Source organism: Enterococcus eurekensis, assembly GCF_042654605.1.
GTDB lineage: Bacteria > Bacillota > Bacilli > Lactobacillales > Enterococcaceae > Enterococcus_I > Enterococcus_I eurekensis.
The window spans coordinates 57,409-172,751 of the sequence record NZ_JBHSGT010000020.1; the positions used below are offsets into that span (position 1 = coordinate 57,409).

General features: G+C 36.9%; 114 protein-coding genes, 1 other RNA gene and 2 other annotated features (2 of these 117 only partly in view). Of the genes, 35 read left to right on the forward strand and 80 right to left on the reverse strand.

Features of this window, described 5'->3' with window-relative positions:
- From ACFO3L_RS03355 to ACFO3L_RS03435, 17 genes are all read left to right on the forward strand, one after another.
- Positions 1-86, forward strand: the end of a protein-coding gene (locus ACFO3L_RS03355) for an iron ABC transporter ATP-binding protein (protein WP_379963827.1). Its footprint begins 673 nt before the window's first position; 86 of the gene's 759 nt are visible here — the last part of the coding sequence; its start codon lies off the left edge, out of view; it ends in the stop codon at positions 84-86.
- 18 nt (positions 87-104) lie between these two features.
- Positions 105-1,061, forward strand: coding sequence for a siderophore ABC transporter substrate-binding protein (locus tag ACFO3L_RS03360; protein WP_379963829.1), 957 nt, complete (start codon positions 105-107; stop codon positions 1,059-1,061).
- Positions 1,062-1,195: 134 nt separating this feature from the next.
- Positions 1,196-1,540 (forward strand): PadR family transcriptional regulator, encoded by a 345-nt coding sequence (locus ACFO3L_RS03365; RefSeq protein ID WP_379963831.1) that lies wholly within the window; start codon positions 1,196-1,198, stop codon positions 1,538-1,540.
- Positions 1,527-2,498, forward strand: coding sequence for a permease prefix domain 1-containing protein (locus ACFO3L_RS03370; RefSeq protein ID WP_379963833.1), 972 nt, complete (start codon positions 1,527-1,529; stop codon positions 2,496-2,498). Before ACFO3L_RS03365 ends, ACFO3L_RS03370 begins: the two co-directional genes overlap by 14 nt.
- Positions 2,499-2,747: 249 nt before the next feature.
- Positions 2,748-2,796: a sequence feature (sodium ion sensor (DUF1646 type); this cis-regulatory element may regulate processes involved in with the transportation of sodium ions), on the forward strand.
- 84 nt (positions 2,797-2,880) lie between these two features.
- Positions 2,881-3,201, forward strand: coding sequence for a hypothetical protein (locus ACFO3L_RS03375; protein WP_379963835.1), 321 nt, complete (start codon positions 2,881-2,883; stop codon positions 3,199-3,201).
- Positions 3,191-5,167 (forward strand): V-type ATP synthase subunit I, encoded by a 1,977-nt coding sequence (locus ACFO3L_RS03380; RefSeq protein WP_379963837.1) that lies wholly within the window; start codon positions 3,191-3,193, stop codon positions 5,165-5,167. The genes ACFO3L_RS03375 and ACFO3L_RS03380 overlap by 11 nt, the downstream gene beginning before the upstream one ends.
- On the forward strand, positions 5,160-5,630 hold the full coding sequence (locus ACFO3L_RS03385; protein WP_379963839.1) for a V-type ATP synthase subunit K: 471 nt from the start codon (positions 5,160-5,162) through the stop codon (positions 5,628-5,630). The genes ACFO3L_RS03380 and ACFO3L_RS03385 overlap by 8 nt, the downstream gene beginning before the upstream one ends.
- A 26-nt stretch (positions 5,631-5,656) precedes the next feature.
- Positions 5,657-6,241 carry a hypothetical protein gene (locus ACFO3L_RS03390; RefSeq protein WP_379963841.1) on the forward strand — a complete coding sequence of 195 codons (585 nt, stop codon included), beginning with the start codon at positions 5,657-5,659 and terminating at the stop codon, positions 6,239-6,241.
- An 11-nt stretch (positions 6,242-6,252) separates the two neighbouring features.
- The gene (locus ACFO3L_RS03395; protein WP_379963843.1) at positions 6,253-7,245 is read left to right on the forward strand and encodes a V-type ATPase subunit; all 993 of its coding nucleotides are present in this window, start codon (positions 6,253-6,255) and stop codon (positions 7,243-7,245) included.
- Entirely contained in the window at positions 7,235-7,546 is a 312-nt protein-coding gene (locus ACFO3L_RS03400) for a V-type ATP synthase subunit F (protein WP_379963845.1), read from the forward strand. The genes ACFO3L_RS03395 and ACFO3L_RS03400 overlap by 11 nt, the downstream gene beginning before the upstream one ends.
- A gap of 13 nt (positions 7,547-7,559) precedes the next feature.
- On the forward strand, positions 7,560-9,332 hold the full coding sequence (locus tag ACFO3L_RS03405) for a V-type ATP synthase subunit A (protein ID WP_379963847.1): 1,773 nt from the start codon (positions 7,560-7,562) through the stop codon (positions 9,330-9,332).
- 1 nt (position 9,333) lies between these two features.
- Positions 9,334-10,710, forward strand: coding sequence for a V-type ATP synthase subunit B (locus tag ACFO3L_RS03410; RefSeq protein ID WP_379963849.1), 1,377 nt, complete (start codon positions 9,334-9,336; stop codon positions 10,708-10,710).
- Between the two features lie 6 nt (positions 10,711-10,716).
- Positions 10,717-11,346, forward strand: a complete 630-nt coding sequence (locus ACFO3L_RS03415; protein ID WP_379963851.1) for a V-type ATP synthase subunit D — start codon at positions 10,717-10,719, stop codon at positions 11,344-11,346.
- A 23-nt stretch (positions 11,347-11,369) separates the two neighbouring features.
- Complete coding sequence (locus ACFO3L_RS03420; protein WP_379963853.1) at positions 11,370-12,737, forward strand: TrkH family potassium uptake protein; 1,368 nt, start codon at positions 11,370-11,372, stop codon at positions 12,735-12,737.
- Positions 12,738-12,846: 109 nt separating this feature from the next.
- The gene (gene mazE / locus ACFO3L_RS03425; protein ID WP_379963855.1) at positions 12,847-13,077 is read left to right on the forward strand and encodes a type II toxin-antitoxin system PemI/MazE family antitoxin; all 231 of its coding nucleotides are present in this window, start codon (positions 12,847-12,849) and stop codon (positions 13,075-13,077) included.
- Between the two features lies 1 nt (position 13,078).
- A complete protein-coding gene (locus ACFO3L_RS03430) occupies positions 13,079-13,417 on the forward strand; it encodes a type II toxin-antitoxin system PemK/MazF family toxin (protein ID WP_379963857.1) in 339 nt (112 codons plus the stop codon).
- Positions 13,418-14,137: 720 nt separating this feature from the next.
- Complete coding sequence (locus ACFO3L_RS03435) at positions 14,138-14,695, forward strand: restriction endonuclease (protein WP_379963859.1); 558 nt, start codon at positions 14,138-14,140, stop codon at positions 14,693-14,695.
- A 201-nt stretch (positions 14,696-14,896) separates the two neighbouring features.
- Here ACFO3L_RS03435 and ACFO3L_RS03440 read toward each other — a convergent pair whose 3' ends face one another.
- The 18 genes from ACFO3L_RS03440 to ACFO3L_RS03525 form a co-directional block, all read right to left on the reverse strand.
- Entirely contained in the window at positions 14,897-15,550 is a 654-nt protein-coding gene (locus tag ACFO3L_RS03440; RefSeq protein ID WP_379963861.1) for an amino acid ABC transporter permease, read from the reverse strand.
- Positions 15,551-15,562: 12 nt separating this feature from the next.
- The gene (locus ACFO3L_RS03445) at positions 15,563-16,210 is read right to left on the reverse strand and encodes an amino acid ABC transporter permease (RefSeq protein ID WP_379963863.1); all 648 of its coding nucleotides are present in this window, start codon (positions 16,208-16,210) and stop codon (positions 15,563-15,565) included.
- A 15-nt stretch (positions 16,211-16,225) separates the two neighbouring features.
- The gene (locus tag ACFO3L_RS03450) at positions 16,226-17,011 is read right to left on the reverse strand and encodes a transporter substrate-binding domain-containing protein (protein WP_379964067.1); all 786 of its coding nucleotides are present in this window, start codon (positions 17,009-17,011) and stop codon (positions 16,226-16,228) included.
- 37 nt (positions 17,012-17,048) lie between these two features.
- On the reverse strand, positions 17,049-17,780 hold the full coding sequence (locus ACFO3L_RS03455; RefSeq protein ID WP_379963865.1) for an amino acid ABC transporter ATP-binding protein: 732 nt from the start codon (positions 17,778-17,780) through the stop codon (positions 17,049-17,051).
- A 184-nt stretch (positions 17,781-17,964) separates the two neighbouring features.
- Positions 17,965-18,813, reverse strand: coding sequence for a DegV family protein (locus tag ACFO3L_RS03460; RefSeq protein ID WP_379963867.1), 849 nt, complete (start codon positions 18,811-18,813; stop codon positions 17,965-17,967).
- An 80-nt stretch (positions 18,814-18,893) separates the two neighbouring features.
- The gene (locus tag ACFO3L_RS03465) at positions 18,894-20,030 is read right to left on the reverse strand and encodes an LCP family protein (protein ID WP_379963869.1); all 1,137 of its coding nucleotides are present in this window, start codon (positions 20,028-20,030) and stop codon (positions 18,894-18,896) included.
- 148 nt (positions 20,031-20,178) lie between these two features.
- Complete coding sequence (gene pheA, locus ACFO3L_RS03470; RefSeq protein WP_379963871.1) at positions 20,179-21,018, reverse strand: prephenate dehydratase; 840 nt, start codon at positions 21,016-21,018, stop codon at positions 20,179-20,181.
- On the reverse strand, positions 21,019-21,525 hold the full coding sequence (locus ACFO3L_RS03475) for a shikimate kinase (protein WP_379963873.1): 507 nt from the start codon (positions 21,523-21,525) through the stop codon (positions 21,019-21,021).
- A 23-nt stretch (positions 21,526-21,548) separates the two neighbouring features.
- Positions 21,549-22,826 carry a 3-phosphoshikimate 1-carboxyvinyltransferase gene (gene aroA / locus ACFO3L_RS03480; protein WP_379963875.1) on the reverse strand — a complete coding sequence of 426 codons (1,278 nt, stop codon included), beginning with the start codon at positions 22,824-22,826 and terminating at the stop codon, positions 21,549-21,551.
- Between the two features lie 10 nt (positions 22,827-22,836).
- Entirely contained in the window at positions 22,837-23,931 is a 1,095-nt protein-coding gene (locus ACFO3L_RS03485) for a prephenate dehydrogenase (protein ID WP_379963877.1), read from the reverse strand.
- A 17-nt stretch (positions 23,932-23,948) separates the two neighbouring features.
- Positions 23,949-25,115 carry a chorismate synthase gene (gene aroC, locus ACFO3L_RS03490; protein ID WP_379963879.1) on the reverse strand — a complete coding sequence of 389 codons (1,167 nt, stop codon included), beginning with the start codon at positions 25,113-25,115 and terminating at the stop codon, positions 23,949-23,951.
- A gap of 18 nt (positions 25,116-25,133) precedes the next feature.
- Complete coding sequence (gene aroB, locus ACFO3L_RS03495) at positions 25,134-26,198, reverse strand: 3-dehydroquinate synthase (RefSeq protein WP_379963881.1); 1,065 nt, start codon at positions 26,196-26,198, stop codon at positions 25,134-25,136.
- Positions 26,199-26,215: 17 nt separating this feature from the next.
- Positions 26,216-27,244 carry a 3-deoxy-7-phosphoheptulonate synthase gene (gene aroF / locus ACFO3L_RS03500; RefSeq protein ID WP_379963883.1) on the reverse strand — a complete coding sequence of 343 codons (1,029 nt, stop codon included), beginning with the start codon at positions 27,242-27,244 and terminating at the stop codon, positions 26,216-26,218.
- A gap of 31 nt (positions 27,245-27,275) precedes the next feature.
- Positions 27,276-28,148, reverse strand: a complete 873-nt coding sequence (aroE, locus tag ACFO3L_RS03505; RefSeq protein ID WP_379963885.1) for a shikimate dehydrogenase — start codon at positions 28,146-28,148, stop codon at positions 27,276-27,278.
- A 350-nt stretch (positions 28,149-28,498) separates the two neighbouring features.
- Positions 28,499-29,266: an ABC transporter ATP-binding protein gene (locus tag ACFO3L_RS03510; RefSeq protein ID WP_379963887.1), complete on the reverse strand. Its 768-nt coding sequence runs from the start codon at positions 29,264-29,266 to the stop codon at positions 28,499-28,501.
- Complete coding sequence (locus ACFO3L_RS03515; protein WP_379963889.1) at positions 29,263-30,153, reverse strand: ABC transporter permease; 891 nt, start codon at positions 30,151-30,153, stop codon at positions 29,263-29,265. Before ACFO3L_RS03515 ends, ACFO3L_RS03510 begins: the two co-directional genes overlap by 4 nt.
- A complete protein-coding gene (gene trpX / locus ACFO3L_RS03520; protein WP_379963891.1) occupies positions 30,150-31,190 on the reverse strand; it encodes a tryptophan ABC transporter substrate-binding protein in 1,041 nt (346 codons plus the stop codon). Before trpX ends, ACFO3L_RS03515 begins: the two co-directional genes overlap by 4 nt.
- Before the next feature lie 315 nt (positions 31,191-31,505).
- Complete coding sequence (locus ACFO3L_RS03525; protein ID WP_379963893.1) at positions 31,506-32,078, reverse strand: hypothetical protein; 573 nt, start codon at positions 32,076-32,078, stop codon at positions 31,506-31,508.
- Between the two features lie 179 nt (positions 32,079-32,257).
- On the opposite strand from ACFO3L_RS03525, the gene ACFO3L_RS03530 reads away from it, so the two are divergent.
- Positions 32,258-32,641, forward strand: a complete 384-nt coding sequence (locus ACFO3L_RS03530; protein WP_379963895.1) for a DUF1622 domain-containing protein — start codon at positions 32,258-32,260, stop codon at positions 32,639-32,641.
- An 88-nt stretch (positions 32,642-32,729) separates the two neighbouring features.
- Positions 32,730-34,433, forward strand: a complete 1,704-nt coding sequence (locus ACFO3L_RS03535; protein WP_379963897.1) for an NFACT RNA binding domain-containing protein — start codon at positions 32,730-32,732, stop codon at positions 34,431-34,433.
- Positions 34,434-35,201: 768 nt separating this feature from the next.
- On the opposite strand, the gene ACFO3L_RS03540 is transcribed toward ACFO3L_RS03535, so the two are convergent.
- Complete coding sequence (locus ACFO3L_RS03540; protein ID WP_379963899.1) at positions 35,202-35,426, reverse strand: iron chaperone; 225 nt, start codon at positions 35,424-35,426, stop codon at positions 35,202-35,204.
- A 435-nt stretch (positions 35,427-35,861) separates the two neighbouring features.
- Between ACFO3L_RS03540 and ACFO3L_RS03545 the strand changes: the two genes are divergently transcribed.
- The 3 genes from ACFO3L_RS03545 to tnpC all read left to right on the forward strand — a co-directional run bounded on the left by ACFO3L_RS03545 (position 35,862) and on the right by tnpC (position 38,058).
- Positions 35,862-36,062, forward strand: a complete 201-nt coding sequence (locus ACFO3L_RS03545; protein ID WP_166163642.1) for a hypothetical protein — start codon at positions 35,862-35,864, stop codon at positions 36,060-36,062.
- Positions 36,049-36,408, forward strand: coding sequence for an IS66 family insertion sequence element accessory protein TnpB (gene tnpB / locus ACFO3L_RS03550; RefSeq protein ID WP_273232502.1), 360 nt, complete (start codon positions 36,049-36,051; stop codon positions 36,406-36,408). Before ACFO3L_RS03545 ends, tnpB begins: the two co-directional genes overlap by 14 nt.
- A 99-nt stretch (positions 36,409-36,507) precedes the next feature.
- Entirely contained in the window at positions 36,508-38,058 is a 1,551-nt protein-coding gene (gene tnpC, locus ACFO3L_RS03555; RefSeq protein WP_379963902.1) for an IS66 family transposase, read from the forward strand.
- A 279-nt stretch (positions 38,059-38,337) separates the two neighbouring features.
- Here tnpC and pyrE read toward each other — a convergent pair whose 3' ends face one another.
- The 14 genes from pyrE to ACFO3L_RS03625 all read right to left on the reverse strand — a co-directional run bounded on the left by pyrE (position 38,338) and on the right by ACFO3L_RS03625 (position 52,502).
- On the reverse strand, positions 38,338-38,973 hold the full coding sequence (gene pyrE, locus ACFO3L_RS03560; protein ID WP_379963904.1) for an orotate phosphoribosyltransferase: 636 nt from the start codon (positions 38,971-38,973) through the stop codon (positions 38,338-38,340).
- Positions 38,974-39,690: an orotidine-5'-phosphate decarboxylase gene (pyrF, locus tag ACFO3L_RS03565; RefSeq protein ID WP_379963906.1), complete on the reverse strand. Its 717-nt coding sequence runs from the start codon at positions 39,688-39,690 to the stop codon at positions 38,974-38,976. It abuts the gene before it with no gap.
- On the reverse strand, positions 39,687-40,622 hold the full coding sequence (locus ACFO3L_RS03570; protein ID WP_379963908.1) for a dihydroorotate dehydrogenase: 936 nt from the start codon (positions 40,620-40,622) through the stop codon (positions 39,687-39,689). Before ACFO3L_RS03570 ends, pyrF begins: the two co-directional genes overlap by 4 nt.
- Complete coding sequence (locus ACFO3L_RS03575) at positions 40,622-41,401, reverse strand: dihydroorotate dehydrogenase electron transfer subunit (protein WP_379963910.1); 780 nt, start codon at positions 41,399-41,401, stop codon at positions 40,622-40,624. The genes ACFO3L_RS03570 and ACFO3L_RS03575 overlap by 1 nt, the downstream gene beginning before the upstream one ends.
- Before the next feature lie 28 nt (positions 41,402-41,429).
- On the reverse strand, positions 41,430-44,615 hold the full coding sequence (carB, locus tag ACFO3L_RS03580) for a carbamoyl-phosphate synthase large subunit (RefSeq protein ID WP_379963912.1): 3,186 nt from the start codon (positions 44,613-44,615) through the stop codon (positions 41,430-41,432).
- Positions 44,615-45,691, reverse strand: coding sequence for a carbamoyl phosphate synthase small subunit (locus tag ACFO3L_RS03585; protein WP_379963914.1), 1,077 nt, complete (start codon positions 45,689-45,691; stop codon positions 44,615-44,617). The genes carB and ACFO3L_RS03585 overlap by 1 nt, the downstream gene beginning before the upstream one ends.
- Before the next feature lies 1 nt (position 45,692).
- On the reverse strand, positions 45,693-46,976 hold the full coding sequence (locus ACFO3L_RS03590) for a dihydroorotase (protein WP_379963916.1): 1,284 nt from the start codon (positions 46,974-46,976) through the stop codon (positions 45,693-45,695).
- Positions 46,977-46,988: 12 nt separating this feature from the next.
- Positions 46,989-47,915, reverse strand: coding sequence for an aspartate carbamoyltransferase catalytic subunit (locus ACFO3L_RS03595; protein ID WP_379963918.1), 927 nt, complete (start codon positions 47,913-47,915; stop codon positions 46,989-46,991).
- A 15-nt stretch (positions 47,916-47,930) separates the two neighbouring features.
- Positions 47,931-49,217 (reverse strand): solute carrier family 23 protein, encoded by a 1,287-nt coding sequence (locus ACFO3L_RS03600; RefSeq protein WP_379963920.1) that lies wholly within the window; start codon positions 49,215-49,217, stop codon positions 47,931-47,933.
- An 8-nt stretch (positions 49,218-49,225) separates the two neighbouring features.
- Complete coding sequence (gene pyrR, locus ACFO3L_RS03605; protein WP_379963922.1) at positions 49,226-49,762, reverse strand: bifunctional pyr operon transcriptional regulator/uracil phosphoribosyltransferase PyrR; 537 nt, start codon at positions 49,760-49,762, stop codon at positions 49,226-49,228.
- Between the two features lie 249 nt (positions 49,763-50,011).
- Positions 50,012-50,914, reverse strand: coding sequence for an RluA family pseudouridine synthase (locus ACFO3L_RS03610; protein ID WP_379963924.1), 903 nt, complete (start codon positions 50,912-50,914; stop codon positions 50,012-50,014).
- Positions 50,904-51,374: a signal peptidase II gene (gene lspA / locus ACFO3L_RS03615; protein WP_379963926.1), complete on the reverse strand. Its 471-nt coding sequence runs from the start codon at positions 51,372-51,374 to the stop codon at positions 50,904-50,906. Before lspA ends, ACFO3L_RS03610 begins: the two co-directional genes overlap by 11 nt.
- Before the next feature lie 15 nt (positions 51,375-51,389).
- Positions 51,390-52,079 (reverse strand): hypothetical protein, encoded by a 690-nt coding sequence (locus tag ACFO3L_RS03620; RefSeq protein ID WP_379963928.1) that lies wholly within the window; start codon positions 52,077-52,079, stop codon positions 51,390-51,392.
- Entirely contained in the window at positions 52,080-52,502 is a 423-nt protein-coding gene (locus tag ACFO3L_RS03625; RefSeq protein ID WP_379963930.1) for an EbsA family protein, read from the reverse strand.
- Positions 52,503-52,560: 58 nt separating this feature from the next.
- On the opposite strand from ACFO3L_RS03625, the gene ACFO3L_RS03630 reads away from it, so the two are divergent.
- Positions 52,561-52,977 (forward strand): ribonuclease HI family protein, encoded by a 417-nt coding sequence (locus ACFO3L_RS03630; RefSeq protein ID WP_379963932.1) that lies wholly within the window; start codon positions 52,561-52,563, stop codon positions 52,975-52,977.
- On the opposite strand, the gene cls is transcribed toward ACFO3L_RS03630, so the two are convergent.
- From cls to ACFO3L_RS03685, 11 genes are all read right to left on the reverse strand, one after another.
- The gene (cls, locus tag ACFO3L_RS03635) at positions 52,957-54,429 is read right to left on the reverse strand and encodes a cardiolipin synthase (RefSeq protein ID WP_379963934.1); all 1,473 of its coding nucleotides are present in this window, start codon (positions 54,427-54,429) and stop codon (positions 52,957-52,959) included. The genes ACFO3L_RS03630 and cls overlap by 21 nt on opposite strands.
- A gap of 15 nt (positions 54,430-54,444) precedes the next feature.
- Positions 54,445-55,596 (reverse strand): cation diffusion facilitator family transporter, encoded by a 1,152-nt coding sequence (locus ACFO3L_RS03640; protein ID WP_379963937.1) that lies wholly within the window; start codon positions 55,594-55,596, stop codon positions 54,445-54,447.
- 184 nt (positions 55,597-55,780) lie between these two features.
- Positions 55,781-58,423: an alanine--tRNA ligase gene (alaS, locus tag ACFO3L_RS03645; RefSeq protein WP_379963939.1), complete on the reverse strand. Its 2,643-nt coding sequence runs from the start codon at positions 58,421-58,423 to the stop codon at positions 55,781-55,783.
- A 313-nt stretch (positions 58,424-58,736) separates the two neighbouring features.
- Positions 58,737-59,060, reverse strand: coding sequence for an inorganic diphosphatase (locus ACFO3L_RS03650; RefSeq protein WP_379963941.1), 324 nt, complete (start codon positions 59,058-59,060; stop codon positions 58,737-58,739).
- A 19-nt stretch (positions 59,061-59,079) separates the two neighbouring features.
- Positions 59,080-60,105: a DUF7278 family profilin-like fold-containing protein gene (locus tag ACFO3L_RS03655; RefSeq protein WP_379963943.1), complete on the reverse strand. Its 1,026-nt coding sequence runs from the start codon at positions 60,103-60,105 to the stop codon at positions 59,080-59,082.
- Between the two features lie 103 nt (positions 60,106-60,208).
- Positions 60,209-61,555, reverse strand: coding sequence for a DEAD/DEAH box helicase (locus ACFO3L_RS03660; RefSeq protein ID WP_379963945.1), 1,347 nt, complete (start codon positions 61,553-61,555; stop codon positions 60,209-60,211).
- Between the two features lie 147 nt (positions 61,556-61,702).
- The gene (locus ACFO3L_RS03665; RefSeq protein ID WP_379963947.1) at positions 61,703-62,350 is read right to left on the reverse strand and encodes an HD domain-containing protein; all 648 of its coding nucleotides are present in this window, start codon (positions 62,348-62,350) and stop codon (positions 61,703-61,705) included.
- Positions 62,340-63,515, reverse strand: coding sequence for a THUMP domain-containing class I SAM-dependent RNA methyltransferase (locus ACFO3L_RS03670; RefSeq protein WP_379963949.1), 1,176 nt, complete (start codon positions 63,513-63,515; stop codon positions 62,340-62,342). Before ACFO3L_RS03670 ends, ACFO3L_RS03665 begins: the two co-directional genes overlap by 11 nt.
- 65 nt (positions 63,516-63,580) lie before the next feature.
- Positions 63,581-63,955: RNase P RNA component class B (gene rnpB, locus ACFO3L_RS03675), an RNA gene on the reverse strand.
- 25 nt (positions 63,956-63,980) lie between these two features.
- Positions 63,981-64,373, reverse strand: coding sequence for a cell division regulator GpsB (gpsB, locus tag ACFO3L_RS03680; protein WP_379963951.1), 393 nt, complete (start codon positions 64,371-64,373; stop codon positions 63,981-63,983).
- Between the two features lie 72 nt (positions 64,374-64,445).
- Entirely contained in the window at positions 64,446-65,000 is a 555-nt protein-coding gene (locus ACFO3L_RS03685; RefSeq protein WP_379963953.1) for an SLOG family protein, read from the reverse strand.
- 60 nt (positions 65,001-65,060) lie between these two features.
- On the opposite strand from ACFO3L_RS03685, the gene recU reads away from it, so the two are divergent.
- The gene (gene recU / locus ACFO3L_RS03690; protein ID WP_379963955.1) at positions 65,061-65,678 is read left to right on the forward strand and encodes a Holliday junction resolvase RecU; all 618 of its coding nucleotides are present in this window, start codon (positions 65,061-65,063) and stop codon (positions 65,676-65,678) included.
- Between the two features lie 4 nt (positions 65,679-65,682).
- Positions 65,683-67,977 carry a PBP1A family penicillin-binding protein gene (locus ACFO3L_RS03695; protein WP_379963957.1) on the forward strand — a complete coding sequence of 765 codons (2,295 nt, stop codon included), beginning with the start codon at positions 65,683-65,685 and terminating at the stop codon, positions 67,975-67,977.
- 26 nt (positions 67,978-68,003) lie between these two features.
- On the opposite strand, the gene nth is transcribed toward ACFO3L_RS03695, so the two are convergent.
- From nth to ACFO3L_RS03725, 6 genes are all read right to left on the reverse strand, one after another.
- Positions 68,004-68,666 carry an endonuclease III gene (gene nth / locus ACFO3L_RS03700; protein ID WP_379963959.1) on the reverse strand — a complete coding sequence of 221 codons (663 nt, stop codon included), beginning with the start codon at positions 68,664-68,666 and terminating at the stop codon, positions 68,004-68,006.
- A gap of 7 nt (positions 68,667-68,673) precedes the next feature.
- Positions 68,674-69,369 (reverse strand): DnaD domain protein, encoded by a 696-nt coding sequence (locus ACFO3L_RS03705; RefSeq protein ID WP_379963961.1) that lies wholly within the window; start codon positions 69,367-69,369, stop codon positions 68,674-68,676.
- Between the two features lie 81 nt (positions 69,370-69,450).
- Complete coding sequence (locus tag ACFO3L_RS03710; protein WP_379963963.1) at positions 69,451-69,834, reverse strand: RidA family protein; 384 nt, start codon at positions 69,832-69,834, stop codon at positions 69,451-69,453.
- A 17-nt stretch (positions 69,835-69,851) separates the two neighbouring features.
- Entirely contained in the window at positions 69,852-70,280 is a 429-nt protein-coding gene (locus tag ACFO3L_RS03715; protein WP_379963965.1) for a Fur family transcriptional regulator, read from the reverse strand.
- A gap of 121 nt (positions 70,281-70,401) precedes the next feature.
- On the reverse strand, positions 70,402-72,396 hold the full coding sequence (gene tkt / locus ACFO3L_RS03720; RefSeq protein ID WP_379963967.1) for a transketolase: 1,995 nt from the start codon (positions 72,394-72,396) through the stop codon (positions 70,402-70,404).
- A gap of 100 nt (positions 72,397-72,496) precedes the next feature.
- Entirely contained in the window at positions 72,497-72,745 is a 249-nt protein-coding gene (locus ACFO3L_RS03725) for a DUF896 family protein (RefSeq protein WP_379963969.1), read from the reverse strand.
- Positions 72,746-72,885: 140 nt separating this feature from the next.
- On the opposite strand from ACFO3L_RS03725, the gene lexA reads away from it, so the two are divergent.
- Both lexA and ACFO3L_RS03735 read left to right on the forward strand, forming a co-directional pair.
- Positions 72,886-73,506 (forward strand): transcriptional repressor LexA, encoded by a 621-nt coding sequence (lexA, locus tag ACFO3L_RS03730; protein WP_379963971.1) that lies wholly within the window; start codon positions 72,886-72,888, stop codon positions 73,504-73,506.
- Between the two features lie 128 nt (positions 73,507-73,634).
- Entirely contained in the window at positions 73,635-73,856 is a 222-nt protein-coding gene (locus ACFO3L_RS03735) for a hypothetical protein (protein ID WP_379963973.1), read from the forward strand.
- Positions 73,857-73,902: 46 nt separating this feature from the next.
- Here ACFO3L_RS03735 and ACFO3L_RS03740 read toward each other — a convergent pair whose 3' ends face one another.
- From ACFO3L_RS03740 to ACFO3L_RS03775, 8 genes are all read right to left on the reverse strand, one after another.
- Positions 73,903-74,415 (reverse strand): adenine phosphoribosyltransferase, encoded by a 513-nt coding sequence (locus tag ACFO3L_RS03740; RefSeq protein WP_379963975.1) that lies wholly within the window; start codon positions 74,413-74,415, stop codon positions 73,903-73,905.
- Between the two features lie 10 nt (positions 74,416-74,425).
- Positions 74,426-76,735 carry a single-stranded-DNA-specific exonuclease RecJ gene (gene recJ, locus ACFO3L_RS03745; protein ID WP_379963977.1) on the reverse strand — a complete coding sequence of 770 codons (2,310 nt, stop codon included), beginning with the start codon at positions 76,733-76,735 and terminating at the stop codon, positions 74,426-74,428.
- Between the two features lie 94 nt (positions 76,736-76,829).
- Complete coding sequence (locus ACFO3L_RS03750) at positions 76,830-77,201, reverse strand: LapA family protein (protein ID WP_379963979.1); 372 nt, start codon at positions 77,199-77,201, stop codon at positions 76,830-76,832.
- A gap of 13 nt (positions 77,202-77,214) precedes the next feature.
- Positions 77,215-78,003 carry an SDR family NAD(P)-dependent oxidoreductase gene (locus tag ACFO3L_RS03755; protein ID WP_379963981.1) on the reverse strand — a complete coding sequence of 263 codons (789 nt, stop codon included), beginning with the start codon at positions 78,001-78,003 and terminating at the stop codon, positions 77,215-77,217.
- Positions 77,987-78,943 (reverse strand): ribonuclease Z, encoded by a 957-nt coding sequence (gene rnz, locus ACFO3L_RS03760; RefSeq protein WP_379963983.1) that lies wholly within the window; start codon positions 78,941-78,943, stop codon positions 77,987-77,989. Before rnz ends, ACFO3L_RS03755 begins: the two co-directional genes overlap by 17 nt.
- A 15-nt stretch (positions 78,944-78,958) precedes the next feature.
- Complete coding sequence (locus ACFO3L_RS03765; RefSeq protein ID WP_379963985.1) at positions 78,959-79,531, reverse strand: DUF1269 domain-containing protein; 573 nt, start codon at positions 79,529-79,531, stop codon at positions 78,959-78,961.
- A 103-nt stretch (positions 79,532-79,634) separates the two neighbouring features.
- Positions 79,635-80,948, reverse strand: a complete 1,314-nt coding sequence (gene obgE / locus ACFO3L_RS03770; protein WP_379963987.1) for a GTPase ObgE — start codon at positions 80,946-80,948, stop codon at positions 79,635-79,637.
- A 249-nt stretch (positions 80,949-81,197) separates the two neighbouring features.
- Positions 81,198-82,289 carry a DUF871 domain-containing protein gene (locus ACFO3L_RS03775; protein WP_379963989.1) on the reverse strand — a complete coding sequence of 364 codons (1,092 nt, stop codon included), beginning with the start codon at positions 82,287-82,289 and terminating at the stop codon, positions 81,198-81,200.
- 168 nt (positions 82,290-82,457) lie between these two features.
- Here ACFO3L_RS03775 and ACFO3L_RS03780 point away from each other — a divergent pair, with 168 nt between their 5' ends.
- Complete coding sequence (locus ACFO3L_RS03780) at positions 82,458-83,180, forward strand: peptidylprolyl isomerase (RefSeq protein ID WP_379963991.1); 723 nt, start codon at positions 82,458-82,460, stop codon at positions 83,178-83,180.
- Between the two features lie 140 nt (positions 83,181-83,320).
- Here ACFO3L_RS03780 and fabZ read toward each other — a convergent pair whose 3' ends face one another.
- The gene (gene fabZ / locus ACFO3L_RS03785) at positions 83,321-83,770 is read right to left on the reverse strand and encodes a 3-hydroxyacyl-ACP dehydratase FabZ (protein ID WP_379963993.1); all 450 of its coding nucleotides are present in this window, start codon (positions 83,768-83,770) and stop codon (positions 83,321-83,323) included.
- 206 nt (positions 83,771-83,976) lie between these two features.
- Here fabZ and fabI point away from each other — a divergent pair, with 206 nt between their 5' ends.
- The gene (gene fabI / locus ACFO3L_RS03790; protein WP_379963995.1) at positions 83,977-84,732 is read left to right on the forward strand and encodes an enoyl-ACP reductase FabI; all 756 of its coding nucleotides are present in this window, start codon (positions 83,977-83,979) and stop codon (positions 84,730-84,732) included.
- A 120-nt stretch (positions 84,733-84,852) separates the two neighbouring features.
- Positions 84,853-85,755, forward strand: a complete 903-nt coding sequence (locus ACFO3L_RS03795) for a mechanosensitive ion channel family protein (protein WP_379963997.1) — start codon at positions 84,853-84,855, stop codon at positions 85,753-85,755.
- Positions 85,756-85,793: 38 nt separating this feature from the next.
- On the opposite strand, the gene cbpB is transcribed toward ACFO3L_RS03795, so the two are convergent.
- From cbpB to racE, 4 genes are read right to left on the reverse strand one after another with little or no spacing between them, the layout of a single operon-like run.
- Positions 85,794-86,279 carry a cyclic-di-AMP-binding protein CbpB gene (gene cbpB / locus ACFO3L_RS03800; RefSeq protein WP_379963999.1) on the reverse strand — a complete coding sequence of 162 codons (486 nt, stop codon included), beginning with the start codon at positions 86,277-86,279 and terminating at the stop codon, positions 85,794-85,796.
- A 30-nt stretch (positions 86,280-86,309) separates the two neighbouring features.
- Complete coding sequence (locus ACFO3L_RS03805) at positions 86,310-86,822, reverse strand: metallophosphoesterase (protein ID WP_379964001.1); 513 nt, start codon at positions 86,820-86,822, stop codon at positions 86,310-86,312.
- Positions 86,823-88,169: a ribonuclease PH gene (gene rph / locus ACFO3L_RS03810; RefSeq protein WP_379964003.1), complete on the reverse strand. Its 1,347-nt coding sequence runs from the start codon at positions 88,167-88,169 to the stop codon at positions 86,823-86,825.
- Complete coding sequence (gene racE / locus ACFO3L_RS03815; protein WP_379964005.1) at positions 88,170-88,982, reverse strand: glutamate racemase; 813 nt, start codon at positions 88,980-88,982, stop codon at positions 88,170-88,172.
- Positions 88,983-89,193: 211 nt separating this feature from the next.
- Here racE and trpS point away from each other — a divergent pair, with 211 nt between their 5' ends.
- Complete coding sequence (gene trpS / locus ACFO3L_RS03820; protein WP_379964069.1) at positions 89,194-90,204, forward strand: tryptophan--tRNA ligase; 1,011 nt, start codon at positions 89,194-89,196, stop codon at positions 90,202-90,204.
- A 439-nt stretch (positions 90,205-90,643) separates the two neighbouring features.
- Here trpS and pheT read toward each other — a convergent pair whose 3' ends face one another.
- From pheT to ACFO3L_RS03865, 9 genes are all read right to left on the reverse strand, one after another.
- On the reverse strand, positions 90,644-93,061 hold the full coding sequence (gene pheT, locus ACFO3L_RS03825; protein WP_379964007.1) for a phenylalanine--tRNA ligase subunit beta: 2,418 nt from the start codon (positions 93,059-93,061) through the stop codon (positions 90,644-90,646).
- Between the two features lie 6 nt (positions 93,062-93,067).
- Positions 93,068-94,111 (reverse strand): phenylalanine--tRNA ligase subunit alpha, encoded by a 1,044-nt coding sequence (gene pheS, locus ACFO3L_RS03830; RefSeq protein ID WP_379964009.1) that lies wholly within the window; start codon positions 94,109-94,111, stop codon positions 93,068-93,070.
- Positions 94,112-94,192: 81 nt separating this feature from the next.
- Positions 94,193-94,396: a binding site (T-box leader), on the reverse strand.
- 50 nt (positions 94,397-94,446) lie between these two features.
- Positions 94,447-98,145 carry a helicase-exonuclease AddAB subunit AddA gene (addA, locus tag ACFO3L_RS03835; protein WP_379964011.1) on the reverse strand — a complete coding sequence of 1,233 codons (3,699 nt, stop codon included), beginning with the start codon at positions 98,143-98,145 and terminating at the stop codon, positions 94,447-94,449.
- Entirely contained in the window at positions 98,142-101,696 is a 3,555-nt protein-coding gene (locus tag ACFO3L_RS03840) for a PD-(D/E)XK nuclease family protein (RefSeq protein ID WP_379964013.1), read from the reverse strand. Before ACFO3L_RS03840 ends, addA begins: the two co-directional genes overlap by 4 nt.
- Before the next feature lie 30 nt (positions 101,697-101,726).
- Positions 101,727-102,236 carry a signal peptidase I gene (lepB, locus tag ACFO3L_RS03845; protein ID WP_379964015.1) on the reverse strand — a complete coding sequence of 170 codons (510 nt, stop codon included), beginning with the start codon at positions 102,234-102,236 and terminating at the stop codon, positions 101,727-101,729.
- Positions 102,237-102,431: 195 nt separating this feature from the next.
- Positions 102,432-102,959 (reverse strand): HdeD family acid-resistance protein, encoded by a 528-nt coding sequence (locus ACFO3L_RS03850; protein ID WP_379964017.1) that lies wholly within the window; start codon positions 102,957-102,959, stop codon positions 102,432-102,434.
- Positions 102,960-102,998: 39 nt separating this feature from the next.
- Positions 102,999-104,237, reverse strand: a complete 1,239-nt coding sequence (locus ACFO3L_RS03855) for a hypothetical protein (protein ID WP_379964019.1) — start codon at positions 104,235-104,237, stop codon at positions 102,999-103,001.
- A gap of 42 nt (positions 104,238-104,279) precedes the next feature.
- Positions 104,280-105,119: a YitT family protein gene (locus ACFO3L_RS03860; protein ID WP_379964022.1), complete on the reverse strand. Its 840-nt coding sequence runs from the start codon at positions 105,117-105,119 to the stop codon at positions 104,280-104,282.
- Positions 105,112-106,236 carry a M20/M25/M40 family metallo-hydrolase gene (locus ACFO3L_RS03865; protein WP_379964024.1) on the reverse strand — a complete coding sequence of 375 codons (1,125 nt, stop codon included), beginning with the start codon at positions 106,234-106,236 and terminating at the stop codon, positions 105,112-105,114. The genes ACFO3L_RS03860 and ACFO3L_RS03865 overlap by 8 nt, the downstream gene beginning before the upstream one ends.
- Positions 106,237-106,641: 405 nt before the next feature.
- On the opposite strand from ACFO3L_RS03865, the gene ACFO3L_RS03870 reads away from it, so the two are divergent.
- The 3 genes from ACFO3L_RS03870 (at position 106,642) to ACFO3L_RS03880 (ending at position 107,899) form a co-directional block, all read left to right on the forward strand.
- Complete coding sequence (locus tag ACFO3L_RS03870; RefSeq protein ID WP_379964026.1) at positions 106,642-107,169, forward strand: DUF308 domain-containing protein; 528 nt, start codon at positions 106,642-106,644, stop codon at positions 107,167-107,169.
- Between the two features lie 94 nt (positions 107,170-107,263).
- Entirely contained in the window at positions 107,264-107,707 is a 444-nt protein-coding gene (locus ACFO3L_RS03875) for a hypothetical protein (RefSeq protein ID WP_379964028.1), read from the forward strand.
- Positions 107,708-107,734: 27 nt separating this feature from the next.
- Complete coding sequence (locus tag ACFO3L_RS03880) at positions 107,735-107,899, forward strand: SPJ_0845 family protein (protein ID WP_379964030.1); 165 nt, start codon at positions 107,735-107,737, stop codon at positions 107,897-107,899.
- A 48-nt stretch (positions 107,900-107,947) separates the two neighbouring features.
- Here the strand turns inward: ACFO3L_RS03880 and yihA are convergent, their stop codons facing one another.
- The 7 genes from yihA to ACFO3L_RS03915 all read right to left on the reverse strand — a co-directional run bounded on the left by yihA (position 107,948) and on the right by ACFO3L_RS03915 (position 113,830).
- Positions 107,948-108,532, reverse strand: a complete 585-nt coding sequence (gene yihA / locus ACFO3L_RS03885; protein ID WP_379964032.1) for a ribosome biogenesis GTP-binding protein YihA/YsxC — start codon at positions 108,530-108,532, stop codon at positions 107,948-107,950.
- A gap of 70 nt (positions 108,533-108,602) precedes the next feature.
- Positions 108,603-109,841: an ATP-dependent Clp protease ATP-binding subunit ClpX gene (gene clpX, locus ACFO3L_RS03890; protein WP_379964034.1), complete on the reverse strand. Its 1,239-nt coding sequence runs from the start codon at positions 109,839-109,841 to the stop codon at positions 108,603-108,605.
- Positions 109,842-110,226: 385 nt separating this feature from the next.
- Positions 110,227-111,510, reverse strand: coding sequence for a trigger factor (tig, locus tag ACFO3L_RS03895; RefSeq protein ID WP_379964036.1), 1,284 nt, complete (start codon positions 111,508-111,510; stop codon positions 110,227-110,229).
- Positions 111,511-111,621: 111 nt separating this feature from the next.
- Positions 111,622-112,551 (reverse strand): outer membrane protein assembly factor BamD, encoded by a 930-nt coding sequence (locus ACFO3L_RS03900; protein WP_379964039.1) that lies wholly within the window; start codon positions 112,549-112,551, stop codon positions 111,622-111,624.
- 15 nt (positions 112,552-112,566) lie between these two features.
- A complete protein-coding gene (locus ACFO3L_RS03905) occupies positions 112,567-112,851 on the reverse strand; it encodes a hypothetical protein (RefSeq protein ID WP_379964041.1) in 285 nt (94 codons plus the stop codon).
- Between the two features lie 81 nt (positions 112,852-112,932).
- Positions 112,933-113,592: a Crp/Fnr family transcriptional regulator gene (locus tag ACFO3L_RS03910; RefSeq protein WP_379964043.1), complete on the reverse strand. Its 660-nt coding sequence runs from the start codon at positions 113,590-113,592 to the stop codon at positions 112,933-112,935.
- Between the two features lie 16 nt (positions 113,593-113,608).
- A complete protein-coding gene (locus tag ACFO3L_RS03915) occupies positions 113,609-113,830 on the reverse strand; it encodes a heavy-metal-associated domain-containing protein (protein WP_379964045.1) in 222 nt (73 codons plus the stop codon).
- Between the two features lie 160 nt (positions 113,831-113,990).
- Between ACFO3L_RS03915 and ACFO3L_RS03920 the strand changes: the two genes are divergently transcribed.
- Positions 113,991-114,176 (forward strand): hypothetical protein, encoded by a 186-nt coding sequence (locus ACFO3L_RS03920; protein WP_379964047.1) that lies wholly within the window; start codon positions 113,991-113,993, stop codon positions 114,174-114,176.
- A gap of 50 nt (positions 114,177-114,226) precedes the next feature.
- Here ACFO3L_RS03920 and ACFO3L_RS03925 read toward each other — a convergent pair whose 3' ends face one another.
- Positions 114,227-115,343: the 3' portion of a class C sortase gene (locus ACFO3L_RS03925; RefSeq protein ID WP_379964049.1), read on the reverse strand. The gene runs 20 nt beyond the window's last position; the window shows 1,117 of its 1,137 coding nt (coding positions 21-1,137); its start codon lies off the right edge, out of view — the gene reads right to left on this strand; its stop codon occupies positions 114,227-114,229.

Consider the following 115,343-nt stretch of genomic DNA (forward strand, 5'->3'; position numbering starts at 1 on the left):
AACCAGAAGTTTTAAATCGTTTATTTGGAATGAACGTTAAAGTTTGCGAAGTGGAAGGCAAACGCTTTTGTATGTATTTTCACTAAAAATTAGGAGGGAAATTGATGAAAAAAGTCATTTTAAGTAGTTTAATTATTTTTACGTTAGGTTTAGCCGCATGTGGGAACACTGGTACTGAAAGTACGGACGGTAGCGAGGGTAATCATTCTTCGGAAGTCGTGCAAAAGGATATAACCATTACCGATGCTAACGGAGAAATTACTGTACCTTATCAACCAAAAAAAGTGGTTGTTTTTGATAATAGCGCGTTAGATACGATAAATACGCTTGGCTTAGGCGATGTTGTAGTCGGTGCACCAACAAGCAATTTACCAAGCTTTTTATCTGATTTTAAATCAATCGAATCAGCCGGTGGGATTAAAGAGCCTGATCTTGAAAAAATTAACCAAATGCAACCAGACTTAATTATTATTTCCGGACGCCAACGTGATTTCTTACCTGATTTAGAAAAAATTGCTCCAACGATTTTCTTTGAAGTTGATAGTACAGACACGTGGAATTCGATTCAACACAACGCATTAGCGATTGGTCAAATTTTTGGTAAAGAAGCCCAAGCCCAAACAGCCTTAGATGAATTAGCGACACAAATTTCAGCTACAAAAGAAAAAGCTGAAGCAAATGATAAGCGTGCTCTAGTTGTGTTAATGAACGAAGGCGAATTGTCAGCTTACGGTAATGGTTCAAGATTCTCAATTGTTCATGATACTTTTGGTTTTAAACAAGCCGATGAAGCAATCGAAGCATCAACGCATGGCCAAAATATTTCTTATGAATATATTTTACAAAAAAATCCGGATGTGATTTTCGTCGTTGACCGCACGAAAGCCGTTGGTGGGGATCAAACAGAAACTTCTTTAGCCGACAATGATTTAGTTAAAGATACGAATGCTGGCAAAAATGGTAAAGTGATTGTTTTAAATTCAGAAGTTTGGTATTTAGCCGGTTCAGGATTAGAGTCGCTAAAAATCATGCTTGATGACGTCAATCAAGCGTTGAAGTAAGCAAAAGAAAATAATCTTTAGAGCAATTACTGCATCTAAAGGTTATTTTCTTTTGTTTTTTTACTTTACCTGATGGAGTACTTTAGGTATAATTACTTTGACAGATGGAGTAATTATTAGAAAGAGGGTTAAAAATGATATCTAGCGATAGTATTCGTGGTTATAACGATACCATTATTCTTTCTTTATTAATGAATGGCGACTCTTATGGTTATGAAATATCCAAAAAAATCCGTGAGGGCACACAAGAAGGTTACATTATTAAAGAAACAACGCTATATTCCACTTTTACTCGTTTAGAAAAACAAGGTTACTTAACCTCTTATCCCGGTAATCAAACACATGGGAAAAAACGAACCTATTATTCGATTAGTCCGTTAGGTAAATCTTATTTAGAAACGAAAAAGCAGGAATGGGAGCAGACGAAAAAAGTCGTCGATTATTTTTTAGAGGAGAGTGTAAAAAATGAAAATAATTAAAGATTATATTGAAGTTTTATTTCTTCAAGTGCCAGTAACAGCAGAAACATTAAAAGTAAAAGAAGATTTGTTAAATACCGCCGAAGATCATTTTGAAGGCTTAATTGCAGAAGGCGTTTCAGAAAAAGAAGCCATCGGGATTGTTATTAGTGAATTTGGTTCAATTGATGATATTTTGATGGAACTTGAACTTGATAAAGTCCAATTAGACGCAGAAGAGCCAATCGAACAAGCAGCTGGTTTTTTATCATTAGATGAAGTAACAGAGCATTGGAGCGAACTTAGAAGCCATATCACTTCAATGGGAATTGGCTTAAGTATTATTGTCTTTGGCTTTGCTTGCTTACCATTTTTAGAATATGGTTATGGTGGGATTTTAACGACCTTAACACTCTTATTTATTTTCTTTTTATGGGGGACTGGTTTTTTAATTTTTGCCATTCATCTTTTAGACTATCGTAAGCAAATAAGACAATTGAAAGATTACAGTATCTCAGAAGAAGTCTTCACTTTTACCGAGTTACAAATGGAACGCTATCGTAAAAGTTATCATGTTGGCCTTACTTTAGGCTTCCTGGCTTTCTTATTTTCGTTACCAATCTTATTTATTTTGTCCAGTTGGTTTATTTCAACATTGGGAATCTTCTTTTTCTTCCTATTATTTGGCGCAGGTAGTTTTCTGGTTTGCTATGTGTCCTTAATCCAAAATGGGTTCAAACGAATTATTAACATGTATACAAAAAAAGAAAAGCGTCGACGCCGTATGATAAAAAAAGGATCTGTAACTTTCAATGAAGATCTATTTTGGGTAAGTGTCGTGATTATTTACTTTGCTTTTTCCTTTATGTTTAGTGCCTGGTTATATAGCTGGTTGATCTTTTTGATTGGTTTTGTGGTAAGTGAACTAATCAAAAGTAAACATTCTCGTCGACAAGCGATGGAAAATGAAATGTTTTGAATTCAGAAGAATACCCATAAAAAATAAGCATGTAAGACAGAGCGCCCCTATTAGATGTGCTCTGTCTTGTATTGTTTATTTTTTCCAATTTTTGAATGAAAGTGGTACACTTATGACAACACCCATCAATCATTTAAGTAAATTCATAAAAAAGTCATCCTTCTTTTATGGTAAATCCACAAATCGATTTGACTTGTGGATTCATTTTTTGATATATTAATTAGGTGATATAAAATCGAATAAAAAAATGGTTGAGCTATTTGCTTCAAGGATCGTATTCTTCAAGGGGTGAGAAGAATTTATTTGGAGTAGCTATTGAACTTTTAGAGCATACTTCTGATTGAAGTATGCTCTTTTTACTTTTGAAAGGAGGGGACATCAGATGAAAGAAGCACTTGAACGTATCCGCTTAGCTGAAGAAAAAAACGAACAAGCACATAAGCAATTATTAGAAGATATCGATCAATACCAAAGAGAGAAGCAAAATGAATTACAAGAGCAACAGAACAAGAACAAGCAATTAAGAAAGGACGCACTTTACGAGTTAGAATCTGGCTTAATGCAGCAAGAAGAAACACTTGCGAGTCAATTACAAGTTGAGGCGCAGTTGATTGATGCAAAAAATGAAGAAATTTATGCGCGTCAAAAAAATGAAATGGTCCAACAAATCATTAAAGAAATGAGGGGAGATTATGGCTGTTAGTCGCCTAACAAAAATGACGCTCCTTGCGGAAAGAAATCAGCATGATGCAATTTTACAAAGCTTACAGAGTATTCAAAACATTGAAATCGAGGATATTTTTCAATCTGATGAAAATGAGCAATGGTTAGCAACCTACTTTCCAGAAATAGAAGAAATCGATCAAGCGACGATTAGCGAGTACACTCAATGGCTGACACAAATTGATCAAGGCATCACTTTTATTCGAAATCACGGTTCATCTACAAAAAAAATTAAAGAGTTACCCCGTAAAAATTATTCACTTCAAGGGTTAGAGGCTGGATTCAATGAAGAAGCTTTAATTAGTTTGTTAAAACAAATTCAACGACTCAAACAAGAATGGCAAAAAAATGAGCAGGAAGAACAGTATTGGCAACAGGTAGAAGAATGGGCAACACAGTGGTATCAATTTGATGTAGCACCAGACTATACACTTGATTCAATTGCCATTCAGTTAGCGAAAGTTGAGGCGAATGCTTGGGAGACTGTTCGTGCCTATCTAACAAATGAAAAAGACATCTATTTTGAAGTCAACCACAATAGCGAAAAAGAAGTTAAATTTAGTTATGCTGTTTTAAAAGAAAAAACTTCAATGGTTCAAAATGCATTAATTGCTTTAGGTGTTTCATTTGAGCAATTACCTTATGAAGAAACAACAACAGAACTTTTAGTAAAATCGAAAAAAGCTTTAAGGAAATGTGTTGAAACAACTAAAAAATTGACCATTGAAATTGGCTACTTAAAAGACCAAGTGTCGATTCTACAATTTAATGAAGAAATTATCTTAGCTCGCCTAACACGTGAACAGGCCAAGGAAAAACTCGTATTAGCGAAACACTTAGTCGTTATTCGTGCATGGGTAAATCAAGATGATCAAAAGAAAATTGTTACTTTTTTACAAAAACAATTTGACAATGCGTTATTCTTCTCTTTTGAAGAGCCGACAAAAACACAAATTGCAACGAATCAAGTCCCTACGAAAATGAAAAATAATCGTTTTGTAGCACCGTTTGAAATATTAACTGGAATGTACTCAGTTCCTAAATATGAAGAAATTGATCCAACACCTTGGATGGCGCCGTTTTATCTAGTCTTTTTTGGAATGATGGTCGCCGATTTGGGCTATGGATTTTTAACTTTTCTTTTTACAACTTTGGCCTTAAAATTCCTTGTTTTACCAAAAGGTATGAAAAAATTCGTTGAGCTGTTCCAAATTCTATCCATTTCAATTATGGTTTGGGGTGGGATTTATGGTAGTCTTTTCGGAGTTGAAATGCCGTTTCAACTTTTAGCACCGACGGAAGACTTTATGACAATCTTTGCTTTATCCGTCATTTTTGGTGGGATTCAAATTTATACAGGTCTTTTCCTAGCGGCCAAAGAAAATATCAAGAAAAAAGATTATCTAAGTGCGATCAGTCAAGGATTTTCTTGGCAAGGAATTTTGACAGGAATCTTTATTGCTGCAGCCGGTAGCTTGGTCTTTGATTCAGCGTTATTAACATCAATAGGAACATACTTAGCACTGTTTTGTGCTTTTCTAGTTTTATTAGTTCCAATGATTCAAAGCAAATCAAAAGTCGGTGGCTTTTTCAGTGGTTTATATGAATTATATGGAATCACTGGCTATATTGGTGACTTTGTAAGTTACAGTCGCTTGATGGCATTGGGAATCTCTGGTGGTAGTATCGCTATGGCCTTTAATATGCTTGTTGGTACGATGCCACCTGTCGCTCGCTATAGTATCGGAATTGTTTTATTGATTGCATTGCACTCCTTAAACATCTTCTTATCGATGTTAGGTGCTTATGTACACGCGGCTCGTTTACAATATGTCGAGTTTTTTGGGAAATTTTATGAAGGTGGCGGACGACCATTTGATTCGTTCAAGCCAACCGAAAAATATGTCAACATAGAAGAAAAATTGGAGGAGAATACACATGATTAAATTTATTTTAGAAAACAACGCAGGAATTTTATTTGCCATCTTAGGAATGGGGACAGCAACAATCTTTGCTGGTATCGGTTCAGCAATAGGTGTAGGTAAAGCCGGCGAAGCAGCGGCAGCTTTAATGACAAACCAACCAGAGAAATTCGGTCAATCATTAATCTTACAATTATTACCAGCAACACAAGGTCTATACGGATTTGCGATTGCAGCGATGATTTTTACAAGTTTATCACCTGATATGAGTATTATTACTGGTTTATCATACCTAGGTGCTTCTTTGCCGGTAGCCTTTACTGGTCTGACTTCAGCCATTCCACAAGGGAAAGTTGCAGCAGCAGGTATCCAAATTTTAGCTAAAAAACCGGAACACTTCTTTAAAGGGGTTATGTATGCGGTAATGGTAGAAATGTACGCAATCTTAGGTTTCGTTATCTCATTCTTACTTTTAGGTAGTATTTAATAACGAACCATCAAGGAGGATCACATATGGATGCCATCGATTTAATTATTGAAAAAATTAATGAGCAAGGCGCAAATGAGCGAAATGAGTTAAAAGAAAGTCGTTTCGCTGAAATTGATACTAATTTCATTGTTGAACAACGGAAGCTAGTCAAAGAACATGAAGCACAACTTGCTAAACAAACCGAACAAGTTCAAAAAGCTCATCAACAGCGTAGCAACCGTTTAACAGTAGAGGCACGCCAAAACGCTTTAAAGAAAAGACAATCCTACTTAGAACGTTTATTTGATGAAGTGCACCAACAAATGGTTGCTTGGACAGTTGAGGAAACTCAAACTTTCGTAAAAGGTATTTTAACAAAATTAGAACTAAAAGAAGTAACGATTCTGCCAGCGGGTAAGATGAATCCGAGCATTTTCGCTCAAACTTGGTTAGAAGCAGTTAGTCAAGAATTAGCAATGACTATTACGCTCGGTGCTACGCAAACACAAGCAGACTACGGATTTTTAATTGAGCATGAAGGTGTCCAATACAACTTTTTATACCGTGACTTATTATTAGAAGAACGAAAACAAAAAGGCCGAGCTGTTATGGAGTCGTTATTTTCATAAGGAGGAGTGTCATGAATAATAGTTATCATACAGTCAATCCGATTATCCGAATCAGAGAAAACGAACTGTTATCAAAAGAAACTTTTGATCAGCTTATTCAAGCACCGTCTTTTGATAAAGTAGCTGAGATTTTAAAACAAACCATTTATGGTCAATATATGGTTGAAGATTTTGAACATCATTTCGAACAATCTTTAAACCAGGAGATTGTTGCAACATACAAAGAACTGATTCCCATCGTTCCAAATCCTGATTTGATTTGGTTATATACGATGCGCTATACAACGCATAATTTAAAAGTATTAACGAAAGCTGATAAAATGAATGAGAATTATGACTATTTATTTATTCCAGATGGCTTTTATACGATTGATGAATTAAAGGCAGCGATTGAAACAGGTGAGTCAAGCACTTTACCAAAATCAATCGTACGTAGTATTCAAGAGGTGCGTGAATACTTTGAAGAATCACGTATCTTACAAGGAATTGACGTGATCTATGATCGTTTCTTTTTAAGTGAGCAACGTAAAATTGCAGAATCATTGAAGGACATTTACATTCTAGAAAATGTTATTGCTTCAATTGATTTGAAAAATATTATTACGGTAGCAAGATGTTTGATGCAAAATCGGACGAAAGGTTTTATGTCAGCCATTGTCTCAGAAGAAGGTAGCATTGATAAAGAAGTTTTATTAGACTTCTCCAATCGGACAGTAGCTGATTTTATTCAATTTATTTCAGAGAGTAGTTATGCTGACTTACTTGAGCCAGCCTTATCAAAAGACAAAATCGATTTTTTAAAACTTGATGTATTGATTGATAATCTTTTGACGAGTAAATTACAAGGTGCTCAAACGCAAGCTTTCGGTCCTTTACCTCTATTGGCCTATTTGAATGCAAAAGATATTGAAGCGATGAACTTACGTTTAATCATTGTCGGTAAACGCAGTGGATTTACAATAGAAGCAATTAAGGAAAGGATGCGTTCACTTTATGACTTATAAAATTGGAGTTATCGGTGATAAAGAATCCATTATGCCTTTTAAGCTATTTGGTTTTAGCGTTTATTATGGTATCAATGAATTAGAGATTACTGAAAGCATGGATCATATGATTGCTGAAAACTACGGCGTTATATATATTACAGAGACGTGCGCTAAACAGATTCCCGAAAAAATTGAATCGGTTAAAAGTTTAGTAACACCGGCTATTGTTCTCATTCCCGACCACGACGGTTCTCAAGGAATTGGACTAGCTGAAGTACAGAAAAATGTTGAGAAGGCAGTCGGCCAGAACATTTTATAGAGGAGTGAAACAGGTGGATATCGGAACAATTGTAAAAGTTTCAGGACCATTAGTAATGGCTGAAAATATGGGTCACGCAAGTATCCAAGATATTTGTTATGTTGGAGACATGGGCGTGATTGGAGAAATTATTGAGATGCGCGGTACTGTAGCATCCATCCAAGTATACGAAGAAACATCTGGTATTGGACCCGGTGAACCGGTCCGTTCAACTGGAGAGGCGCTCTCTGTTGAATTAGCACCAGGAATTATTGCTCAAATGTTTGATGGGATTCAACGCCCATTAGATGTTTTAGCTCAACAAACACAAACGCATTTTTTAGGTCGCGGTGTCCAATTACCTGCACTTGATCACGATAAAAAATGGGATTTTAAAGCCATTGTTAATATTGGCGATGAAGTCGAAACAGGTGATATTTTAGGAACAGTTCAAGAAACTAAAGTGATCAATCATAAAATTATGGTTCCAATCGGTGTTAAAGGAACAGTTAAAGCCATTCATCAAGGTGCATTTACAATTGATGAAGTGGTTGCAGTGATTGAAACGGACAAAGAAGATAAAAACATCACGATGTTACAAAGATGGCCAGTCCGTCGTGCACGTCCAGTTAAAGAAAAAAGCAATCCTGATATTCCAATGATTACAGGACAACGTGTCATTGATACCTTTTTCCCAGTAACCAAAGGTGGAGCAGCAGCAGTCCCTGGTCCTTTCGGTGCCGGTAAAACCGTTGTACAACACCAAATCGCTAAATGGTCAGACGTTGATCTAGTTGTTTATGTTGGTTGTGGTGAGCGCGGGAATGAAATGACTGATGTAATGAACGAGTTCCCTGAGTTAATTGACCCTAATACAGGTGAATCATTAATGGAACGTACCGTTTTAATTGCAAATACATCAAATATGCCGGTTGCAGCTCGTGAAGCTTCAATTTATACCGGAATTACCATTGCTGAATATTTCCGTGATATGGGTTACTCAGTAGCAATCATGGCCGACTCAACTTCACGTTGGGCGGAAGCTTTACGTGAAATGTCGGGTCGTTTAGAAGAAATGCCAGGTGACGAAGGTTATCCTGCATATCTAGGAAGTCGTTTAGCTGAATACTATGAACGTGCTGGACGTGTAATCACGTTAGGTAAAGAACGTCGTGAAGGAAGTATTACAGCAATTAGTGCCGTTTCACCTTCTGGTGGGGATATCTCTGAACCGGTAACACAAAATACATTACGTGTTGTTAAAGTTTTCTGGGGATTAGATTCAATTTTAGCGCAACAACGTCATTTCCCATCAATTGATTGGTTGAAGAGTTATTCATTGTACTTATTAGAAGTTGGCGAATACTTAGATCAACAATTACAAGTTGATTGGTCTGGTTTAGTAATAGAAGCAATGCGCATTTTACAAAAAGAATCCGAATTAAATGAAATTGTTCGTTTAGTAGGGATTGATTCTTTATCAGCTAAAGATCAATTGACACTAGAAACAGCCAAACAAATTCGTGAAGACTACTTACAACAAAACGCTTTTGATGACGTTGATACGTTTACTTCTCGTGAAAAACAATTCCATATGTTAAAAACAATCGTTCTTTTCCATGAAGAAGGACAAAATACAATTGAACTTGGTGCGAGTTTACCAGAAGTAATGCGCGGAACAGTTGTTTTACGTGATCGTATTGCACGTATGAAATATGTTGAAGAAGAAAAAATTGAGCAAATCATCAATTTAGAAAAAGAAATTCAAGTAACGATGAAAGATATTTTACAAAAAGGAGGAATGTAACTTGATTAAAGAATATAAAACAATCGGTGAAGTCGTCGGTCCCTTAATGGCTGTCGATCATGTTGCTGGTGTCAAATACGAAGAGTTAATCGAAGTTCGCCTTCAAAATGGAGAGATACGACAAGGGCAAGTATTAGAAGTAGAAGAAGATAAAGCACTTGTCCAAATCTTCGAAGGAACAGCTGGCATCAATTTACGTGAATCCGCTGTTCGCTTCTTAGGTCATCCTTTACAATTGGGGGTTTCTGAAGACATGGTTGGTCGTGTCTTCGATGGTCTTGGTCGTCCGCGTGATGGTGGTGCTGATATTCTACCAGAAAAAATGATGGACATTAATGGGGAAGTAATCAACCCAATTTCCCGTGACTATCCCGATGAATTTATTCAAACCGGTATTTCATCCATTGACCATTTAAACACACTTGTTCGTGGACAAAAATTACCCGTTTTTTCGGCGTCTGGTCTACCACATAAAGAATTAGCGGCGCAAATTGCTCGTCAAGCAGCTGTTTTAAATACAGACGATAACTTCGCGGTAGTTTTTGCGGGTATCGGTATCACTTTTGAAGAAGCAGAATATTTCATGGAAGACTTCCGTCAAACGGGAGCAATTGACCGTTCGGTTGTTTTCATGAACTTAGCTAACGACCCTGCGATTGAACGAATTGCGACACCAAAAATGGCTTTAACAGCAGCAGAATATTTAGCTTATGAAAAAGGAATGCACGTTTTGGTCATTATGACTGATATGACGAACTACTGTGAAGCGCTCCGTGAAATTTCAGCGGCTCGCCGTGAAGTTCCTGGTCGTCGTGGTTACCCTGGTTATTTATATACAAACTTAGCAACTTTATATGAACGTGCTGGTCGTATTAAAGGTCTAAACGGATCGGTTACTCAAATTCCAATTTTAACCATGCCGGAAGAAGATAAAACGCATCCGATTCCCGATTTAACTGGTTATATCACAGAAGGACAAATTATCCTAACACGTGATTTATACAAAAAAGGGATTCAACCACCGATTGATGTTCTACCATCATTGTCTCGTCTGAAAGATAAAGGGACAGGTGAAGGGAAGACTCGTAAAGATCACGCTGCAACGATGAACCAATTATTTGCTGCATACGCTCAAGGTAAACAAGCAAAAGAGTTGGCAGTCGTTCTGGGAGAGTCTGCCTTATCTGAAACCGACCGTATTTACGCACAATTTGCGGAACTTTTTGAAGATCAATACGTCAATCAAGGTTACCAAACAAATCGAACAATTACGGAAACGCTCGACTTAGGTTGGAAATTACTTGATCTCTTACCAAGAACAGAATTAAAACGTATTAAAGATGAAATGATTGACGAATATCTGCCAGAAAAGGGGTAGAGCAAAATGGCAATTAAAAATATTAATCCAACAAGAATGGAACTTGCCCGCTTATCAAAGCAATTAGGTACAGCTAAACGCGGTCATAAGCTTTTAAAAGACAAGCAAGATGAATTGATGCGTCAGTTCATCTTGTTGATTCGTAAAAACAACACACTTCGACAAGTTGTTGAGGAAGAGATGACTCATGCAATGAAGGCTTTTCGTTTAGCGAATGCAACGATTAATGAAAACTTTATTGAGGAACTCTTTATTCTACCGTCGACCAATGTTTCTTTAGATGTTACTGAAAAAAACATTATGAGTGTCGTTGTGCCAGTGATGAAGTTCGATTATAATGAAGAATATGTAAATGCACCATTAGAGTATGGCTTTTTAAACTCGAACGTGCCTTTGGACTTATCAATCGAACGCTTTACTAATTTTTTACCTAAATTGTTGGAGCTTACAGAAATTGAAAAAACGTGTCAACTGATGTCAGAAGAGATTGAAAAAACACGACGTCGGGTAAATGCGTTAGAATATATGACAATTCCTGAATTAGAAGAAACAATTTACTTTATCAAAATGAAATTAGAAGAAAACGAGCGAGCAGGCGTTACACGCATGATTAAAGTCAAAAACATGAAAAAATAATCTGCTAAAGCGAGGCTATCTCTATGCTTAAATCTATGCTTAAAAAACAATCGACATCTCAGTTCACCGCACCTCAAGTGATTACTTTTGGTTTTGCTAGTATCATCTTATTAGGAGCGATCTTATTATCCTTACCGATTTCTTCAAAAACGGGGGAGGCTACTAATTTCCTGGACGCGTTATTCACGGCAACTTCTGCTACTTGTGTAACGGGTTTAACAACTCTTACAACAGCTGCTCATTGGAGTTTATTTGGACAAATTGTGATCATTACGCTAATCGAAATTGGTGGATTAGGTTTTATGTCGCTACCAATTATCTTTTATTTGATTACTCGTAAAAAAGTTGGTTTAGGAATGCGAATTGCCCTTCGTCAATCGTTAAATCTTGAAGGTCAATCTGGTGAAATGAATTTAATGGTTTATATCATAAAGAATGCCTTGTTAATTCAGTTTGTCGGTATGTTGCTACTAGCTTTTGATTTCATTCCTCGTTTTGGACTACAAAAAGGCATGTGGTATAGCTTTTTCCACGCAATTTCTGCTTTTTGTAATGCTGGTTTTGATATTTTCGGTGATAGTTTAGTACCATTCCAACAAAATCCATGGGTTTTATCAGTGATTAGTGGTTTAATTATCTCCGGTGGATTAGGGTTTATTGTTTGGTATGATATTTTAGATTATAAAAAAACACGTCGCCTAAGTCTCCATAGTAAAATTGCTCTACTTGTAACAGCAGGCTTATTGATTTTCGGAACATTGGGCTTCATGCTGACTGAACAAAATGGCCAAAGTTTAGTAGAAGGAAACTTCATTCAACGTTTCTTTAATACAATCTTTATGTCAGTAACACCTCGTACAGCTGGTTTTTATTCCGTTGATTATTTCTCAATGACGCACGCTGGTTTATTATTAACGATTATTTTAATGTTTATTGGGGGAACTTCTGGTTCAACAGCTGGTGGTTTCAAAACAACAACGTTTGGTATTTTAATCATTAAAATGGTCAGCATCTTCAAAGGGAAGGAACGTGCGGAATATAAAGGACGGACGATTAAAGAATCAACCGTTTCTAGAGCTCTTGTTTTATTTTTCTTAATGTTATCACTCGTTATCGTCAGTACAATGATTTTATCAATCAGCGAAACCGTTCCAAACGTTAACGAACTCGGACTAGAATACATTGTTTTTGAAGTTGTTTCTGCGTTAGGTACGGTTGGTTTAACCATGGGACTCACACCGGATCTCTCCGCTTTAGGTAAAATAATTATTCTAATGCTAATGTTTATCGGGAGAGTGGGGATTATGACAGTTGTCTTCTCACTTGTTTCACGTGGCGTTAGCAACAAACAAACATTTAAATATCCTGATGAAACAGTGATTATCGGATAATGGAACGCTTCTGTGAATGAGCAATCTCACAGAAGCGTTTTTATTTATGTAAAGTAATAGACGATATCGAATATATTAGGTATACTACATATATAGGAGTGTGATTACGATGCTAACAACTAGGACTAGAAAAAATGGAAATTCCATTGTCGTGACACTGCCAACCACAAAAGGTATCAAACAAGAGATTGATAAAGAATACATTGTGGTCTACGGTAAAGATGATACGATTACGCTTATACCAAAACTTGAGGATCCTTTTGCAAATGCTGAAAGCGGTGCATACTATGAAGAAGATGTTTGGAAGGATATGCCTGTAGTAGGTAAAGAGGTGCTTTAATTTGAAAGAACAATTGTATATCCCTGAAAAAGGTGATGTCGTTTGGATTGACTTCGATCCATCATCTGGTAAAGAAATACAAAAAAGACGGCCTGGGGTCGTTGTATCACGCTACGCGTTTAATCGTGCAACATGGTTCGCTGTTATTTGTCCTATAACGTCAACCATTCAAAAAAGTCAAATTCGATTTACATTACCTGAAGAAAATAAAATTAATGGACAAGTAGTTGTTCAGCAATTAAAATCATTGGATTTCACAGCAAGAGATATTCAATTCATTGAGAAGTTATCTGAAGTTGATATGAAAAATATCGATCAAATCATTGAGTACATATTTTAGTTTAACAAAATTTCGCGAAGGAATATTTGTAAGTCGCTGAAACTTCAGTTAATATATTACAAATATTCCTTTATTGGTGTTTGAACCTATCTAAAATAGAAAAAAGATGATAAATGAAGTATTAAACGTCGAATACCTTGTTTTTATCCTGTAAGAGGGAGGAGAATACAAAATAATAGATACTGAAGATTGGATTTAATTTTTATATTTATTGGTTTACATAATATACATTATATGAAGTTAATTCTTATTTTTAACTAAAATAATTATTCAATCGCAGGCTTCAATTTCGGTATTTATCTATCTTCACCTCTCTTTTTATCTGTTTTTCTATCTAATATTGTAGATTCGAGCGGTTTTATAAGTTTTTGACAGAAAATTGAATTACTTACGTATTTAATCATACCAATTGAACTTAAATTCAATTGGTATGTAACAACTTACTGTTTGTAATATCTAAACCTATTTCTAAATCAATAATCTAAACAACTCTGCAATATAATAACATCAATTTCTTAACCTAGTCTTTTATTCTAGTTGAATTAATTGATCTATCACCCTATAATAAAAGAACGAAGACTTCTTTTTAGAAAATGGAAATCATTGAAATTATGCGTGCTAAAAAAAGTGTTCTCGATTTAGAGAAAATTGCAGCACAAAAGAAAAAAATAATAAGTGACGCAGAAAAATTATTCTAATAATTGAATTGGAGCGATTAAAATGTATGATTTAGTTAAGTTGTTATTTGTAAGCTCTCTCTTAGGTTTCATGTACTATTATGTAACTAAAAATGTGTCAGGTATATATATCGCCGTGCTCTTAGTGATCTTGGCCGTTAGCGTTATCTTTTATTCAGCCCTTAGTAGAGTCAAGCAATTCTCTCGAGCTCAAATTGAGCAAATTGATGAGATGTCTGGTGAACAGTTTGAGGACTATACAAAATTCTTGCTAAACAAATTAGGTTACTCAAATGTTAAAGTCACCCCTAATGTGGGCGATCAAGGAATTGATGTCATTGCTCATAAAGATGGAATTAAACATGGATTTCAATGTAAAAGATGGAAAAAGAACGTTGGGAATAAAGCAGTTCAGGAAGTACATGCAGGAATTGGGTTTTATTCTCTTGATAAAGGCTTCGTTATTACGAATAGCAACTTTACGAACTCGGCTAAACAACTTGCGGAAAAGTTGGATATTGAACTATGGAATCGGGACAGATTAATTCAATTATTGGAACAGATAAAAAAAGAAGAAATTAAAGAAGAAAAGAGCAGCTAAACCGCCTCTTCTCTTCTATTTTTATTTTTATAAATTAGCAAAAAGGCTTAAAAAATTACCATCGATATCTTTTATGTAACAATACCAATCATATCTAATTTCATCTAATAATACCCCCTACACTCTTTTCTTTGGTTTAGCAAAAAAAAATAAAAAGTACTTCTTTTAACAAATGAATGCTAAAGGAAGTACTTTTTATGATTAAACGGCCCATCTTCTTTCTAAACGTTTTGAAAAGACAGATAGCGAATAACAAATAACAAAGTAACAAAGAGCCATAGCAACGAACATTGGTAAAACTGCTGTTGGTTCTTGCGCGTAAATGATTTTTGCATGATGAGTCAATTCTGGTAATGAAATCACTACGGCTAATGATGTATCACGAATTAATGAGATAAACTGACTTACAATTGGCGGTAACATCAATTTGATACTTTGCGGAAAAATAATATAATACAACGTCGACAGATAAGATAAGCCTGTTGAACGCCCCGCTTCCATTTGACCTTTTGGTACTGCAACCAGACCTGCTCGAATAATCTCAGATAGCATTGCCGATTCAAAAATAGTCATAGCAACAACTGCTGACCAGAAAATACTTAGCTGGATCCCAATTTGCGGTAAGGCAAAATAGGTAAAGAAGATAATCAATAATAAAGGTAAGTTACGTATAATATCAACAACAATCATTACCACTGTCGATATTACAGGAATCTTTATAAAACGTAAGGTTCCTAGAATCCCACCAATAATGAAACTTAAAATAATTGAAACGACAGCAACTTGCAAAGTAACGAGTAAGCCATCTAATAAAAACCGGATGTTAATCCATGAAAATGCTGATAAGAAATCCATCTTACTCCCCCTCTAGTTTGTTATGCTATAACGTTCCTCAATGTATTTCATCAAATAAGAAATTGGCAATGTAATACATAAATAAATGAAACCTATCATTGTATAGGTTTCAATGGTACTAAAAGTTGTACTTGCGATAATATCCCCTTGATACATCAAATCAACTCCTGTAACCATTGCTAAAATCGATGAGTTTTTAACCAAGTTTATAAATTGGTTTCCTAAAGGAGCAACTACGATTTTAAATGCTTGTGGTAAAATAATATACCACATGGTCTCAACATAACTTAAACCAGTCGCCCGGCCAGCTTCCATTTGTCCTTTTGAAATACCTTCAATCCCTGCTCGAACCGTATCCGCGACAAAGGCTGAAGTATACAGAGTTAACCCTATCGTCCCCGATGAAAAACCATCAAATTTAAACCCATAAATTGGTGCAACGACGAAGAAAAACATTACAATAATCAATAAGGGAATGTTTCTAAAAAATTCAACGTAAGCCGTGGCTATTCTTTTAGGAATCAATAAGGGCGAAACTTGTAGAATAGCCATAACTGTTCCGATAATCAGGCTACCTACTAGGGCGATAATACTGGCTAATAAAGTTGTCATTAAGCCTGAAAAAATAATGTCGCGATTGTTTAAAAATAACTCTATCATTCGTTAGCTCCTCCTTTATTGATTGACTTCTGGGAACCATTTATCAAAAATTTCCTCATAGGTTCCATTTCCCTTAATCGTTCTTAATGCATCATTGACAACTTCTAAAAACGCTTTTTGGCCTTTATTAATTGCAATGCCGTAAGGTTCATCGGTAAAAATATCCCCCGCTAACGTGTAATCAGGATTTTCTTCAGCCATTCCCAACAAAATGGCGTTATCAGTCGTCATAGCGTCTCCTTGCCCAGATTGAAGTGCAGTGAATGCCTCAGCGTAGTTCTCTAACTCTAGGACTTTAGCTTCAGGTGCATATTCTCGAATATTCAACGCTGATGTTGATCCTTTAACAGCTAAAACAGTCGTACTGGAATCTAAACTTTCAATCCCTTTGATTGGACTTCCTTTTTTTACTAATAAAGATTGCCCTGCTTCAAAATAAACATCCGAAAAGTCAACTTGTTTCAAGCGCTCTTCGCTAATTGTCATCGTGGCAATAATGGCATCGATATTTCCGTTTTTTATTAGTGGGATACGTGTTTTAGAAGTAACTTCTAAAAAAGACGCTTTTCCTTCACTACCTAATATTTCTTTTGTTAAGGCACGGGCAATGTCAATATCAAAGCCTTCTACTTCACGTGTTTCAATATTCATTAAGCCAAATAAACGAGTGTCGTTTTTTACACCCCAAATAATTTCAGGTGTTTCTTCGATTCGTTCAAAGATATCTTGTTCTGCGATTGACTTTGATCCACAGCTACCTAAAAAAACTAAACTAAGAGACAGGATACTAAGTAACCATATTTTGTGTTTTGTTTTCAAAAAAACGCCTCCTCTTATGTTATTGTGTAATAATTTTGCTTAAAAATTGTTTCGCTCGTTCATCTTTAGGATTTTCAAAGAATACTTCTGTGTCATCATCTTCTAAAATCTCTCCATCAGCCATAAAAATCACTCGATCTGCTACTTCACGCGCAAAACCCATTTCGTGGGTGACTACCACCATTGTCATGCCTTCTGTGTGAGCTAGGCCTTTCATAACCTCAAGTACTTCTCCAACCATTTCAGGATCAAGTGCAGAAGTCGGCTCATCAAAAAGCATGACATCGGGTTCCATAGCTAAACTTCGAGCAATCGCGATTCGCTGTTGCTGTCCCCCCGATAACTGAGAAGGATAAGAATCTTTTTTATCAAGCATTCCTACTTTAGCTAATAATTCTTCCGCTTTTTCCTCAGCCTCAGCTTTGCTTTTCTTTAAGACTTTCATTGGTGCGAGTGTAATATTATCTAAAACAGTCCGATGAGGGTATAAGTTAAAGTGTTGAAACACCATTCCTAAATTTTTTCGAACGTCGTTAGTATTAACATTTTTATCACGGATGTTTACTCCATTGGTAATTAATTCTCCGGAACTGATTATTTCTAAAGCATTGATACAACGTAACATTGTACTTTTACCTGAACCAGAAGGACCAATAACTACTACGACTTCACCTTCTGTGATTTTTAAATTAATATTTTTCAATGCATGAAAGTCTCCATAGTACTTTTCAACATTTTTAAATTCAATCATTTTGTGACCTCCTAGTATTTGTTTCATTCGTAAATGATTAGTATAATTATAGACTAGCTCTCTATGTCTTGTAAAGTTTCTCAACTATTCGCTATGAAAATGTATTTTTATTCATTTAGAAAGAAAATAAAAATTAACTAGCTTGCAAAAAACTAGTTAATTTTCATTACTATATTAATTTAAATTATATTTTTGAAATGGTAAAACCTACTGCTTTTTCACCTAAGTGTGTCCCTACTACTGGACCAAAGTGAGCAATTTCAATAGAGATCTCGGGATATTTTGCTTCGATTTTCGCTTTTTCTTGCAATGCAACTGCTAAGTTATTCCCATGTATAATTGTTAATTTAAGTGGTGCTTCCATTGTTTCGATATGTTGTCCGATGACATCTTCAATTCGGGCAAAAGCTTTTTTACTTGAACGAATTTTTTCGAATAAAACGATTTTACCTTCTTCAAATCTCAAAACGGGTTTAATTTTCAATAATCCAGCAACTAAGGCTGCACCATTGGTCAGTCGCCCACCACGTGCTAAGTTATTCAGGTCTTCAACAATGAAGTAAACATGTAGACTATCACGAATGAAGTCAAGTTTTTGAATAATTGTTTCCACTGATGCACCATCTTCGGCCAATCTTAACGCCTCAATAACCATATGTCCCATAGGTGTACTTGTTATTTTCGAATCATATGGAATCACTTTAACACCATTGATACTATCGGTTATCCCATATAAATTTTCAATAAAACCTGAAATTCCACTTGATAAATGGATACTGATAATCGTATCGTAACCTTGTTTGCCTAATTTTTCATATAGCTCTAAAGTTTCACCTAGAGAAGGTTGTGAAGTTGTCGGAAACTCTTTACTATTTTTCAATAGTTCATAATATTCATCTGATTCAATATCAATTCCTTCATTGTATAATTTTCCATCCAAAATAACAGGAATTGGAATAATATATAAATCCGGATGATTTTTTATTTCTTCTGGTAAAAAAGCAGTACTATCTGTAACTATTGCTAATTTCATTTTTAATCCTCGCTTCAAAAAATTTCAAACGTCTTATATAATATAGCATAGATTTTCCTAATAATGGAATGCTTTTACAATTAATTCCCAAAAAACTTTTCAATTGCCTGGCGATTCACGTCATAATCGACAAGCAAAACACTGCCAGCCTCATAAGATTGTCCGTAATCCCAAGAATTTTCAACCGGTATTGTCAAACGTTCAATACCTGAACTGCCTTTTAAAATATTGAATGAATTTCGAACCAAAAAACTAGTTGGCAAGTTCGTCGCAGTAAAACCTAATGTTTTTCCAGCAGCATAAGGTAATTTAATCGCATTCAACGGATTTTTCAATTGAGAGAATATCGCCGTCATCACTTGCTGTTGGCGACGGACACGACCGAAATCGCCTTCTTCATCCATTCGAAATCGAGCATATTGTAACAGCGTATGCCCATCCATTTGCTGTTGGCCCTTTGTAATTGGAACATCTAGATAGGTACTCATGTCTTTTTCTGCGTCGATTGCCACCCCACCTGGGAACAAGGTGTCAATAATTTTTGAGAAATCTTGAAAATCAACCACTGCATAATATTTCGTTTCAATTCCAAAGTTTTGTGATAATGTTTGTCTAAGTAATTCTGCCCCACCAAACGCATACGAGGCATTAATTTTATTTTCTCCGAAACCTGGAATTGTCACATACGTATCGCGCATAAAGGAAATAAGTTTCGGCTTTTTAGATGGACCATCAATCTGTAAAATCATAATAGTGTCAGCCCGAGCAGTTTCCCCTTCTCGGCTATCATTCCCAATTAATAAAATATTATTTGCACCATTACTAGCGGTGAAACCGTTAAATGTTTCTTCTGAAGAAGTCGAATCGACCGCTTTAGCTGATATTTTACCTAGAATAAATGATCCACCAATAAATAATAGCAATAAAATGATTAGGTATAATATTCGGCTTAAGCAGCCGCCACGACGCTTACGTTTCTTCTCTTTTTTTGGTTTGACTTTCGGGGGAATCGTTTGTTTTCCTCGCGGTATCTCATAATGAGGACGAGGCTCTTGGTATATTTCGTTTGTTTCTTCTGAATAGTAAATCGGTTCCTCCTCCCAGTTTTCTTCTTCAACGATTTTGGAGGATTTTCTTGAATAGGGATTTTTCTTTGCCTTTGCTTCTTTACGTTCTAATTCCTCATGGACATGCTTATAACGTTCCATCCGACTCATTTCATCGCCACCTATCCTAAATTAATTATCTATAGCATACCTTACCTCATTCATAAAATAAATCATTCCATTGCTAATTTTAAGATTTATTAAAAACATCACACATTTAATCGTGACAATACTACAAAAAAGCCGAGCATAAATTCACTCAGCTTTCCTTAACGATCGTTACCGGATAGATTCCTAACTCTGTCACAATACCACCTAAAAGCCGTATCTCATCAATCGCGTTTGCTAATAATTGTTCATTTTGATTAATTAGTAAATCAAAAACAAAAAAATACTCTCCTAAACTTGTCTTAAGTGGACGTGATTCAATTTTTGATAAATCCAAATGACGCCAAGCAAAGGCCGCTAAAGCTTGATGTAAAGACCCCGGTACATTATTTGGCATTTGTACAAATAACGTTGTTTTCATTTCTCCTTGAAGGCTTGTTGGGACAACTTGATTGCTCAGTCCAATTATCCAAAAACGAGTTTGATTAAAAGCGTTATCTTGAATGTCTTCCGAAAAAATCGTTAAACCATATTCTTTAGCCGCTTTTTTTGAGGCGATGGCCGCTAATTCATCATCTGGATGATTGGCAACATATTGGGCCGCATAAGTTGTCGATGAAACGGCTTCTAGAAGACAATCAGGATATTTATCGGTCAAAAACTGTTGAGACTGCGCAATCGCTTGTGGATGCGAAAGAATTTTTGTAATCTTTTTCGTTCCTGGTGCTACCAGTAACTGTTGATGAATCGGTAAAACAATTTCACCAATAACTTTTAATCCGCCTAAGTGGAACAAGCGATCAATACTGTCATTTACAGAGCCTTCTAAAGAATTTTCAATAGGAATAACTGCACAATCAACAGCGCTACTATGTACAGCTTGAATACAGGAAACAATCGTTTGATAGGCAATTAAATCTTCTATATCAAAACAGCTTTGGGCTGCTTGATCAGTAAATGAATTTTTAGGACCTAAATAACCAATTTTCACTTAAACACCTACTCTATCGATAATTTCATTTGCGATTGTTTCAACCATTTTTCCAGTATTTTCAATTTCAATTGTCGAAACAGCTTCGTAAAGGGACGCTCTACTTTCATAAATCTTCTGAAAATCTTGTTGCGTATGATTTAAAAATAAAGGGCGCAAATTTTGTGAATCATTTTTAATCCGAGTAACCAACTCTTTAAAGGGAACGGTTAAGTAAACAACGTGTTGAAAGTTTTTTAATTGTTGGCGGGTAGCTTCCTGTAAAACAATCCCACCACCAGTTGAAATGATGCCTTCTTGGTCATTTAAAGAGGCTAAAACTTGAGCTTCTAATTCTCTGAAATAAGATTCCCCATACTGCTCAAAGATTTCAGGAATGGTTTGATTGACGCGTTCCTCAATCAATTGGTCTGTATCAATCAATGGAAGTTGCAAAATGGTTGCAAGTTCGTGACCAATCGTCGTCTTACCTGCTCCCATAAAACCAACTAAGACAATTTGTTGCATTTATGTCATCCCTTTCGTTAACTTTAACGAGCTGTTAAGTGCTCAACATCTTCAAAAAATCTTGGATATGATATCGCAATTGCTTCTGGTTTTTCTAATGTGACAACTTCCTTCGTCAATAATGCTGCCACTTGTAACATCATCCCAATACGATGATCTCCTAAGCTTGAAACTGCACCACCATGGAGTGCGGTAGGGCCATGAATAATTAAACCATCTGCTGTTGCTTCGATATTGGCGCCTAATTTATTTAATTGCTCACAAGTCGCATCGATTCGGTTGGTTTCTTTAACTTTTAACTCTTCGGCATCTTTGATAATCGTTGTACCTTCCGCTTGAGTCGCTAATAAGGCAATGACTGGTAGTTCATCAATTAAGGTTGGAATAATATCGCCACCGATCACAATTCCTTTAAGTTTAGATGTTTCAATCTGAATATCGGCTGCTTGATTCTTTTCATCAATATTATCCAGTCTGACCTGTGCACCCATTTGTTCTAACACTTTCAAAATACCCGTTCTCGTTGGATTAATCCCGACATTCGTTAAAGTAATTTGACTTTCAGGTACAACAGCACCTGCTGCTAAAAAGAAGGCGGCCGAAGAGATATCTCCGGGAACAGTTATTGCTTGTCCGGTTAATTTTTGTGGTCCGGTTAATTTGATTTCTTTACCATTTTGGTGAATCTCACCACCAAATTGACGAATCATTTCTTCAGTATGGTTTCGAGAAGCTTCTTTTTCGATGATTGTGGTCGTCCCTTGCGCTTGTAGTGCAGCAAATAATATAGCTGATTTGACTTGAGCACTAGCGACTGGCATTTCGTAGGTCATTGATTGTAAGTTTGAAGAGCCAGCAATCGTAATTGGTGGAAATTCTGTTTCTTGATTACCAGTAATTTTGGCACCCATTTTTTGTAATGGTAACATCACGCGGTTCATTGGTCTTAAACTTAATGAGTCATCGCCGTATAATATCGTTTGAAAAGGACAAGTATTCAACATCCCCATCATTAAGCGAATCGTTGTTCCAGAATTCCCTACATCTAAAGCGTGATTAGCAGCTTCTAGTCCCTCAATTCCTTTCCCTTGTATCGTAATTACTTCACCATCATCTTGCATCTCAACTCCTAGGGCCTGAAAAGCATGCATTGTATTAAAGCAATCTTCCCCCCGCAAAAAGTTTTTGATGGTTGTTGTTCCGTGAGCTAAAGCGCCAAACATAATACTACGGTGGGAAATCGACTTATCTGCCGGAACTTCAATCACGCCTTTTAGTGGACTTTTTGAAATTAATTGCATTTGTTACCTCCTATTTAATCCAACAACGGTACGGTGTTTTCTCAGTGATTAACTGTTGGCCGATATATTGGTCTTTTTGATTTTTGAAACTTAATTGTAAGACACCGATAATTTCTTCTCGTGTTTCCAAAATGCGCAAGTTGACTAATGATAAACTAGCCGTACCTAACAACGAAGTCACCTCACCGATAATACCTGGAGAGTCTGGGATATCAATAAATAAGTCATAAAAAGCAGGAATACTCCCTTTTTGATGAATCGGTAGTCGTTCGCGTGTATCTCGGGCCCGTTCAAAAAAATTAAAAATTGCTGGACTATTACTTTGTGTTAACCAGTCACGAACAGTCGTCATACGGTGTTGCCATTGATCAATGAATTCAATTAAGACTTCTCGATTACTTAATAAAATATCCGTCCACATTTGTGGGTCAGATGAAGCAATACGGGTAATGTCACGAAAACCACCCGCTGCTAATTGTTTCGAACGCGGATAAGTCAAATTAAATTGATCAGCTTGATTAACTAGTGCCGCTGCGACAATGTGGGGGAAATGACTAAGCATCCCCGTAATTTGATCGTGTTCCGTTGCTGACATCGATAAAAACTTCGCTTTTGTGCCTTTTAATAATTCTTTTAAACACGTTTCATTTTCAGTCGTTGTTTGATGATTGGGCGTCAAGATATAATAAGCCTCTTCAAACAAACGTTCGTCTCGCGCCTGAATTCCTGATTTGTGTGAACCTGCCATCGGATGTCCGCCAATAAATAAATAAGGTTGTTGACTTGCAAAAGCCATAATCTCTTCTTTCGTACTACCGGTATCCGTAACAAGTACTCCTTTACGTAAAGCAAGCGTTGCTAGTTTCGCTAGGTAGCTAAGTGAGGTTTTAACAGGTACCGCTAAAATAATAACATCGGCCACAATGGCATTTTCGTCAAAACTTGGAAGAATAATATCAACTATGTCTTCAGTCAGCGCGGTAGCCTTTGTCTCATCTAAATAATCCCAACCGTACAAGACACAATCTGGCTGTGCCGCTTTGATACAGCTGGCTAAAGAGGACCCAATTAGTCCTAAGCCAACGATTAATACGTTTTTTTGCATGTGGTCCTCCTTAATGATTAATAGTTTTTTAAATATTCGCGATAATCTGCCATCGCTTGTGCTAATTCTTCAAATGAATCACTTGGGAATTTCTCTAAAATCTCATTGGCGATAACTGTTGCCACCACACTTTGTGCTACGACACATGCGGCAGGGACGGCCGTGCTATCTGAACGCTCGATACTTGCTTTATAGACTTCTTTAGTATTAATATCAACACTTTGTAATGGTTTATATAACGTTGGAATAGGTTTCATGACACCACGAATCACAATCGCTTCACCATTGGTCATGCCACCTTCAAAGCCGCCAAGATTGTTACTACGTCTAGTATAGCCTGTTTGCTCATCCCATAAAATTTCATCCATCACTTCTGAACCTGGTAGGACACCAGCTTCAAAACCAACACCAAATTCAACGCCTTTAAATGCATTAATACTAACCATCGCTTGCGCTAATTTACCATCGAGTTTTTTATCCCATTGAACGTAGCTACCTAATCCAGCAGGAACCCCTCCAACTAAGACTTCAACGACACCGCCAATCGTATCGCCTTTGCGCTTCGTCGCATCAATTAACGCTTTAATTTCTTCTTCAACTTCAGGATCTAAGACACGAACTTCTGATGCTTCTGCACGTTCGTAAATCTCTTTAATCGTTAGTCCTTCTGGAATCGATGCTTTAATGCCACCTAACATCGTCACATGACCAGCTACATCAATATCTAGCGCCTTTAATAAGGTTTTAGCAACTGCTCCTACCGCCACTCGCATGGTCGTTTCACGTGCAGATGAACGCTCTAGTACATTTCGTAAATCTCGGTGATGGTATTTCATCCCCCCAACTAAATCTGCGTGTCCAGGTCTTGGACGTACGACTTGTCTTAAACTGCGTTTTTTATCTTCGACATCTTCGATACTCATTACCGTACGCCAGTTTTTCCAGTCATCGTTTTCAACGCTTAAAGTAATTGGAGAACCAAGTGTTTTACCATGCCGGATTCCCGATGTAATACGAACCTTATCTTTTTCGATGAGCATTCTTCCGCCGCGACCATACCCGGTTTGACGACGAAAAAGCTCAGTATTAATATCTTCAGCCGTTAATGATAACCCGGCTGGAATTCCTTCAATAATTGCTGTTAATTCTGGACCATGTGATTCTCCTGCTGTAATGTAGCGCATAAGTAAATCCCCCTTTTATTATGAACGAATGTAATCGCGAATGTTTTCAATTGGAATTGAAACGATTTTTGCTTCACCAATCTGTTCTAGTAAAATAATTTTTAGTTGTTTGCCTCGAGCTTTTTTATCGTGGGTAATTGCTTGATAAATGGCCTCTTTTTTTGCCTCCAGCTCAGGATAATCTGTCGGTAAATGGAATCGTTGGAGCATCTTTTCCATTTTTTCAGTTATTCCACTAGGACTCAATTTTGAATGTTCTGCTTGGCGACACATCAGCATCATCCCAATCGCAACGGCTTCGCCATGGCTAACCACGCCATAACCCGCCGTATTTTCAATACCATGTCCAATTGTATGACCAAAATTGAGTAGCAAGCGACTCCCATGATCAAACTCATCTTCTTCCACAACAACTTTTTTAACATGTAGCGCGAGAGGAATCACTTCTTCAGCGCGTGCAAGTAAGGCATGCTCGTCTTCCATTGTCTCAAGTAAGTCCCATAAAATCGAATCAGCAATCGCTCCGGCTTTAACGACTTCAGCGATACCTTCACGTAAGCGACGGTCATCTAATGTTTTAAGTGTTTCTGAATCAATCAAAACACCTTCTGGTTGCGAAAAAGTTCCAACGAGGTTTTTCGCGTTTTGAGTGTTAACCGCTGTTTTTCCACCAATACTTGAATCAACTTGAGCTAATAATGTTGTTGGAATTTGCAGAAAATGCAACCCACGCATATACGTTGAAGCGACAAAACCGGTTAAATCACCAATTACACCACCACCTAAAGCGATGATACCATCACTTCTTGTATAACCGGCTTTAGCTAATTGATCATACAACTGTGTTGCTTGAATGAGTGATTTGCTTTCTTCTCCAGCTGGTACAACAAATAAGTCTGCAGCAAATCCTACATTTTGCAATTGTTGCTTAACGTCTTCACCATAGAGGTCGACAACGTTACTATCGGTAATAATCGCAATTTTTTGTGGTTGCCATAATGATTTAACCCATTGTCCGACTTCTGATAGCCCGCCTTTTTTGATAAGAATTTCATACGTATGATTCGTAAGTTGAATTTTCATCCTTAAACATTCCTTTGTTAGTTATTTTCGATTTGACGAATTGTTTGCATCGCATCGACTAATAAATCGACTTCTTTCATCATCTTCAAGTAATTTTTTTCATTTAACGATTGGGGACCATCTGACCACGCATTGGCTGGGTCTGGATGAATCTCAACAATCATACCGTCTGCGCCAGCAGCAACACCTGCACGAGCCATTGGTGAAACTAAATCCCAAACGCCTGTTCCGTGACTTGGATCAACAATAATTGGGAAGTGACTCATTTTTTTAATAATTGGCACAGCGCTCAAATCAAAAGTGTTCCGTGTCGCTGTTTCGTATGTGCGAATTCCACGTTCGATAAAGATAACTGGACTTTTCTCTTCAACGGCAATGTACTCTGCAGCATTTAACCACTCGTCAATTGTTCCAGAAATTCCACGTTTTAAGCCAATTGGTTTTCCTGTTTTACCAACAGCTGATAATAACTTGTAGTTTTGCATATTGCGGGCACCTATTTGAATAATATCTGTGTACTTAGCCACTAAATCAATATGAGCTTCATCCATCACCTCAGTAATGACTTTTAAGCCAAATTCATCCGCTGCTTGACGCATAATGATTAAACCTTCTTCTTCTAAACCTTGGAAAGCATAAGGCGAGGTTCTCGGTTTGAATGCGCCACCGCGTAAAATTTGTGCTCCACCGGCTTTAGCCATTCGAGCACTCTCGCGAATTTGGTCTAAACCTTCAACAGAACATGGCCCAGCCATGGTCACAAAGCTACCATCACCAATTTTAACGCCGTCGACATCGACAACAGTATCATCCGGGTGGAATTCACGTGAACTTAATTTGTACGTGTTACTAATTCTGACAGTTTTATCAACACCTTCATAACTACGAAAAGCAATATCTTGAATCGAACGTGTGTCGCCTAATAAGCCGATTACTACTTGTTCACTACCTGTATTTAATTGGTAATCCAAACCACTTTCTTTAATTCTTTTTACCACTGTTTCAATTTGTCCATTTGTTGCTCCTGGTTTCATAATAACGATCATTTATATTTCCTACTTTCTGTTTTTAGTTGTTTTATTTTAATAAAGCTTTTTTTACTAATTCAATCGGCATCGGCTCGTTCGTCCAAAGTTCAAAGGCAACTGCTCCTTGATGGATGAGCATCCCTAAACCATTCATTGTTTTAGCCCCAATTTTTCTAGCCTCGATTAATAATTGGGTTGCTGCGGGGTGATAAATAATGTCACTGACAGCTAAGTCAGCGTGTAAGTCACTGAGTTTAATCAATGGAATTTGTCCAGCAAGTTCACCCATGCCAACGTTTGTCGCATTAATCAAAAGACAGCTCCGCTGGCAAGCGGCTGTAATTGCTGATTGATCATTAGCTTCAATTAAATTTAATCGACAAGCTGTCTTTTTCTCGATTTCTTTGATTTTTTCCACCATTTTCGAAAAATTCGCACTTTTTCGACTAATAATATTAATCGTTTGCACACCGTCTAGAGCAGCCTGGCAAATAATGGCTGTTGCCGCACCTCCTGCACCTAAGATGGTGATTTCCTTTTCGCGAGTATTCAATTCAAGTTCTTCAAGACTTCGCATAAATCCTAGACCGTCTGTATTATGACCGATTAGCTTTCCTTGATCGTTGACAATTGTATTAACGGCTCCGATTAATTGTGCTTCTGGCGAAAGTTCATCCAGTAGCGCTAAAACGTTTTGTTTGTGCGGCATCGAAATATTGGCACCGATCAAATCCAGACTTCGGATTGCTTGAATGCTAACTTTTAAATCTTCGGGTTTGATATCAAATGCTAAATAACGAGCATCGATTCCAGATTCTTTAAAAGCGATGTTATGCATTTTAGGAGAAATACTATGACGGGCGGGACTCGCAAAAAAACCAACAAGTCGTGTCTCTCCGGATATTTCAATGTTTTTTGTCATGTCATTCCTCCTTTCAAAATAAAAAAGATGCCTACTGAAAACGAATCGTCTACAGTGGGCATCTTTATACTTGTACAGATGTATAAAAAAATATAAAAAGCCACTATAGATATTTAATCATCTACGGCGGCTGTTGTGTCATTACAAATTCCCCTAGCCATCATAGATACAAACGTTGCGTTTGTATCCATAACTACATGAATACAAACCTACCTAAAATAGCTAAAGTAATAATTATTCAGTTGTGATTGATGTGAGTTTAACATACGTAATCGCTCCAAACTGATTTAAGATATGAGCTTAGTATAGGAGTTTGATGAGAAGATGTCAACACTTTTTTCATTAATTTTTTAAAAAATGATTTCTTCAAAAAAGTGAAGCAGATCAGTCAAAGTTAGTTTTTCCTTTTCTTTTTGGTCTAAATCCTTAATAATCTGCCCTTTTTGTAAGAGAATCAAACGGTTTCCATACTTTAAGGCGTCTTCCATTCGATGAGTAATCATGAGACAAGTGAGATTTTCCTCAGAAATCTTTTGATTTGTTATCTCCATTAGTTGCTTCGCCGTTTTAGGATCTAAAGCAGCCGTATGTTCATCTAATAACAACAGTTCTGGTTTCTTTAAGGTCGCCATCAGTAAACTAAGGGCTTGGCGTTGTCCCCCAGATAAATTGCCTGTTGGCGTATCTAAATGATTTTCTAAGCCATTACCAATCGCTTGACATAACTCAAAGTAAAAAGGTTTTTGTTGCTTGATGCGACGTAAGCGTAAACCTCTTTTCTCCCCACGTTTTTGCGCTAAAAATAAATTTTCAGCAACCGTCATCCGAGGAGCTGTCCCCATTTTTGGATCTTGGAAAACTCGGGCAATCGAGGCCGCTCTTTTTTCTTCTGATAATGCTGTGATGTCGGTTCCTCCTAAAAGAATTTGCCCCTGTGTTACATCCAATGTACCAGAAATACTATTAAATAGCGTACTTTTTCCAGCACCATTACCACCTAAAACCGTGATAAAGTCACCCGGTCGAATCGTTAAATTAACGGCATCAAGCAAGGTCTTTTGTTCTTTAGGACCGTTATTGATAGTCTTCGTTACATTTTTTAATTCAAGAATACTCATTTTGAAAGACCTCCTTTCTCAAATCCTGTCTTCAATTGCAATTTCTCTTTGAAACGTGGAATTAATAAACATAAAGTTAAAATCATCGCCGAGAATAGTTTTAAATAGGTCGTATCAAACCCTAAACGAATCACTAGTAAAATTAACAGTTGATAAATAATGCTTCCGAGAACAATCGCTACGAGACGTTCAAAGAAAGTTAATTCCCCAAATAAGACTTCACCAATGATAATCGAAGCTAACCCAATGACAATTACACCGATTCCTTTGCTAACATCCGCATAACCGTCATTTTGAGCAATTAATGCTCCACTTAGAGCAATTACTCCATTAGATAAAACCAGACCGATAATTTTCATCCGATCTGTCGAAATACCTAAAGAACGTGCCATTTCCTCATTATCCCCAGTCGCAATGTAGGCTTGTCCAAAATCCGTATTAAAAAAGAAATATAACAAACCAATAATTAAACTACTGGCAATTAAGCCAAGTAATATCGTGTCATAATTTTTAGGAATAGAATCATTGCGGAAAAAATCTAAAATATTCTCTTGATTTAGCAATGACAAATTGGGACGCTTCATTACAAAAAGCATCACGGCATTTAAGGCGGACATCACTAAGATTCCTGATAAGATAACTGGAATTTTCCCCTTCGTGTAAAGTAAACCGGTCACTAGTCCGGCCAACATCCCGGCAATAATTGCCAGCCCAGTCGCAGCTAGTGGTGGGAAACCTGCAACAATCGCTGCGACCGAGACTGCCCCGCCGAGTGGAAAGGAGCCTTCTGTTGTCATATCTGGGAAATTCAAAATCCGATAAGTCATAAAAATTCCTAAACCTAAAACGCTCCATAATAACCCTTGTCCAATTGATGAAAAAATCATTTACTGTCCCCTCCTACAATCACTGCATCTGCTTTTAATTTTTCTGGAATCTCGATTTGTAAAAATTCCGCTTGTTTTTCATTTAAGATTAAATCACCTTCAGTAAACGTATAAATAGGTGTTGTCGCTGGTTTGGCTTCTCCTCGTAAGACACTAGCTGCCATTTTACCTGCTTGTACTCCGATTGAAAATTGATTGATACCAATAGTGGCTAAACCACCTTCGGCAACCATTGTATCCGCCGAAGTAATAATCGGAACTTTTAGTTTATTCGCTTCGTTAACGACTGCTGGCATGGCATTGGCGATGATATTGTCTAGTGGGATATAAATAAAATCGACTTGCTGCGCCATTACTTGAACGACTTGACTAACCTCATTGGTTGAAGGAACTGAGAATTCTTCGGTTGATAGACCTAATTCCTTGGCAATTTTAACGGCTTCCGCTACTTGATATTTTGAATTGTCTTCAGCCGAAGAATACAAAATCCCAACCTTTTTAGCATCCGGCAACAGTTCTTGCGCTAACTTTAATTGTTCAAGTACAGGTGCTTTGTCAGATACCCCTGTGATGTTTGCACCAGGTTTTTCCATATTATCAACGAGACCGGCACCAACGGGATCCGTCACTGCGCCTAAAATAATCGGTAATTCATTTGTTTGATTCGCTAACGCTTGCGCTGCAGGTGTTGCAATTCCCACTAAAATATCTGATCCTTGATTAATTAGTTGTTGACTCATTGTCGTTAACTTACTTTGATCGGCTTGTCCGTTTTGAAAAACAATTTCTAAGTTTTCGCCTTCAATTAAGCCGCTTTCTTTCAATCCTTCTCGTACACCTGCCGTAATTTGATCGAGTGCAGGATGACTAACAAATTGTAATAAGCCAACTTTGTAGCTAGTTTTTGCGTCAGCATCAGATGTGTTCGTTATCGAGCTCGTTGTCTTTGCTTGCTGTTTTCCTTCAGTGAAAAACCCAACTACTAAGACTAAAAATAATACTGCTAGCGTAAAGATAAACCCTTTGTTTTTAAACATTTAACATTCTCCTTTTTTTATAATAAAAAAACAACAGTCGTATCTTGTACGGCTGTTGTAAAAAACAAAAAACCGCATAGTCTTTCGTCTATGCGGGTAAGAATCATTTAGATACCGACATAGATACACTGTTTAGAAAGTACTCTAAAAAGTCGTATCTATGGAATGAAAGAATCCATCAATACAACTTACCTACGCCAAGTTTGCCATGAGTTATGCAATTGTGAGTTATAAGTTGTGTTCGCCATGATGATTCCTCCTCTTATTTGATGATGCTAGCGTACCCTAGGACAGAATAATTGTCAATAAGAATCTTTATTGCGTTTTTTCGGTTTCTAAAGTTTTTGTGTTCCACATCGGTAAACGATTTAGTTCGGGCATCAATTCTTCATTCGGCACTTCTAAAGCTTCATACGTGAAGCGGTTCTTTTCTACGCCTTTCTCAAAGAAAACAAACGTCATTTGTTCCGAATTGACTTTATATTTTTTAGTTAATTCTTCCACATTGTAAACAATTGGATAAAAATAAATTGATCGGTTTAATTCTTTTTCTTTCTCAGAAATCAACTGAAACATCTCTTGATACTTTTTAGCTGATGGACTCGCAAAGACAACTGTCACTGCGGGTTCTTTTTCAATCACAGTTAAATCCGTTAACGGTTCAATAATTTTTGATGAGACACTTGGAAAAACCAAAGTTTCTAATTGTTCGGTTTGAATTTGTTTTCTAGCTGAAACGACGGATAATGATAGTAACAATCCAACAATTAAGATTAAAAAAATCGATAAATAAAACTTTTTTGGTTGGTTGTTTACTTGCTGTAAAAAAGCTTGTCTTTGATTAGTCATTCGTTGTTTCCACGAGGTGAAGATCTTTTTTTCTGTCATTATTGTTCTCCTCCTCATTTTTACTTCTTGTAGCTTTATCTTATCAATTGTCGTATATTCTCGTCAAGATTCTTTACTCAAATAAAAAAATAACAATCGGCCTTTAACAAAACTAGTCAGTTGATTTGATATTTGCTATAATTAGTTGAATACCAACTATTTTAAAGGAGAGGTTTTATTTGAAGAATCACCTACTCGTATTGCTCACCCCTTTTTTTGAAATGCTTGTACTTATTCTTTATATTTTATGTGTCTTGGTGCTTCTTTGGGGAATTGTGTTAGCGATGAAAGATTTTCTCACTTCTGAAATGAGCCACCCTACACTAAAAAAATCGGCTTATGTGTTAACTGGTATTCGTAGTTTTTTAGGAAGTTACATTTTACTCAGTTTAGAAATTTTAATTGCGGCAGACATTGTCCATTCAATTATTAACCCTTCTTTACAAGATTTAATTACGCTCGGTTCTATGGTTGCTATTCGAACGGTCATGGCTTATTTCTTACATAAAGAGATGCTCGATGCTAAAAAAGAACAGCAAGAAGAGGACGCAAAAATCCAATAACATGGTAATAGTTTAGAAAAGCAGATTGGAACTATGGGCTTTTTTAAACTATTTTTTAATGAGACTAATTTTGAAATGAGGGAATTTCATGTCTTTTGACGGTATTTTTACCCATCTAATGATTCAAGAACTGAATCAACAATTAAAAGGTGGTCGAATTAGTAAAGTCCACCAACCTTATTCCAATGAGCTTGTACTAGTCATTCGCTCACAAGGAAAGAACCATAAATTATTACTATCTGCCCATCCTAGTTATGCAAGGATTCAACTCACCAATATGAGTTATCAAAATCCAGATACGCCACCAAATTTTGTGATGATTTTAAGAAAGCATTTAGACGGTGCGATTTTAGAAGAGATTAAACAAGTTGAAAATGATCGTATCATCCACTTCACCTTCACTCATCGTAACGAGCTCGGTGATTTAGAAAATCTTGTATTAATTGTAGAATTAATGGGACGACATAGTACGATTTTGTTATTAAATCAAGCAACCAATAAGATTTTAGATACCATTAAACACATAGGTAGCTCACAAAACACTTATCGCGCGTTACTACCAGGAGCTACCTATGTCGCACCACCTGAAGCAAAAGGCTTAAATCCGTTTCATTTGTCAGATGTGCAAGCATTCAGTCAGTTATCATCTTTACAGGAAATCAATCCAAAGACTATTCAGCAACTTTTCCAAGGTTTTGGGCGCGATACTGCAACGGAACTAGCAACCCGTTTACAAGCTAATCCTAATGAAAAATTACGTGTTTGGCAACAATTTATGGCGCAATTAAAAACTTTGGAACCAACGCTGATACAAACGAAACAAAAAGAATATTTTACGCCTTTTCTCTTTGAGTCATTAATCACTCAAGAAGATACGACCGTAACAACCTTTACCAATTTAAGTAGTCTATTGGATGGTTTTTATCACGATAAAGCTGAGCGTGATCGCGTAAAACAACAAGGCAGCTTATTAATAAAAAAAATAACAAATGAAATCAAACGTAATGAAGGCAAGCTTGAAAAACGCGAGGCAACCTTATTAGCTGCTGAAAATGCCGAGGATTTACGACAACGTGGCGAGTTACTTACCACCTTCTTACATCAAATTCCTCGTGGTGTTGCCAGTGTCGAATTAGAAAATTATTATGAAGAAAATGCGCCGATTACTATCGTTTTAGATCCGGCGCTATCCCCAAATCAAAACGCGCAGAAGTACTTCCAGAAGTATCAAAAATTACGAAATGCGGTTAAACTAGTCGGTGAACAAATCGAAGAAACAAAACAAGAGATTGCTTACTTACAAAGCGTCCTCACCCAATTAGAATTGGCCGGACCAATGGATTTAGAATTAATTAAAGAAGAATTGATTGAAGAAGGTTACGTTAAAAGCTCTTTTGTTAAACAAAAACGTCAAACGAAAAAATCACAACCCGCGAAATTCATTGCCAGTGATGGCACCGAGATTTTGGTTGGTCGTAACAATTTACAAAATGACCAACTGACCTTGAAAACAGCTAAAAAAACCGAATACTGGTTACATGCTAAAGATATTCCTGGTTCACACGTTATTATTCGTAGTACAGATCCTTCTGAACAAACAATTTTAGAAGCCGCTGAACTTGCAGCTTTTTATTCAAAATATCGCCATTCTGCACAAGTCCCCGTCGATCTTGTACAAGTCAAACATATTCGAAAACCAAATGGTGCTAAACCAGGCTATGTCATTTATGAGAATCAAAAAACCTATTATATGACACCAGTTGAAGAAAATATCGAGAAATTACGTCAATAAGTAACCCGAGGCTAACCAAAAAGTATAAAATAGAAATCCTATGAAATCAGTTTATTAACATTGATTTCATGGGATTTTTCTATTTTGATACCTGAATGATTTTTACCTAATACCTCAATTTGGGCAGCTTCTATTTCTCTTCACTAAAGCTATTAATATAAGTAGGAACATCAGATAACTTATCTAATAATATGGGATCTTTTTGTAGCGTTGGGATATTTAGGTAATTTTGATTGTTAGTCAAAATTATTAAACCGTCGTTATCGTTAATAGAGTCTAAAATATAAGCATGTTCAGTTGATTTTTCATATTCTCATCGATCATATTCTTTTCCCTCACGATATATCATATATTCCCCTTCTCTATCAAAGGAAATTTGCGTCTTTTGATTGTCGTTTGAACTACCAAAAGAACCAATTATATTAGGGACTATATTATTGAACAAATAAAAAACAAATACGATTGAAATCAATAAAGTAACCAGAATCATGACTATTGTCGATTTATGTTTCACATACTACACCTTCTTATACTATTGTATTATCACTGTCGATAATCTTCCTAAATCGATACTAACACTAACTTCCTGCAAAGCCTGCACTTACGCTAACTGTAGGACCACTCTAGCTGACCAAAAGAATGCCCCTTCTGTAGTAAATGTGGTAGACTTTTAGGTCAGACTTTTGTGATTATTCAGACAATCGTTTGATTGATAACAGGAGAAAAATTCTGCTCGGAAAAATATTTTTTTACATCTCACTACTCTATTTATTTTTGACTGAGAATTTCTTTTTTACGGAACAAAACAATCGCTTCAATCAAATCTACGGGTAATGGTTGGTTGTAAGGTAATTGAATCGCTCCTTTGCTCGTCTTATAATTTTGTAATCGCTCCTTAAAAGCAGTGATTGCAGACAGCGTTGGATAGAAACCTAGATGATTTTTAGCCGGTGCAAAGTGTACCACGTTTTCGTGAAGATAAAATGTCGGCAATCATTTGAAGATAGCACTAGCGACTCGAAGAAAAACACCTTGTACCCACTGCGTCAAAAGACGAAATGTGAATTACTCTGGTTTAGTGCTTTAGCACTTAACTAGAGTTTGAAGCTTTCGAGCTGAGTTGTCACGCAGATCCTGATATTGTATCCGTAACTCACTACGTTCGAACGGCTCCAACAACTACAGGCTCTATTAGAGGTCATGAAATGAGCGAATAGTGACGAGTAATAAGCAAAGAATCGTTTGAAAGTGTTTTGTACTTTCAAAAAGATTATGGCTTATTACCGAGTCGCTGCTCATTTCATATCGTTTCGAAGCGGTCTCTCAGCTTTCGCCAACAAGGGTAAGCGATAAATAGCTAGGTACCTGTGATTCCTGACGTTCTCCGGTTAAACTTAAGATATATTAAGTAATCAGGAGGTTTTTAATTTGGAAAAAAATAAACAGTCTATCGTACCTGTAATCTTGCAGAATGATCAAAATAATCGTCGAACCGTTGAAAAGTCCTTGCCACAGAAGTTAGTAGCACATTTAAAAAGCAGTCAGACCGAGCTACTTATATATGAGGGGATTAAACAATCGACATTGAAAATTCTCCTCACGGAGATGTCAATTAATGAAGCTCATTGATTTTACTCAAGTAGAAAATATCTTCATTGTCTGCGGAAAAACAGATATGCGTCGCCAAATTGATGGATTAGCTGCAACGATTACTGAAGAATATGATATGGATGTTTATAACGATGCTCTCTTTCTCTTCTGTGGTGGAAATAAAGATCGGTTCAAAGCTCTTTATTGGGAAGGTGACGGCTTCCTTCTCTTACATAAGCGCTTAGAGAACGGTAAATTGAATTGGCCTCGTAATCAGAACGAAGTTCAAAAATTAACGACACAACAGTTACGTTGGCTTTTAGAAGGATTATCTATCAATCCTAAAATCTCCATTAAACCTGCAATAAAAGGGAGTATAGCCTAAGAAACGAGAGAGAAATTGATAAAAAAATCAATGGCTCTCTCGTTTTCTTCTTCTGATTATAGTAAAATTTAATTATTATTTATGTGAGGAGAAGTAATCATGTCTAAAAAGAGTGAGAAACAGTTTGAAGTGATTATTGAAAAGCTAGATCAGCTTTTAGAAGAAAATAAACAACTAAAGACAACAATCGCTCAAAAGGACGATGAGCTTTCTTTACAGAAAGAGCAAATTGAATTCCTTACTCAAAAACTTTATGGTCCTAAAAAAGAAACATTGAAAAATAATCCTAATCAGGGAAACCTATTCGATGATAACTTTTTTAACAAACCAGAGCAGACTGGTGGTCAAAGCAATAACGATGAAATCATAGTCACGAAGGTTGTCCGTCGAAAGAAACGCAAAGGACTAAAAGATCAGAAGTTATCATTTCTTCCTACGGTTGATCATATACATGAAATTGAATCCTGCAGCTGCCCGACATGTGAAGAAACAATGAAAGAAGTATCGACGCAGTTGATTCGTCAGGAAGTAAAATTTATTCCAGCAAAAATTGAGAACCACAGACATTTTCAAAAAACATATGCGTGCGCGAACTGCGAGAAAAGCGGTACGCGGACTCCTTTTGCAAAATCTGAAATTCCAAAACTCCCGTTGAATAATACAGCTGCATCTGCATCACTTATAGCGGAAACCATGTATCAGAAGTTTGAGCAAAAAGTCCCAGCCTATCGACAAGAGGCATATTGGGATCTACTTGGTTATCCAATACCCCGCCACACCATCACAAATTGGCACATTAAAACGTCTCAGTATTATTTTGAAGAACTCGTGGCTGAAATGCGACAAGAACTCCTTAACCAAAAAGTTCTACACGCCGATGAAACGACATTCAAAGTACTAAACGATAAGGAACGACAAAAATCCTATATGTGGTTGTTTAGTACAGGAAAATACAGTGAGCGTGCTATACATATTTTCAAGCTTGGTCCCTCACGTAGCGGATCCGTTCCCAGGGATTTCTTAGAGAATTATACTGGCTATCTTCATAGTGATGGATTCTCTGGGTACAATCATCTTCCAGGAATGACGATGATTGCCTGCTTGGCACATATTCGACGGAAATTCTATGATGCACGTCCAAAGAATTATTCTAGTAAAAGCGTGGCTCATAAAGGCGTCACGTTGTGTAACGAATTGTTTGCACTGGATAAGACGTTAAATAGTTTAACCGTAGAGGACCGTTATGAACAGCGGATGAAGATAGTGAAACCTAAACTTGAAGCATTCTTCGAATGGTGTGACTCTATACACGCTCATGGAAAACTTGGGACAGCAATCACTTATGCACTGAATCAAAAAGACCGCATGATGAATGTCTTGAGTGATGGTCGCCTTGTGCTTTCCAATAATTTAGCTGAACGTGGAATCAAGTCGCTCGTCATGGGAAGAAAGAACTGGTTGTTCTCAAAATCTTTTGACGGTGCACATGCCGTTGCGACTATTTTAAGTCTGGTCGAAACAGCTAAATCCAACGGATTACATCCTCGAAAGTATCTTGATTACTTATTAACTTATCTGCCAAACCGACAAAATACACCTTTGGCGGCTTATTTACCATGGAATCCAAAGGTTCAACTGGAATGTCGATAGACATTCCGTCTATTTTAGTATTCGGACATCTCTTAGTATAGAGGTGTCTATTTTTTATTTATAGGTACTCAACTATTCATCGCTTACCAACAAGGTGATTTTTCGCAGGGGAGCGGGAGGCTCGGCCCCTCTTTTCTAATGTCAAAAAATCGACAGAGAAACAAATTTCTCTACCGATTTTGACGATTATTTTTACTCATTTTGGACCCATCAACACACTTTGACGAATAACCATAATAAAATGGCGCAGATTGAATCAATAATCTGCGCCTTTTACTATTATTTATTTAACCAGTTTACTGGATCTTTTTTCCAGTTTGCTAAAAGTTCTAAATCTTTTTCTTCGATATAGTTCGCTTCTAGTGCACTTTCTAATAACGTTGTGTAATTTGTTAAGGTTACTAAAGGAATTTGAGCATTTGCAAAATTTTCTGATCCTTTTGGTAATTCATAAGTGAAGATTGCTGCGACACCTACAACATCTGCTCCTTCGCGTTTGGCTGCTTCACAAGCTTCTAAAACACTACCGCCAGTTGAAATTAAATCTTCAACAACGACCATTTTTTGACCTTCAGTAATACGACCTTCGATTTGATTGCCTTTACCGTGTTCTTTCGCTTTACTGCGGATATAAACCATTGGTAAATCTAAAATTTCTGCAATCCAAGCTGCATGTGGAATCCCTGCTGTTGCTGTACCAGCAATCACTTCAACATCTGGAAATTCAGCCTTAATTTTTTCAGCTAATCCTTGAGCAATTTCACGACGTACAGCAGGATAGCTCATCGTCATACGGTTATCACAATAAATTGGGCTTTTTAAGCCACTCGCCCAAGTAAATGGCTTTTCTGGACTTAAAAAGACGGCTTCAATTTTTAATAAATCTGCTGCAATTTTCTTTTCTAAAGTTGACATTTATTTTACTCCATTCCATTCGTTTTTAATCGCTTGATAGGCTTCATATGGATTTTCTGCTTGAGTGACTGGACGGCCAACAACTATCGCATTTGAACCAATTTCCTTCGCTAAAACGGGTGTCACTACACGTTTTTGGTCTCCAACTGCTGCCCCTGTTGGACGGATGCCTGGTGTTAAACACATAAATGTATCCGAGGTTACACCATGAATTTTTCCAGCTTCTAAAGCCGAGCAAACAACACCATCTAAGCCCGCTGCTTGAGTACATTTCGCATAGTTTAGCACGCTTTCTTCCAAACTAACTGTGATTAATTGATCGTGTTGCATTTGTTCTTCTGAAGTCGAAGTCAGCTGTGTCACAGCAATCAATTGAGGAATTGTTTGACCTTCTGGCGTTCCTTTAACTAGTCCAGCTTTAGCTGCTGCCATCATTTCAATTCCACCTGCAGCATGTACGTTGGTAATTGCTACGCCTAAGTTAGCAATTCTTTCCATCGCACGGCTAACCGTATTAGGAATGTCGTGTAATTTTAAATCTAAAAAGACATCATGCCCAAGTGAACGTAACCAACGAACAATTTCAGGACCTTCTTGATAAAAAATTTCCATACCAACTTTTACAAATAATTTTTCTTTCGTTGGGAATAAACTTAAAAAGGTTTCAATTTCAACTCTTGATGGAAAATCTAAGGCAATAATTGGTCGGTTTATCATGCTTCACGGGCCTCTCTAACTTCTTTAATTAATTGTTCTAGTGACTCAATCCCTAATTCTTTCATACGAACAGGTAATTCTGCGATTAATTTCGGACAAATGTAAGGATCCGTAAAATTAGCCGTACCAATCCCTACAGCACTGGCACCTGCTAAATACATCTCAATCACATCATCGACTGTCATAATTCCACCCATCCCAATAATTGGTAGTTTTGAAATAGCTGCCACTTGATTGATTAAACGAATAGCTACGGGTTTGATACTTGGACCAGATAAACCACCGGTACGATTGGCTAAAATCGGTTGACGAGTTTTTAAATCAATTCGCATGCCAAGTAGCGTGTTAATCATTGTAAAACCATCCGCACCTCCTGCTTCAATCGCTTGGGCAATCGGTACGATATCCGTAACATTTGGTGATAACTTCACATAGACAGGAACTTTTGAAACTTTTTTGACTGCTTCGGTCAATGCACCCGCAACCATTGGATCAGTTCCAAAAGTAATGCCCCCTTGTTTAACGTTCGGACAGGAAATATTTAATTCAATCGCTTTGACGTTTGGCGCTTGACTAATTTCGCGACAAACAGTCACATAATCATCTTCCGTCGATCCTGCAACGTTAGCAATAATTGGAAATCCCGGATGACTTTTCGCTAAATCAGGTAAAATTTCTGTCATCACGACTTCTAGTCCAGGATTTTGTAAACCAATTGCGTTTAACATACCACTTGGTGTTTCAGCAACCCGAGGTGTCGGGTTACCAAAACGTGGTTCAGGGGTAGTTGCTTTAATCATGACTGAACCTAACTGACTAATATCATAATATTTGTTGTATTCTTTACCGAATCCAAAACAACCACTTGCTGGAATGATTGGATTTTTTAAATCTAAACCGGGTAGTTTGACTGCTAAAGGATTTGTTGTCATTACAGTACCACCTTTCCAGCTGGGAAGACTGGACCTTCGTCACAGACTTTCACACTTTTCAGTCCAGTTTCATCATCTTTCAATTTGCAAACACAAGCGTAACACGCACCAATTCCACAAGCCATCCGTGATTCTAGCGACAATTGAACATTTTCCACTTCACTAGCAAATTTAGCTTCTACGGCTTTTAATAAGCCGTTACTACCACAAGAAAAGACTGCGTTTGCTTGTTCGCTAACTAAATCGAAAAGATGTCCAACATTTCCATGTACACCATGTGTGCCATCATCCGTTGCAATATAGGTTGGACCTAAGGCTTTAAATTCGTCTTCATAGTACAAGACTTCTTTTGAAGCATAACCCAAGAAGTGAATCGGTTTGACCTTTTTAGCAACCAGTTGTTTTGAAAGTTCGTACAATGGCGGAATACCAATTCCCCCACCAATGATAAAGGCGACATCTCCTTCATTTAGATGATCAATTACGAAACCATTTCCTAACGGGCCCATAACATCGATTAAGTCACCTGCCTGCATTTCAGAGAAGATTTTCGTTCCATCTCCTTCGACACGGTAAATAATGCGGCAAGTTCCCTCCTCTTGATTAATGTCATTGATACTTATTGGACGACGTAATAACAAAGCGCTATCTGGAACACGGATGTGTAAAAATTGACCAGGTTGGTCCATTTCTTTGACAAGCTCTCCTTTAAGCGTCATTTCATAAATTCTCGGGGCAAGTAATTGCTGTGAAGTGATTTCCATCATCTCTACTTTCATGAGATAATCTCCTTTCAAGATATATTGCTTATATTGCTTTCGTTGAAAATGCGCGGGATTCCATTACTTTTAAAATCGCATCGGCAGTATCAAGTGAAGTAAATAATGGTACGCCATGTTCGACTGCTTCGCGTCGAATAATAAAACCATCTTGTGAAGCATTTTGACGATTTTTATCCATTGTATTAATGACCAGTTGTGTGCTTCCATTGCGAATTAAGTCAACTACGGTTGCTTCTTGACTTTCTTCGCTAATTTTAGCAATTGACTTCACAGAAAGACCATGACTGTTTAAGAATTTCGCTGTACCGCTTGTTGCTGTTAAACTAAAGCCAATTTCTGAGAAGCGCTTAGCTAAAGCTAGTGCTTCTTCTTTTGTTTCGTCAGCAATCGTAAATAAAGCTGAGCCAAATTCAGGAATACGTAAGCCAGAAGCTTCAAAAGCTTTATAAAGTGCTTTTTCTAAGTTAACATCGGTTCCCATTACTTCACCAGTTGATTTCATTTCTGGGCCTAAATAAGTATCGACCTTAAGTAATTTCGTAAATGAGAAGACTGGCGCTTTAATATGAACCATCACAGAAGTTGGAACTAAACCAGATTTGTAACCTAAATCTTTTAGTTTTTCACCTAAAATCGCTTTGGTTGCAACTTGAGACATCGGGATATCAGTTACTTTACTTAAGAATGGTACCGTACGACTTGCCCGTGGATTCACTTCAATGACATACACAGTCTCATCATGAATAACAAACTGGATGTTCATCATTCCAATACAGTTTAAGCCAATCGCTAAACGTTTCGTATAGTCTTCAATCGTTTGAATAATCTTATCTGAAAGATTTTGTGGCGGATAAACAGCCATTGAATCTCCTGAGTGAACACCTGCGCGTTCAATATGCTCCATAATTCCAGGAAGTAAAACTGTCTCACCATCGCAAATCGCATCGACTTCGCACTCTTTTCCAAGTAAATAACGGTCAATTAAGACTGGATGTTCTGGCGATGCTTTCACCGCGTTTTCCATATAGTCTTCCAAATCGTGTTGATTTTCGACGATTTCCATACCACGGCCACCTAAAACATAGCTTGGTCGTACAAGTACAGGATAACCGATTCTTTCAGCGATTACGACTGCATCTTTTGTATTCGTTGCAGTATCTCCTAATGGTTGTGGAATACCTAACTCTTTCAAGGCTTTCTCAAATAAATCACGGTTTTCAGCACGATCGAGATCCTCAATGGTTGTCCCTAAAATTTTAACGCCCGCTTTAGATAAAGGCTCGGCTAAATTAATCGCTGTTTGACCACCAAATTGAACAATCACACCGACTGGTTGCTCAAGATCGACAACGTTTAGTACATCTTCTAACGTTAATGGTTCAAAATATAATTTATCTGAGATAGAAAAATCAGTTGATACAGTCTCTGGGTTGCTATTCATAATAATGGCTTCGTAACCAAGTTCTTGGATTGCTTTAACGGAATGCACTGTTGCATAGTCAAACTCAACCCCTTGACCAATCCGGATAGGACCGGAACCTAGTACAAGCACCGATGGTTTTTCACTACGGACACTTTCGTTTTCTGTTTCATAGCTACCATAGAAATAAGGCGTGTTTGATTCAAATTGAGCCGCACAAGTATCAACCATTTTATAAACTGGTTTTAAGCCTTTTTCTAATCTCAACTCACGAACGGCTATTTCTGACATGTTCCAAAGTTCACCAATTTTACGATCGGCAAAGCCATTTTCTTTGGCGATTTTTAAAATAGCAAAATCATTTGGATTTACGGCTAATTCGCGTTCAATTTCAATAATATGTAAAATTTTATCCAAGAACAATGGGTCAATTTTTGTTAGGTCATTTAGTTGTTCAATCGTGTAATCGCGACGGAATGCTTCTGCTACGTAGAATAAACGATCGTCTTGAGCTTTAACGAGTTTTGTTTGCAATTCTTCTTCTGAAACATCAGCCAACTCAGCAAGCTCGATATGATAGGCGCCAATTTCTAACGAACGAACCGCTTTTAAAAGTGATTCTTCAATATTACGGCCCATTGACATCACTTCACCAGTGGCTTTCATTTGTGTTCCAAGTAGACGTTCGCCTGATTCGAATTTATCAAACGGCCAACGCGGGATTTTTGAAACAACGTAATCGATCGTCGGTTCAAAAGCAGCAAAACTTGTTCCAGTTACAGGATTAATCATTTCATCTAATGTTAAACCAACCGCAATTTTGGCTGCAATTTTGGCAATTGGGAATCCAGTTGCTTTACTTGCCAAAGCGGAAGAACGTGAAACACGCGGATTGACTTCAATCACATAATAGTTAAAGCTATCCGTATCTAAAGCTAACTGAACGTTACAACCACCTTCTATTTTTAAGGCGCGAATGATATCTAGTGACGCATCACGTAACATTTGGTGTTCATAATCCGTTAACGTTTGACTTGGCGCTAATACGATTGAATCTCCTGTATGAATTCCCACCGGATCGAAGTTCTCCATGTTACAAACAACGATGGCGTTATCAGATGAATCACGCATCACTTCATATTCAATTTCTTTATAACCAGCAATACTACGTTCAATTAAACATTGAGTAGCTGGCGATAATTTCAAACCATTTTCTGCAATATGGCGTAACTCTTCTTCGTTATCACACATACCGCCACCAGTACCACCCATTGTAAAGGCTGGACGAACAATAATTGGATAGCCAATTTCGTTGGCAAAATCAACAGCTTCTTCCACCGTTGTTACGATAACTGATTCTGGGATTGGTTGGTGCAATTCTTCCATCAATTGTTTAAATAAATCACGATCTTCTGCTTGGTCAATCGCTGAAAGTTTTGTTCCTAGTAATTCGATTGAAAGTTCCTCTAAAATACCCGATTTGGCTAATTCAATCGCCATGTTTAATCCAGTTTGACCACCTAGTGTAGGTAAAAGCGCATCTGGTTGTTCTTTACGCAAAATGCGAGAAACAAATTCAAACGTAATCGGCTCAATATATACTTTATCAGCAATTTCTTTATCCGTCATGATTGTCGCTGGATTTGAGTTAACTAAAACAACGTCATAACCTTCTTCTTTTAAAGCTAAACAAGCTTGTGTTCCTGCGTAATCAAATTCGGCTGCTTGACCGATAATAATTGGACCTGATCCGATAACCATAATTTTTTTAATATCTGTTCTCTTTGGCATTAGTTGCGCTCCTTCCATGCATCCATCATTGCTAAAAATTCATCAAATAAATATAATGCATCGTGTGTTCCAGGTGAGGCGTCCGGTTGGAATTGTACGCCCATCGCTGGATATTTAGTATGTTTGATTCCTTCTACCGTTTTATCGTTGATTTCTTCATAAGTCACGACTAAATCAGTCTTTTCAATGCTTTCACGATCAACGACATAACCATGGCTTTGAGCACTAAAATGAACTTTATTTGTTTCTAAATGACGAACTGGATGATTCCCATGGTGTCCAAATTTCATTTTTACCGTATCTGCTTGATTGGCAAGTGCTAATAATTGGTGACCTAAGGCAATCCCAAAAACAGGCACTTTATCTTGAAGTTCTTGAATCGTTTTTAAGACATTTGGTAAACTTTTTGGATTGCCCGGTCCGTTAGTTAAAAGTACACCATCAGGATTAATCGATAAAATCTCTTCTGCTGATGTGGTATAAGGTAATACCGTTAAGTTACATTGACGCTTGACTAATTCACGCATCGTACTATGTTTTAAGCCAAAATCCAAAATCGCAACATTGCGACCAACGCCTGGATTAGGGTAAGGTTTTGTTGTAGAAACTTGCTCGACTTGATTCGTTGGTAAAACAGCGGCTTTTAATTGATCGTAAGCATGCGAGAAGGTATCTCCTGCATCAACAATACTTGCTTTCATTGTTCCGTATTCACGAATTTTACGTGTTAATGCCCGCGTATCAATCCCTGAAATCCCCGGAATGCCTTTACGTTTTAAAAATTCATCAAGTGTCATTTGACTACGCCAATTGCTCGCTAGTCGTGCATGCTCTTTAACGACAATTCCTTTACATGTTGGAGAAAGTGATTCAAAATCATCACGATTAATCCCTGCATTACCAATTACTGGATAAGTAAAAGTAATGATTTGCCCATTGGCACTTTGATTGGTGATGGTTTCTTGATAACCAGTCATACCTGTTGTAAAAATAATTTCTCCAAAAACATTTGATTCTGCTCCGAAGCCAGTACCTTCAAAATAAGTACCATCTTCTAAAATTAGCCAACGTTTCATCCTATTCCCCTGCCTTTTTCCAAGCGATTTCCCCATCTACTAGAGTGAGGATTGTATCTCCATATAATTTCCATCCTACAAAAGGTGTATTAATACTTTTTGATAGGAATTGATGGTCATCTACGACATATTCTGTTTCTAAATCAAAAATTGCTAAATCAGCAGGACCGCCGATAGTTAGCCGTCCGACTTCTAACCCAAAAATAGCTGCTGGTTTAATCGCCATCCAATCAACGACTTGCTCTAATGTAAAAATACCTGTTTTAACAAAGTGTGTATAAATCATTTGGAAAGCATATTCTGATCCGACAATTCCAAATGGTGAATCGACAAAACTTTGATTTTTCTCTTCATGACTATGTGGCGCATGATCGGTTGCAATACAATCAATCGTACCATCTAATAAACCTTCGATTAATGCTTTTTGGTCTTCGTTGCCACGTAATGGTGGGTTCATTTTCCAATAACCGTTATCTTCTGGAATATCTTCATCGACTAAAACTAAGTGATGGGGACAAACTTCACACGTTACATGAATCCCTGCACGTTTTGCTTCACGAATCACGCGAACACTTTCTTTACTTGAAACGTGACAAACATGATAATGAACACCCGTTTCTTCTGCTAAAAGTAAATCTCGAGCAATTTGGGAAGATTCCGTTGCACTAATAATTCCCGGTAAGCCTAATTCTTCCGAACGTTTACCCGCATGCATCACACCATCAAATAGTAATGATTCATCTTCAGTATGTGCAACAATCGCCATATTATTTTTTGCAGCTTCTTTCATCGCTAAGTACATCGCACCAGCCGTCTGCACACCAACACCATCATTTGTATAAGCAAAGGCGCCCGCTTTTTTTAAGCCCGCAAAATCAACTAAACGTTCACTTCTTAGCTCTTCCGTAATTGGTGCATATTGTAATACCTTTACAACCGCATCGCGATCAATAATTGCTTGCACTTGTTCAAATTTCTCAACTGTATCAGGTACTGGATTTAAGTTGGGCATTGCGCAAACTGTCGTAAAACCGCCTCTTGCGGCTGCTTTGCTCCCTGTTTCGATTGTTTCTTTATACGTAAATCCTGGTTCTCTAAAGTGGACATGAACATCAACTAAACCTGGTGTAACTAATTGACCTTTTGCGTCAAAAACTGTTTCAAAATCACTTTCATTGAAAGCTTCACCAATTGCATGAATTTTTCCTTCTTTAATCCAAACATCAACTTTCGTCAATTCATTATCGTGAGAAACGATTCTACCATTTTTAATTAATGTACTCATTATTACTTCCTCCTATGATCTTCCTGTCAACACGGCTTCTAAAATAGCCATACGCATATAAACACCGTTTGACATTTGTGTGATAATTCGTGATTGCATTGCCTCAACAAGTGAATCTGCTAATTCAACATCACGGTTAACAGGTGCTGGATGCATGATGATTGCGTGTTTTTTCATACGTTCTGCCCGTTCTTCTGTCAAACCAAATTTTTGATGATACTCTTCTTTTGAAAAACTCTCTTCGCCATCGTGGCGTTCATGTTGAACACGTAACATCATCATCACGTCAACTTCTTCAACTAATTCATCTAAAGGTAAGTAATGACCATAGACTTCAAATTCTTCGGTATACCATTCATAAGGACCTGAAAAGAAAACTTTTGCACCTAATCGTTTTAACATTTGCATATTTGACTTTGCCACACGTGAATGCGTGATATCCCCGACAATTGCGACCTTCAAATTCTCAAAGGTACCAAATTCTTCATAAATGGTCATTAAATCAAGTAAACATTGTGTTGGATGTTGACCACTACCGTCACCACCATTAATAATCCCGCATTGAATCGTTCGGCTTTCAATTAATTCATCATAATAATGCTCATCTCCATGACGAATAACTGCCACGTCGACCCCGATTGCGGACATGGTTAAAACCGTGTCATATAGTGTTTCCCCTTTTTGTACAGAACTTTTTGATTCTTCAAATTCAATCGTTTCGATTCCTAATTTTCTTTCGGCAACTTCAAAGCTTTTATGTGTTCGAGTACTATTTTCAAAAAATAAGTTCGTTGCAAAATATTGTTCTTTTTCTGGATTCCATTTTGCGCCTTTTTTGAACTCCTGCCCCCGATGGATTAAACCCATGACTTCTAAGTCAGATAATGCTTCAACTGACAATAAATGTTTTAAACTAATACGCTCTGATTGAATAATCATGCTTTTTCCTCCTAGTTAACTCTCTTCGCTACGAGATGTTTCTGGTAAGATCAGATTTAAGAAGATACCTAAAACCGTCGCTAAAGCCATTGCCGATAAAGTAAATGTTCCAACTTCTAAAACTAAGCCACCGATACCAACGACTAGAATGACCGATGCAATTAACAGATTCTTTTTCTTATCTAAATCAATTTTGTTCTCAATTAAAATTTTCAACCCACTTGCCGCGATGACACCGAATAATACGAAGCTAATGCCTGAAATAACCGGATTTGGAATACTTAGAATTAAAGCGCTCATTTTACCGACAAATCCCAATGCCACTGCGAAAACGGCTGCTCCAGCAATTACGAAAACACTGTGGACGCGTGTAATGGCTAAGACACCAATATTTTCACCGTAACTGGTTGTCGGTGGTCCACCAATTAAACCTGCGACAATTTGAGCTGCCCCGTCGCCAGCCAAAGTTTTGCTTAAACCTGGATTTTCAAAGAAATTACGTTTCGTCAGTTTGTTTAGTACCATTAAATGACCGATATGTTCAGTCATTGTGACAAAAGCGATTGGGGCCATTGTGACGATTGCACCAATTTGTAACGTCGGTTGGTATTGAACAAAAGGCATTTGAAATTCTGGCATTGAGAACCAACTAGCATTTGCAATAATACTCGTATCCACAATTCCTGTCAGTAAGGCAACGATATAGCCACTTACAATTCCTAGTAAAATTGGGATTAAGCCCAAGAAACCTTTGAACCACATATTGAAGAAAATTGTTAAGGCTAGCGTTACTAAAGCCACAAAGACATATCTGAAGTCATAATCACCAGCAGGGTTATACATCGCGCTGTTGGCCGCATTAGCCGCTAAACCTAGACCGATTACCATAACTACTGGACCAACAACGATTGGTGGTAAAACTTTATCCAACCAAGCAGAACCAATTTTCTTAACGATTAAAGCGACGATTAGATAAACGAGACCCGTAGTCATCGCACCTTGCGCGATTGCAGGATAACCTTGACCTTGCCCCTTCATCAACATCTGCATCGCGGCAATAAAAGCAAAACTACTTCCAAGATAAGCAGGAATTTTTCCTTTTGTGATAAATAAGTAAACAATTGTTCCAAAACCTGAACTAACTAGGGCAATCCCTGGATCAATTCCGACTAAACGTGGCACAAGAACTGTTGCACCGAACATGGTAAATAAATGTTGTAAACTTAAACCTAGCCACGGGAGCATCTTTGGTTTATCACTAATATCTAAAATTGCGTCTGGATTTCTAAATATATCTTTCATTTGACTTCCTACCCTTCTTTATACAACATAATTCGGTCTTTTCCATCGTATTCTTCCATTTCAACGACGATTTCTTCGGTTAATGCTGTAGGAATATTTTTCCCAACAAAGTCTGGTCGAACAGGTAATTCACGGTGTCCTCGATCGACTAAAACAGCCAGACCAATTCTTTTTGGTCGTCCAAAGTCCATTACCGCATCAAGTGCTGCACGAATGGTTCGTCCAGTGAAGAGTACATCATCAATTAAGATCACTTCTTTGCCTTCTAATGAAACTGGAATCGCTGAGTCATGTAGTTTGGCTTCTTCTAATTCGACTGATTTATCATCACGGTATAGCGTAATGTCTAATTCACCTACGGGTACTTCTATATTCTCTAATTCTTTTAAGCGTTGAGCAATTCTTTCAGCAATAAAAATCCCACGTGTCTTAATCCCGATTAAAACAACATTTTCAATTTCTTGATACCGTTCAATAATTTCATAAGTAATTCGTGTAATTGCTCGTTTCATCGTCAATGCATCGACGACTTCTTTTTCAATCATGTTGCATCCTCCTTTTTTTTTGCAATAAAAAAACTCCTACCCGTTATTAGGTAGGAGTGAACATTTCATCAGAATACGGCTATACAAAAATAACCATAGCTATTTATAAAATGATACAAAGCGGCCTTGTTCGCAAACAAGCGTCATCTGTATACTCTCTGCCTTCTTAGCCTCACGGGACTACACTTAAAGGTCGTTATTTATTTTTTAACTGAGCTAACTATACACTTAATTGCCTCAAAAAGCAATTTATTTTCTTAAATTTTCTAAAGTTTTTCGAAACATTTCTGGAATCTCTACTTCAAAAATCATTTCCTTATCGCTTGTCGGGTGTTTAAACCCTAATAACCTCGCATGTAAATATTGACCGTTGCCCGGCAACGTTTTTCTTGGTCCATAAACAGGGTCGCCTGCTAAAGGAAAACCAATATACTGCATATGCACACGAATTTGATGCGTCCGTCCGGTTTCCAATTGTAGTTCAACTAAAGTAAATTGTTCAAAACGTTCTAAAACACTAAAATGGGTAACAGCTGGCTTTCCTTCAGCCATGACTGCTTGCATTTTACGATTGTCTTTTGATCGACCGATCGGCGCGTTGACTGTTCCTCTTTCGTGAGAAATATTCCCGTGAACCAACGCGACATATTTTCGCAATGATGTTTTATCTTTTAATTGTTTGGCTAACGACTCATGTGCTTTATCATTTTTAGCAACCATTAATAGACCAGAAGTATCTTTATCAATCCGATGAACTATCCCTGGGCGAATCACATCATTAATTGTCGATAAGTTTTCCAAATGATACAACAATGCATTGACAAGTGTTCCATTTGGATGTCCAGCTGATGGATGAACAACCATGCCTTGTGGTTTATTAATGACGGCCAAATCATCGTCTTCATAGACAATTTCAAGCGGGATATTTTCTGGCATTAAGTCTAACGTAATCGGTTCAGGAATTGTAATTACAATCTCATCCCCCGCTGCGACTTTACGATTGGCTTTAATGATTTCACCATTGATGGTTACGACATCTTCTTTGAGCCAAGCTTGGATTTGTGAACGACTATAGTCTTTTAAACGGTGCACTAAGACTTTGTCCACGCGTCCCTTTTCAGCTTCTATAACAACTTTAATTTCATTTTTCATGTTTGCTTCCTTTCAATTTCTCCTCAAATAAAGTGTAGATAAAAATGAATGCGACACCTATAAATAAGGAGACATCGGCTACATTAAATATTGGAAAATTCATAAATTCTGTTTGGAACATGTCAACAACATAACCTAAACGCATGCGATCAATAAAGTTCCCAATGGCTCCCGCTAAAACAAAAGACAAACCAATGGTGAAAATCCAGTGTTCTGTACGGTGCTTAATCAATAAGTAGGTCACAACAGCCACTGCTATCATGGTAATGATAAAGAAAAATCCCATTCGACCTTCTAAAATGCTCCAGGCCGCACCTGTATTTCGGATATAGGTTAAAGATAGTACTGACGGAATAAACTCCATCGTTTCATGCAAAGAAATATTGGCGACTGTCCAATATTTAATCCATTGATCGATTCCAATTAAAACAAGGCTGATTAAAAAATATACCGCTAACATACTTCCACTCTTTTCTTATATATTTATCATATCTTTCGGGCGGATAATTCCTAATAAGCTACCATTTGGATGCCCATTTTTTGTAATTAAAATCGATTCTAGGGTGGCATTTTGCTTGAACATTTGCTCAACTTGCGCAATCGGGCAATCCGCTGCCACAAATTCATAATTAGTTGTTTTGCCATCTTTTAAAATTAAGTCATTTGCAGTTTTTCCAGTTAAAACAATTTCTCCTGACTGACTTTCTTTGGCTGTCCAGTAGCCAATTTCACGTAAAGTAATCAGACTTAAAAAGTGCCCTTTATCATAAATTGGAAATTGCGAATAACGTTTTTGAGCAACAATCTTAAAGAGTTCAGTTAATGGTAGTGTTTTTTCAAAACCAGTCACTTTTTTGCCAAAACGAGGTAAGACGTGCTCTGGTTTTAGCAATTCCTCTTCAATCATCAAAATACGATGTAAAATCCACTGATTCGGTTCGGCAATAATGAAACCCTCTCCAATATGTTCATGCACAATTGCATTGCGTAATTGTGCAATTTGTAATAAATCTCCTTCGTACTTTTTAACTGGGAGATCATTACGGTGAGAAAGACGACGGACCATCTGGGTAAATCCCATGTTCTTCGGTGAACCAAGTTCTTCTTTAAAGCGTTTTTCAATACGATTAAAACTGGTTAAAAATGTTAATGCCTGGCTTCCCATCTAATCCCTCCTTTCATCAACTTCTTGTTCTTCTAGTTTAACTTTCTCCGACAATTCATCATTCAATAATTGACACAACTCTTCTATTACTTTAGGTGAGAACAACCCTTCAAAAACTTTCGACTTGTAATAAATCTTTAAATGATTCTCAGAAATAACTACTTGATCAATTTGCTCAAATGAAAGTTTCTTTTTTCGAAAAAAGCCATAAGAAATTTGGATACTTTGCTCAGAAAATCGAATAAATTGTTGGCGACTAAAAGCGATAAAAACTAAAAATAAGAGGAAGAAAATGAGACTCTTCCAATGAAAAGTCGCTTTTTCTAAGCTTAAGATCATTGCTAGAAAAAACCAAAAAAAAGTAATTGACCAATAAATAATAGCGTATGAGATTTCATGTTTCCAATGAAATTTACGTTCCATTTGTTCCCCTTTCTGACGTATAATAAATGCAAAGACTCAAAAGGAGGGATTATCAACAATGATTAAAGCATACATTGATGCATCAACCAAAGGAAATCCTGGGCCTAGTGGTGGTGGCATCGTCTTAGTTGGTGATAATTTGTATTTACAAAAAACCGTTATATTGTCTACTTTAACAAACCACCAAGCGGAGTTTGCAGTATTAATTGCTCTTTTGGAATATCTAATTCAAAAAGAAAAAACGCAAGAAACGATTTTTATTTTTACAGACAGTAAGATTCTAGCAGAAACGATCGAAAAGGACTATACAAAAAATAAAGATTTCATTGATTATTTAACTAAAATTCAAGAGTTACTCACACTTTTTAAACTAGTGATTATTCAGTGGATTCCCGAAAATAAAAATAAAGGCGCTGATCATCTCGCTAGACAAGCTTTACAAAAATCACTAAAACTACAAAATCGGAGACAATAGTCGCGAAAAAGCTTGCTTGAATCGAAGCCATTTCGACTGCGCTTGAATCATATCACTTGTTAACAAGGTCGATTCAAGCAGATCGGCTTTAAAAATTGCCGCGAGTTCATCTGTAATCTCCTGATTATAAGCAAATGCGCTAACCTCAAAGTTTAAAGCATAGCTTCGAATATCTTGATTGGTTGTTCCAAAAGAAGAAAGCTCATGGTCGACAATCATCGTTTTAGCATGTAAAAAACCGCCATTGTAAATGTAAATTTTCGCCCCTTTTTTATGTAAGAAATTTGCATAATATTGTGTTGCCCGATAAATGAAAGGATGATCAGGCATACTTGGAATCATGATACGCACATCAACTCCGGAACGAACAGCAATACTTAGTGCATCCAACATGGAGTCATCAGGTATTAGATACGGTGACTGAATCCAGACTCTTTTTTTGGCGCTTAAAATCATTTTTATAAAACCGCCTTTTAAAATCTGGTCCTCATCATCAGGTCCATCGGCAACCACTTGTAATTGGGTTGTGCCATATTCTGCTTTTTCCGGAAGACGAAAATACTTTTCATCGTACTCTAAATAGTCTTCTGGTTTCGATACCGAAGCATTCCAATCGCGCAAGAAAATCTCTTGCAGACTAAAACTAGCCGTCCCAATGATTCTCGCATGGGTATCTCGCCAATAACCAAAGCGTTTTGTTTCATTTAAGTATTGGTCTCCGACATTAAATCCACCTGTCCAACTTATCTTCCCATCAATTACAACAATCTTCCGATGCAAATGGTAGTTCAAACGCGTCTTACGGATGAAGTCGCGTGCAGTAATAAATGGTAAGACTTTTCCACCAACCGCAATCAGTGGTTTAAAAAATCGTTCCGTCGTTCTCCCACCGAAAGGATCAAATAAAACACGAACCTTAACGCCCTCTTTGGCTTTTTGAATAAGTAAGTTTAACAACTGATTACCAATACAGTCGTCAAAAATCGCATAGTATTCCATATGAATGGTTTCTTTTGCTTTTCGAATATCTCTAAATAATTCACTAAACTTTTGTTGGCCGTCTATAATAATTTTGACTTGGTTTCCTCGAGTAATCGGTGATTCTTCAGAGTAATCGAAATAGTCTTTTAAAAGTTCAACACTTTTAGAAATCTTCCCATCATCAAATCTTTGATTATGCTCTTCAATAATTTCACCAATCTCACTAATCCGCTGTTGGTGATGACTATTCAATAAATAGATAACTTCCCCGTCGATTTTTCGTCCCACAAATGCATATAATAAGAACCCGATTCCTGGCAAAAAGATCAAAGCCATCATCCATGCAAAAACACTCGCAATTGAGCGCGGCCGACGAAACACAGTAATTAAAGCACCAATCGTATTAATCACTAAAAAAAGAAGAAGTATTTGCAGTGCGATATTGATATTTATTTTATGTAACCAATCCATCCGACTTTTTCTCCTTTATAACAAGTAATTATGATCAAACGTTATTTTAAGCTGGTAACTCTTATTTAGATCGCGAAGTTCACGAGCGATTTCAGTCTTAATTTTATCCTCAGAAAGTTGATTGCTTTCTGGTACTACCAAATCAAATTCAAGCATCAGCTTATATCGAATCCTAAAATCGTGCATACGGAAATCTCCATTTAGTTTTTTTAAAACCTTTTTCAAAATTTGTTTCATCTCGACATATTCTTCGCTATTAATCATCACAGGGTCGATATGGCAAACAAGATGGACGCCAAGCTTTTTACTAATGTCACGTTCAATTAAATCAATTACATCATGCGCCTGGTTTAATGACCATTGACTGTTGACTTCAATGTGAACAGAAGCAAAGCTTTTTTGTGGACCATAATTATGAATGAGTAAATCATGGTAACCCAAAATATTCGGATAACGGTTCAATCTCTCTTCAATTTGTCGAATTTCTTTTTCTGCTGGGCGTTGTCCTAAAAGTTCGTTCACAAAATCTCGTACCATCAAAAGTCCACTTATCGTAATGTAAGTAGCTAAAATAAATCCAATGTAACCGTCAATCCGCAAGCCTGATATCCGTTCAATTAAGACTGAAAATAAGACCGCACTCGTTGTATACACGTCATTAAAACTATCTTTAGCATTGGCAATAAGTGTTTGTGAATCAATTTTAGTCCCTGCGTAACGATAAGCAATGCCTTGATACAATTTAATAATAATTGAGAGAAACAAAACAAGGAGTGTTATCCATGAAAAATGAATATTTGTTGGATTCATTATTTTTTCAATTGACGTTTTAAAGAATTGTGTCCCAACGAAAGTAATTAAAATAGCAACTCCTAGTCCAGTCACATATTCAAAACGTTCATGGCCATATGGATGGTCCTTATCTGCCGGTTTTGAGGCAATTTTAAAACCAATCAGTACAAGAACTGACGAAATACTATCTGAAAAGCTATTCATCGCATCGGCCATAATCGAAACGGAATTGGCGGATAGACCAATAATTAACTTACTGAGAAACAAAATGAGGTTCGTTAGTAAGCCAAAAATCCCCGCAAGTAAACCAATCTTTCCTCTTAGCATTTCTTGGCGATATTTCTTCTCCATTCTACTAATAAAAAAACGAATCATTTTTTGTTTCCTACTTTCTTGACTCTCTATTATTCTACCGTTTCTTGCGAATGGTTTCAATCGATAACCTTAAGTAAATAACGGTTGCATCAAGTCAATATCTCTTAAAAATAAAAATTAGTAATAAAAATTTTAAAAACTTCAAAATCCTCATGGAAATTCACGAGGACTTGAAGTTTTCTTTTTATTTGGTTGCTAACCAATTGGCAACTTCTGCTAATGCATCTGGAATACCTGCTGGATTTTTACCACCCGCTTGAGCCATATCTGGACGGCCACCACCGCCACCGCCAACTTTTGGCGCAATTCCTTTAATTAAATCACCGGCTTTAACCCCTTTAGCAATTGCTTCAGGACTTGCTGCAACAAGTAAATTAACTTTATCTTCATTCTTTGTTGCTAAAACAAGAACTTCAGAAACGGCTTTTTGTTTCCATTGATCGGCTAATTGACGTAATTGGTTCATGTCTTTAACAGAAACTTGAGTCGCGATGTAAGTTATACCGTTACTTTCTTTAACGTCTTTAAATAAATCACCTGCTTGTTGATTGGCTAATTTACTTGCTAATTGTTCATTTTCTTTGTGCAATTCACGTAGTTGTTGTTGTAATTGTTCCACTTTATTAACAACGTCTTTTAGTTGTGTGGATTTGACAATTTGTGCAATTTCTAGGACTTGGTTTTCTTTTTCTTGCAAGAACTCATAAGCTTCTTTACCAGTTACTGCTTCGATTCGGCGAACACCTGCACCAATCCCTGATTCCGAAATAATCTTGAAGATCCCTATCGCTTCCGTATTTTTGACGTGATTTCCACCACATAATTCAATTGACCAATCGCCAACATTGACAACACGGACTTCTTTACCATATTTTTCACCAAAGAGTGCCATTGCGCCCATACCTTTTGCTGTCTCAATATCAGTTTCAACTGTGACAACTGGTAAAGCTTCCCAAATTTTCTCCTCAACAATACGTTCCATTTGAACCAATTCTTCAGCTGTAACTTGTCCAAAATGAGTAAAGTCAAAACGTAAATAGTTTGCTGTTACTAATGAACCTGCTTGGTTTGCATGATCACCTAAAACTTCTTTTAAAGCTTTATGTAATAAGTGAGTTGCTGTATGATTTTTCAAAATACCATTATGGTTTGCAAAATCAACTTCTAATTTATAAGTTGTGCCAACTTTTAATTCGCCCTGTAAAGTGATTTGGTGTAAATGTTGTCCATTTGGTGCACGTTTTACATCCGTTACTTCTGCAATTAATTTGTTGTTTTCGTCTAAAATAACGCCTTTATCGGCTACTTGTCCACCCATTTCAGCGTAGAAAGGTGTTTTAGCAAACATCACTTGTGCTTCACCTGTTGTTAGTGAGTCAACGAGTGTTTCATCTTGAATTAAAATCAGTGCCTCACTAGCAACACTTAACATATCATAACCAACATATTGACTTTCAACTTTAATATCTGTTAGTAAGCCTGATTGAACGTCCATTGATTTTTCTGTACTACGAGCAGCACGAGCACGTTCACGTTGTGCGTTCATCTCAGCTTCAAAGCCTTCATGATCGACTTTAAATCCAGCTTCTTCTGCAATTTCTTCTGTTAATTCAACAGGGAAACCGTAAGTGTCATACAACTTGAAGATTGTTTGACCATTTAGAGTCGTTTCATTTGCTTCTTTTAACTCGGATACGACTTGGTTTAAGATATCTAACCCTTCGTTAATTGTTTCATGGAAACGACTTTCTTCTGTACGGATTACTTTTTCAATAAATTCACGTTTTTCTAAGACTTCAGGATAGTAGCTCTCCATGATTTTACCAACCACTGGTACTAGTTTATATAAGAAGCCCTCGGTAATCCCTAGTTTTTGTCCATGCATTACAGCACGACGTAATAAACGACGTAATACATAACCACGGCCTTCATTTGAAGGCAATGCACCATCACCAATTGCAAATGATAAAGCACGAATATGGTCAGCAATAACTTTAAATGAAGTATCAATGATTGGATTCTCACCATAAGTAGCCTTACCACTGATTTTTTCAACTTCTTTAATGATTGGCATAAACAAATCTGTTTCAAAGTTTGTTGGAGCATTTTGTACAATTGATACGACACGTTCTAATCCCATACCCGTATCAATGTTTTTGTTTGGTAATGGTTCATAAGTATCATCTGCTTTGTGGTTAAATTCAGAGAAGACTAAGTTCCAAATTTCTAAATAGCGTTCATTTTCGCCACCAGGGAAGTTTTCGGGATCGTCTTCAGCTACGTCATTAAACTCTTCGCCACGGTCATAAAAAATCTCTGTACATGGACCACTTGGCCCTGCACCGATGTCCCAGAAGTTATCTTCTAATTCAATCACATGATTTGTTGGCAAACCAACTTCTTCTAACCATAGGCGTTTTGCTTCCACATCTTTTGGATAGACTGTTACAAATAGTTTTTCAGGATCAAAAGCAAGCCATTGTGGTGAAGTTAGAAATTCCCATGCCCAATGAACCGCTTCTTTTTTGAAATAATCGCCAATTGAAAAGTTCCCTAACATTTCAAACATGGTATGATGACGCGCTGTTTTCCCAACATTTTCGATGTCATTCGTCCGAATTGATTTTTGAGAATTGGTCATTCTTGGGTTTTCTGGTGCAATGGTACCATCAAAATACTTTTTCAATGTTGCTACACCTGAGTTAATCCATAATAATGTCGGATCATTAACTGGAACAAGTGACGCACTTGGTTCAACACGGTGTCCCTTTTCTTTGAAGAAATCCAAATACATTTGACGCACTTGTGCGCTTGATAATTGTTTCATTTTTACTTTCCTTCTTTCCTTTTTTAGGACAAAAAAACATCATTGCAAGACAAGGACGTCTACACGCGGTACCACCTTGTTTGCAATGATGTTCGATCATTACCTCTTCATCTCGCTAACGCTGAGTGGCGTTGGTATTTCTACCAAGGAATCCAAGGGAGCCTTCTACTTTGTTTCTGGTTTTTCTCTCAGCTTTGAAAAACTTTCTGTACAGAAGTTAAAAAATAAAAGATGTCCTTTTCTACTATTGAAGTATAAGAAACTTTTCATGAAAAGTCAATCACAAAGATTGTTCTATCAGGAGATTTTAAACTTACTCGATAAGGATAATTCTTGAATTAAAATGACGCTCTATAAAATAGACAGCTTTTGTAATTTCTGCAAGGCTGAAATTTTCTCCAGGTGATGAAATCACCCATTTGTCTTCAACATCATCCGCTCTTTTAATAACCGCTATCAAAACACCTTTAAACGTTTCCAGTGGTTGAGTAACACTTTTCGACAAAATATAGGCGTCTTGTTCTTCACCGTCGCCACCCATCACGCCTGCAACATAACCATAATTTATTGGATAGTGGTTACCAAAGGCATCGATATAACCAATTGGACGATCTACAATGACATGAAGCATTTCCATTCTTATCCTCCCATCTAAATTATTCAGAACGAATAATTATCGCTTTTCGATAGGCATAATCCATTGGTTTTAAAATTTCTTCATTCGCTCGTAGCTTGCGTGAACGATAATAAGTCGCCAAAGGTAATCGATCGAACAATGGAATGCCCACATCTGCCATTTTTTCAAGTTTTAAAAACGGGGAATCGGTCAGTTCCCAATAGCTATTCGTTGTTGAGACGGCTAATCCAAACATATTATAATCCGTTATTTTAGGACGCTGATCGAGGTAGCGAGGCCAACGGAACAATTTTCGCGTTCCCGCACCTAACGCATATTCCCAAGCATCCTCATCTAACAATTCAAAAAGATCGGCCTCTACTTTTTTCTTTAGTGAAGTGTAAGTCTCATTTTGATGCGTAAAAATTTGATACGTATCTGAATCCCTATCGCTTCTTGCATAAAAAATATTTTCTTCAAAAATCTCAGCCGCTTGCATGATTTCAAAGCAGTCTTCTAAAGTCATCGCCCCTTTAAAATATTGACGAACCGTCTCTTCAATTGGTAAAAACGCTTCTACAACCCCTATAAATTCACCTGTGACTGTATTTAACTCGCCAATCGACTTCGCTCCTACTGGCAATGCGCTTTTTTGAACAAGCATTGGTGGAATGGAAACTTTGCGTAAAGGGCTCGTTGATTCATTGACAAATGCATCCCATTCTTCGGTTGTTTCTAAACCATAACTTTCCTTGAGTTTTAAATAATAAGTCGATTCGATGTTGCCATCGTGCTCCCAAGCACTAACAGGTAACCCTTGTGTTCCAAAATTCCATCCCAAAATCGCCTCTTGATTCCCTGGAATTAAGACAAAACGTTCACTGTCAATTGAGCATTCAAACGTTTCACACTTGACACCGCCCAACTCAAAATTTGTATATTCAACATCAGAAATATATTTTAAAGGACTGACAAAATACATTAATACTTGATTCATTACTTGAAGTCTTAATTCCGGCGATAAATTTTTCCAATTAATCCACTCTAACGCTTCAAAAAAAGTCACTTTGCTCCCCACCCTTTTTCTTTTCGTGATTCTCTTTTTAGTATAGCACGAATCAAAAAAATCAACTAAAACATTTTTATTTGCTTTAGTTGATTTATTAAAATTATTGGTTTGAATTTTTCTTAGATTTGCGCGCCGTACGACTTGTTTGACGGTTTTCTAAACGACGTTTGGCTTTACGATCTTTATCAATCGCCCATTGAATTTTTTTCTTATAACCAGGTTTAACATTTTTCTTTTTCTTAAAGACCATCGCTTGAATTTTCGGATCCAATTCATCACGCGATTTCTCACGTTTTTTACGACGATTTCGATCATAAGTGTCAACAATTTCACCATTTTTAATTTCTTTTGGTTCAAATTCGACACCTAATTTTTCAATTTCAGCAATCGCTTGTTCATTACTTGGGCTATACAATGTAATAGCTGTCCCAGCTAATTGATTACGACCCGTACGACCCACACGGTGAATAAAGAAATCGAGATCTTCAGGAATTTCAGCATTAATAACGTGAGAGACACCTTCGATATCAATTCCTCGAGCAGCTAAATCGGTTGCGACAACGTATTGATACTCTAAGTTTTGTACTTGACGCATGACTTTTTTACGGTCACGAGGTGTAATATCCCCATGAATTTTAGCAACTTTCAAATCTTTTTCGATTAAATAACTCGCAATTTCATCGACTCTTGATTTTGTATTCGCAAAAACAATTGCTAAATAGGGATGTCCGACCGTTAATAAATTGTAAATTAAACGATTCGTATCTTTTCCTTTAGTTGAAATTAACCAGTTTTCAATGCTTTCTGAAATAATCGCTTTCGGACGAATTTCTTCAATTAATGGATTTTCCATATATTTTTTCAAGAATGGGCGTAGTTTTTCAGGAATCGTCGCTGAAAAAACAAGCATTTGTAATTTATCTGGTAATTGACCAGCGATTTGGTCGACTTCTTTTAGGAAACCTAAATCAAGCGTCATATCTGCTTCATCAATTACTAAGGCTGTTGCCGTATAAATTTTTAGAGCTCTTTCATTAACTAAGTCTAAAATACGACCTGGCGTTCCAACAACCACATGCGGCTGTTGATTTTTTAAACGATTCATTTGTCTTTGTTTATCTGTCCCACCCACATAGTTTGCCACACGCATTTCAGGATTTGAAAAAGCGGCAACTTGTTTGGCTTCTTGATAGATTTGAGTCGCTAACTCACGACTTGGTGCCGTAATAACTACTTGGACTTGATCTTTGGTCGCGTCAATTTTATCCATTAGTGGTAATAAAAAGGTATGTGTTTTTCCACTCCCGGTTTGTGATTGCCCCACGACACTGCGGCCTTCTTGAATTACCGGAATTAACTTACTTTGAACTTCAGTTGGTTCGGTAAACTTTTTTTCTTCTAGTGCTTTGTAAATAAATGGTTGGAATGCAAATGATTCAAATGACATTCAAACACCTTCTTTCTTATAACATCTTTGTGATTATAACACATTCACTTTTGAAAACCTACTTTTCAGAAAATAAAATCAATATCTTCAAAGGAAATCCGCTAAAAAGAGCCGCGACAACCTTGTCACAGCCCTCTAATTTTCCCTTTAAACATGCCATTCTGCATAAAACTGGTCTAAAAATTGTTCCATAAACTGTTTTCTTTCAAATGCTAAATTACGCGCATAAGTCGTATTCATTTTATCGGGTAATAAAAATAATTTTTCATAAAAATGATTGATGACGGTTGACCCTTGACGATATTCTGCTTTACTTGTAAAAGTCTTTGGTTTTATTTCTTCATCATAGATTGGATGACCATGGCCACCACCGTAATAGGCTGTTCTTAAAATACCCATCGCACCGACTGCTTCTAAACGATCAGCATCTTGAACAATTTTTCCCGCTAAACTTAAAGGTTCGGCATCGTCTGTTAATCCTTTAGAATAAGACATATTTTGAATGCTATGTAAAATATCCTTCATTTGTCCTTCACTTACCTCTAAGCCCGATAGTAGCGCTTCAACTTCTTTGACTTTACTAGCAACGTCTTCCACCACTTTATCATCAATGACATCATGAAGATAAGCACTCGCTTGAACAACGAAAGAATCCACACTGAGTTGATCACCTTCTACAATCATTTTAGCGTAATTTGCGACTCGTTGAACATGTTTAAAATCATGACCCGACTTTTCATTTTCCAATTCTTTACGTGCAAATGCAATCACATGCTCGATTTTATTACTTCGCATCAGTAGTCTCTCTTGGTTCTCTTGGCGGTCTAGTTCCCCAATATTGGAATAAATCGGTTCTTAAAGCACCATTGTATAATTTACGTTTTTTCGTGGCTTTTTCGCCATAAAACTCTTCAAACATCAAATCACTGGTAATAATGTACTTACTCCAGGTTTTTAACGGTCTAAAGACTTGTCCCATTTCTTTATACAGTTGACGAACGCTTTCTGCTTCACCTAAACGTTCACCATAAGGTGGGTTGGCTACAATTACACCGTATTCTTTCGTAATATGGATATCTTTCACAGCTTGTTGCTTAAAGGTAATCGAATCACCTAAACCAATTTCATCGGCATTTTTTTGAGCAATCTCAATTAAACGGCCATTAATATCAGAACCGGTAATATCAAGAACCACATCGTAGTCCGCTGCTTCGTCAGCTTCTAATCGAACTTTGTCAAAAATTTCTGGTTTAAACCAATCCCATTTTTCACAGGCGAAATCACGGTTAAAGCCTGGCGCAATATTATGACCAATCAGAGCCGCTTCAATACAAAGCGTTCCAGAACCACATACTGGATCATAAAACGGACGATCTTTACGCCAATTTGTTAACATCACAAGAGCTGCTGCCATATTTTCTTTCAGTGGAGCGCCACCTTTTTCTAAACGGTAACCACGTTTAAACAAACTTGGTCCGGTTGTGTCTAAAGTCACCATCACGTGGTCTTTTAACAAAGCTACTTCTAATTGGAATAAAGCACCCGTTTCAGCTAAAGGAACCGATGCTGGACGGTGATAGTACTCGCGTAAACGATTAACAATTGCTTTTTTTGTAATCGCTTGGCAATCGGGTGTACTGTATAATTTTGATTTAATTGATTTACCTGCTACAGGGAATTCAGCATCTAATGGCAAGAAATCTTCCCAAGGTAAGGCTTTAACTTTTTCAAATAATTCATCAAAAGTATACGCATCAAATTCGCCTACAACAATCTTAATTCGATCTGCCGTACGCAACCATAAGTTTGTTTGAGCGATCGTTTCCATCGTTCCTTTAAATCGAGCGCGCCCATTTTCAACTTGGCACTCAATCCCCATATCTCGCAACTCTTTACCGACTAATGCTTCTAATCCACTTGCTGCCGTTGCAACAAGGTTAAATGTTTGATTTTCTTTCATAATTGTTCTCCTTTTGATAAAAAAATCCTCCCGTAACGGAAGGATTCCCCTGATAAATTGTGATTTTCTATAAGCCATGTTTTGTCCAATTCTTTTTTACAGGGAAAAAAGAATATGGATAATCATCTATCTGCAATTTTCATTGCCCTTTTGTCCCGTTCATTTCCGTTACAAAAAGCGCCCCTACCATAATGTTTGGGTTGCTCACTCGAGGGGTTTACCGCGTTCCACCGCTTAAATTTCTCTAAGCGCTTCGTCACTGTGGCACTTTCAAGGGTACTCAAGCATAGCTTACACCTTAGCTCTTTTTCCTGCCGTTATCTTTAAAAAAGATACCCTAGCTTATTTTTTCACTAGGCACGAACACTACAAACATCGCAGTTTGTGTGAGCATGGACTTTCCTCAGCTTGATCAAGTCAAACCGCGATTATCCGAAAATCACAAATTGTTTCACTTTTTAGCAATTAAAATTGACGCGTTTTTCCTAAATCCTCGTCATCTGAAAAAGTTGGCGTAATTGCGCCAACGCTTGCACTATCAGATTCTAATTTTTTACCAAACACTTCTTTTTCTAAATTCGATAAACGTTTTAGAATATCAAAATTCGTCACTGCTTGGCTTTTAGGCGCTTCTGTTTGAATACGTGAAGAAATTGATTGACTCTTTGTCAATTGGGCTACTTTAGCGTTTAAACGATCATTTTCTTCTTGTAAAGTTAAAATTTCACGATTGTACGCTTCATAATCTTTGATAATCCCATCTAAAAATTCATCTACTTCAACGGGGTCGTATCCACGCATTTTTGTTTTAAATTCTTGTTGTAAAATATCTTTTGCGGAATAAATTAAATTTGCCATATAAACACCTCATGAGTTAAATTCTGCTAAAATCAGCCTACTTAACCTATTCTACCAAAAAAGGCGGATAAATCAAATAGAATCGCCAAAATATATTGCATTTTCTAAATCATCCATCGTTATTTGTTGAATAAGATATGCTTGCTGCTCTTGAAAATGACGGGCGTCTTTTAAAAAGTAGCTAGTCTTCCCTGGATAATCTTCATCATAGACAAGCAGACAGCCTTTGGTTTTCTCTAGTAAAAATCGGGTATGGTTCTTCAACTGAGAAGGGTTTTGATATGGTTGATGACTCGTTGAATTGACATAGTCTGCTTGTAGTTTGACGGTATTTAAGAGTTGCTGATTTTTCTCATTCCAATTTCCACCCCAACCTTCGAACGGGAAAATGAGTGCAAGTTTTATTTCTGGATAAACTTTTTTTAATTCAATGACAACTTCTGCGGCCCACAATTCGACACCTAAATTTCCCGAGACGATAACCCACTTTAATCCGTCTTCAATTAGTGTGATTAAGGCTTCTCTTATCACTTTCTTAATGATTTTAATCTTCATATCTTTGTCTTGAAAGACGCCGATTTCGTAATTTCGATAACCGGTAATAATGAGTGCTTCTCTTGTTTTCATGAACTTACCTTTTCTTTCTATTTAGCTTTTTGCTATAATGTTCTACAGGAGCGTGATTAAATGGCAATTAAATACCCCAATGGTCACCTACCATTGTATAATGAAGTACGAAAAAAACAACTAAAAAGAGCATCTCAAAAAACAACATTTTCAAATCGTGGAATGCGATTTGAAGAAGCCATCAACCAAAGTAATGATTATTACTTGAATCATGGCATTGCTGTTATTCACAAAAAACCAACTCCTGTTCAAATTGTAAAGGTTGATTATCCAAAACGGAGTGCGGCGGTCATTAAAGAAGCTTATTTTAAAGACGCCTCGACCACTGATTATAACGGTGTTTATCAAGGGCATTATCTTGATTTTGAAGCAAAAGAAACAAAAAACAAAACCTCTTTTCCTTTACAAAATTTGCATGAACATCAAATTAATCATATGCGTCAATGTCTCACGCATCAAGGAATTTGTTTTATCTTACTTTGGTTTTCTAGCTTAAATCGTTGTTTTTTAATCGATAGTCAATATATTGTCGAAGCTTGGGAAAAGCAGGAAATCGAAAGAAAGTCGCTTTCCCTGACTCAAATAGAAAAAATCGGAATTGAAATCACTGTGGGAATTGCGCCAAGAATTCCCTTCATCAAAGCAGTCGATCAATTGATTGAATCAAAGGAGAAATAAGAATATGCCAAATGAAACACCATCAAGAACCACCCGACACAAGCAACAGCCGAAAAAAAATCAACAAAAAAAGCTACCCAATAAGAAAAAGAAAAAATCATTCGGCTCAATCTTTTTAAAAGTGATATTAGGACTCGTTTTTATTGGCTGTATACTCTTTTTAGGAGGCGTAGGCCTTTTTTGGAGCTATGCCAGTAATGCACCTGAACTTGATGAAAAACGTTTAGAATCGCCAAATTCTTCAAAATTAATTGCTATGAATAATGAAGTTTTCCAAGAACTTGGAACAGAAAAACGTGAAACGATTACTGCAACTGAAATCCCTAAATTACTTGAAGACGCCATCATCTCTGTTGAAGATCGTCGTTTTTACAAACATATCGGAGTCGATCCAATCCGGATTGTCGGCTCTGCCCTTTCAAACGTTAAAACAGGTGGTATGCAAGGTGGAAGTACTTTAACGCAACAATTAATTAAACTATCTTTCTTTTCAACAGCCGCCTCTGATCAAACATTAGAAAGAAAAGCGCAAGAAGCTTGGATGGCCGTTCAATTAGAAAAAGAAAAATCAAAACAAGAAATATTAACGTACTATATTAATAAAGTTTATATGTCAAATGGTCTTTATGGCATGCAAACTGCTTCAAAAGCTTTCTATGGTAAGGCACTGGATGAATTAAATTTAGCCGAGACAGCTTTAATTGCCGGGCTACCTAACGCCCCTTCTTATTTTGATCCTTATGCCAATCCCGAAAATGCAAAAGATCGTCGTGATATTGTCTTATTTACAATGAAAGAAAACGAGAAAATCACTGAAAAAGAGTATCAAGAAGCGATTGATACGCCAATTGATGCTGGCCTGAAAAAACTAAGTGGCGGGAATAACACTTGGAAATATTACGATAATTACATCAAAGAAGTCATCGATGAAGTTGAAGAAAAAACAGGTGTAGACGTCTATAAAGACGGTGTTGAAATTCATACGAATATCGATATAGAAGCGCAACGACGTTTATACGATATTGTCAACACTGATCAATATGTCGCATATCCCGATGCGGATATGCAAGTAGCTGCGACTTTAATTGACGCAACTACCGGAAAAGTCACCGCCCAAATCGGTGGTCGCAATATTGAAGAAGGAACAATGCTAGGTAACAACTTAGCGGTTAGCACAGCACGTGACTTAGGTTCGACGGTTAAACCGATTACTGATTATGCCCCAGCTTTTGAGTTCAATAAATATTCAACAGCTAAAACGATTGTTGATGAACCATATAAATATAAAGGGACAAACATTCCTGTAATGAATTGGGATAATCAATACTGGGGAACCATGTCTTTACGCCGTGCATTAGTTGAATCGCGTAATGTCCCTGCCGCTAAACTTTTTGAAGATGTTGGCGCAGACAATATTGCAGAATTTTTAAGTCGTTTAAATATTCAATATGAGTCTATTGAACAAGCCAATTCGATTTCAAGTAATACAAGCACACAAGAAGGTACTAAATATGGAATTTCTAGCTTAAAATTAGCAGCAGCTTATGCGGCTCTTGCCAACGGCGGAACGTATCACGAACCTCAATATGTTAACAAAATTGTTTTTGAAGATGGTTCTGAAGAAGTCGAGGCTTTTAAAACCAGAGGTACAAAAGCGATGGAAGAAACAACCGCTTATATGGTTACTGATATTTTAAAAGGTGTCATCACTTCTGGAACCGGAACGAATGCAGCGATTAACGGACTTTACCAAGCAGGTAAGACCGGAACATCCAACTATTCAAAAGAGGATATCGAGCGAATCAACTCTCCTTATTCAGTAACGCCAGATTCAACTTTTGCGGGTTACACAAAGACTTATTCACTGGCTGTCTGGACGGGCTACAATAATCAAAAAACACCGATTGTGGGTGACAATACTCGTATTGCTAGCGATGTTTATCGTGAATTAATGCAATTTGTCTCTGCCTCTGTTGTGAACAGTGACTGGGAAATGCCAAAAGGCTTAACTCGCATTGGTAATGAATTGTATTTTGAAGGCCAATATGTCGAACCAGTCAAACCATCGAAAACCAAAGAATCAAGCAGTAGTTCTAGTGAGTCCTCTACAGCGGAGAGTACCGAGACGACAGAAACTAGTGAAGTTCCTGCTAGTACAAGCAGTAGTAGCCAACCTGTTGAACCGACCCCTCCCCCAGTGGAATCTAGTAGCGAAGCACCTATTGTACCACCAACTACACCGCCGGCTAGTAGTTCCGTAGTCCCTCCAATAGAGCAAACACCACCAGCTACACCATAATTTAATCAAAAAAACTCTGACGAAAGTCAGAGTTTTTTTGATGCAAGTTCACGCATCCGGATTTTACCATCTTGGCACATCGATAACAATGGACAATCAGCGCATTTGGGTGCTCGTGCTGTACAATGATAACGTCCAAAGAAAATCATCGTATGGTGCATCTTTACCCAGTCTTCTTTTGGTACTTTACGCATCAATGTTTCTTCGACCTCTAACACTGAAGCATTTAAACGACAAATTCTTAAACGTTTGGAAACACGTTCTACGTGCGTATCTACAGCAATTGCCGGAATATCAAACGCATCCCCTAAGACGACGTTCGCAGTTTTACGTCCAACACCTGCTAAAGTCATTAAACCTTCTCTCGTTTGAGGAATCACGCCTCCAAAATCATCAATGATTTGTCGCGCACATTGCTTAATGTTTTTAGCTTTATTACGATACAAACCAATCGTTTTGATTTTCTCCATAATAATTTCAATGGGTGCTTCTGCTAACTTTTCAGCTGTTGGAAAATCTGCAAATAAACTCGGTGTCACTTTATTAACCGAAACATCCGTTGCTTGCGCACTTAAAATCACAGCAATCAATAATTGAAAAGGCGTTTCGTGATCAAGTTCTCCGTAAGCATTTGGAAAAAGTTTATACATCTCTTCTAGAGCTATACGCGTTTTTTCAACACTAATCATATAAGTACTATTCCTCTTCTAACCAATTATGTAAAGAAACTTTTGGAAGTGCTTTGGTTGTTTTTTCTTCCTTTTGCATCATCTGACGTTTACGTTTTTGCTGTTCTTCCTTAACTTGCGAGCTCGTCCGGATATTTTTACGTTCCCATGACAACAAAATTCGATCAACGTAATTCAAACTATAGACTTGATTCAACACAGCTTCACGTAAAGCTAATTGGATTAACTCTACTTGATACTGGTCTTCTTCAAGCCATTGCCCAATCCGCTGATATTCCATTGGAGACAATGGTCTTGCAAATTCCGCTTCAAAACTTTGATAGAGCTGTCCAATTTTATCTTGTTCATTCTTCATTTCAACTGATTTTTTTTGTTGATTCAAATATTGAGATAATCGTTGATAAATAGGTGTTAAATCATAAGAGTCATCCATCATTCCATGCTGATCTTTCAAAGAAACAATTTGTACGCACTGTTTTTCAACTAATTGATTTAATAAATAATAAATTTCTTTTTGCGAGAAATTCATTTGTTGAGCAATTTGACTTAAATCCGGGAAATGATTACCTGATTCATAATATCGATGTAATTGTAACCAGAGCAAAAACTCTTCATTCGACAAGCCGATTTGACGGTAATGTTCTAAAATTAAATTAGAAATCGTTGTCTGCCCTTTTTTTAAAAATTCTTCTAATCCAATCAACCTTTATTCCTCTTTTCTTTAATCACAGTTTCCACGAATTTCATTAAAAAAGGGAACTTATCAAAAGTTCCCAAGTTGTGATTATTTATTCGAAACATCTGCGATTATTTCAATCTCAACTAATACGTCTTTTGGTAAACGAGCGACTTCAACAGCTGATCTTGCAGGTAACATTTCACCAAACAATGTTCCGTAAACGCCGTTAAACGCTACAAAGTCATCCATGTTTTTTAAGAAGCAAGTTGTTTTTACGATGGCATCCGCAGTAATTCCTACTTCCGCTAAAATGGCAGAAATGTTCTTCACAACTTGTTTTGTTTGTTCTTCAATTGTATCTCCAACAATTTCACCTGTTTCAGGGTGCAAAGGTATTTGACCAGAGGCAAATAAAAAACCGTTTGCTATACGTCCTTGAACATAAGGCCCAATTGCTTTTGGTGCTTGATCTGTTTGAATAGTTTTCATTGTATCGCTCCTTTAATTTATGATTCTATTTGTTGACATGCGGGGCAGAGCCCATAAATCTCTAAACGATGACTATGTACCTGATAATTCGTTAACTGTGCCGCAGCCATCTCGACGTCGTCTAATTTGGGATAGAAGAAATCAGATACTTTCCCACAGTTTTGACAAATCACATGGTAATGGGGATCCACCGAAAAATCATAGCGGCTCGACGAACTGCCGTAATTCATTTCTCTTAGAAAACCGATTTCTGTAAATAATTTTAAATTATTATAAACCGTCGCCACACTAATCCCAGGAAATTTTTCTTCGATTGCCCGATAAACATCCTCTGCTGTCGGGTGATTTTGAACTTCTGTTAAAAATTCTAAAATCGCAATTCTCTGTGGTGTAATTCGAACATTCTCTTTTTTTAAATAGGTTAATGCATCATCAAAGGTCGCCATAGCTTCCCTCCTTTTTCACTGAATCCTCTGTTTCAATCATACTATGAGTTCGATGATTTATCTAGCAAAAAAACTCTAATATTTCCTTACAACAAGGAAACATCAGAGCTTTTAAAAATGTTTAAAGTGATTTAAATGTTTCAACAACATTTTCCGTTGTAAAGCCAAATTCAGCTAGCACTTTATCACCAGGAGCTGAAGCACCAAAATGATCAATTGCAATGACTTTCCCATGACATTTTGTATAACGATCCCAACCAAATGGTGATCCCGCTTCAATTGCCACACGTTTTTTAACTGCTTTTGGTAAAACAGATTCTTTGTATTCCGCTGTTTGCGCTTCAAATAACTCCATGCTTGGCATTGAAACAACCGATACATCGATACCTTCAGCTGATAATGCTTTTTGAGCTTCTGTTGCTAGATAAACTTCTGAACCTGTTGCAATTAAGATACCTGCTGGCGTTTCACCTTTTTGAGCTGAAACAACATACGCACCTTTTGCAACGTTATCATCCGCCATTTCTTTTGTACCTTCAATAACAGGTAAGTTTTGACGACTTAAAACTAAAACAGTTGGTTTTGTTTTTGAAGTCATTGCTAATTTCCAAGCCGCACGCGTTTCGTTCCCGTCAGCTGGACGAATGACTTGTAAATTTGGAATGCTACGTAAGCTTGATAATTGTTCAACTGGTTCATGTGTTGGCCCATCTTCTCCAACGGCAACAGAGTCATGTGTTAACACGTATGTCACTGGTGTACCTTGGATAGCCGCTAAACGAACAGCTGGTCTTAAATAATCGACAAAGACGAAGAACGTTCCACCATAAACACGAGTACCACCATGTAATTGAATCCCGTTCATTGCTGCTGCCATTGCAAATTCACGAACACCAAACCAAATGTTACGGCCTTCATATTGTCCTGGCTCAAAATCTTTTTCTGCTGCTACCATTGTGTTGTTTGAACCTGATAAATCGGCTGAACCTCCCCATAGGCTAGGAACTGCAGCTGATAATGCTTGGATCATCTCTTTACTTGATACACGACTCGCTTGACTTGTACCCACTTCATAAGTTGGTAAGTTATCTGCCCACTCACTTGGTAATTCATCTGCAAACGCTTGTCTAAATTGTGCAGCTAATTCTGGGTATGCCCCTTCATATTGCGCAAATAATTGGTTCCACTCTGCTTCAACAGCTTCGCCACGATCGTTGATTGCTTCTTTGAAACGTGCTTGAACTTCCTCAGGCACTGTAAATTCTGGATATTCCCAGCCATAAACACCTTTAGCGACATCACTACCTGCAACGCCTAATGGTGCTCCATGAACAGAAGATGTGCCTTCATTTGGCGCTCCAAAACCAATTACCGTTTTAATTTCAATTAAAGTTGGTTTATTTTTTTCTGCTTTCGCTTCATCAATTGCTTTTGAAATCGCCGCTAGATCTGTTCCATCTTTAACTAAAATATGTTGCCAACCGTAGGCTTCATAACGCGCACCGACATTTTCTGTAAAGGCTTTTGATGTTGGTCCATCTAAAGAGATGTCATTTGAATCATATAAAACGATTAACTTATCTAATTTTAAATGCCCTGCCATTGAAGAAGCTTCTTGTGAAACACCTTCCATTAAGTCACCATCACCACAAAGTGCGTACGTATAGTGATCAACAATTGGGAAACCTTCTTGATTATAAGTCGCACTTAAATGAGCTTCTGACATAGCCATCCCAACAGCCATCGCAATTCCTTGTCCTAAAGGTCCTGTCGTTGCTTCAACACCATCTGTATGGTGTACTTCTGGATGTCCCGGTGTACGGCTATCCCATTGACGGAAGTTTTTCAAGTCTTCAATCGTTACATCATAACCTGAAGTATGTAGTAAACTATATAATAATGCAGAACCATGGCCTGCTGATAAAACAAAACGATCACGATCTACCCAATTTCTTGAAGTTTTTGGATTTACTTTTAAATGTTTTGTCCATAATGCATAAGCCATTGGTGCTGCTCCCATTGGCAATCCCGGGTGACCTGAATTGGCTTTTTGTACCATATCAATACTTAATGTACGTAATGTATTAACACCTAACTCATCGATTTTATCAAACAAAGTGAAGCCCTCCTATTTAGGTTTTTTTTACCTTTATTCTTTTATCATTATAAAATACTTAAGGACAATTATCAACCTTTTTTCAACTTCTTGCTCTCAATTACTCTTTATCGCGGTTATGAAGTCCTTTTTCTCTTTGGATTTCTTTTAGCTTATCTGGTGTTACATCATTGCCTAAAGGATCAACAACTTTCATGCCTTCAATATGGTGTTTCATTCCTCCGCGAAAAGCACTTAAATACTCTTGACGTAATAAATGTTGTTCTTTTGTCTCAAACGGCGTTAGCCCTTCACTTTTTTTCTTGCGGGCTAATTCATTGATGCGATTTAATTTTTCTTTTGATAACATACTTCCACTCCTCTCATCTGCTTTATCTTATACAAAATTATCAAAAAAAACAATAAGAACACACGTAAGCGAACATCTGTTTGATTCCGCTGTCTCTTTATGTTAAAATAGGGATAATTAGATGAAAGAAGGTGCGAACCTTGACAAAAAAAACCGAAAGCAGACAACTTGAAGTCTTGCGCTTTATTCATCAACGCGTGTTAGCTAAAGGATATCCTCCAACTGTACGTGAAATTGGCGAAGCGGTGCAACTCTCTTCTACTTCGACCGTTCATGGACATTTGTCTCGTTTAGAAAAAAAGGGATTCATTCAAAGAGACCCTACAAAACCACGTGCAATTGAATTAACGGCGTTAGGACTTGAAACAGTTGGTGCGGAACAAAAAAATATTCCTTTGCTCGGGGTTGTTACCGCGGGTGAACCGATTCTAGCAGTTGAAGAAGCTTCAGACTTCTTTCCTATTCCACCGCATTTAGAAAATAGTGAAAGCCAACATTTCATGTTGACGATTTCTGGCGAAAGTATGATTAACGCTGGCATACTTGATGGCGATCAAGTTATTATTCGTAAACAAGATTATGCTTCAAATGGCGACATTGTCATTGCAATGACTGATGAAAATGAAGCCACTTGTAAGAGATTTTATAAAGAACAAAATTATATCCGACTACAACCTGAAAACGACTATATGGAACCTATTATTTTACCCAACGTTCAAATCCTTGGTCTAGTTGTTGGTCTCTATCGCAATTTATACTAATTTATACTTTGGAATCTTTTACTTTTAAAGATTCCAAAGTTTTTTTATTTTACTCTTTACAAAGCGAACAAACATTCGTATAATAGAGACACGAACAAACGTTCTATTTAAATAAGGAGTGGATCAGTATGAAAGCAGTACGTCGTTTTGGTTTATTAATTGGGGTTTTATTAACAGGAATAATAATTGGTAATTTTGGAACGCTGATCGCTTGCCTGGTACTAGGTCCGTTACTCGCTTTATGGTTAATTCTATGGGATGACAAAAATTCAAAACAAGCAAAAAACAAACAACAATATTATTCATCTGAAGTCGATTATTACTATGCAGATGACTATTACTATGAATAAATTAAAAACGAGAAATGCCGAAGTCCATTCAGCATTTCTCGTTTTTTTAATATTCCATTAAAGTGAAGATATCGTAACCTTTAATTTTGTCACGACCATTTAAATCTTTTAATTCAATCAAAAAGGCACAACCGACTACGATACCGCCTAATTTTTCAATTAGTTCGATACTAGCTTTCACTGTACCACCAGTTGCTAATAAGTCATCACATAATAAAACACGTTGTCCAGGTTTAATCGCATCTGCATGAATCGTTAGCGTATCTGAACCGTATTCTAAATCATATGAAACTTCAATTGTTTCACGAGGTAATTTACCAGGTTTACGAACAGGGGCAAATCCAACGCCTGACTCATATGCGACCGGACAGCCTACGATAAAGCCACGCGCTTCTGGTCCGACTACCATATCAATTTCTTTTTCTTTCGCGTAATCAACAATTTGTTGAGTCGCATAGCGATAAGCTTCACCATCAGCCATCAATGGTGAAATATCACGAAATGTTACGCCTTCTTTCGGATAATTTGGGATACTTGCAATATAATCTTTTAAATTCATTATTGTCCTCCTACTGACTAGAAATCCATTTCTTAATTGTCTCTAAATCACTCATCACTAAAAATTCTTCATTCTTAATTAATTGTTGTCTCTTTTGATATAAGAGACTCTCACTTAAAGATCGATTCATTGGATTTTCCAAACTATTTAAAATACCATTGTCTATTGTAACAAATTTTAACTCTAAAAACACCTGAACCATGAAAATCAATAAACTTTTAGGAATTTTAGTATATTGAGCAACTGCATCTAATTTGTAACGGACATCCAACGTTTTTTGTGTCTTGATTAGTTTAAAAAGCTTTCCGTATTGCTCTCTTGAACCGATTCCATTCAGGTAGGCCTCCTCTGGCGTTTGCGCCATGAGATAAATCCTCGAAACTCGGCTCATTTTTAAAATTTGCTTCATCCAATCAAGCTCATGTGGGACATCGACAAAAACAAGTTGCATCGTTTTGAACGATTCATCAAAAGTCTTTTCAAAATCTTGGAATTGTTCTACATAAATCACGGGTTGATTCGTCTGTTGCGAAAAGACTTTGTAAAGTTTTTTACTGAATGTAATATAAATAGTTGGTTCAGTAAAATTTAGTTGTTGATGATGCTTTTTCCCGCGAAAATCAAACAACTGAAAAGAAGTAATTTGATAATCTTGCAATTGAATCTGCGGAACAGATTTTCCATTCCACTCATTAATTGTCAATTCGCCGACTAAACTAACATCATCGGTCGTAATCTCTTGTTGTTCTGGCCCGAAATTAAAGCCGATACCTTCTAATTGTTGACCGGTTTGATTTGTCATCGTGAATTTCAAATGCTTTTGCTCAGCCCCGATGCTCCGGCTATCTGGAATTTTTACATGTTCAAATAAAAATCGTGGAACAGGATTATGCATCCCAAAAGGCGCTAAGACTTTTAATGATTTAATTAAAGCTAAATCCACTTCACCCACATCAAGACTGCCGTCAATCATCAAAGGAATTCCTTTGCTTAAATCAATTTGTTCATCAATAATGTATTGGTCACAAGCCTGTCTTAAAGTTTCTAATTGATCGATTGAGAAACTTAAACCTACCGCTGCGTGATGTCCACCAAAAGTGGTCAGTAGCTCTTGATTATGTGACAACATTTGGAACATATTTAAACTTTCCGTACTACGTCCAGAACCTTTTAAAAGACTACCATTCTTAGTCGTCAAAGCGATTGTTGGTTTACCAGTAACTTGTAACACTCGACCGGCCACGATTCCTAAGATCCCTTCATGCCAATCTTCTCCTACAAGTAAATGAACATGGTGACTGTTATCTACTTGCTCTAAGGCTTCTTTTGTTGCCCGTTCAACGAAATCTTTTCTCTCTTGATTAATTTCATCAAAAGATTGCGCAAGCGACTTTGCCTCTTCTTCATCAAACGTTGTTAACAGCTCTATTGCTGGATTTGGATCGCCAAGTCTACCAATGGCATTCAAACGTGGTGCAATCGAAAAGCCGATTGTCGTTTCATCTAAATCTCTCATCTTGCTTCCACTAACTGCTAGCAGTTGACTAATTCCTAAACGTTCACCTTGTTTCATCTGTTCTAATCCCCAAATGACCATCGCACGATTCTCATCGGTTAAAGAAACCATATCAGCAATTGTTCCAATTGCAACAAGATCGAGTAATTCCATTGGGATATCTTCTAAAAGTGCCCAAGCCAGTTTAAATGCTACACCGACACCGGCTAGTTCACCAAAAGGATACGTGCCTTCAGGGTGTCGCGGATGAATAATTCCATAGGCATCTGGTAAGATATTTGGTAACTCGTGATGATCAGTCACAATAACATCAACACCTTGACTATTTGCATAGGCAATCGCTTCATGGCCAGAAACACCGTTGTCAACGGTGACAATCAACTGAATGCCTGAATCAATCCACTCTTTATATCTTTCAACATTTGGACCATAACCATCCGTAAAGCGATTAGGCAAGTAAGTTTCGACTTGTGCGCCAAGTAGCTCAAAAGTTTCTTTCATTACCGTTGTGCTCGTGATTCCATCGGCGTCATAGTCACCATAGATTAAAATACGTTCACCTGAAACAACCGCTTCATGAATACGTTCCACGACTTTTTCCATATCATGTAATAAAAAAGGATCATGTAATTGTGATTCTGAAGGGTTCATAAAAGCTTGTATCGCATCTAGTGTTCGTAAATTTCGATTCCACAACAAACGAATAAGTACGGGCGATAAATTAAGTTGTTTAAGCTCCTCTAAAAAAGAAGCGGGTATTTCCTCAGTAGCTGGCATTTGCCAATCAAATTTTGATAACTTCACTTGATCACTCCTAACTTTCCAATTATAGCAAAAAAAACATAAAAAAAGAAGAGCAGTCACTGTTGCGACTTGCTCTTGTAGTCAAATCAATTGATTAATACATCTGATCGCGTTCTTCTTCAAAAAGCTGTTCTTCATAGGCTTGTTGTTCTTTTTGATCAACTTCACTAGAAGCGAGGTAGGCTGCTACGCGAATCGAAACTTCATCTTCAATTTTTGCTTCTAATTCATCTTTTTCTTTCTTCAATTGTTTAATTGTCTTTTTTTGTTTCCACAAAATACTTGTCATTAATAAAGAAATCAGTACAGCGCCCATAAAAATAGCTCCAAAAATAATGATAATCAAAGGTGTTGAAAATTCTCCAAAGCCTAACTGAACAGGTACGACTACCGTATTCATCGCTGCAAAAACGATGATTACTAACGATAGTAACAACCCAACAAATAATTGCCATTGCTGTTTCATCGCGAGTTCCTCCTTACTTTTTATTAAAAATACCACCGGCTAAATAATCACCAATTCTTGGAAAGAGCGTATAAAACTGAGCCGCCATCGCCATAATTTTCGGACGATTAATTTCTCTTTTTGGATAACTCATATTGCGAACAATCTCTTTTGCTAACTTACTAGCATCTAATATGAATAAATCAACATTAGATAAATAATCGCCTGATGGATCCGCCAAATCAAAAAAGTTTGTTTCGATTGGTCCCGGATTAACAGTTGTCACATGAATATTAAATGGTTTTAATTCTAAGCGTAAAGCATTCGAAAAACCAATGACCGCAAATTTTGTTGCCGAATAGATTGTTGATTTCGGTGTGGCCATTTTACCGGCCATTGAAGCTAAGTTAATAATATGACCAGATTCTCTCGGTAACATCTCGATTACTAAAGCTTGCGTCAAATACATCATTCCAAATAGGTTCACTTCAAACATTTTGCGTGCCTGTTCAAAATCAACCGACACAAAATCTTCAAACGTTCCAAAACCTGCATTATTGACTAAGATATCGACTGAACCGACCGTCTCCTTAACGGTTTGAACAAGGGCTTGAATACTGTCTGGATTCGTCATATCGACAGGAAATGCATAGGCTTTATTTTGACTTAACATTTCACATTTCTTCTTTACTTCTTCAAGTAATTCTATACGTCTAGCACTTGCAATGACAACTGCCCCTTGCTTCGCCGCTTCATAACAAATTTGTTCACCTAAGCCGGTTGAACCGCCTGTCACAAGTACTACTTTATTCTTTAATTTCAACTGACGTTTCCTTCTTTCTTAACGGGATATCGTAACAATCAAAATCTTTGACTACACGGACATTTTCAAAAATTTCGCGTGCTTCATTCCGTAAATTTTCAACATCTTTGCCTAAATAACGGGCACTAATATGCGTTAATAACAAACGTTTAGCTTTTGCAGCTTTTGCTACTTCCGCCGCCTGATGGGTAGTTGAATGGAAGTAGGCTCTCGCTAGTTTTGCTTCATTTTTATTAAAGGTACTTTCATGAACAAGAACATCGGCATTCATCGCTAACTCAACTGATTGCACTGTTTTACGTGTATCACCCAAAATCGTTACAATTCGTCCCTTAACCGTTTCCCCAATGAAATCTTTTCCGTTAATCACACGACCATCTTCCAATGTTACCGTTTGCCCATTTTTAATTTTTCCATATACGGGCCCTGGTTTAATTCCAAGTTCAGCTAACTTTTCAACTTGTAACTCTCCAATGTGATCCGCTTCGACCACTCGATAGCCATAACTATCCACGCCATGATCTAATTTTTTACAAAAAACCGAAAATTTGGCATCTTTAAAAATCAAACCATCTTCATTCACTTCGACAAATTTCAAAGGATATTTTAAATGAGTCTTAGAAATACGTAAAGACGTTCGAACCCATTCTTCAACTCCTTTTGGACCATAAATTTCTAACGGTTCAATCCCTTCTTGAAAAGAACGACTACTGATTAAGCCTGGAAGCCCAAAAATATGATCGCCATGCAAATGAGTAATAAAAATTTTTTCGATTTTACGTGGCCGAATGCTCGTTTTTAAAATTTGAAGTTGTGTACCTTCCCCACAATCAAAAAGCCAAACAGCATTGCATTCATCTAATAATTTTAAAGCGACACTACTTACGTTCCGGTGTTTTGCCGGAACCCCCGCGCCGGTACCTAAAAATTCTAATTCCATATATCTCTATCCTTCTTAGTTATTCTCTTCTTCATTTGGCTTTTCTTCGTGATTGACCAAATCTCCATATGCCTTTTCACTTGCTAGTTCTTGTGCTTGTTGCATCTTATCCAATTCTTCTTCAACATCTTCATAATCGAAGCGATACAAGTTACCACCGAGATCATACATAATTAATTGGTTTAATGGACGATTATCATCTTCTGTCGCAATCAAAATTAAACCTGTTTTTCCTTCACTAATTTCTTTACCTAATAATTCAAAAATCGTATTGGCTTTCTTGACTTCTTGTGCATCTTTGGAAGCTCCAAACATGCTACCGCCAAACCATCCAAGTAAAATTCCCATAGGACCGGCAAGTATGCCAACTAGCATTCCAATTGTTCCTGCTTTTGATGTCTTATTCGCGCCAGTAAAGTCTAGAAAATCTTCAATTAAAAACTGATGGTCCCCACCTTCAGAATGGGTAACTACTGCCATTTGTTCCCCTTTAATCTGTTTTGCTAAATGAGCTTTTTTAACTTTAGAAAATGCTTCGTATGCTTGTGAGTTATATTCGAAATTTGCTACAATAATTCGCTTAGTCATTTGATTACCTCTCTTCATCCTTTACTCTAATAGTACCAATAAACAAGGTAAAAGGACATAAAAAAACGTAGTATCTGACAAAAAATTCAGATACTACGTAAGCTTATTCTATAAACTCGAATTCAAATGCACCAATTCGGACGATATCGCCATCTTTGGCCCCACGAGCACGTAATGCTTCATCGACACCCATTGCTCTTAATTGGCGAGCAAAGCGCATAATTGTTTCATCATGACCAAAGTTCGTCATTTCAAACAATTTCTCTAACTTCTCACCTGTTAAGACCCATGAAGTATCTGGTAAACGTTGAATATCAAATTCTGGTTCGTCTTCCACAAAGTTGTATTCAACCACATCTTCTTCAATCTCTTCATCATATAGCAAGAACTCTGGTGTGACTTCAAGTAAATCAGCTGTGGCGCTTAACAAGGCTTCAATCCCTTTACGAGTTACCCCAGAAATAGGAAAAACTTGAATAGGCTCTGCAAACTCATCTTCTTGCTCTTTTGCTAATTTTTCTTTAAAGATTTTTAAGTTTTCCTCTGCATCAGGCATATCCATTTTATTGGCAACAATAATTTGCGGGCGTTCTAATAAGCGTAAGTTATGCGATTGTAACTCGTTATTAATCGTTAAATAATCTTCATACGGGTCGCGACCTTCCATCCCACTCATATCAATTACATGCAGGATTACGCGTGTTCGTTCAATATGACGTAAGAATTGCGTCCCTAAACCAACACCTTGTGAAGCCCCTTCAATTAATCCGGGTAAGTCAGCTACAACATAACTACGGCCATCTGGAATGTGAACCATTCCTAGGTTTGGTACGAGTGTTGTAAAATGATAAGCACCGATTTTCGGGCGTGCTGAAGAAACAACTGAAAGTAAGGTTGATTTACCTACTGACGGGAAACCAACTAATCCCACATCTGCTAACACCTTTAATTCTAATTCAATTCGACGTTCTTGCCCCGGTTCACCCATCTCAGCAATTTCTGGCGCTGGATTTTTTGGTGAAGCAAAACGAATATTTCCGCGACCGCCACGACCGCCTTTGGCAACAACTAATGTATCACCGTGTTCAATTAAATCGCCTAGTAATGCACCTGTATCAGCGTCTCTTACCGTTGTTCCTTGTGGGACTTTGACATAAGTATCCTCAGAACCACGGCCGTGCATCCCTTTACTCATACCATTTTCACCAGGTTGTGCACGGAATTGGCGATTGAAACGAAAATCCATCAATGTACGTAAACCCTCATCAACGATGAAAATAATCGAACCACCTTTACCTCCGTCACCACCAGCTGGACCACCATCTGGAACATATTTCTCTCTACGAAAAGCAACCATTCCATCTCCGCCTTTACCGGCTTTGGCTTCAATCGTTACTTGATCTAAAAACATGGACATATTTTGTCCTCCTATCTATCTACTACTTAACATTCAGCACAAAAGTCTTATTTATTGTACCTACCAAAGTCTCATTTGTCTATCATTTCGTGATGATAATTGCTTTTTTCCTTATCAAACTCTCATAAGTTAACATAATATTAAATTTGTAAACTTTTTCAATGAATGCAATTCGCATTTGATTACACGCAATTAGTAAATCATAAATTCAAAAAAAGAACTGCAACGATTGTCACAGCTTCTCCTTTACTATTTAACTTCAATTAATTTAAAGCTTGACCATGGTTTTAAGAATTCTAACAAGAAAAGCTCGTCTTCCGAGATACGACCCACCACGTTCACACGTCCGTCGTTTTTCATCTCTTTTAAGGCAATTTGTGTTTCACCTTTGTATTGACCATAACCAACATTATCAATCAAGACATCGCCACGAACGATGTCTCTTGTTGTATGCGCTGGGAATTCTCTATCTTTGTAATATACACGCGTCATTGTTGAACGCAACATATAAGCGGAACGGTCCCCGCGGTAACTATGCATATTATCAAACAAACAAACACGTTCATTTTCAGTAATGTCTTCCCCTGGAACCACTTTAATAATTGGATATGGTGATTGGAAAGCTTCAGCCATCGCTTTTAGTTCTTCTTCTGAAGCATAAGCGTTACCAACTGAAATATCATCAATCAAACCTGTCAACATCAAATGTTTGACTTGAGTCCCAATTTCTAATTCACGATGGTCTTCTAACGAACACAAACCATCTTGTGTCGGCCACGGTCCAAATGTTGCAGCATGCGAATTGACAAATGCCATCGTATTTAAATTGTATTTACGGAATTTTTCAGAACAAGCAACAAAGTGATTGTACTCTAATCCTGTATAACGATGCGGATAAAAATTATGTGAACCTAGTAAATTAGCCGTGTTTGGTGAATAAGTCATAATATTATCGACATAACTTGTTCCTTGACTCATATTAATTTCAATTTTGATATTGTATGGGTTACGCGTCATACGGGCTTCCTCTGATCCAGTAAAGCCTAAATCTAAACGGACACCATAAGCTCCCATTTCATCAAAGAAAGATAAATCGTCATATGAAATGCCTAATTGTGTAAACAGGTCCGGGTTAATATCAACCATAACTTCCATTTCTAATGAATTTGCATAGTCTACTACTTGTTTAAATTCAGCAAGCACTTTATCTTTGTCTTCGGTAATTTGTAACAAGCTAGTAAATACACGTTTAAATCCGTATTTATGTGCTAAATCTAAATACGCTTTGTCCTTTTCAAAAGTTGAACGTTCTGGATAAATCGAAATTCCTAATTTTCCCATTGTGTAACTGCCCCCTATCATTCATTATAATCTTTGGTTACAATGCAATTATAGCAAAGCGCTTCCCGAAGGTCTATCTTTTCTCGTTTTTACTTTTACTCCCTGTTCAATTTTATGCTTTTTTGTTATGATAAAGAAGATCTGAAAAAGAAAGGACTTACAAATTTAATGAAAATCAAAAATTTAGCAATTCTATCTACAACAATTATCACAGCTTTTGCATTGGCAGCTTGTTCTCCTAGCGCAAATGGGACTGTTGAAAGTTCTGAAACAGCTTCTTCATCTGTCGACCTAAGCCAAGTTGAATTACCGCAATTAGAGACAGAAGTTCAAGAAAATGAAAGTGTCGTTGAAATAACAACTTCTAAGGGAAACATCACCGTTAAATTATTCCCTGAAATCGCACCAAAAGCAGTTGAAAACTTTATTACCCATGCGAAAGATGGCTACTATGAAGGGACTTCTTTCCACCGTGTGATTGAAGAATTCATGATCCAAGGTGGCGATCCAAAAGGTAATGGTAGTGGCGGTGAAAGTATTTGGGGTGATGGTTTTTCTGTTGAAATCTCAAAACAACTTTATCATATTCGCGGTGCCCTTTCGATGGCTCGCGCTCAAGCACTTGATAGCCAAGGAAGCCAATTCTTTATTGTTCAAAATACTCAAGATATGACAAAAGACTTAGCGATTCAATTCACACCTGAAAGAATCATTGAAACTTATAAAAATGGTGGTGCTCCTAGTTTAGATGGTAACTACACTGTCTTTGGTCAAGTCATTGAAGGCATGGACGTTGTCGATGCCATTGCCAAAGTCGAAACGGATGCAAACGATCTACCTAAAGAAGAAGTAACAATCGAAAGCATGAAAGTCTTGCAAGAAGCAAAATAATAAAAAGCACGTGTCACTCTTTATAATAGAGAGCACGTGCTTTTTTGGACTCAATTGAAAATGACAATCATTAAAACAATTACAATAAGCCAAAAACCCTTAAAACACTGGGTTTGTGACTTATTTATTTTATAAACTTCTTATTTGGCTTGTTTCTGTTCTCCGACTATGAACGTAAACTCACATTCGGCAACAACTTTACCATCCACAGTTGCAATCGCATCCGCTGTTCCAACAGGTCCTTTAACTTTAATAATTTCAAAAGACAGTTTCATTGTATCTCCTGGAACCACTTTTTGACGGAATTTTGCTCGGTTAATTGCACCAATGTAAGCCGTGCGTCCTAAGAATTCTTCTGATTTCAAAATTAAAATTGATCCCGCTTGCGCTAACGTTTCTAAAATTAAAGCTCCTGGCATCACTGGATTTCCCGGGAAATGCCCTTGAAAGAAATCTTCGTTAATTGTGACATTTTTTGTTGCTATAATTTTTTTCCCTGGTTCAATTTCATCTACATAATCGATATAAATAATTGGAAAACGGTTAGGAATTAAGTCCATGACTTCCGTTTCAGTTAAAAACTTTTTCATCAAGTTCCCTCTTTTCGATAATTTAAAAGATTGTATTACTTTGATTATCAAAGTATCATATTTTCGTCAAATTAGCAACTTCAGATAAAAAATAATAAATTTAGTTTGACAATCAAACAATTATCGACAATAATAAGAAATCATGAGTGTGATTCACGGAATGACTTATTAAAAAAATTATTGATGTAACTATAAGGAGTGGAATTATGAGTTTTCTAGCAGGTAAAAAAATCGTTGTCATGGGTGTTGCCAACAAACGCAGTATTGCATGGGGGTGTGCCCAAGCTTTGCGTGACCAAGGTGCTGAAGTTATTTACACTTACCAAAGTGAGCGAATGAAAAAACCTTTGGAAAAATTATTGAATGGCAATGAGTTTTTAGTTGAATGTGATGTAGCAAGTGACGACAGTATTGAGCGTGCTTTTGAAAAAATCAAAGAATACGCTGGAGAAATTCATGGGGTCGTTCATGCAGTTGCCTATGCAAATAAAGAAGATCTCCAAGGTGAAGTAACTGAAATTTCACGTGAAGGCTATGCACTGGCCCAAGATATTAGTGCCTACTCACTGATAGCAGTCACTCGTTTTGCTCAACCAATTTTAGCTGAAAATAGTGGTATTGTTACTTTGACTTATTTAGGTGCAGAACGTGCTGTACCAAACTACAATATGATGGGTATTGCTAAAGCCGCTTTAGAATCAGCTGTCCGTTATTTAGCTGCTGATCTATCACCTAAAAAAATCCGCGTTAATGGTATCTCAGCTGGTGCAATTAAAACATTAGCCGTTACTGGTGTTAAAGATTATCAAAAATTAATTCAATTATCTGAAGATCGTACGCCCGACCATATAGGTGTAACCATTGAAGAAGTAGGAAACGCTTGTGCGTTTCTGATTAGTCCGCTTTCTAGTGGCATTATTGGGGAAGTTATCTTTGTTGATAAAGGCGTTCACCTTTCTTAATCAGAATTAAAGAAGCTGATTCATAAGTTTCTAAATACCAAATGATTCATTTTTCTTAAAATCAATTGCTCTTATCCTACCTTCCTTGATACAATAGATAAGAAGATTTGGAGGGACAATATGATTAATCAATTAACAACAAATTCGGGGGAATTACCAATTGTCGAACCGACTGTCCAACAATTAAATGCGATTCAACGTTGGTGGAGTAATATCGACTGGGAAGGCTTAATCGCCTTAATAATTCAAAAAGCGATTGCAATTGCTTTACTTATTTTACTTTTTATCGTTTTGACGAAAATTGCGAATTTCTCAATCAAACAGATGTTTAAAAATTACCAACGGACTAAAACTACTGAAGTCCGTTTAACGACCTTAAAAACACTTGTCTTAAACGTTACGTACTACACCTTAGCCTTTTTCTTTATTTATGCCTTACTTTCGATTCTGGGTGTTCCTGTGGGCTCATTGCTAGCAGGAGCCGGAATTGCTGGTTTAGCTATTGGTTTGGGTGCGCAAGGCTTTACAAATGACTTGTTGACCGGTTTTTTCATTATTTTTGAGCAACAAATTGACGTAGGTGACTACATAACATTAGCCAACTTAAATATTGAAGGAACCGTTACTCAAGTTGGCCTACGCTTGTTGCAAATTCGATCAATCGACGGAACCGTTCATTTCATCCCGAATCGGAATATTACAACAGTTAGCAACCACTCCAGAGAAGCCATGCGTGTAATTGTTGATGTCCGAATCATTCCCTCTGAGGGAATCGAGGGGATTCGAGAAGCGATTACGCGGGCTAATAAAAAGATTGCAGAGACTTACGCAGAAGATTTACAGACACAACCAATTATTTTTGGAGTGGTCGATTTAGGTAATAGCAACTATGCAATCCGTACGACAATGTATGTGGAAAATGGTAAACAAGCCAGCGTTCAACAAGAATTACTAACCTTATCTATTTTTGAATTAACAGCAGCAGGCTATACAATACCCAACACACCTATTGTTATCAAATAAGACAAAAACAGCGAAGCATGTGCTCCGCTGTTTTTGTCTTATTTTTTTACTTGTTCTACTTTTTTCGGTTCTAATGTGTAGCGTCGCTCTAATTCATGAACTAAATGATTCACTGACTTCAATACTTCTTTTCGAGTAATGATTCCGCGAAAAACATTTTCCTCATTTACTACAGGTAAAAACGAACCATTGACTAATAAATGTAAAATATCTTCAAGATCTTCTTCATGTTGAATCGTAGGTACATTGACCTCCATCACGTCAGCTACGGTTAAACCTTCTAATAAACGATATTCAAATCCTGTTAGCCCCATCATCTTATTGACAATGTCAGATAAGCCAATTAAACCAACTAAATGGTCTTCGGTATCTAAAACAGGAATTTTCGCATAGCCGACCTTAGATAAGATTAATAAAGCATGTTCTAAAGGATGACTATATAGTAAGGTTGCAACGTTTTCTGCCGGCACAATAAAATTTTCCTGAGTTTCTTTTAGTAATTCTTCCGTATATTTCCCAATCACGATTGTTCACTCCGTCTTCTGGCTCTTCTTTTATTTTTTAAATTCAAAAGTCAATTCTGGTAGAATCGTAAAATCAGCTCGATAATATTGAACTTTCCAAGCATCTTCTGTACTTTCAACAATACAATAACTTTTTTCTTGAATCATACCTCTCGGTTGCGCGATACTGCCTGGATTTAAAAACAAAGTATTCCCGACTTTTTCACAACCAATCATATGGGTATGACCAAAAAAGACGAGATTCGCTTTTTCTTCTAACGCTTTTAAGCTCAAACGATGCAGACCGAAACGAACATCATAAAGGTGTCCGTGGGTTACCAAAATACGATCTAGCGGGGTCGCAATTGTCAATGACGTTTGATACCCACTATCGTAATCACAATTTCCCGTTACAACATGTACGCCTTGCCACAAAGGATCGCTTGATGGCAACTCAGAATCACCACAATGAATCATTTCATCGACTTCATTTTTATAATGAGCAAATAATTGTTCGATTATTTGACGGTTCCCATGGTTGTCACTCACGATTAAATACTTCATTTACTCCCCACTTTCGAGCCAATTTTGCCACTCATTTTGTAATTTTTTCAATGCTAAACCGCGATGACTTATCTGATTTTTTTCTTCATTTGATAGCTCTGCTGCTGTTTTATCCATTCCATCAACGATAAATAATGGATCATAGCCAAAGCCATTATCACCACGAGGTATCCGGCCAATTCGACCACGCCATTTAGCTTCTACAACTAAACTTTGTTTTTTAGGTGCAGCAAAAACTAAAGTACAATGGAATTGAGCGCCCCTTTTTTCGTCCGGTACATCCGTCAATTCGTAGAGTAATTTGGCATTATTTGAACCATCATTTTTATGTTTACCCGCAAAACGAGCTGAATAAATTCCTGGTAGTCCACCTAAAGCGTCAACTTCTAAACCAGAATCGTCGGCTAAGACGGGCATTTGCAAAATATTTGCAATCGTTTCAGCTTTCAAACGGGCATTTTCCTCAAAAGTACGCCCTGTTTCTTTGACATCTGGTAAATCCGGAAAATCTTTTAACGTTTTAATTGCATATCCTGCATCAGCAAACATTTTTTCAAATTCTTTAGCCTTACCAGGATTTCCAGTTGCTATCATAATCGTTTGATTGTCTGATAGAAGCTCATGTTTGGTTGTGTATAACGCTTCTTTTTGTTTAACGATTAATTCTTCAATTGCTGCTTTTCCAAGCGCTAGCATTTGATTTAATTCTTCGACACTAAAAGTAGTCTCTTCGCCCGTTCCTTGAATCTCAACAAACGCGCCGCTTTCAGTCATCACTAAGTTCATATCAACATTGGCTTGACTATCTTCATCATAATCCAAATCAACAACTCGGGTACCATCAGCTAAAATCCCTGCACTAATGGCTGCTAGATGCTCCTTAATTGGGTCTTCTGATAACTCATTGGTTTGTAATAGCTTGTCGATTGCTAGGCGTAACGCAACAAAGGCACCCGTGATACTAGCCGTTCTTGTACCACCATCGGCTTGTAACACATCACAATCTACTACAATGCTTCTTTCGCCTAATTTTTCTAAATCGACAACCGAGCGTAATGCACGACCAATTAGACGTTGAATTTCCATCGTCCGACCGGTTAACTTGCCTTTATTGGCTTCACGGCGATTACGTGTATTGGTTGCACGCGGCAACATGCTATATTCGGCCGTTACCCAACCGGTACCACTTCCTCTTAAAAATGGTGGTACATTTGCTTCTAAAGTGGCTGAACAAACAACAATTGTATCACCAAATGAAATAACCACCGAACCTTCCGGATGTTTGTATACGTGTGTTTCGATTGTAACTTCTCTCAATTGTTGATTATTTCTTCCATCATGTCTCATCTACATCTCTCCTAATTGAATATGTTGCGATTTCACATCGGTTCGTTCTAACCATTTATTTGCAATTTCATCAAACATTTTTGTTGAACCTGTGGTGTAACAAGCCAATTTCCCAGGTTTCGGGGTATTCAAACTAACAATGTTAAAGTAATCTAAAAGCATGCTCACTTCAGAAATCGTTTCAGCGCCGGAATCGACCAATTGCACGTCTTTTCCCATTACATTTTGGATAATTGGACGTAATAACGGATAATGTGTGCACCCTAGAATCAATGTATCAATTTTTTTGTTTTGTAATGGTCGTAATGTTTCAGCCACAATTTTTTTTGCTATTGGTGAATGAGTCTGATTACTTTCAACCAAGGGGACAAATTTTGGACAAGCTAAACTAAAAACATTGGCACTGGCTACTCGGCTCATTATTGCCGTTTCATAAGATTTACTGTTCACCGTACCAATCGTTCCGATGATGCCTATTTGTTGGCTTTTCGTCGCTTTAACGGCTGCACGAGTTCCAGAAGCAATCACGCCAATTACTGGAATTGGTAACGCTTGGTTAATCTCCTCTAGTGCAACTGCTGTAGCGGTGTTACAAGCAATTACAAGCATTTTTATATTTTGTTTCATTAAAAAGCGAGTCATTTCCCAAGTATACTGAACTACTTGTTCAGCCGGACGCGGGCCATATGGACATCGCGCGGTATCCCCTAAATAAATCATATTCTCATTTGGTAGTTGTTTCATCGCTTCTTTGATGACGGTTAAGCCACCAACACCAGAATCAATGAAGCCTATCGGTTGCGTATTATTCATTCGATACTTCCTTCTTATTCACTCTATCGATACTATTCTCACCTTTTTTAATGTTTTTTTCAAGAGTTCTTACTTATTATTTAAAGACTTTTCATTCTTTATTCAAACTTTTAATCAGATACGAAAAAAATCAACAAATTCGACTAATCTAATTGTTTCTTGAGTAAAAAACAGGTAAGATGAAAGGTAGAATAAAAAAGAAAAGGTGAACATTTTGAATACAATTTTAACTGGGGATCGCCCAACTGGCCAACTACACTTAGGACACTACGTTGGCTCACTAAAAACACGTGTTGAAATGCAAAAAGATCCTGATAACCAATTATTCGTAATGGTTGCAGATATCCAAGCATTAACAGACAACGCTAAAAATCCAGAGAAAGTTTCAGCTAACGTTTTACAAGTTGCGCTTGATTACTTAGCTATCGGACTTGATCCAAATAAATCGACTTTATTTATCCAATCACAAATCCCGCAATTAGCAGAATTGATGATGTATTATTTAAACTTAGTTAGCGTTTCGCGCGTTCGTCGTAACCCGACTGTCAAAGCCGAAATTGAACAAAAAAACTTTGGCGAAAGTTTACCAGCTGGTTTCTTCGTCTATCCCGTTTCACAAGCAGCTGATATTACGGCCTTCAAAGCAAATTTAGTTCCCGTTGGAGAAGACCAAAAACCAATGTTAGAGCAGACACAAGAAATTGTTCACAGCTTTAATTCAATTTACAAAACAGATGTTTTAGTTCAACCAAAAGCCGTTTTACCACCAAAAGGTATGGGTCGTTTACCAGGAATTGATGGCAACGGAAAAATGAGTAAATCTTTAGGAAATGGGATTTATTTAGCCGATTCAGCCGATGTTTTAAAGAAAAAAGTAATGAGTATGTATACGGATCCAAATCATATCCGTGTAGAAGATCCAGGCCAAGTTGAAGGAAATATGGTCTTTTCTTACCTTGATGTTTTTGGAACAGAAAAAGAATATATTGAAGAATTAAAAGCACAATATCGCCAAGGTGGTTTAGGTGATGTTAAAATTAAACGCTATTTGATCGATGTTTTAGAAGCACATTTTGGTCCAATTCGTGCACGTCGTGAAGAGTTTGCTAAAGATCCAAGTGCCGTTATGGAAATCTTACGTCAAGGTAGCTTAAAAGCAGAAAAAGTTGCTGCAGAAACACTTGATGAAGTTAAACGTGCAATGGGCATTCAGTACTTCTAGAAATAAATAAAAAATACCAGCTACCCAATCACATTACTAATGATTGGATAGCTGGATTTTTTTATAAATTCTTACCAATCAGCTTAGCTCAAGCAGTAACTCGGTAATAAGCTGATTCTTTTTGAAAGTAAAAACCACTTTCAAAAGAATCCTGGCTTATTACTCGTTACTGAACGCTTGACTTATAGCCTCTTCTTATAAAACGGCATTTCTTGAGCTGATATTCGGAGATAAGTTACCTATGATAAAAATGAAAGTACCATTTTTTCATACGTTTTTCTTATCTCTCATATCATAGCGCTCTAGAAATAGCCTCTTACTCAAAACGGCATAACTCAAGCAGTAACTCGGTAATAAGCTAATTCTTTTTGAAAGTAAAAATCACTTTCAAAAGAATCTTGGCTTATTACTCGTTACTGAACGCTTGACTTATAGCCTCTTATCTTACAACTGCTTTTAGTTCTTCTGTTAAGCGAGTTGTCACTTTTTCCATTGCTTTGTTGATTTCTTCGTCGGTTAATGTTGCTTCAGGGTTAGCGAATGTTAAGTGGTATGCAAGCGATTTATGCCCCGCTTCAATGTTATCACCTTGATAAACGTCAAAGATTGCCACTTCTGTTAAGAACTTACCTGCGACTGCTTCAATTTCTTGTACGATGCGTTGACTTGGGATTGTTTCACTAACGAGTAAGGCAATGTCTCTTGAAACACTTGGGAATTTGCTCACTGTTTGGAAGACAAAATGCGTCTCAACGTTTAAAATCGCTGCTAAGTTCAATTCTGCCACATATGTTTCTGGTAAATCATAGGCTTTCGCAGTTGATGGATGTACTTGTCCGACGAAACCAATTAATTTTTCTCCTAAATAAACAAGGGCAGTTCTTCCAGGATGTAATTCTTTTAAGTCACTTGTTTGTTCATATCTTACTTGATCTGCTAAGTCTAAACCAGTAAATAAGTGTTCTAAAATCCCTTTCAAGTGGAAGTATGTTACTTTTTCTGCTTTTCCTTGCCAATCTTGTAATAACCAATCACCTGATAAAGCCATTGCGACATGTTGTTCTTCAACTGGCAACTCTTTGCTAGCAGCATCCGTTTGGTGGAATACATTCCCAATTTCATATAGAGCCAATTGATGATTTTTACGCGCGATATTATAAGCAATATCTTCTAAAAGACCACTTGTTAAGTTCATACGTAAGGTACTACGCTCTTCTGTCATCGGCCAGTCTAAACGAGTTGGAATGCTTTCGCTTGTCATAAAATGATGCGCTTTTTCTTCTGTTGTTAAAGCATAACTGATGGCTTCGCTTAATCCATTGCTTTCTAGCAAGTGACGAATTTTACGAGTTTTTCTTTGTTTTTCAGTTAGAGAACCTGCAACAGTTTCCCCACTTGGTAATGTTGATGGTAGACGATTATAGCCATAAATACGAGCAACTTCTTCAATTAAGTCTGCTTCGATACGAATATCCCAACGTCTTGGTGGTACTGTCACTGTGAATTTTTCATCTGAGACAACCGATTCAAATCCTAGAGCTGTAAAAATTTCTGATACTACTTCTTCTGATAATTCCGTTCCTAAGTAACTATTGATACGGTTTAATGTAATTGCAACTTCTACAGACTCTGCAATAACTTCTGAGCCAGCAACCGCACCCGTTAACACTTCACCACCTGATAATTTAGCAATCATTGCTGCTGCAACATCACAAGCTTGGGCAATTGTTGCATGGTTAATACCTTTTTCAAAACGAGCAGATGATTCACTACGTAAGTTGAATTGTTTTGATGTTCGACGTACAGATAATGAATCAAACAAAGCTGCCTCTAAAGCAACGGTTGTTGAAGTCGAAATAATTTCTGAGTCTAAACCACCCATCACACCCGCCAAAGCAACAGGTACTTGACCATTGGTTACAACGATGTTTTCTGGTGTTAAACTTCTTGTTTCGCCATCTAACGTCACAAATTCTTCTTTGTCTGTTGCTTGGCGTACAACGATTTGTTGGCTGCCTAAGCGATCGTAATCAAACGCGTGCAATGGTTGTCCGAATTGTAAAAGAATATAGTTTGTTACGTCAACCACGTTGTTAATTGGGCGAATACCGGCATTCATTAAACGATTTTGTAACCATTGTGGACTAGGTGCCACCGTTACATTTTCAATAATACGAATTTGGTAAGATGGAACAAGTTCTTTATCTTCAACGCTTACGCTGATTTTTTCGCTTGCTGGACGCGCTACTTCTACTAGAGGTTCATCATTAAAAGTTGGTTGTTGGCGGTAAATCGCTGCGACTTCATAAGCCACACCACGCATACTTAATGCATCCGCACGGTTTGGCGTAATTGATAATTCAATAATAGAATCATCCATATCTAAATACGAAAAGACTTCTTCTCCTGGAATAGCTTCTTCTGGTAAGTATTGGATACCTTCTGAATATTCTTTTGGAATAACGGAATCACTATAGCCAATCTCTTCTAAAGAACAAATCATGCCGTTTGACACTTGACCACGAATCTTGCCTTTTTTAATTTTCATATTGCCTGCAATACGCGCGCCTGGTAAAGCCACAATCACTTTAATGCCCGCTTTAACGTTTGGTGCACCACAAACGATTTGTGTTGGTTCTTCTTCACCAATATTTACTTGGCAAATATGTAGATGATCAGAATCTGGATGATCGACACACTCTAACACTTCACCGACCACGATTTTTTTCAAGCCTTCAGATAACACTTCAATTCCTTCGACTTCAATTCCTGTAATTGACATTGTATCGCCAAGTTCTTTTGGCGAGACTTTTGACAAGTCAACGAATTCATTTAACCATTTATATGAAACATACATTATTAATTACTCCCCCTTAAACTGATGAATGAAACGAATATCATTATGATAAAAATCACGAATATCGTTCACGCCGTAACGTAACATTGCGATTCGATCTGGACCTAAGCCAAAAGCAAATCCTGAATATTTTGTTGAATCAATCCCAGACATTTCTAAAACGTTTGGATGAACCATACCGGCACCTAAAATTTCAATCCAACCCGTTTGTTTACAAACGTTACAACCTTGCCCACCACATTTGAAACAACTTACGTCAACTTCAACAGATGGCTCAGTAAACGGGAAGTAACTTGGGCGTAGACGAATCTCACGGTCTTCACCAAACATTTTTTGCATTAAGACTTCCAATGTACCTTTTAAGTCCCCCATTGTAACGTTTTTATCGATGACTAAACCTTCAATTTGATGGAATTGATGACTATGTGTCGCATCGTCTGTATCACGACGGAAAACTTTACCTGGAGAAACCATACGTAATGGTCCTTTTGAAAAATCATGTTTTTCCATTGTCCGTGCTTGAACAGGTGACGTATGTGTCCGTAATAAAATTTCATCGGTAATATAAAACGTATCTTGCATGTCACGTGCTGGATGGTCTTTTGGTAAATTCATGCGCTCAAAGTTGTAATGGTCTTTTTCAACTTCATACCCTTCGACAACTTGATAACCCATACCAACGAAAATATCTTCCATCTCTTCCATAATTTGTGTTAAGACATGGCGTGTTCCGATTGGCATTTGTTTACCTGATAACGTCACATCAATCCGTTCTTTAGCAAGTGCTGCATCCATCGCTTCTTGTTCTAATACTTCTTTACGCGCTTCTAATTGTTCCGCCAAAGCATCGCGAATTTCATTTGCAAAACTTCCTACTTTTGGACGTTCTTCTGCGGACAAATCTTTCATTCCACGTAATACTTCAGTAATTGGGCCTTTTTTCCCTAATGTTTCAACACGAATTTGATTTAAAACAACTAAATCGGTAGCTGCTTCAATCTTTGCTAGTGTTTCGTGTTTAAGTGCTTCTAATTTTTCTTGTAAAGACATGTGAATCCTCCTTATAAATGTTTATAGATAAATTGAAATTGCGAATAAAAAAACACGAGACTCTCTTCCCTTTATATTAAATAAAGGAACGAGATCTCGCGTTACCATCCTAATTCATAGTCAAAACTATGCACTTAATTTCTTAACGATTATCAATAACCGGCTTTATATAAAGCAAGCTCCGGAAGTGAACTTCATTTTTCGATTGCCAATCCTGCTTTCAGTCAATGACAGGACTCCCTTTTTAGCATCAGCCAAACTACTCTTTTCCATCGAGGCTTTTTATCTATTCAGTTCATACGTAGTTTACTAGACTTAGTCAGAGAAATCAAGCGTTAAAGTGATTTCTCTTTTAAGGCAATAATTTTCTTGGCACTTAAAGCAATCAAATAAACATCGGTTACTGGCTTATTGAGTGCTTCTTGCAACGCTTCTTTATAGAGTCGTAACTGGCCTTGATAATTTTGAATAAAAGCGGCTTCGTCTTTAATAAAGCTGTCGGTTTTAAAATCATAAAGCACAACGTGGTCATCGTATTCAATGTAACCATCAATCATCCCATGAATTAATAGCTCTGCACCCTCTTCATCAAAATCTAAATAAACATCTTGTGCTTCTTTTAACATCGAAAATGGTTGTTCACGTTTGACTCGTTTTGAATTTGCTAAGATTTCTTGCCCCAAATCAGTCTCAAAAAACCATAAAATCGATTGTAACGGAACTTTTTTCGCCAACGTTTCATCGAGTTGATTCGTTGTAATAAAGTGCGTCATTTGTGATTGTAAATAAGCCAAGTCTGGTTGAATCGTCAAAGGTAACAACTGTAAAAAGGTATGTGTGACACTACCAATTGCCGCCCCATCGATGGCTCTTTCTTGCATAAATTTCGGCTGAGCTAGACGCTCATTGACGTAGCGATATTGTTGCTTTTGGCTTTGTTCAAATGTACTTTCCCAAGCTAACTTCGTAATTTCTTTATCATCTGGGTCATTGTACAATCGTTTAATTTCCGAAACACTTTGGTAACTTGTGGTCATCGTTGATTTTTCTAATGGATATTGATATTCCAAGATTTGAAATATTGGGGCTAAATCTTCTTCCACTTCGCTAGCTTCTTCAACGAACGCTGTTTGATTATTTTCAAATAAAAGTGACGTTTGTTTAATCTTGTCTTCATTCCACCACTCAATTTTAAAGTTCCCTGGATGATGAATTTTTTTAACGGGATCAATTTCTTCATCAAAAAACTCAGTCATTTTCGGATGACGGATGAGTGTCATTCCAATCCAGTTCATCAAATTCCCTAGTGGTTTATAACGTAAGATTCGACTTAAAATGGGATCCGTCTCATTGAGCGCTTGTGACCATTGTTTAAGCGTATCGGCCTTGTCTTTATATGAACCCACTAAATATAATTTTTGTTCGCTTCGTGTTAAAGCCACATACAATTTACGCATTTCTTCGGATAAAGCTTTTTCCAAACGAACTTGTTTGATTACTTGATAAGGCAACGTCTCAAAACGCACACGTTCTTCATCAATTAATTGAATCCCTGCTCCCAGTTGTTCCTCTAGAACAAAACGTCCATTTAAATCTTGATTATTAAAGCGCTTATTCATATCCAAAACAAAGACTACTGGGAATTCTAGTCCTTTACTACCATGAATAGTCATCAATTTAACCGCATCTTCGACAGATTCGGTAAAAGGCTGTGCTAAATCTTTTTCTTTTTCTTGAATTTTTTCAATGAAACGAATAAATTGATACAAGCCTCTAAAACTGCTTGTTTCGTACATTTCTGCCCGATTCACCAATGCGGTTAAGTTGGCATAACGTTGGCGACCCGATGGTAAGCCAATCACATAATCCAAGTAAGCCGTCTCTTCATAAATTTGCCAAAGTAAGTCAGCAATCGACTGGCGACGAGCTTGTTCACGCCAATGAGTTAATTGTTCTGAAAATTGTTGTAACTTTTTACCTAAAGCCGTTTTTAATTGAGTAGCTGCTAGGAATGCTTCATAATAACTACTTGTTTTATTTATTAAACGAATTTCAACGAGCTCTTTTTCACTCAAACCGACAATTGGCGAGCGTAAAACAGCTGCTAGAGGGATATCTTGATAAGGGTTATCAATCAATTGTAGCAATGAAATCATCTTCTGAACTTCAGTTGCTTGAAAATAATTTTGTGCATCATTGATTTCTAAAGGGATATCAAATTTCTTGAAGATATCCAGTAACATTAAATTATTTTTACGTGTTGGCGTCAGTAAGACAATGTCACAATAGGTCAATGGGCGATTTTCTTTCAATTTTTTATCATAAATTTGAAACTTAGAATGGATCAATTCTTTAATTTTTAACGCCACTAAATGCAACTCGCCATCGGTTTTATCTTCTAGCAACCATTCATCGGTCAAACCATCATCTGTCATCTGCTCATTTTCTTTTTCATAAATGAGCAGTTCAGGCAAGAAATCATCACTTTCCGGAAAATGAGGGAAGCCTGGTACAAGCTGCGCTGCTTCATCGTATGGAATTTGTCCTAATTCCTCATTCATTAACTGTTGAAAAATTAGGTTCGTAAAATGTAAAACCTCATGACGGGAACGGAAATTATCAGCCAAAATAATGCGGCGTCCACCTATTTGATTTTCATAAGCTAAATATTTATCAATAAAGAGTGTTGGATCGGCCAAACGAAAGGCATAAATCGACTGTTTGACGTCCCCCACCATAAATTGATTGCCATTTTCATCATCCGGCGTTCGTACCCAGGATAAAATTGCCTCTTGAAGTCGGTTAACGTCTTGATATTCATCAACTAGGACTTCTTTGAATTGTTGGCGATAATAAGTTGAGGCTTCACTTCCTGTTTGATTGCTCCCACTTAGAATCTCCAAAGCGTAATGCTCCAAGTCATTGAACTCTAGAACACCCTTATCTTTTTTTCGTTGTTTTAAATTTTCCATAAACGCTAATGTTAATTGTCCCATTTCTTGAACGAGAGGCTGTGCTTGTGTCATTAACATTAAGATTTTCTCTGGCGGATAAGCAAATGATTTTTGCATCTCACCAATTTGTTCTTTTAATTCATCACGTTGTTCTTTAATCGGTATGGAAATGATTTTTTGTTCCTCTTTACGAAAAGTTGGAAAACGACCAAAGGAAACATTACCTAACGCTTGATAGAAAACCGTTAGTTGGTTATCCTTGAACGTTTGTAACAAGAAAGCCACTTGCGCGTAATCATTTTCGAGCATGTCGGCTAATTTACTAAAGTCTTTTTGACCGCTGACTTGCTCAATTGAGCGCTGCAATTGATTCGCAGCACTTTGCAATTGCGCAAGGTAAATCGGTGCGATATATTTTGCAAACAAAGGATGTTCGCTTAAGTCATCTGAATGCTCATATTGCTTGGCTAATGTTTCTAGCCAAACTTCCGGACTCGGATTAGCTTGGGCAAAACGATGCAAATCCATCACGACATTCGTTAAGGCTTCATCTGAACGGTCATTGACAAAATTTTCCGTTAAACGGTAAAAAACTTCTGTGCCTTCTTCATATTTTTGATCACGTAATTCTTCCCAAACTTCTTCTTTGAGTAAAATCTGTTCAGTTTCATCCGTTAACAAACGAAAGACTGGATCAATCCCGATTAAATAGTAATAACGGCGAATAACAGCTAAACAAAAAGAATGTAAGGTCGAAATTTGCGCCATCGGAAGTAAGCTTAGTTGTTTAACAAAATGTTGACGGCGTTCTGGGTCACTTTCTTCGTTGACACTTTGTTGTAAAGCCACTTGAATCCGTTCTTTCATTTCTCTAGCAGCGGCTTCAGTAAAGGTCACAATCAAAAGCTCATCAATATTTGTTCCACTTTTTAATTTTTCGATGACTCGACGTACTAAAACGGTTGTTTTCCCTGACCCGGCAGAGGCTGAAATCAATAAATGATCGCCTTCATCAAAAATAGCTTGCCACTGGGTATCGGTAAATGTTTCATTTTGAGGTTTTAATGGAATGTTGGTCATTCATCGTCTCCTCCCATTTTCTTAATAATTTCTTCTTTTTTCAAGTTATCCATACGACGGTATTGGTTTTCAGCTAGCATCACATCAAAATTACAAACGGTACGAAACGGACAATACTGACAAGCACGTTTTTTATCTTTGACTTTATAATATGGATTTAGGGAAATTTCGCCAGATAAAATCCTTTGGCCACCTTGCATCAGTTTTTCTTGATTGTGTTTGCGTAACAGCGTAATCTCTTCTTCAGAGTAAAAACGCGCATCGTTTTTTGTTCGCTTACTAGCAATATCATCTTTATTTTTCTTAATCGGAAAGACAAGTGAGCCCGTCGAAGGCTCCAGTGATTGATCATAGATTGGAAATAATTCTTCGTCATCTACAAATAGGCCATCAAACTGATACGCTTTTAAGCGCTCTTCTTCCGTCCCCTTACTTGGATCGAGTAACGGATTATGCACGTGGAAATAATAGGCTCCCGCTGGTTTTACTTGCTTAGTCGGTTCACTGGTTTGTATAGCATTCGTCAAAGCAACGTCTAAATAGGTAATCAACTGCATCGCCAAGCCAAAATATGCTTCTGTTAAATCAAATTTTCGACTACTTGATTTATAATCCACAACCGATAACCAGAGATTGTCTTCCATTTCGGCTGTATCGATGCGATCAATTTTCCCCCGTACATATAAATGGCTGTCGGCTCCTAATGGTAACGTTAACCCTTGAATGCCTTTATTTTGTCCAACTTGACCAAATAAGACTTCCGTTTTTCGTGGTTGAAGCAATGATTTACCACTTTGTTGATGTATTGCCCAAGTAACACGTTGAATCGTCTTGGCTAGTTGATGACGGATAAAATGCATTCTTGGAGAAGCATCTAATAAGTGATACTGTTTGAGTCCGAAAATCTCTTGTAAAACTTGATCGACAAAAGCGCGTTTTTCTGCTTCAGATAATTGCGTTAAATCTTGGTTTTGTTGAATAACTAGTGATAAGAATCGATCAAGCGCTTCATGGAAAAGCTCACCTGTCACTAGCGGGTTCAATCCATAGATGTCGCGCTCTTTCAAACGTAAACCAAAATTGACAAAATACTTGTACTCACACTGGTAAAAAGTCTCCATGCGGGAAACAGAAGTATAAATATCTTTCCCATATAAATCTTTTGCAACTTCTGATGACATATTTTGAGGAATATTTTTCTTTGCTTGGCTTGCTAAGACTTTTTTAGCCAGTGTATGATAATCTGATTGTAATAAGGCTTCTTGTAAAATGCGCCATGATTTAGAAAGTTCCACGTGCGCATCTTGGCTTTGACGATGAATATTATTCAATTGCCGAACGAGGCCGCGATAAGAACCAATATGTTGAGTTAATGTACTTTCCAGTTTCAAGCTTTGTCGTTTTTGTTCTTTTAAACCTGCCCATTGGATCAGACGTTTCAAATAAGGAGATGCCTGGATGTTTTGTTGCTCATCGTGATTGGTCGCATATGATAAATAAAGTTTGTGACTAGCTGATAAAAAAACGTTATAGGCGACAAACGGCTCTTTACGAATCGTCTCTTGTGTATGGTCACGAATGTATTGTTCTTCTGTTAAATAGGTGTTTAAAAAGAGCCGCTCATCACTCGATAATAACGTCGCATTCTCCACTTTTCTTGGAAAACTACCTTCATCTAGTCCTATCGCAAAAGTGACTTTACTTTGCAATGGTCGAGCTAGATCAAGTGGATTAATCTTAATTTGATCAATTGCGGTTGGAATTTTCCCGAATTGTAAATTGGCTAATCCGCTCATTAACATTTCAGTAAACAATTGGAATTCAAATCGCTCTTCCCCATAAATTTCAACAAATTGGTCGAGAATTTCCATTAAAGCATCCCATGTTTGTTCATGATTACGTGCCGACTCTAACTGCCCACGTTCAATTTCTTGATTTCGCCAATAAATGAGTTGTTGCTCAATTCCCATTTCAATTAAAAATTGGTAAAAACAGATAACTGCGTCCTTAATTGTCTCTTGATTTTTAAACGTTGCAAAAAAAGTTCCGATGTCTCGTGCAAAGCTGCGACGAACTTGATTGGTTGTTTCGGTTAACAACCGTGTATCTTCTAACTGGCTGGCTTCAAAATCATAAGCAATTAATTGCCAATCTTCTTTTTTTAGCCACGTCTGCCCTTGAAATTGATGAGCTAATGCAACATTCTCAGTTAAATCGACTTGATTACGAAATCGATTACGATTTTGTTCCCATGATTGTTCAGCGTCATCCCAATCTTTCGGGATATACAATTCACTTCGTAAAAAACGGAAAATATCCTTCAAACGATAGTGATATTTAGGCAGTGCCAACAAGCTGTCAATAAATTCAATTAAGGGATGCTGATCCATTTGCTTCGTTTCATCTAAATAATAAGGCAACCCCATTTCCTTAAAGATTGCCGGTATTAGTGGATAATAAACCTTTGGATTTAAGGTCACCAATTGAATATCACGATAAGCTAAAGGTCGATTGGTCTTATGAGATTGCACCATCAGTCGTTTTATTTCTACGGCAATTTGTCGTAACTCTTCAATCGGTGTCTGTGCCTGCCAAATCTCCAAAAAATCGTCGACCGAATGTTCGATTGTTTGATTTTGCACGTGACTATTACGCCAGTACGCTTCTAGCACATGATAAGAAGGTGTAACTTCGGTTAGTTTTTCTCCTTTTTGATCAAAATAGACTGGGATTTGTTGGGCTTGAGCGGCTGATTTCAAACGCTCATACGTTTCTTTCCCATCAAAAAATAAATCTAATACTTCCGTTTGTTCGTGTGGGGTATCAATTAATAAATCAATACACAAATTTGATTTAGACATCAAGCTTTGTAATAGCCCGTGTTCTTGAGCAGAAAAATTTGAAAAACCACTTACGATAAACAAAGTCTTTTTCAAGGAATCTTCCGCTAAGTGATTCAAATAATTCGTCAATAAAGGTAACGGTTGTTCCACTTGAAGTTCACGAGCATGTAGTTCGGACTCATAGGCGTTAAAAATAATTTGTAATTCGCGTAATTTCATTTGAAAATTGCGTTCCCGATTTGTTACTTCAATTGCGGTATCACCTTCCGGAATAACTAACTGTTCAAAGTCAATATTCCCTAATTGAAACTCTTGGTACAAATCGAGTAATTGCATAATAAAGCCCGATTGACCGACTTCACTACGATATAATAAGAGTTCTGGTTCGCACTTAATTAAGACCTTGCGCATTAGTAACAATGCACCGGCTTCTGTTACTGGTTGCTTACCTAATTGTCCCGTTCGTTGTAAAAAATACCATGCAAGCCGGTGAAAACTATACACTTGACTACGAATCGTACTAAAATGGGTTTTACCGATTGCTTGTTTTAAACTACTTAAAATTTCCAATTCCCGCTCAAATTTATTATAGTTCGGCACTAAAAAAAAGACTTCATGATCCGGTTCTTTCAGCCACTCGAGTGCGGTCTGAATCATCGCTGCTTGATGATTAATATTTCCGGCTCCTGTAATAAATTTCAAAGTCACTTTGCTTCCTCCTATCTTTTTAGAGTCTGATTAGCGGATTTTTCGCGGTGGCCAAAGTGTAAACTTGGCCTCACCAATGATCATATCTTCATGAACAGCGCCAGTTAATCGACTGTCCAAAGAAATTTTGCGATTATCCCCCAAAACAAAATACGAATTTTCAGGGATTTTTATTTTTTCTATATTTTCCGTTAAAAGTGAATCTTTTGCCAATGCTTCTTTTATTTCAACTAAAAAAGGTTCACTCACCGGCTGATTATTTATAAATAATTGGTCTTCCTTGTATGATAATTCATCACCTGGCAAGCCAATAATACGTTTGATGACACGTTTTGATGGCTTTTTACTGTCTTTAATAACCACAATATCAAAACGTTCAATTTCTGATTGACGTAAAACAAGCGCAATTTGGTTATCTGCTAAACTTGGTACCATAGAGTCCCCGTTAACCTGTACTAAGACTGCGGCCAATAGAAATACCGTCACAATTAAAAGACTGACTAGTAGCGGCTTGCTTCTAGAGAAGAGTGATGCCATCATGCCTTCCTCCTTTCATTCGAGCATCTTTAGTTTAACATATTTTCACTTCAAGCATGCAATTAATTCAGAAAACACAATCGCTACGTTGGACTGGATTTTGCCTTAAATTTAAATACAAAAAATAAAGAGTACTAAAAGATGGATGAATCCACCTTCTAGTGCTCTTCATATAGACAAGTTATAATGATCAATTTTTTATTTGGTCATATTATTCCCAAAAAATGATCCATGGATGATTAAAACGATACCAAACGCAATTGCAGAAAAACCAACTAATTTTGGCAGGGCAAGGGTTGCAATTAAAGGATTGAATAGCAACATAATCGCAAAAGCGAAAGAAATTAAATCAAAAAGTAAGATTAACCACTTACTTAATCCCTTTATTTTACTAAAACGAGCCACTAAGAATAAATTCCCAATGCTTTCGAACATGAACCAAACTGAAAACATAATTCCTAAGAATAAAGCCCCACGAATAATATTCGTTAAAAATAGAATACCAACAATAAAATCTAACAGACCTAAAAAAATCCGTAGACCTTTAGACTCTTTGTTATTAATTGCACCAAAACCAAAAATCGTAGAAATCCCTCTAATAACAGCTAGAATCCCAAAGAAGAAGACTAAGAACCCTAATGTTGTTCCTGGACGATTAAGAGCCATGATTCCCAAAACAAAAAATGCAATCCCTAATAATAAATCAAAAAAACGATTATTTTTCATTGGATGAACCTCCCTGATTGAAGAGTATCTAAACTTTCATTAACCTACAATAAATCCAACCATTATTCCGCCAATAATCACTGAAGTAATTGTGACTGTTGAGAATCCAGCGGTAACCATAATTGGTAAAATATTTTGTTCAATAACTGCAATTTCTTCCTCTGTCTCTCCAACCGCAGCTGCTGCTTCTTTTGTTAAAACCATCGTTCCTGGGAAACCAAAAAGACTCGTTAGCCCCACTGCAATTGACAAGGCCGGTGAATAGCCCACCTGTTTTCCAATCATATACGCACTTAACATGATTGTTATGACACCGCCAATTAGGTAAAAGGTAATTGGCCAAATCAATGTCACTAAATCAGCTAAATTTATATCCGCTAATGGACCAAAAGCAATCACCATAATCGAAATCATGAGTAAACCAAAGGAATCCGTTGTTGACAAGGCATTCGGCTTAACTAATTTAAAATGTCTCAACACAATTCCTAGTAGCAAAGCAATGACAAATGTGTTGACATAACCATTGGTTAAACCACTTAACCATCGAGCAACTAATTCTGCTAAACCAAGCAAGAATAACGTTGCATACGGTGTTTGTAAATAGCTCGGTAAAATCACTTCATTTGTTGGGCTTGTGTTTGTTTCGACCTCCTCTTCATACATTTTCAGATTGCCCTTGCGATACTCTCCTCGAACACGTAACGCTTCTTTCTTCAAAATATTAGCTGTAACTAAAAAACCAATAAAATTTTTAAAGTTTAAAATTAATAATGGAAAAACAGCCAATAGCGCCGCGGAAAGTAACCCTAAATCCCCACCTGCCGCATCGATTGCGCTTGCTTCTCCTTGTACCATCAAAATCGAAAGTGTCCCTCCAGTAATCGCAGTTGATCCGGCAATCGCGATATTTCGATCGAAGACAAGACTTCCAGCAAAATAAAGAACTAAGGAAACAATCACCACGGTCAAGGAACCAATAACAAAGGTCCGCCATTGGGCTTTCAAATCTTCAATACTCATCATTGTTCCTAAATGAACAATAATTAATCCTACAACCGCCTGACCTAAACCCAGTAAGCCTGATTGTTGAATCATGTCGTGAGGAATCAAATCGGCCGAAAATCCGATTAGAAAAATAATGGACGCCACTAACATCATTGAAACAAGTGCTTTCGTTTTAGCAGAAACAAATTCCCCAATTGTCCAAACAAACATCACTAATGTAAAAGCTAAAATTGGTAACATCGGTTGGACCTGATCTAAATACCCTGCCTCCATTGCAAAAACCTCCTTGTACGTTATTTAATCTTCCTACACCTTTTATTGAATCGGATGATATGAAAAACCTAAGCCATGAACTTCTGAAACTTCATAAACAATAACAAAACAATTTGGATCAATCGTATCAATCACTTCTCTAATTTTTGGATACTCCTGTCGTTTAATTACCGTTAAAATCATATCTCTTGGTTCGTTATTTTTACCTCCACGAACATCAAACAGAGTCATGCCTCGATTAACCTCTTCTAAAAGTGCGGTACGAATTTCTTCCGAGTGAGCCAAACTTAAAATCATAATCGCTTTACGTCGTTTTAATCCTGTCTCAATATACGTCATAACAAGTGAGGTAATTCCTATTGAAAGAATTGCGAATAAGAACTCCTCGAAACCAAATACATACAGACTCATAAAAACGATAATCATATCTGTGAATAGTAAACCGACTGAAGTATTAATATTAAAGTATTTTTCTAAAATTAGAGGTGGAATGGTCGTCCCCCCACTAGATGACTGAATACGATACAAAATAGCCACGCCTGTCGCAAAAATAACACTGCCCATTATCACAGATAACAAACGATCTTGTGTTAACATCACTTGAGGAACAAATCTAAGCGAAAGAGGAAATAAGATACTTCCTAACAATGTCCGAAAGAAAACTTTCTTACCTAAAAAAATAGCTGCTAAGACTAACATCAGTCCATTTAAAACCATAACCACCCACGCGCGATCGATGCCAATTAATGATTCTAGTAATATACCAATACCACTAACACCCCCGGCCGCGATATGATGTGGTCCTAGAAACATGTTGATACTAATCGCCAAAATGACAATCGCCAGAAACATGAAACTAAATTGTTTCACTTGCTTATTCATCGTACTCACTCTTCTCAGGAGCATTTTTTAACAATTCAATCACTAATTGAACGGCTTTTTCCATTTCTTCAATCACAACAAGTTCTTCCGTTGTATGAATTTTGTCATAGCCAATGGAAAGATTAACACACGGTTTTCCGCCTAAATTAAAAATATTAGCGTCACTTCCCCCACCACTAATTTCACGAATAACTGGATATCTCAATAACTCAGCTGCTCGAAGAAATAATGCCATCGGCGCTTGATTATCTTCTATGTGGAAGCCTGTTGCCATTTTCTTAACGTCGATTTCAACATTTCCACCAAACATTTCGGCAGCAACTTGAAAAGCTTGTTTCATTTCTTCAATTAATTGATTCGCGACTTCTGGATCAATAGCTCGAACTTCGCCTTTAACAAGTAATTCATTCATGACAATATTCGTTGCGTCCCCACCTTGAAGTACACCGATATTAGCGGTTGTTTTCGTATCTAAGCGACCAATTTTGATTTTTTTCAAAGCTTCTGAAAGAATAGAAACACATGATATTCCTTTTTCGGGTTCAAGTCCCGCATGTGCCGCCTTACCTAGAATTTTTACATCGTACATAAATAAAGTTGGACTAGCAATCGTGACTCTTCCAACTTCTAGCGCACTATCCAATACGTAGCCAAAATCTGATTTTACTAAAGTCATATCTAACGCAGAAGAGCCTATTAAACCAATTTCTTCACCCGGTGAGAAGACAAACTCAAAATTTCCCGTCGCAATTCCTTCTTCCCTAATCCGCTGGCAAGCTTCAATTAAAATCGCAATCCCTGCCTTATCATCCGCCCCTAAAATTGTTTCACCTTTTGAATACAAAATTCCCTCTTTTTCAACAACTTCTATCCCATTCCCTGGTATAACCGTATCTGTATGACAAGAGAAAAAGAGTGATTGTTTATTGAGTGAGCCTCGCCATGTGGAAATGATGTTATTACCACCTAATCCAGTTTTTTCCATCGAATCATCTTCAATGACATCCATCCCTATTGCCTTTAGTAAATTTACCAAATATTCATGAAGCGGTCCTTCATTTTTTGAAACGGAATCCATTTCAACAAGATTTTTAAACGTTTCAACTAATCTGTTCATAGCACTCAAATACCTCCATTCTCATTTTGTATCCGCTTTCATTATACTACGATTATTGTTTTTCCCCTAGCGAAAACCTATACAATCAAACAGATTGATTCGGCGGAAATCCAACAAATAAATCGCCCTAAAAATAATTCATTTATCTTTTTTTTAAAAAAAGTTTTTACTTATCCCTATCTTAATAAAAAACAATAATTTGAATAAACTCCACGCAAATCCTTGAATAATTTTCTAAATTATGACATGATTTATATAGTATAAAACCAATCAAAATCATCATAAAAAGCGGTAAACATACATGCGATAGTTTTTTTTGAAAAATGTCTTTCGGTGGATCTATTTTATTCATATTCAACAGTAAAGATTTAATAAAAACTGGTTATTTCGAAAGGAGAAAAACAAATGAGAAAAATATTTAGGCAATTTCAACGCTATACTTTTTTACAAGCTATTTTATATTTTATTACTGGTGGTTTAGCGCTTCTCTTTCCACAACAATTCACTAAAGGTGTTATTTATCTGATTGCTGCTTATGTGGCATTTTTAGGTATTACAAACTTGTTCAGCGCCCTAAAAGAAAAACGGCAATACAATATTACCGGCCTACAATTTTATTTGGGGATTTTCTTCTTAATTGCTGCTTTGGGAATTTTAGTCTTGGCAAAACCGCTCCTAACTTTAACCACAATTTTACTAGGAATCTTTATTCTAATTAATGGTGTCATGCGAGTGATACAGGCAATTGAATTCAAAAATCGTAATCAAGCTTTTCTACCATGGATTATTTACGGCTTGATTTTAGTTATCCTTGGACTCGTTTTAATGTTTAATGCGATATCTAGCATTATGACTTTAATTGGTAGTGTGCTAATCTTTATGGGGATTTCCGAAATGATTGGTTACTTTCAATTACGAAAATTAAATGATTAACAGTTAAAGCTTTCTTAATTTAAGGGAACTTATCTAGCAATTTGAACGTTGCTATTGTATTATTAGAGAAATGAACGTAAAAGAGGTCAAGCGGATGAAAAAAATATCAGAAGATCCATCGCACCCAAGTAATGTTCCCGTCATTTTCATCTACGATCAAGCAGGAGAAATTAGTGGGAAGATTTCTATCAATGAATGGCGTACAAAAAAAGAAGAAGCTCAATTATTAAATGAACTTGAAATCAAACTGTATCGTGAATCGATTCAATACTATACAAATCGTGAGTTTGCTAAGGCTGAAGATATCTTGTTATTCCTTATCAGTCAAACAGACTATACGCATTATGAATATGTCGAACGCTTAGCTAACTTGTATCGTCGTCAAGAAAAAACGTCAAAAGAAAAAGAACTTTTACTTAAAGCGCGTAAAAATATTGCCGCTTTCGATACTTCAGAAGCTCTTATCAAGAGGATTGATAACCGCCTCGAAAAAAATGCGATTTTTACAAAAAAAAGTCCTATCTTTCATATTTATTAAACTGACTTTCCAATTGGAGGCGTTATAATGGGTGTAAAATTTCAACGTGAAGATTCTTTAGATAAAATGTTTGAAGAATTTGCAATTTTACCTGATGAATCAGATGACAAAACTAAAGAGCACGAAAAAGACATTGAGCGATTTTTAAATCCTCATCCTAAAGAAGTCAAACAAGCAGATCAAAAAAAATAAAGTATTGACACAAGAGCTGAAATGCTTTTGTGTCGATACTTTTCTTTGTTAAATCATGCGTTTTTCAATTGCTGCCCAAGCAGCCTCTTTTCCTAACTTCGTCTCAGATGAGAAAAGAATAAAATCATCATTTTTATCAAAATCTAAAGCTTTTTTGACAATACTTTCATGCTTATTCCATTTTCCTCGTGGAATTTTATCGGCTTTGGTTGCGACAACAATGACTGGAATTTCATAATATTTTAAAAACTGATACATTTGAATATCTTCTTCTGTCGGTTTATGTCTTAAATCGACTAATGAAATCACTGCTCGTAATTGCTCACGACTGGTTAAATAGGTTTCAATCATCTCGCCCCATTTGGCACGCTCTGTTTTTGAAACTTTCGCATAGCCATAACCTGGAACATCGACAAAATGCAAAGCATCTTCAATTAAATAAAAATTAAGTGTTTGAGTCTTTCCTGGTTTTGAAGATGTTCGTGCTAAGTTTTTACGATTGATTAACGTATTGATAAATGATGATTTTCCAACGTTTGAACGACCAGCTAAGGCAATTTCTGGTAATTGAGTATATGGGTATTGAGCGGGTGAAACCGCACTGATGACTATTTCTGCTGAATGAACATTCATTTTCCTCACTCCTTTAAATTTTACTAAATAAACAACAGTAGAGCTGTGACAGATTTGTCACAGCTCTTTTTTATCCGACTTTCTTCTCGCGATAGATAATCGTTGGATGACTGCTTTGTGTTGCGGCTTCTTTTGTTATAATCACTTTTTCAATCTCTTCTTCAGATGGAATATCAAACATAATATCCATCATAATATCTTCAATGATTGAACGTAAACCACGCGCACCGGTATTTCGTTCAATTGCTTGTTTGGCAATGACATGTAGAGCATCGTCTTCAAACTCTAAAACTGTCCCATCCAAAGCAATTAATTTCTTATATTGTTTTACCAAGGCATTTTTTGGCTCCGTTAAAATATGAACAAGATCTTGTTCTGTTAACTTATCCAGAGCAGCCATCACAGGTAAACGTCCGATGAATTCAGGGATTAAGCCAAATTTCAATAAATCTTCCGGAATAATATGTTTCATAATACTTTCATTCTCTGCAATTTTTTGATTGTTGGCACCAAAACCAATTGTTTTTTCACCCATACGGTTTTTAACGATTGTTTCAATTCCATCGAAAGCACCACCCACGATAAACAAAATATCTGTCGTATCGATTTGAATCATTTCTTGTTGTGGGTGTTTACGCCCGCCTTGTGGTGGCACACCAGCGACCGTACCTTCTAAAATTTTCAGTAAGGCTTGTTGCACACCTTCACCAGAAACATCACGAGTAATTGAAACATTTTCACCTTTACGAGCAATTTTATCAATCTCATCGATATAGATAATCCCTTTTTGGGCGCGCTCAACATCAAAGTCTGCTGATTGTAATAATTTTAATAAAATGTTTTCAACATCATCTCCAACATATCCCGCTTCTGTTAAGCTAGTTGCATCGGCAATCGCAAATGGCACATTCAAACTACGTGCTAATGTTTGAGCTAAAAAGGTTTTACCTGATCCTGTTGGTCCAATTAAGCAAATATTACTCTTTTGCAATTCTACTTCATCTTCATCAATCTCAGCATTGACACGTTTGTAGTGGTTATAAACCGCTACCGCTAACGCGCGTTTTGCACGATCTTGACCAATAACATATTGATTTAAAGTTGCCAATAACTCTTTTGGTTTTGGCACTTCCATAAATTCAAAAGAACTTTCTTCAAAAAACTCTTCATCGAGAATATCTTTACAAAGTTCGATACATTCATCGCAAATGTAAACTCCTGGTCCAGCAACAATTTTTTTTACTTCATCTTGGGCCTTCCCACAAAATGAGCAACGTACTGGATGATTATCTTTGGTATTTTCGTACACAGCGTTCACTCCTTGTTGTTTTGCTACATATAAACGAAAAAAGCTTCATTTAACAACCTTTGCACATTCTAACACAGTTCAATTAAAAGCAAAAGGTTTTAAGTTAGTTGGCTTAAATAATTCTAAAGATGTTAATTTAAAAAAATTATTTAAAGTTTCTTAGCACTAGACTATGACTCATCACTAAACACTTATTTTATAACCTCTAGATTAAACGGTATAAATTAGCTGTGATTCGGTCATAAGCCAGATTCTTTTTGAAGGTAAATAACACCTTCAAACGATTCTTTGCTTATGACTCATCACCAAATGCTAATTTTATAACCTCTAGACAGAAAAACTGTCTGAAGACAAAGCCTCAGACAGTTTGGTTACTGACAATTAATTATTCAGCTTCAACAGCTGTAGAAGTAATTAATTCTACGGCTTTTTTCATTGTAATATCATGTTTTAACATATCTTCTGATAATACACGACGTACTTGAGCTTCTGGCATGTTGTAGCCTTCTGCTAATTCTTTGATTTCAGCTTCGATTTCTTCAGCAGTTGCTTCAAAACCTTCTGCTTTAGCAATTGCTTCAATTACTAAGTTTGTTTTCACGCGAGTATCTGCTTCGCCTTCAAATTGTTTATGAAGATCAGCTTCTGTTGAATTTGTTAATTGGTAGTACATTTCAGGTTGGATACCTTGACGTTGCATGTTGTTTAAGAATTCATCCATTGCACGGTGTACTTCATCGTGAACCATTACGTGTGGTAATTCTAGAACTTCAGCACCTTCAACTGCTAGACGAATTGCTGCTTCTTCAACTGCATCTTTTGCAGCTGCTTCTTTGCTTGTTTTCATTTCAGCTAAGAATTTTTCTTTTAATTCTGCTAATGTTTCAACTGAATCATCAACATCTTTCGCAAATTCATCATCTAATTCAGGTAATTCTTTACCTTTAACTTCGTGAACCGTTACTTTGAAGATTGCTTCTTTACCAGCTAAGTCTTCTGCTTGGTAGTTTTCTGGGAATGTTACTGTTACGTCAGTTGATTCGCCAGCAGCTTTCCCTACTAATTGTTCTTCGAAACCTGGGATGAACGAACCAGAACCTAATTCTAATGAATAGTTCTCGCCTTTTCCGCCTTCGAATGCTTCTTCGCCTACGAAACCTTCAAAGTCGATAACAACAGTATCACCATCGATTGCTGCGTCTTCTTTAACGATTAATTCAGCGTGTTGTTTTTGTAAGTCAGCAATACGTGCATCCACGTCTGCTTCTGTTACTTCACGGTCTTGTTTTTCAACTGTTAAGTTTTTGTATTCACCTAATTTAACTTCAGGTTTTACAGTAACTTTCGCAGTAATTACCCAATCTTCACCTTTGTTCATGCTTTCAACATCGATTTCAGGGCGTGATACTGGATCAATTCCAGCTTCAGCAACTGCTGCATCATAGTTTGCTGGTAAAACAGCATTTAAAGCATCTTCATATAAAGCTTCTTCACCATACATACGGTTAAATACGCTACGGCTTACTTTCCCTTTACGGAATCCCGGTACGTTTAAGTTCTTTTTAACTTTGTCAAAGGCAATTGTTAAGCCTTTTTGAATATCTTCTTGTTTAACAGAAAATGTTAATACGCCTTCATTTGTGGCTGTTTTTTCCCATTTTGCAGTCATGTGTTTCCCTCCGAATAAATAATTAATTTACATATGAAATTGCTTCATGCATACCTTTAAATAGTACACTAACACTTGATAAAAGTAAACATTTTAAGTAAAAAATATCTTTTACATCAACTCTTGATAAATTTCACGTAACTTTTGTTTTGTTTGCTGAATGTTTCTATAGTTTTTTAGTGATTCTAATGCTTTTTCGTTTCCAAACATCGACTGGTATTCTAAACTGTAACTTTCAATCCAGCGCGGAATTTCTGACACTTCTGGTAAAAATGGATAAAGCAACGAAAAATGCGCTTGCCCTTCCATTGCGATTCCTTCTGCAATCTGCGGGTCTTTGTTTTCCCATGCTTCTGCTGCTAACTCTAAAAACAACACCATTTGTGGTGCTTGTGGCAAAGGTAGGATTTTCGACAAATCGACCGTTTGAAGGCGTCCATCAATTGTTTTGAAAGAAAGTGTTTCCTTAACACCACATGAAACAAGCTCTTCGACAACTTTAGGTAATAAGAACGAGTTCTCGATTGTTGGCAAATACTTTTTAGTTAGATAAATAAATCGACTTAGCGAAAGGCCTTTGAGCCATGATTCCCACTTCTTACCAAAAATCGGTTGTTTTTGCTGGCCCCATTGAGCAAACAATTGCTCTTTTAGTTGCAAATCGTATTCTGCAATAAATTCTTGCGTCGTTTCCAGTTGAATTAAGTCTTTTTGTAGTTTTTCATTTGGTCGTTTTTTTAATAAACGATGAACCCACAAATATTGCTTATCTAATAGAAGTAAATGAATATATTGTTCAAAAAAATTAGGATTTGACAGATATTCCGCTTCATACTCTTGCGCATAAAAAACAGCAATTTCAAAATCACCAAGTAATCGATAAACTTCTATTAATTGTTGAACATTTTCAAATGAAGGAGCGAAATTATAAAGCTTTTCAAAATCTTTTTTAGCCGATAAATAATCTTGAGCCAGCATTTTTCGTGTCCCGCTTGCCAAAAGTTGTGTTTCTTTATCTGGAAATGGAATCATTTCGGACATGCTTTCACCAACTTTCTAATAAAGATGTTTTAAAACAATCACGGTCTCAGCTGGACCACTCGCATTATTTTTTTCAGCTTTTTCTAATAAACTATAACCTTCAAATATTTCACCATTTAATGGATCCTCAATTTGAAATACTTGCGATTGTTCAACAGTAAGACTATCGAAATCAATTTCTTGAATGCTATCCCATCCCGTATCTAAGAAAACTTTTGTTTCATCTGTCAAATTTAGTGCTTCCATTTTTTTAAGCGCTTCTTTCAAATCACCATACGTCATTTGTTTTTTCTCATCCATTTTATTACCCCTTTTCTGTATCCTGTACCTTTTCCTATTGTAACGAATAACTATCAAAAAAACACAAAAAATGTTGAAAATTTAGATTTCCTCTAAACTTTCAACATCTAATAGTTCAATTTGATTACGATACATTTTTAAGTAACCTTCATCGCTTAAAAATTTCAATTTGCGTGATAACGTCTCTGGTGTCGTTCCTAAAAAAGCCGCCAATTCTTTCTTTTTCATTGGTAAGGTAAGTTGTTTATTGTTAGTGACTTTATACAAATCAATCAAATACGTCGCTAAACGTTCCTCAATTCGTTCCATCATTAAAAATTGTGACTGTTGCTCTAGACTAGTAATCTTACTTGCAGTTAATGATAGCAGCTTTAAACTTAGTTGTGGAAAGGAAACGAGTAACTTTTGAAAATCTTGTTTATTGATTATACAAATTTCACTTTTTTGCAGTGCCTCAACAAATAAATTCTCATTGATTGCACCAAAAATCGTATTTTCGCCTTCATACCCTCCAGGTTCAACTACGCGTAGTAATTGCTCCTTGCCATTAATGGATAACTGATAGACTTTCATTGCCCCACGAGCGACAATCGCTAAGCTTTCTGCACCACCGGGGACCATAATCTGTTCCCCTTTTTCAAACGTTTTATGGACCGCAACTTGATTAATTAAGCGCTGATTTTCAAGATCTAGATGGTTAAACAGTGGTACGAGCGACACACATAGATGCTCATCTGTCATTTCATCCCTCCTCAACTTATTTTACTTTTGTTGATAACACGTCAAAACCGACTTCTTCAATCACTTTTACGACATCCTCAAGGGTTGTTTTTTCTGGATCAATCTCTGCCTTTACTTTACTCGCATTAAATAAAACTTTCAAGTTTTGTACACCTGCTAAACTTCCGACTGCTGTTTCAATTTTTTGTAAACAAGTCGGACAAACCAATTCTTCTAATTGTAAAATAATTTTTTGCATTTAAACCACTCCTAATCCTTCTTTTGTTTCTATCTATACTTTAAGTATAAACATTAAACTAGGAGATTCCTTGATAGCTATCAAGAAAATAATTATCTTTCGCTTTTCTAGTCTTAATCAGCTACAATGAGAGTATTACTTGTGAAAAGAAGGTTATTGAATGACTATCAAGCGTTTTGTGCAATTATTTGTCTTTTATTTTCTATCGATTATCATTGCTATCCCTATAGCAAATCTTTTTAAAATTGAACGAACATGGCTACATTATCTTGTGATTAGTTTAATTGGTTATCTTATTTTAACCTTACCGCTTACAATCATGACCATCCAAAAAGGAAAAAAGTAAAATAGATAGAAAAACTCGATGGCTGAAATACAGTCATCGATTTTTTAGATTTATGCAAATATCATTGTCGGTTTGATGGAAAATTTCTTAAAAGATTTCCGGCTATAAATTCGAGGCTTTTGTCCTTTTTTCTTAATTCCAGCTTTTAATCGTCCTTTTTCACCTGCAAAGCGTAATTGGTAAAGCCCACCAGGTAAATCTTCAAATAGAATTCGTCCATTTTGATCGGGCTCAATCCGAAATATTTTCCCATTACGCATTAGTGGTTTATTCCCTTTATGATTATACAACGTTACGTTTTCAGGAAAGGTCGCATTCGTTCCCTCTAGCGTCAAGTCTAAATCAAAACGGTATTTTTTGAGCCTTTCTAAATAAATCAATCGAATAATCAAAACCAGACTAGCAATTATCAATAAGACGGTTCCTACAAGAATACCCATCTGTTTCCATTTGCGTACCTTTTTTCCTTGAGTGGCAACTTTAGCAATTGCTGGTGTGTATGGCACACGTTTTCCTGTAACAAGCAGTCGGTGAGAATTTATCATATAAGGTGTGCATGTCACAAGTGTGATTAAATCTTGTTTGTCTTGGATTTTTAGCGATGCGGTTTCATGTGGTTCAACCACACGAATATCGTTCACTTCATAAGCTAATGTTTCACCCAGTACATTTAATAAGATTAAATCGCCCCTCACTAGCTTCGGAATATTCGTGAAAAGTTCACGCTGTGGCAATCCCCGATGCCCAGTAATTACAGAATGCGTACTTTCGCCACCAACGGGCTGTGAAGTCCCATTTAAGACGGTTGCACCAACTTCGAGTAGACCAGCAGTTGTTGTATCAAATAACGGAATATCCAAAGCTAACTTTGGAATATTAATTGTCCCTAGCAAATGTTGATCGTATTCTTCTTGTGAAACACTCTGAGTGACCGTTTCATCAAACGGATCTGCACCAATTTCCAATCCCGATTCTTTAAGCTGCTCATTTTTTTCAAGTAATGCTTTTTGTTGTGCTTGATATTCAGCGGCTTCTTTTTTTTGGAAACTTTCGAGTCGAATTTCATCAAGATAACTGTTCAATGCATCGATATAAAATGGATAAAACATAATTAAACAGCCAACTAAAAAAATCAGAACCATTGCAACTTTTGCAATTAAAGGATTT

Bases quoted from the DNA above. Each gene is read 5' to 3' on its own strand.
- ACFO3L_RS03360 (WP_379963829.1), top strand. From the start codon at position 105: ATGAAAAAAGTCATTTTAAGTAGTTTAATTATTTTTACGTTAGGTTTA.
- ACFO3L_RS03365 (WP_379963831.1), top strand. From the start codon at position 1,196: ATGATATCTAGCGATAGTATTCGTGGTTATAACGATACCATTATTCTT.
- ACFO3L_RS03370 (WP_379963833.1), top strand. From the start codon at position 1,527: ATGAAAATAATTAAAGATTATATTGAAGTTTTATTTCTTCAAGTGCCA.
- ACFO3L_RS03375 (WP_379963835.1), top strand. From the start codon at position 2,881: ATGAAAGAAGCACTTGAACGTATCCGCTTAGCTGAAGAAAAAAACGAA.
- ACFO3L_RS03380 (WP_379963837.1), top strand. From the start codon at position 3,191: ATGGCTGTTAGTCGCCTAACAAAAATGACGCTCCTTGCGGAAAGAAAT.
- ACFO3L_RS03385 (WP_379963839.1), top strand. From the start codon at position 5,160: ATGATTAAATTTATTTTAGAAAACAACGCAGGAATTTTATTTGCCATC.
- ACFO3L_RS03390 (WP_379963841.1), top strand. From the start codon at position 5,657: ATGGATGCCATCGATTTAATTATTGAAAAAATTAATGAGCAAGGCGCA.
- ACFO3L_RS03395 (WP_379963843.1), top strand. From the start codon at position 6,253: ATGAATAATAGTTATCATACAGTCAATCCGATTATCCGAATCAGAGAA.
- ACFO3L_RS03400 (WP_379963845.1), top strand. From the start codon at position 7,235: ATGACTTATAAAATTGGAGTTATCGGTGATAAAGAATCCATTATGCCT.
- ACFO3L_RS03415 (WP_379963851.1), top strand. From the start codon at position 10,717: ATGGCAATTAAAAATATTAATCCAACAAGAATGGAACTTGCCCGCTTA.
- ACFO3L_RS03420 (WP_379963853.1), top strand. From the start codon at position 11,370: ATGCTTAAATCTATGCTTAAAAAACAATCGACATCTCAGTTCACCGCA.
- mazE (WP_379963855.1), top strand. From the start codon at position 12,847: ATGCTAACAACTAGGACTAGAAAAAATGGAAATTCCATTGTCGTGACA.
- ACFO3L_RS03435 (WP_379963859.1), top strand. From the start codon at position 14,138: ATGTATGATTTAGTTAAGTTGTTATTTGTAAGCTCTCTCTTAGGTTTC.
- ACFO3L_RS03440 (WP_379963861.1), bottom strand. From the start codon at position 15,550: ATGGATTTCTTATCAGCATTTTCATGGATTAACATCCGGTTTTTATTA.
- ACFO3L_RS03445 (WP_379963863.1), bottom strand. From the start codon at position 16,210: ATGATAGAGTTATTTTTAAACAATCGCGACATTATTTTTTCAGGCTTA.
- ACFO3L_RS03455 (WP_379963865.1), bottom strand. From the start codon at position 17,780: ATGATTGAATTTAAAAATGTTGAAAAGTACTATGGAGACTTTCATGCA.
- ACFO3L_RS03460 (WP_379963867.1), bottom strand. From the start codon at position 18,813: ATGAAATTAGCAATAGTTACAGATAGTACTGCTTTTTTACCAGAAGAA.
- ACFO3L_RS03465 (WP_379963869.1), bottom strand. From the start codon at position 20,030: ATGAGTCGGATGGAACGTTATAAGCATGTCCATGAGGAATTAGAACGT.
- ACFO3L_RS03475 (WP_379963873.1), bottom strand. From the start codon at position 21,525: ATGCAACAAATTGTCTTAGTTGGTTTTATGGGAGCAGGTAAGACGACG.
- aroA (WP_379963875.1), bottom strand. From the start codon at position 22,826: ATGCAATTAATTTCAAAAAGTCCACTAAAAGGCGTGATTGAAGTTCCG.
- ACFO3L_RS03485 (WP_379963877.1), bottom strand. From the start codon at position 23,931: ATGCAAAAAAACGTATTAATCGTTGGCTTAGGACTAATTGGGTCCTCT.
- aroC (WP_379963879.1), bottom strand. From the start codon at position 25,115: ATGCGCTACATTACAGCAGGAGAATCACATGGTCCAGAATTAACAGCA.
- aroB (WP_379963881.1), bottom strand. From the start codon at position 26,198: ATGAAAATTCAACTTACGAATCATACGTATGAAATTCTTATCAAAAAA.
- aroF (WP_379963883.1), bottom strand. From the start codon at position 27,244: ATGATCGTTATTATGAAACCAGGAGCAACAAATGGACAAATTGAAACA.
- aroE (WP_379963885.1), bottom strand. From the start codon at position 28,148: ATGACAAAAAACATTGAAATATCCGGAGAGACACGACTTGTTGGTTTT.
- ACFO3L_RS03510 (WP_379963887.1), bottom strand. From the start codon at position 29,266: ATGAGTATTCTTGAATTAAAAAATGTAACGAAGACTATCAATAACGGT.
- ACFO3L_RS03515 (WP_379963889.1), bottom strand. From the start codon at position 30,153: ATGATTTTTTCATCAATTGGACAAGGGTTATTATGGAGCGTTTTAGGT.
- trpX (WP_379963891.1), bottom strand. From the start codon at position 31,190: ATGTTTAAAAACAAAGGGTTTATCTTTACGCTAGCAGTATTATTTTTA.
- ACFO3L_RS03525 (WP_379963893.1), bottom strand. From the start codon at position 32,078: ATGACAGAAAAAAAGATCTTCACCTCGTGGAAACAACGAATGACTAAT.
- ACFO3L_RS03535 (WP_379963897.1), top strand. From the start codon at position 32,730: ATGTCTTTTGACGGTATTTTTACCCATCTAATGATTCAAGAACTGAAT.
- tnpB (WP_273232502.1), top strand. From the start codon at position 36,049: ATGAAGCTCATTGATTTTACTCAAGTAGAAAATATCTTCATTGTCTGC.
- tnpC (WP_379963902.1), top strand. From the start codon at position 36,508: ATGTCTAAAAAGAGTGAGAAACAGTTTGAAGTGATTATTGAAAAGCTA.
- pyrE (WP_379963904.1), bottom strand. From the start codon at position 38,973: ATGTCAACTTTAGAAAAGAAAATTGCAGCAGATTTATTAAAAATTGAA.
- pyrF (WP_379963906.1), bottom strand. From the start codon at position 39,690: ATGATAAACCGACCAATTATTGCCTTAGATTTTCCATCAAGAGTTGAA.
- ACFO3L_RS03570 (WP_379963908.1), bottom strand. From the start codon at position 40,622: ATGACAACAAATCCTTTAGCAGTCAAACTACCCGGTTTAGATTTAAAA.
- ACFO3L_RS03575 (WP_379963910.1), bottom strand. From the start codon at position 41,401: ATGAAAGTAGAGATGATGGAAATCACTTCACAGCAATTACTTGCCCCG.
- carB (WP_379963912.1), bottom strand. From the start codon at position 44,615: ATGCCAAAGAGAACAGATATTAAAAAAATTATGGTTATCGGATCAGGT.
- ACFO3L_RS03585 (WP_379963914.1), bottom strand. From the start codon at position 45,691: ATGAAACGTTGGCTAATTTTAGAAGATGGTACTTATTTTGAAGGTACT.
- ACFO3L_RS03590 (WP_379963916.1), bottom strand. From the start codon at position 46,976: ATGAGTACATTAATTAAAAATGGTAGAATCGTTTCTCACGATAATGAA.
- ACFO3L_RS03595 (WP_379963918.1), bottom strand. From the start codon at position 47,915: ATGATTATTCAATCAGAGCGTATTAGTTTAAAACATTTATTGTCAGTT.
- ACFO3L_RS03600 (WP_379963920.1), bottom strand. From the start codon at position 49,217: ATGAAAGATATATTTAGAAATCCAGACGCAATTTTAGATATTAGTGAT.
- pyrR (WP_379963922.1), bottom strand. From the start codon at position 49,762: ATGATTGAAAAAGAAGTCGTCGATGCATTGACGATGAAACGAGCAATT.
- ACFO3L_RS03610 (WP_379963924.1), bottom strand. From the start codon at position 50,914: ATGAAAAATGAAATTAAAGTTGTTATAGAAGCTGAAAAGGGACGCGTG.
- lspA (WP_379963926.1), bottom strand. From the start codon at position 51,374: ATGTTAGCGGTATATTTTTTAATCAGCCTTGTTTTAATTGGAATCGAT.
- ACFO3L_RS03620 (WP_379963928.1), bottom strand. From the start codon at position 52,079: ATGGGAAGCCAGGCATTAACATTTTTAACCAGTTTTAATCGTATTGAA.
- ACFO3L_RS03625 (WP_379963930.1), bottom strand. From the start codon at position 52,502: ATGGAACGTAAATTTCATTGGAAACATGAAATCTCATACGCTATTATT.
- ACFO3L_RS03630 (WP_379963932.1), top strand. From the start codon at position 52,561: ATGATTAAAGCATACATTGATGCATCAACCAAAGGAAATCCTGGGCCT.
- cls (WP_379963934.1), bottom strand. From the start codon at position 54,429: ATGGATTGGTTACATAAAATAAATATCAATATCGCACTGCAAATACTT.
- ACFO3L_RS03640 (WP_379963937.1), bottom strand. From the start codon at position 55,596: ATGATTCGTTTTTTTATTAGTAGAATGGAGAAGAAATATCGCCAAGAA.
- alaS (WP_379963939.1), bottom strand. From the start codon at position 58,423: ATGAAACAATTATCAAGCGCACAAGTGCGTCAAATGTATTTGGATTTC.
- ACFO3L_RS03650 (WP_379963941.1), bottom strand. From the start codon at position 59,060: ATGGAAATGCTTCATGTCATTGTAGATCGTCCAATTGGTTATATCGAT.
- ACFO3L_RS03660 (WP_379963945.1), bottom strand. From the start codon at position 61,555: ATGTCATTTGAATCATTTGCATTCCAACCATTTATTTACAAAGCACTA.
- ACFO3L_RS03665 (WP_379963947.1), bottom strand. From the start codon at position 62,350: ATGCGAAGTAATAAAATCGAGCATGTGATTGCATTTGCACGTAAAGAA.
- ACFO3L_RS03670 (WP_379963949.1), bottom strand. From the start codon at position 63,515: ATGAAAGAAAATCAAACATTTAACCTTGTTGCAACGGCAGCAAGTGGA.
- gpsB (WP_379963951.1), bottom strand. From the start codon at position 64,373: ATGGCAAATTTAATTTATTCCGCAAAAGATATTTTACAACAAGAATTT.
- ACFO3L_RS03685 (WP_379963953.1), bottom strand. From the start codon at position 65,000: ATGAAAACAAGAGAAGCACTCATTATTACCGGTTATCGAAATTACGAA.
- recU (WP_379963955.1), top strand. From the start codon at position 65,061: ATGGCAATTAAATACCCCAATGGTCACCTACCATTGTATAATGAAGTA.
- ACFO3L_RS03695 (WP_379963957.1), top strand. From the start codon at position 65,683: ATGCCAAATGAAACACCATCAAGAACCACCCGACACAAGCAACAGCCG.
- nth (WP_379963959.1), bottom strand. From the start codon at position 68,666: ATGATTAGTGTTGAAAAAACGCGTATAGCTCTAGAAGAGATGTATAAA.
- ACFO3L_RS03710 (WP_379963963.1), bottom strand. From the start codon at position 69,834: ATGAAAACTATTCAAACAGATCAAGCACCAAAAGCAATTGGGCCTTAT.
- ACFO3L_RS03715 (WP_379963965.1), bottom strand. From the start codon at position 70,280: ATGGCGACCTTTGATGATGCATTAACCTATTTAAAAAAAGAGAATGTT.
- ACFO3L_RS03725 (WP_379963969.1), bottom strand. From the start codon at position 72,745: ATGTTATCAAAAGAAAAATTAAATCGCATCAATGAATTAGCCCGCAAG.
- ACFO3L_RS03735 (WP_379963973.1), top strand. From the start codon at position 73,635: ATGAAAGCAGTACGTCGTTTTGGTTTATTAATTGGGGTTTTATTAACA.
- ACFO3L_RS03740 (WP_379963975.1), bottom strand. From the start codon at position 74,415: ATGAATTTAAAAGATTATATTGCAAGTATCCCAAATTATCCGAAAGAA.
- ACFO3L_RS03750 (WP_379963979.1), bottom strand. From the start codon at position 77,201: ATGAAACAGCAATGGCAATTATTTGTTGGGTTGTTACTATCGTTAGTA.
- rnz (WP_379963983.1), bottom strand. From the start codon at position 78,943: ATGGAATTAGAATTTTTAGGTACCGGCGCGGGGGTTCCGGCAAAACAC.
- ACFO3L_RS03765 (WP_379963985.1), bottom strand. From the start codon at position 79,531: ATGACTAAGCGAATTATTGTAGCAAATTTCGAATATAACTCACAAGCA.
- obgE (WP_379963987.1), bottom strand. From the start codon at position 80,948: ATGTCCATGTTTTTAGATCAAGTAACGATTGAAGCCAAAGCCGGTAAA.
- ACFO3L_RS03775 (WP_379963989.1), bottom strand. From the start codon at position 82,289: ATGGGAAAATTAGGAATTTCGATTTATCCAGAACGTTCAACTTTTGAA.
- ACFO3L_RS03780 (WP_379963991.1), top strand. From the start codon at position 82,458: ATGAAAATCAAAAATTTAGCAATTCTATCTACAACAATTATCACAGCT.
- fabZ (WP_379963993.1), bottom strand. From the start codon at position 83,770: ATGAAAAAGTTTTTAACTGAAACGGAAGTCATGGACTTAATTCCTAAC.
- fabI (WP_379963995.1), top strand. From the start codon at position 83,977: ATGAGTTTTCTAGCAGGTAAAAAAATCGTTGTCATGGGTGTTGCCAAC.
- ACFO3L_RS03795 (WP_379963997.1), top strand. From the start codon at position 84,853: ATGATTAATCAATTAACAACAAATTCGGGGGAATTACCAATTGTCGAA.
- ACFO3L_RS03805 (WP_379964001.1), bottom strand. From the start codon at position 86,822: ATGAAGTATTTAATCGTGAGTGACAACCATGGGAACCGTCAAATAATC.
- rph (WP_379964003.1), bottom strand. From the start codon at position 88,169: ATGAGACATGATGGAAGAAATAATCAACAATTGAGAGAAGTTACAATC.
- racE (WP_379964005.1), bottom strand. From the start codon at position 88,982: ATGAATAATACGCAACCGATAGGCTTCATTGATTCTGGTGTTGGTGGC.
- pheT (WP_379964007.1), bottom strand. From the start codon at position 93,061: ATGTATGTTTCATATAAATGGTTAAATGAATTCGTTGACTTGTCAAAA.
- pheS (WP_379964009.1), bottom strand. From the start codon at position 94,111: ATGTCTTTACAAGAAAAATTAGAAGCACTTAAACACGAAACACTAGCA.
- addA (WP_379964011.1), bottom strand. From the start codon at position 98,145: ATGACCAACATTCCATTAAAACCTCAAAATGAAACATTTACCGATACC.
- lepB (WP_379964015.1), bottom strand. From the start codon at position 102,236: ATGATGGCATCACTCTTCTCTAGAAGCAAGCCGCTACTAGTCAGTCTT.
- ACFO3L_RS03850 (WP_379964017.1), bottom strand. From the start codon at position 102,959: ATGAAAAATAATCGTTTTTTTGATTTATTATTAGGGATTGCATTTTTT.
- ACFO3L_RS03855 (WP_379964019.1), bottom strand. From the start codon at position 104,237: ATGGAGGCAGGGTATTTAGATCAGGTCCAACCGATGTTACCAATTTTA.
- ACFO3L_RS03860 (WP_379964022.1), bottom strand. From the start codon at position 105,119: ATGAATAAGCAAGTGAAACAATTTAGTTTCATGTTTCTGGCGATTGTC.
- ACFO3L_RS03865 (WP_379964024.1), bottom strand. From the start codon at position 106,236: ATGAACAGATTAGTTGAAACGTTTAAAAATCTTGTTGAAATGGATTCC.
- ACFO3L_RS03870 (WP_379964026.1), top strand. From the start codon at position 106,642: ATGAGAAAAATATTTAGGCAATTTCAACGCTATACTTTTTTACAAGCT.
- ACFO3L_RS03875 (WP_379964028.1), top strand. From the start codon at position 107,264: ATGAAAAAAATATCAGAAGATCCATCGCACCCAAGTAATGTTCCCGTC.
- ACFO3L_RS03880 (WP_379964030.1), top strand. From the start codon at position 107,735: ATGGGTGTAAAATTTCAACGTGAAGATTCTTTAGATAAAATGTTTGAA.
- yihA (WP_379964032.1), bottom strand. From the start codon at position 108,532: ATGAATGTTCATTCAGCAGAAATAGTCATCAGTGCGGTTTCACCCGCT.
- tig (WP_379964036.1), bottom strand. From the start codon at position 111,510: ATGACTGCAAAATGGGAAAAAACAGCCACAAATGAAGGCGTATTAACA.
- ACFO3L_RS03900 (WP_379964039.1), bottom strand. From the start codon at position 112,551: ATGTCCGAAATGATTCCATTTCCAGATAAAGAAACACAACTTTTGGCA.
- ACFO3L_RS03905 (WP_379964041.1), bottom strand. From the start codon at position 112,851: ATGGATGAGAAAAAACAAATGACGTATGGTGATTTGAAAGAAGCGCTT.
- ACFO3L_RS03910 (WP_379964043.1), bottom strand. From the start codon at position 113,592: ATGACAGATGAGCATCTATGTGTGTCGCTCGTACCACTGTTTAACCAT.
- ACFO3L_RS03915 (WP_379964045.1), bottom strand. From the start codon at position 113,830: ATGCAAAAAATTATTTTACAATTAGAAGAATTGGTTTGTCCGACTTGT.
- ACFO3L_RS03920 (WP_379964047.1), top strand. From the start codon at position 113,991: ATGACTATCAAGCGTTTTGTGCAATTATTTGTCTTTTATTTTCTATCG.